The organism is Allobosea sp. WAO, from assembly GCF_001509835.1.
Classification (GTDB): Bacteria; Pseudomonadota; Alphaproteobacteria; order Rhizobiales; family Beijerinckiaceae; genus Allobosea.
The window spans coordinates 450,639-565,981 of the sequence record NZ_JXTJ01000008.1; the positions used below are offsets into that span (position 1 = coordinate 450,639).

The window sequence follows — 115,343 nt, forward strand, 5'->3', positions numbered from 1 at the left end:
GGTCGCGGCCAGGGGCGTGTGCAGGAGTGTTCCGCAAAGGCAGGCCGAGGCGCCAAGCAGAGCGGCCCTGAGTCGCTTCATAACCGGCCTCCCGTGCTTCGTGATGAAGGCTGAGATGATTTGGCTGTGACCGTCAAGACGAGGGTGTAACGAGGCTCGCTCTGAACACGGCCTCACGGCGCAACTGTTACGGCTGCACCCGAGGAGACTTGGTCGATATGCTGTTCCTCTACGCCTCACGAAAAGGTGAACGCGTGGCTATGGAACAGGCGCAAAGACGCGGGCTCGCACGCCTCATGCTTCGTTGGCCGAACAGGCGCACGGAGCTGCGCGAGAAATTTGCCCGCGATCCGCGGCTGGTGGAGCTTTGCGAGGCCTATGAAGCCGCCTGCGAAGCCGCCGCATACTGGGCGAAATCTCCCGCGACAGTGAGCAAACAGCGGCTCGAGGAATACAACGCGCTCGCATCCGCGACAGAACAAGATATTCTGGAGAGGATTTCCTAACTTCGCGGTTCCCGGTGCTGCCTCGGTGTAGGCTGTGCTCCTTGCCAACTGAACCGCCGTTGCGCCATTGTCATCGTGATCGGGGAAGCTGTTATTCAGTCCAGGCTTTGGAGGCGGAGCAATGGACGAAAGTGTTTCGGCCCACGGCGCTGAGCCGCCATCTCATGAGATATTTGAATCGCTCCAAACTCTACTCGCGAACGACGCTCTGCGATTGTCGGAGCGCAACCGGCGATTCCTGTCCTTCGTGGTGATGCAGACCATCGAAGGCCGCTCGGACCGGATCAAGGCCTATTCGATCGGCGTCGATGTGTTCGGCCGCGATGATAGCTTCGACCCGACGGTCGACCCGATCGTCCGCATCGAGGCTACCCGGCTGCGGTCGGCGCTGACGGCCTATTATGAGGGGGCCGGGGCAGGGGACCGTATCAGGATCGCGATGCCGCGCGGCGGCTATGTCCCGAGCTTTGCATGGTCGCCGGAATTCGCGGCAACCGTGGGCGCGTCGGAGGCGGCGAAAGCAGACCAGGCCGACACGGCACCGACGGCCACCGTGGTGATCCATGACCATTCCGGGCATTCCGATCCGGACGCCGAATTGCGTGGCGAGCTCTTCACCGACGCGCTGCTCTTGCTGCTGCGCAAGGCACGCTTCAAGACGCTCGTCGTGCCGCCGGCAGAACGCGCCGCCGCGTCGGGCGCGATCCAGGCGCTCTTCGCGCACCCCGGCGAAACCTATTCGCTCGACATCGCGGTGCGTCCGATGGCCGAGCGCCGCCGCTATTCCTGGCGCTTCAGCGACCTGCGCAACGGAGAGGTGCTGGCCTCCAATTTTCGCGAGTATGTCGCCAGGGCCATGCCGTGCTTCGAGCAGATCGACGATCTGGCTCAGGACGCCACGAAATCGATCACGGCCGTGCTTGCAATGCGTTGAGGCGGGCAGGCCAGGTACGCTGATACAGTTACAGGCTTAGGCCCATCCTGCCCCCATGCAAGTCTCCGCCGCGCGCCGGCTTTGCGGTCGTGATGACGCGCAAGGCCCGGCGAGCGCCCGCAATCGGGAGAGTCTCATGGGACGCCAGAAATTCCTCGCCGCGGTTGGCCTCGTCGTCGGGCTGGGGCTGTCGGCGATGCCGGCGCAGGCCCAGCCGGCGCCGAGCCCCAATACCGCGAAGCCGAACATCCTGGTGATCTTCGGCGACGATGTCGGTCAGTCGAACATCAGCGCCTATTCGCACGGTCTTGTCGGCTATCGCACGCCGAACATCGACCGGATCGCCAAGGAAGGCATGATGTTCACCGACTATTATGCGGAGAACAGCTGCACGGCCGGGCGCTCGACCTTCATCACCGGCCAGGTCTGCCTGCGCACCGGCCTCTGCAAGGTCGGCATCCCCGGCGCGACCGTCGGCCTCCAGGATCGCGACGTGACCATCGCCGAGGCGCTGAAGCCGCTCGGCTACGCCACCGGCCAGTTTGGCAAGAACCATCTCGGCGACCGCGACGAGTACCTGCCGACACGGCACGGCTTCGACGAGTTCTTCGGCAATCTCTACCACCTCAATGCCGAAGAGGAGCCGGAGCGGCCGTATTATCCGAAGAACGATACCGAATTCGTCAAGTCGAGTTCGCCGCGCGGCGTGCTGAAGTCGTCGGCCGATGGCAAGATCGAGGACACCGGGCCGCTGACGCGCAAGCGCATGGAGACGGTGGACGACGAGACCACGGCCGGCGCGATCGACTTCATGCAGCGTCAGGTGCGGGCCAACAAACCGTTCTTCACCTGGATGAACACGACCCGCATGCATGCCTTCACGCATGTGCGGGAGTCGATGAAGGGCCAGAGCGGCATGCCCGGCAATGACTACGCCGACGGCATGATCGAGCATGACGGCGATGTCGGCAAGCTGCTGAAGGCGATCGACGATCTCGGCGTCGCCAATAACACCATTGTCATCTACACCACCGACAACGGCCCGAACCAATGGTCCTGGCCGGACGCGGCGACCACCCAGTTCCGCAGCGAGAAGGACACCAACTGGGAGGGTGCCTTCCGGGTGCCGGCGATGATCCGCTGGCCCGGCAAGGTCAAGGCCGGCGAGGTCTCGAACGAGATGATCTCGGGGCTCGACTGGTTCCCGACGCTGGTGGCAGCCGCGGGCGATGGAGAGATCAAGGACAAGCTCGCCAAGGGGACATCGCTCGGCAGCAAGCAGGCCAAGGTCCACCTCGATGGTTACAACCAGCTGCCCTATCTGACTGGGCAGCAGCCGAAATCGGCCCGAAACGAGTTCTTCTACTTCAACGATGACGGCGAACTGGTTGCCTATCGCCACGACAATTGGAAGATCGTGTTCTGCGAGCAGCGTCAGCCCGGCGGTTTCACGGTCTGGTCGAACCCGTTCACCTGCCTGCGCGCTCCGAAGGTCTTCAACCTGCGGATGGACCCGATGGAACGGGCCGATATCGTCTCGGACCAGTACTATGACTGGCTCGCCAAGAACGCCTACCTCATCCAGTACGGCGTTTATAAGGTCGCGCCGTTCCTCCAGACCTTCACGAACTATCCGCCGAGCCAGCGGCCGGCGAGCTTCAGCGTCGACCAGATGGTGGCGGCGCTGATGCGCAACCTGGATCAGACGGCAAGCAAGGCCGCAAAATAATCGCGCGAACGTCGGCCGGCTCGCACCTTCGCGCGGCCGGCGATGTCCTGGATGGGTGGTTAAATGGGTAGCTATCGCGGAACTTCACCTCTCGCCATCCTGGCGCCGAACCGACGCCAGATTATTGCCGGGACGGCGGCGACGCTGGTGGCTGGGGTTTCCGGCACTGCGCCGGGCTTCGCGCAGTCGGTATCGCCCGGGGAGGCGCGTGCAATCGCCAAGGAGGCGACGATCTACGGCTTCCCAATGGTGGACAGCTATCGCATCCAGCATTCCTACTTCGTCGACAGCGCAGGCCCAGAATACAAGGGGCCGTGGAACACGCTGATCAACAATGCGCGGGTCTACACGCCCGACGACAAGGCGATCCAGACACCGAATTCCGACACGCCCTATTCCTATGTCGGGGCCGATCTGCGGGCCGAGCCGCTCGTCTTCACCGTGCCAGCGGTCGAGAAGGGACGCTACTACGCGCTTCAGTTCATCGACATGTACACCTTCGACTTCGCCTATGTCGGTAGCCGCGCCACCGGTAACGGCGCCGGCAGCTATCTGCTCGCCGGCCCGCGCTGGAAGGGCGACAAGCCCAAGGGCGTGAAGTCGGTGATCCGCTGCGAGACCGATTTCGCCTTCGTGCTCTACCGGACGCAGCTTTTCGACCCGGCCGATATCGAGAAGGTCAAGGCGATCCAGGCCGGCTACAAGGTCCAGACGCTGTCGCAGTTCGAGGGACGCTCGGCGCCGGTAGTCGCGCCTGCCGTGGCTTTCGTAAAGCCGCTCGGTCCGGAACAGGAGCGCAGTTCGCTCGAGTTCTTCGGTCTCCTGAACTTCCTTCTGCAGTTCTGTCCGACGCACCCCTCCGAAAAGGCCTTGATGCAGCGCTTTGCCGGAATCGGCGTCGGTGCCGGCAAACGCTTCGATGCCAACGCGCTCTCGCCCGAGATGCGCACGGCGCTCCAGGAGGGCATGGCGGACGGTTGGACGGCGTTCGCCACCTACAAGGCGACGGAACTCGACACCGGCAAGCGAACCAGCGCCGACGGCTTCGGTACGCGCGCCTTCCTCAACAACGACTACATGTCCCGCATGTCGGCAGCCGCGCTCGGCATCTACGGAAACGCGAAGCAGGAGGCGCTCTATCCTGCCTACTTCGTCGATTCCACCGGCCAGAAGCTGGAGGGTGCGAACCGCTACGTTCTGCGCTTCCCGGCGCGGCAGCTGCCGCCGGTCAACGCCTTCTGGTCGCTGACCATGTACCAGCTGCCGGAGAGCCTGCTCTACGCCAATCCGATCAACCGCTACCTGATCAACTCGCCGATGGTACCCTCGCTGAAGCGCGATCCGGATGGCGGCGTCACGATCCATGTCCAGCACGAATCTCCCGGGAAGGACCGGGAGGCGAACTGGCTGCCGGCGCCCGCCGGGCCGTTCTTCGCGGTGATGCGGCTGTACTGGCCCAAGCAGCCGGCGTTGAATGGAAAATGGAAAGCGCCCGCACTGGCGCGGGCAAGCTGACGCGAGGAGCCGTTAGATGACGACCAGGCGGGTAATCAGTGCTTTCGCCATCATGCTCGCCGCGACCGGTGCGGCGCGCGCCCAAGCCGCCGGCGGAGCCGCCGTGCCGGTTGGCGTCGACAACTTCATCCGCGCTGAATCCGATCTCTATCTGGGCAACATGGTCAGGGATGGCGGCTTCGGGAAATTCCTGCACCGGCGCGAGCCGGCCTCTATCGACGACCAGACGGTCATCCGGCTCAACCGCGACACCCTCTATTCGGCCGCCGTCTTCGATCTCGATGCCGGCCCGGTGACGATCAAGCTGCCCGATGCCGGCAAGCGCTTCATGTCGATGCAGGTCATCAACCAGGATCACTATGTCCCGGCGGTCTACTATGGAGCCGGCAGCCACACCCTCACCAGGTCCAACGTTGGCACGCGCTATGCGATCGTCGGAATTCGCACCCTCGTCGATCCCAAGGACCCGAAGGACGTGCAGCAGGTTCACGCCCTGCAGGACGCGATCAAGGTCAGCCAGAAGAGCGCCGGCAAGTTCGAGGTGCCGAACTGGGATCAGGCCAGCCAGAAGAAGGTCCGCGACGCGCTGCTCGTGCTGGGCTCGACGATTCCGGACTTCAAGAAGGCGTTCGGCACCAAGAAGGAGGTGGACCCGATCCGGCACCTGATCGGCACCGCGCTGGGCTGGGGCGGAAACCCGGACAAGGATGCGGTCTACCTCAACGTCACGCCGACGGGGAACGACGGGAAAACGGTCTACAAGCTCGTCGTCAAGGATGTGCCGGTGAACGGCTTCTGGTCGGTCAGCCTCTACAATGCCGAGGGCTACTACCAGAAGAACCCTTACGACGCGTACGCGCTCAACAACCTCACCGCTGCGAAAAGCCTTGACGGCTCGATCGCCATCCAGTTCGGCGGCTGCGACGGCAAGGTCCCCAATTGCCTGCCGACCATGCCCGGCTGGAACTACACGGTGCGGCTCTATCGCCCGAAGGCCGAGATCCTGAACGGCAAATGGAGCTTCCCGCGGCCTCAGCCGGTTTCGTGAGCCGCGGCTCGACAGGGCGCGTTTCAGAAGGAGAGGTGGATGTTGAACCGACGAGCCTTCTGCACAGCCCTTCTGATCGCTGGGCTATTGGGCTGGGGCGGCGGCGCTCTCGCCCAGAGCGACCCGCTGCCGTCCTGGAACGACGGCAAGGCCAAGCAGGCGATCCTCGATTTCGTCGGCAAGGTGACGCGCGAGGGCGGTCCGGACTTCGTCAAGCCGGCCGAGCGCATCGCCACCTTCGACAATGACGGCACGCTCTGGGCCGAGCAGCCGGCCTATTTCCAGCTGCTCTTCGCCTTCGACGAGATCAAGCGGCAGGTTGCGGAGAAGCCGGGATTGAAGAGCAAGGAGCCTTATCGCTCCGTGCTCGCGCGCGATCTCAAGGGTCTGACCGCGGACGGCAACAAGGGCCTGCTTCAGGTCATGGCCCTGACCCATTCAGGCATGACCACCGAGGCGTTCGAAGCTTCTGTCGCCAACTGGCTGAGCTCGGCCCGCCATCCGACCAAGCAGCGCCTCTACACCGAGATGGTCTACCAGCCCCAGCTCGAATTGCTCGCCTATCTTCGCGCCAACGGCTTCAAGACCTTCATCGTCTCCGGCGGCGGCGTCGAATTCATGCGGGTCTTCGCCGACAAGGTCTATGGCATCCCGCCTGAGCAGGTCGTCGGCTCGTCGGGCGTGGTCAAGTTCCGCATGGACGCGGCTGGAAAGCCTCAGCTGTTCAAGGAAGGCAAGGTCGAATTCATCGATGACGGGCCGGGCAAGCCGGTCGGCATCAATCGCTTCATCGGCCGGCGTCCGATCCTCGCCTTCGGCAATTCCGACGGCGACCTCCAGATGCTGCAGTACACGGCGGGGGGCAGCGGTCCGCGGCTGGCGCTGATCGTCCACCACACCGATGCCGAGCGCGAATGGGCCTATGATCGCAAGTCGCAGATCGGCAAGCTCGACAAGGCGCTCGACGAGGCAGCGGCCAAGGGCTGGACGGTCATCGATATGAAGCAGGACTGGAAGACCGTCTTTCCTGGAAGTCGCTAGGGCAGGGTCAATACATGCTGGACAGGCCGGTTCTCACCCATGGCATGCGGCGCGTCGAAGGCGGCACCTTCCGCATGGGCTCGGACGTGCACTACGCCGAGGAGGCGCCGAGCCACCGGGTCAGCGTCGACGGCTTCTGGATCGACGAGACGCCGATCACAAACGCTCAGTTCCGCGCCTTTGTCGAGGCCACCGGGCATGTCACCTTCGCCGAGATCGCTCCCGACCCGAAGGATTATCCCGGTGCCTTGCCGCATATGCTGCGGGCGGGATCGCTGATGTTCAATCCGCCGACGCATCCGGTCGATCTGCGTGACTGGTCGCAATGGTGGACGTTCAAGTTCGGCGCGACCTGGCGCAAGCCCTATGGCGCGGGCTCCTCGATCAAGGGGCTGGACGATCATCCCGTCGTCCACGTCGCCTATCGCGATGCGCAGGCCTATGCGGCCTGGGCCGGCAAGGCATTGCCGACAGAGGCGGAATGGGAGTTTGCCGCCTGGGGCGGGCGCGAAGGCAGCGAATTCGCCTGGGGCGATGAGCTCACGCCGGAAGGCCGCCATATGGCGAACACCTGGCAGGGCAGCTTCCCGCACGAGAACACCAAGGACGATGGCTGGGCCCGGACCTCGCCCGTCCGCAGCTATCCGCCCAATGGCTACGGGCTCTACGACATGATCGGCAATGTCTGGGAATTGACCTCCGATTTCTGGTCCACCCGCCATCAGGCCGATGCGCCGAAGGCCTGCTGCGTGCCGCAGAACCCGCGCGGCGGCCCCGAAGCCGACAGCTACGACCCCCGCCAGCCGGAGATCCTTATCCCGCGCCGGGTCCTGAAGGGCGGCTCGCATCTTTGCGCGCCGAGCTATTGCCGCCGCTACCGCCCGGCCGCGCGGCACGCCGAGCCCGTCGACACATCGACGAGCCATGTCGGCTTCCGCTGCGTCGTGAGGACGGAAACCTAACTAGTCCAGCCCCGCATGCCTAAGGAGGATGTTCGATGACAGCAGACCCGAACAAGACCGACCAGACTGCGACTGCAAGGGACGACATCGACCTCAATCGCCGCCGTATCCTGCTGTCCGGGACGGCCTTCGTGGCCGCCGCCGCGGCCGGCACCCAGGCCCCGGCGCAGCAGCCGGCCGCCACGCCGCAGGCGAGCGCCGGTTCCGGCCGCCAGCCGAACATCCTCGTCATCTGGGGCGACGATATCGGCACCTGGAACATCAGCCACAACAATCGCGGCATGATGGGCTACCAGACCCCGAACATCGACCGCATCGCCAGGGAAGGTGTCGCGTTCACCGACTATTACGGCCAGCAGAGCTGCACTGCGGGACGCGCCGCCTTCATCGGCGGGAACGTCCCGGTGCGGACCGGCATGACCAAGGTCGGGCTGCCGGGCGCCAAGGAGGGCTGGCAGAAAACCGACGTCACCATGGCGACGGTGCTGAAGTCGCGGGGCTATGCCACCGGCCAGTTCGGCAAGAACCATCAGGGTGACCGCGACGAGCACCTGCCGACCCAGCACGGCTTCGACGAGTTCCTCGGCAATCTCTACCACCTCAACGCCGAGGAGGAGCCGGAGAACTTCGATTACCCGAAGGATCCCGAGTTCCGGAAGAAATTCGGACCGCGCGGCGTGATCAAGGCCTCGGCCGATGGCAAGATCGAGGATACCGGGCCGCTGACCAAGAAGCGGATGGAAACCATCGACGAGGAGACGCTCGCGGCAGCGAAGGATTTCATCCAGCGCCAGGTTCGGGCCAACAAGCCCTTCTTCACCTGGTGGAACGCGACGCGGATGCATTTCCGCACCCACCTCAAGTCCGCCAGCCGTGGCAAGTCGGGCCAGGACGAGTACTCGGACGGCATGGTCGAGCATGATGGAATGGTCGGCGAATTGCTCAAGCTCGTCGACGATCTCGGCATCGCGAACGATACGATCGTCTTCTACTCGACCGACAACGGCCCGCACTACAATACCTGGCCCGATGCCGGCACGACGCCCTTCCGCAGCGAGAAGAACTCGAACTGGGAAGGCGCCTATCGCGTGCCGGCCTTCGTTCGCTGGCCGGGCAAGTTCCCGGCGGGCACGACGCTGAACGGCATTTTCGCACATGAGGACTGGCTGCCGACCTTTGCCGCCGCGGCGGGCGCGCCGGACATCGCGGAGCAGCTGCTCAAGGGCGTGACGCTCAACGGGCGCCCCTACAAGAACCACATCGATGGCTACAACCAGCTCGACTATCTCTCCGGCAAGACCAAGGAATCGCCGCGCAAGGAGTTCTGGTACGTTAACGACGATGGCCAGGTCGTCGCGGCGCGCTACGAGGACTGGAAGGTCGTCTTCCTGGAGAACCGCGGTCAGGCGTTCGGTGTCTGGCGCGAGCCGTTCACCGAACTGCGCGTGCCATTGTTGTTCCATCTCCGCCGCGACCCGTTCGAGAAGGCGCAGCACAATGCCAACGTCTACAATGACTGGTTCCTGGACCGTGCCTTCGTCCTCGTCCCGATCCAGGGGCTTGCGGCGAAGTTCCTCCAGTCGATGAAGGAGTATCCGCCGAGCCAGACGCCCGGCTCCTTCAACCTGACTAAGATCGAGGAGCAGTTGCGGGCGAGTGCCACTCGCTGAGCCGATCAACGCGGCCCCTTGCTCTCGCGGCAAAGGGGCCGCATCCTCGGAGCTGCCGCATGGCCAGGGTTTGTTTTGAACTGTCGAGGATCGGATGAAGAACGCGCTGAAGACCTTCCGCCTTCCGGCCGCCATGCTGTGTTGCCTGCCCCTGATCGCCTGCACCACCACGGCCGAGCAGGCGCCGCCGGCCGCGGCGCCGGCGCCTTCGGTTGCGTCGAGCCAGCCGCCGCAGCGCAGCTATCTCGATCCCGGCCCCAACCCGGCGCGGACCGGCGGGCCGGCCTATGTCCGGGCCAATCAGAACAGTTCGACGCGGCAGACCGATTTCTTCGGGAACGACCTGCTTCCTCAGACCCCATAACGCCGACGCGCTGCGAGCAGCCCGGTTCCGGCTGCTCGCAGCCATTCAGCGTCGGGAGCCCGCATATCGTCGTCGCGCTCAGGCAAGCAGGCGAGGGGGTACGCGACCCGGGGCTGTAACGGTTACAGCAGTGACTTGTCCGTCTCCCTCGGCAGAATTTCCCGATGCTGGCCGAAGGGAACGGGCGATGGACGGAACCGGACCGAGCGTACGCAGTGCCGTCGGCGACCTCCAGGGCCGGATCAACCGGGACATCATCGGCCAGAAGCGCGTCGTCGAGCGCATCGTCATCGCGCTCCTCGCCAATGGCAACGTCCTGCTCGAGGGCTTGCCCGGCCTCGCCAAGACCCGCGCGATCAAGAGCCTGTCGAAAAATCTCGAATCGGACTTCAGCCGTATCCAGTTCACGCCGGACCTGCTGCCTTCCGACGTAACCGGCGGCGAGATCCTGCGCCCGGATGGCCAGTTCGAGTTCCGCAAGGGGCCGATCTTCGGCAACCTCATCCTCGCCGACGAGATCAATCGCGCCCCGCCCAAGGTCCAGTCCGCCCTGCTCGAGGCGATGGAGGAGCGCCACGTCACCGTAGCCGGCAAGCGCTACGAGCTGCCGCCGCTCTTCATGGTGCTGGCCACCCAGAACCCGATCGAGCAGGAGGGCACCTATCCGCTGCCGGAAGCGCAGATGGACCGCTTCCTGATGCATATCCGCATCGACTACCCGTCCGATGCGGACGAGGTGAAGGTGATGCGGCTGGTCCGTTCCGAGAGCGCGGCGCACTCGGCCGATGGCGGATCCGCTCCCGCACAGATTTCGCAGCAGGTGATCTTCGACGCTCGGGCCGAGATCGACCGGGTCGCGGCCAAGGACGTCGTCGAGAACTACATCGTCGCCCTTATCGCCGCGACGCGCCGGCCCGCCGAGTTCGGCGACAAGCTGAAGAACTGGATCGCGGTGGGGGCCAGCCCGCGTGGTTCGCTGGCGCTCGATCGCTGTTCGCGCACCTATGCCTGGCTGCAGGGCCGCGATTTCGTCACGCCGGAGGATGTGCAGGCCGTGGCGCATGACTGCCTGCGGCACCGGGTTTCGCTGTCCTATGAGGCCGGCGCGGACGGCATGAATGCGGACGCGGTTCTTGACGAAGTGATCAGGCAGGTCGCGGTCGCAGTGTAGGGCGGAACGCCATGGCGCTGATGCGAGAGAAACCGAGGGCGGCCGGCAGCGCTTCAGTCGATGGCGCGCGCGCCTTCGTGAGCCTGGGCGAGCTCCTGCGCCTGAAGCATCGCGCCAGCGGCTTCAGCTTCCTGCCGCGCCAGCCGGTGCACAGCCTGCTCGCCGGGCGCCATGCCTCGCGTTTGCGCGGACGCGGCCTGAATTTCGAGGAGCTGCGCCATTATTTCGAGGGCGACGATACCCGCACCATCGACTGGCTGGCGACGGCGCGGCTCGGCAGCCCGCATGTCCGGGTCTATTCCGAGGAACGCGACCGGCCGGTGCTGCTGCTGGTCGACCAGCGCAGCTCGATGTTCTTCGGCAGCCGGCGGGCGATGAAGTCGGTGGCGGCGGCCGAAGCGGCGGCGCTCTCGGCCTGGCGGGTGACCTCGCTGGGCGACCGGGTCGGCGCCGTCGTCTTCGGCGATCGCGGCCTGGTCGTGGTGAAGCCGCAGGCCCGCGATCATGGTGCCATCCGCGTGCTTTCGGAAGTCGCCCGCCAGAACGCGGCGCTGGCGGGACCGAGCGACCGGGCGGCGGCGCCGGGCAGGCTGAACGAGGCCTTGCAGACCGCAGCCCGGCTCGCGACCCATGACTGGTTGATCTGCCTGATCTCGGATGTCGCCGGCGAGGATGCCGAGACGGCGCGGCTCGTCACGCGGCTTTCCGTCCATAACGACGTGCTGGCGATCTTCATCCATGACCCGCTGGAGCAGGATCTCCCCGATATCGGCCCGGCGACCTTCAGCTCGGGCGGCTCCCAGATCGAGATCGATTCATCCGGCGCAGTGCTCCGGCGGGACTTTTCCCGGGAGCGCACTGAGTGGCGCGAGCGGCTGGCGCAGCTTTCGCGCAGCCGGGCTATCCCCGTCCTGCCGATCTCGACGGAGCGCGACGCGGGCGAGCAGCTGCGGGAGCTGATTGGCAAGCGGCGCGCGCAGCAGATGGCGGGCGCGACCGGGCGGAGCGCGCCATGAGCGACCCCGGCGATCTCAGCAGGCTCGCCGATCTGGCCTTGCCGCCTCAGGTCCCGTTCTGGCCGCCGGCCGCCGGAACCGCGATCGTCGGTTGCGCCATCTTGGCGGCCCTCTGCGTGTTCGGTTGGCGGCGCTGGGCACGCTATCGAGCCGATGCCTATCTGCGCGCCGCGGCGGCCGAGCTCGATGGGCTCGGCGCCGCTCCGGTTACGGCGGAGGCGATCTCGTCCGTGCTGAAACGTGCCGCCCTCGTCGCGCATGGCCGCGAGCGGGTCGCCGCCCTGACCGGCCGGGCCTGGGGCGCTTTCCTTGCCGAAACGGCAGCCGGCGATCGGCGGATCGAGGCCCTTGTGTCGGCGATCGAGGGTGCCGCCACTGCAACGACGGCCCTCGAACCGGCTGCTGCGGCGGAAGCGCTCGCGCAGGCTAGGTTATGGCTTCACGGCCAGCGCGGCCGCCTGATGGCGGAGGCCTGACCATGCTCGCCTTCGCTTATCCCTGGCTCGCCTTGCTCGCCCCGCTGCCGCTGATCTGGCTCGGCCTGCCGGCTCATGCCGAGCGCCGCGCCGGCCTGCGCGTGCCGTTCTTCGACCAGCTTGCGCGCCTGAGCGGGCAGAAGCCTTTCGAGGGGGGCGTGGTTACGCGCCGAGGAGGCGCCCGGTTTGCCGTTCTTGCCGCGACCTGGCTGCTCGCGCTCGCGGCGCTGGCGCGCCCGCAATGGATCGACCCGCCGCTGCATCGCGACCTCCCGACGCGCGACCTGCTTCTGCTGGTCGATCTCTCAGGTTCGATGGACACCAAGGATTTCGTCGATCAGTCCGGGCAGACCGTCGACCGGCTGACGGCGGTCAAGCAGGTTCTCGACGACTTCCTCTCGCGCCGGAAGGGCGATCGCGTCGGCGTCGTCGTCTTCGGCGATGCACCCTTCGCCCTGGTGCCCTTCACCACCGATCTCGAGCTGAGCCGGGCGATGCTGCGCGACACCGCTGTCGGCATGGCCGGTCCGCGCACGGCCTTTGGCGATGCGATCGGCCTCGGGATCGGCCTGTTCGCGCGCAGCACCGTCAAGGCCAGAACGATCATCGCCCTGACCGACGGCAACGACACGGTCAGCAAAGTGCCGCCGGCGGAGGCGGCGCGTGTCGCCAAGGACAAGGGCATCGTCATCCACACGGTTGCGGTCGGTGATCCCACCGCCGCCGGCGAGGACAAGCTCGACGAGGCGGCGCTCAAGGAGGTGGCGAGCACCACCGGCGGCGGCTTCTTCCGGGCGCTCGATCGCGCGCAGCTCGCGCAGATCTACCAGCGCCTCGACGAGATCGAGACGCGCCGGATCGATACGGTCAGCTTCCGGCCACGGCGCGACATCTACTGGATTCCGCTTGCCGCCGGCCTCGTCCTCACGCTCCTGGCGCAGGGGCTGCAGCTGGCATGGCGCCACCGGCGCGACCACGCTTCCGCCCGCTCTCCTGCGATCGTGGGGAGGCCGTCGTGATCGCGGCGCTCGCCCCGTTCCATTTCGAGCGCCCGCTCTGGCTGCTGGCGCTCATCCCGGCGGCGGCGCTCTGGCTCCTCACGCATCGCAGCGCCGACATGCTGGTGAGGTGGCGCCGCGTCATCGATCCGGCCTTGCTGCCCCATCTCGTCGATGGCGAGACGCGGCCGGCGAGCATCGGCCCCGTCAACGCGCTGGCGCTGGCCTGGCTGCTGACGATAATCGCCGTCGCGGGCCCCGCTTGGCAGCGCGAGCCATCGCCCTTCGCGCAGGCCAAGCCGCCGGTCGCCATCGTCCTGAAGGTCACGCCGTCCATGCTGACGCAGGACCTCGCGCCGACCCGGCTCGACCGGGCCCGCCAGAAGCTGGCCGATATCCTGTCGGCGCGCGAAGGGGCGTCAGCGAGCCTCATCGCCTATTCCGGCTCCTCGCATCTCGTCCTGCCGCCGACGCCGGACAGCGCGGTCGTGCTCGATCTCGCCAAGTCCCTGTCGCCGGAGATCATGCCGCGCGAGGGCGACGACCTCGCCGGAGCGCTGGCGCTGGCAAGGCGGGTGCTCGCGGGCATGGACGATGCCGGCTCGGTGCTGATCATGGCGGATACGGCGACGCCGCAGGCGATGCCTGGGCACGCCGGCGCCGGGAGCGCGGTCACGATCCTGTCCCTGTCGGCGCCGGGATCGGAGGCGGGTGGCCTGCCCGAGATCGCCAAGGCACTGGATGCGAGCCTCGTCGCGACGACCGTCGACCAGACTGACGTAGCCGAGATCGTGCGGCGGCTCGACCGCGCCGACCAGCTGGGCAGCGTCGCGGGCGAAGGCCAGCACTGGCGCGAGGCAGGTTACTGGCTGACGCCGCTGATCGCGCTCCTGGCCTTGCTCTGGTTTCGGCGCGGATGGGTGCTGCCATGAGGCGCAAATTCGCAAGCTCGCCCTATCAGGTGGTCGCAGCCGTCGCGGCCCTGGCGCTGCTGTTCGCCTTCCATCGCCTGGGCTGGCAGGCGCTCTGGCTGACGCCGGACCAGCGCGGGCGCGTCCTGATCGACGAGGGCCGGGCCGCGGACGCGGCAAAGGCGTTCCGCGACCCGCTCTGGCGCGGCGTCGCGCTGTTCCGGGCCGGCGAGTTCAAGGAGGCCGCGCAGGCCTTCGCCGGGCGCGACACGGCGGTGGGCGCCTTCGATCAGGGCAATGCGCTGGTCATGCTCGGACAATATGACGACGCCTTGAAGCGTTATGATCGGGCGCTGGCGCTGCACCCCGGCTGGGAGGCGGCGCTGAACAACCGCGAGATCGCCCGTATTCGCGGCGAGCGCAAGAAGACCGAAGGCGGCGAGACCGGCAACACCGACGACAAGCCCGACGAGGTAGTGTTCGACAAGAACAAGAAGGGCGGCGAGGACACGACGGTCGAGGCCGCCCAGCCAATGTCGGACGAGGCTGTGCGCGCGCTCTGGCTCAAGCGGGTGCAGACCCGGCCTGCCGACTTCCTGCGCGCTAAGTTCGCCTATCAGCTCCAGGCGGCTCCGGCGGAGAAGGCGCCATGAGGTGGCTAGTCGCTCTGCTCGCTCTCGTCATCCCCGCTGCGGCGATGGCCCAGCAGCCGGCGAGCCCACCGCTGATGCGGACGCGCGTCGCGCCGGCTGAGGGCGTCGTCATCGGCCAGCCCGTGCAGCTCAATGTCGACGTGCTGTTTCCCGGCGAGATGCCGCATCCGCCGCTGGTTCGGGTGCCGGAAGCGGCGGGCGCCCAGATCCTGCGTTTCGAGACGCAGGCGACGACGATGCGCGATCGCATATCCGATCAGGATTATGTCGGCCAGAGTTTCGAGTTCACCGTCTTCCCGCGGCGCGGCGGGCAGATCGCCATCCCCGCGCCCGAGGTGACGCTGCTCGATCGCAGCGGTGACCCGGCGGGCTCGGCCAAGGGGGAGGCGACCCGAATCGATGTCGGCATCCCCGCAGGTCTCGATGCCTCCGGCCCTGTGCTCGCCGCCGACAAGGTGACGGCGAGCGAGAGCTGGGCGCCCGACCCCGGCACCACCCGCTTCAAGGCGGGCGACGCGATCACCCGGACGATCCGGCGCCAGGCGACGGGCGTGCCGGCGCTGGGCATGGCCGAGTTCCGCTTCACGGCGCCCGATGGCGTGCGCGTCTATGTCGATCCTCCGAAGATCGAGGACAGGAGCAATCGCGGCATCGTCGATGGCGAGCGGGTCGACAAGGCGACCTATGTCTTCGAGCGCGGCGGCAGCTATGTCCTGCCGGACCTGTCCCAGCCCTGGTGGAGCCTGGCGGACAAGCGGGCGCGGGTCGAAAGCTTGCCGGGCCTTACAATCTCGGTCGCATCTCCGGCGAGCCACCCTGCCGGCGGAGCGCGGGCGCCGCGCCTCGGGCTGTTTGCAGCTGTCACTGCCGCGGTCGTGCTCCTCGTTCTCGCGTTGGTCCTGATCCGACGCCGGCTGGTCGCCGCCTGGCATGGCTGGCAGCAACGCCAGCAGGATTCCGAAGCCTTTGCGCGCAAGACACTGATCAGGGAGGCGCAGGCCGGCGATCCGGCCGCGACCTATCGCGCGCTCGGCGTCTGGCTGGAGCGTCTTCCGCCTGCCGAACGGCAGCGCACGCGCGCCGATCCTCGCCTGTCTCCGTTCATCGCCGAACTCGAAAGCGCTCTGTTCGGCGGCGGCAGTGGCTGGGAGCCACAGAAGGGCGAGGCGCTGGCAAGGGCGGTGAGTACCTTCTCCCAACAGGCTGATGCTCCGGAGACGGCGCGCGCGCCGCTTCCGCCGCTCAATCCCGTCTATCCCGCCTGACCTTTTCGCAGGAGGCCCTCATGAGTGGGCTCGACATCTTCGCCTGGATTGTCCTGATCGTGCTGGTCGCCAGCACGATCTTCGTCATCGTCTTCATGGCCATGTTGCCGGGCATGGTGGCGCGGCGGCGAGGACACCCTTGGGCCGAGGCGGTCAATGTCGGTGGCTGGGTCACCCTGTTTCTCGGTTTCCTGCTCTGGCCCGTGGTCCTGATCTGGGCCTATGTCGACGTGCCGCCGCGCACTGACCGACCGGTCGACAAGGCAGGAGCGATCCAATGATCGTCGTCCTCCTCAACGTCTACCTCGCGCTCCTCTTCATCCTGGTGAAGCTGCGGGTCGTTCCATTCAACCTGTTCTGGAAGGTCTCGCCGGTTCTCGTCCTGCTGCTCCTGCTGATCGGCCTGTTCATTCCGATGAACTGGGGCGCGCCGCAGGGGCCGGCGCTCGTCGTCAGGAATTCGGTCGCGATCGTCCCCAGTGTCGCCGGCGAGGTCGTCGACGTGCCGGTCCAGGCCAACATGCCGATCAAGGCGGGCGACGTGCTGTTCCGGATCGATCCCGTTCCCTTCCAGGCCCAGGTCGACGCGGTCGCGGCGCAGCTCGCCTTCCAGGAGACGCGGCTCGCCGAGATGACGCAACTGCAAACCCGCGGCACGGGCAGGGCGTTCGACGTCGAGGAGCGGCAGGCCTCGGTCGATCAGCTCAAGGCGCAGCTCGAAGGCGCCAAATGGAACCTCGACAAGACGACGGTGCGTGCGCCGGCGGACGGCTATGTCACCAATCTTGCCCTGCGCAAGGGCGCCCGGGTTGCGAGCCTGCCGCTGTCTCCCGTGATGGCCTTCATCGACACCACCGAGACCATTGTCGGCGTTGAGGTCAACCAGATCGATGCGCGCTATCTCGCCGTGGGCCAGCCGGTCGAGCTGACCTTCAAGATGACGCCGGGCACCGTCCAGACCGGCAAGGTCGAGAGCATCCTGCAGGCGATCTCGACCGGGCAGGTTCAGACCTCGGGCCTCGCCGTCTCACCGACGGCAGTGCATGCGGCGCCGTTCGTCGTGCGCGTTCGGCTCGACGATCAGGGCTTCGCCAGTGGCCTTCCGGCAGGTGCTGCCGGTGACGCCGCGATCTTCACTGAGCACGTCAAGCCCGCGCATGTCATCCGCAAGGTCCTGCTGCGGCAGATCGCGATCACCAACTATATCAACCCGTTCTGAGGCAGGCTGCCGGCTCCGGGCGGTTCCCCTCAGGCGGCGCGGGCGGCGGCCTTCTTCTCGAGGGCATGCTGCTCCTCGGAGAGGCCGTTGCGCCAGTAGCTGACGATCAGGTGCTGGTCGCGTTCCGCACGCAGCCGCTGGCGCGCGGCGGCGCGCAACTGCCGGAACGTGTCGTGCTCCATCGCGGCCCAGACGTAGGTGCCCGGTCCGTCCTGCTCCCAGTCAAGGGCCTCGAACGCCGCCAGCAGCTGCGGCGCCGGACCGGCCTCGGCCCGGTCGCGGTGCAGCCAGCGCACCGTGACGCCGGCCGGTGCCGCGAGCGCCTGCTCCTCCTGCGCATCCGCGACCTCGATCAAAGCGAGTCCCTGCGCATCGCCGGGCAGGTTCGCCAGCATGCGGGCGACCGCCGGCAGGCCGGTTTCGTCGGCGAGGAAGAGGTAGCGCTCGGCCGCCCGCAGGCCGCGCCCGCCGGGGCCGGCCATGCCGATCTGGTCGCCGGCCCGGGCGCGCTCGGCAAAGGCCGAGCCCGGCCCCACATCGCCGTGCAGCACGAAATCGATGGCGAGCGTGCCGGCGGCGGCGTCGATCTCGCGGATCGTGTACTTGCGGACGGCGGGGCGCTGCTTGGCCGGCGGCTGGTTGACGAGCCCGTCTTCGCCGACCATCGGCCAAACCGGTTCGGCAAGGCCGGCCGGCGGAATGAACAGCCGCACATGCAGCGCTTCGAGCGAGTCGAAGCGCGCGAGGTCCTCGCCGCGGAAGCGGATGCGGCGCATATGCGGGGTCAGGTTTTCCGTGCCGGTGACGGTCAGAACCCTGAAATCGGGCAGGAGCGTCGGTCCACTGCCATCGCCCTGCCAGCTTATCGCGGGCACGCTGCCGGCCGGCGCGAGCTCGACGACATGGCTTGCGATCGCGAGCTTCATCGCCTGCAGGCCGGCGAGATTCTGCGCCTCGACACGGGCCAGCAGTTCGCCCTCCATCAAGCGCAGCACGGCCTGGCTGCCATCGAGCGCGATCAGTGTCGCGCCGTCGCGCTCACTCACCGTCGCATGATGCTCGGTTAGATGCTCGCAGAGCGCGAGCAGCAGCGCGGCCGGGTCGGCGAGGCTGAAACGCGCCTCGGCGCAAAGGATCGTCATGATCGGAAAGCCTTTCTGCTCGTGCGCCGCTGGCTTTTCAGCGCTGTCCCTTGGCGGTCCCGTCGATCCAGAGCGTGCCTTCGAGCGGAATCGCCGAGAAGCGCGTCGAGATCTCTTTCAGCGTCGCCTGTGGGTCGAGATCTGCGAACCGCTCGGGATGGATCCACTTCGCCAGCGCCTCGATCGCCACGATGTGCAGCGGCGTGTCGTTGAAGAGCTGCCAGAGGCCATAGGCACGGCCGTTGCGCACGGCACTGAGCGCACTGATGCCGGGGCTGGCGAGCAGGGTGGCGAAGCTGCGCGCGCCTTCCTCCGGCGAGACACCGAGCCCGAGCACGAGGCCACCGCGCCGGGCGAGATGCACGCCGCCCGTCGCGACATAGATCGCCGGGTCGGCGGCCAGCAATTGCTCGAGGCTGATCTGGCCGCTGGCGCCCGGCAGCATGGCCGCGGCGATGTTGCGGCCGCCGGCGAGGGTGATGAACTCGTCGAAGGTGCCTTTTCCGGGCGATGAGCAGCAATCGAAGCCGCCGGCATGAGCGTGCATGAAGACGCTCGGGCGCTCGATATCGCGCACGCGGCTGGCGAGCAGGGCGCGCCGCTCTTCATAGAAGCGAATATAGGCCTCGGCCTGCTCCTCCCGGCCGATCAGCTTGCCGAGCACGCGCAGGCTCGGCACCGTGTCGCGCAGCGGCTGCAGGTAGAAGTCGACCACAGCGACCGTGATACCGGCCGCTTCGAAGCGAGCGACCAGGTCGCCCGGGCCGTGCCGCGTGCCGGCGAGCGACTGGCTGAGGATGACGAGGTCCGGCGCCAGCGAGACGGCCTTCTCGAAGGAGAAGCCGTCCTGTGTGCCACCATCGCCGACCGTCGGTACAGTCTCGATCGCCGGGAATTTCGCGGCATAGCGGGCATAGGCGTCCGGGTTCTGGCGCTTATGGTCGCTACCCCAGCCGGCGAGCAGGCTGATCGGATCGGGATGCAGCAGCCCGAGCCCGTTGAGCTGGCGCCCCTGGGCGAGCACGATGCGCTTCGCCGGTCCAGGCAGCGAAACCGTGCGCCCGGCGAGGTCGGTCACCGTCACCGGCTGGGCCGCCACCGGTGCGGCGAGCATCCCAAGCGCGAGAAGGGAGGCGACGAGCCTCGTCGCGATCCGCGTCAGCCGGGCGATCATCGGGCGGTTTCCCCTCGAACTGACGCCTCGGCGAGCGTAAAGGCCACGGCGCGCGAGAGCATGGCGGGAATGACGGAAACATGGTTCTCGCCGGCGAAGGCGACATGCTCGCAGTCGAGCCGGCCGGAGGCGGCGAGCACTTCCGCCATCTCACCGGCATTATCGACCATGCGGGCCTTCTCCAGCCGGGTGGCGCGGTCGGGGAAGCGCAGCGCATCGGTGGTCTGCTCGTCGCCGCCAACGGTGATCAGCAGCCTTGGCGGCACGATCGGCGCCGGGCTGCGCAGGTACTGCGCCCTTGCGGCCAGGATGGCGCGGTCGTTCCACCAGATCGAAGGGCTGCCCGCCACGAGGCTGCGGAACAGCCCCGGCCTTGTGAACAGCGCGTGCAGGGTGAAAAGCCCGCCGAAGGAATGCCCGGCGAGCGCGAGCCGCGCCCGGTCGATGGGTGCGAGATCTGCTACCACCGGGAGCAGTTGCGTCTCGATCAGGTCGAGGAACCGGTCGGCGCCGCCACCGTCCGGCAACAGATCCAGCCGCCGCCGCTCGGCATCGAACGGGGCTGCGCCGGGATAGCCGATCCCGACGATCACCGCTGGGCCGACGCCGCTGACCTCGGGTCGGCCGGCCTGGAGACGGGCGGTGGTCAGCGCCGTCGCGAACAGCGCGTCGCCATCGACCAGCACCAGTACCGGGAAGCCTGCGGCTGGCGCTGGTTCGGGCGGGACTGCGACCAGCAGGCGATAGGGCAGGCCTTGCGCCGAGTGGATCTCGAACTGGCGTGCATGCGGCAACGCGACCGCTACGCCGTGCGAAAGCTCGCCCGGCCTGTTACTTGCGGATGCCGTGCGCACGCCGTCCGTCCTCACCAGCGATAGGACAGCGTCGCCAGCACCGTCCGGCGCAGGCCGAAGGAGCACTGCACGGCGGCGTAGCAGCCGGCGACATACTCCTTGTCGAGCAGGTTCTGGGCGTTGACCTGGACCTTCCAGCCCTTCATCGCGGCATTGGCGGCGCCAAGATCATAGCTGATCGCTGCATCGACCAGGGCGTAGTCGTCGGTGAAGAAGGTGTTGCCGGGGTCGCCGGCGCCGTTGCCGACATAGCGCACACCGGCACCCAGGCCGAGGCCGGAGAACAGGCCGGTCTTGAAAGTGTAGTGAGCCCAGAGCGAGGCCATGTGGCGCGGCACCACGGTCGGGCGCTTGCCGAGGTCGACGCCGGTGCTCTTGGTCACCTCCGCATCGGTGTAGGCATAGGCGGCGATGAGATCGAGACTCTCCAGAACGGTGGCGCGCGCCTCGAACTCGAAGCCGCGGGCCCGGACCTCGCCGGTCTGGATCTGGAAGCCGACATTGTTCGGGTCGGCCGTCGCCACATTGGTCTGCGTCAGATCGTAGACCGAGGCCTGGAAGAAGGCGTTGTAGCCGGGGGGCTCGTATTTCAGTCCGACTTCGAACTGCTCCCCTTCGGTCGGCTTGAAGGGGGTGCGCGCAAAGGTCGTTCCCGCCACTGGCTCGAACGAGGTCGAATAGCTCGCATAGGGCGCAAGCCCATTGTCGAAATTGTACATCAGCGCGACGCGCCCGGTATTGGCGGTGTCGTCCTGCTTGGTCAGGGCGCCATTGGTCATGTTGCGCGTGCGCGCCATCGCGCGGTCAAATCTGCCGCCGATCAGGAGCGAGAGCCGGTCGAGCTTGATCTGATCCTGAAGGTAGACGCCATATTGCTCGGTCAGCTGCGCCGTGCCAGGCACGGCAGGGACGGCGAAGGGCCGGCGGCCATAGACCGGGGCGAAGGCGTCGAGCGTCTGCACGACGCCGCCGGCGCCGGTGAAGGCCGTGCCGTCGGCCCAGTAGCCGTCGACGCCGAACAGCAGCTTGTGCGTCAGCGGGCCGGTGCGGAAGTCGGCCTGAAGCTGGTTGTCGACGCCAAACGTCTGGGCCTTCTCGTTCGAGGCGGTGACGCGGCGGGTCAGGGTGCGCTGGTTGGCGCCGAGCGAGGCTGCTGCGACCGTGCGGTTGCGCAAGTCGAGGTCGCTGTAGCGGGCGTTCTGGCGGAAGCTGAAGACCTCGTTGAAGCGATGCTCGAAGGCGTAGCCGAGATTCAGCGCGTTGCGAGCGTAGCCCTCATAGCTTGGCTCGCCGGGGAAGAAATTGCTGCGGATGCGGCCGTTCCGGTTCGGCAGTGCGGTGCCGATCGACGGAAGGAAGCCATAGAAGCCGGTCTCGGGATCGCGCTGATAGGAGGTCAGCAAGGTCAGGCTGGTCGCCGCATTCGGCTGGAACGTCAACGACGGCGCGATGTAGAGCCGCTCTTCCTTGGTGAAGTCGACCTGCGTATCGGCTGCGCGTCCAAGCCCGACGAGACGGTAGAGAATTGTCTTGTCCGCCGTCACCGGCCCGCCGATGTCGAAGGCGAGCTGGCGGCGCTCAAAGCTGCCGAGCACCACCTGAACCTCGCCATGCGCCTGCTCCTGCGGGCGCTTGCTGACCATGTTGATCAGGCCACCCGGCTTGACCTGGCCGAAAGTCACCGAGGATGGCCCGCGCAGCACCTCGACGCGCTCCAGCCCCCAGGGCTCGCCGATCGGTACCAGGAAGTTGACGCCGCGCTGCAGGCGCAGCCCGTCGAGATTGTTGATGAAGCCGGCTCCGCCACCGCTGCCGCCGAATCCGCGGATGAAGACGCTGTCGTAACGCCCTGAGGAGAGGCGGGTTTCGCCCAGCACGCCGGCGCTGTAGCGCACCGCCTGGCTGACGCTCTGCACGCCCTGGTCGTCCATCTGGGCGCGCGGCACGACGCTGACCGATTGCGGTGTCTCGATCAGCGGCGTGTCGGTCTTGGTCGCGGTGGCGCTGCGCCGCGCGACATAGCCGTCGACCGGCCCGTTCGCCCGCTCGCCCTGGACCTCGATCGTATCGAGGCCGATTGCCGGAGCGTTCTGCGCGTGTCCCGAGCCCGACCAGCCGACGATGATTGCCGCGAGCGCGACCGAGGCCTTGGCCGCAGTGCGATTGCCGATGATGAAATTCATGAACCCGACCTTTGCCCCACCACCTCGCGGTGGATTACCCGTGGGGGTTGTTCAGGAACGGCGCCCTGGGGGCAACGAAGTCGGCTTTCGATCGCGGCAGTAATTCTTTCGCTGCAGTTTCGAACCGGTTCAACGAGAGAAAGGCCGGGCGCAGGATCTGTGCCCGTCAACGCAGGGCGCTCGGCGAAATGCCGAAACGCTTGCGGAAGGCGCTCGAAAAATGCGCCGGGCTGTAGCCGACGCGGAAGGCGGCGACGGCGACGCTGGCCTCGCCGCTGGCGATCAGCGCGTGCGCCTGCTGCAGCCGGTACTCCTGCAGATAGCCGAAGACGCTGGTGCCGAACTGGGCACGGAAGGCCGAGGTCAGCTTGCTCGGGTTGAGCCCGGTGCGGCGCGCCAGCTCCGAAAGACTGGGGGGATCCTGCACCGACGCTTCCAGGATCTCGCGCACCGCCTGGATCTGATCGCGCGTGCGCGCATCGAGCTTCGCCGGACGGACCGGCCGCTCCCCGATGATCTCGTCGAGGGCGAGCGCCCCGAGTTCGAGCGCCTTGCCGGCGAGATAGAAGCTGCGCAGCGAATCGGCGACGCGGCATTCGGCCATTTGCAGCGCGAGCGCGCGCAATTCGGCGCTGGCCGGGCGGACCCAGAGGCAGGCATCGTCTGGCCCGGACAGCAGCAGCAGCCGGGAGAGCTCGGCGCCGAATTCCCGCGCCACGAAGTCCAGTTCGAACTGCATCAGCGCGCAGCGCACTGCGCCGCCGGTCAGGCCGGTGCGTTGCTGAATATGTTCGCCGCCATTGGCCGCGACCAGCAAGGCGGGCCCTTCGATCATCACCGGCGGGCGGTCGTCGAGCTCTAGCGTCTGGCGTCCGTCCAGCATCACGCCGACCTTGAGCCCCGACCGCATCGGGCCGGTCACGCTTTCCCCTTCGGCGATGAAGAAGGTTCCGGCCTTGAGCGAAAGGTTGTCCGAAAACAGCTTCAGCATTCCGCCGGGCGAAGGTTCTGAAACATGACCAGGTGACATCACGGCCTCGGAGAGATCGCGCGGTGATATCTGGGTCGGGGTAAAATGTAAAATAAATCAGTAGTTTATATGGATTCCAAGCTTGCCTCGCGAGCGCGGCTTCAGCCTTCCGGGCTCCAGGGCTTCATCCGCAGGATGTTGCCGCCGAGCTGCGAGAAGGCGCGCTGCCGGCACGAGAAGACGATGATCTGCTGGTCGCTGGCCTGGCGGTGCAGGGCGTCGAACATCCGCTCGATGCGGTCGTCGTCGGAGTAGACCAGCGCGTCGTCGAGGATCACCGGGGCCGGCTGGCCGTCCTTGGCGAGCAGCCGGGCGAAGGCGAGGCGGGTGAGCACGGCGAGCTGCTCGCGCATGCCGCCGCTGAGCACGCCGACCGGTTCTTCCAGGCCGTTGCGGCGGACGGTGCGCGGCAGCAGGGTGTCCTCGTCGAAGGTGACTGAGGCGTCCTCGAAGAGCAGCCCGAGCAGAGGCTTCAGTTCGGCCATCACCGGGCGGAAATAATGGTCGCGCGCCGTGGTGCGGGCCGCCTCCAGCGCGTCGCGTAGGCGTGAGAGGAGGGCGACCTCGTGCGCCAGTCCAGCCAGGCGCTTCTCGGCCGCAGCGAGCTTCTCGCTGGTTTCCTGCCAGGCCTCCTCGACGGCGGCATCGGCGCGGGCGCGGATCTGGCCGTTGATTTCGGCCGCATCCTCCCGCAGTTTCGCGATCTCGTTCGCCGTGGAGTCGACGATCGAGCGCATCCGCCGCAGCTTCGCCTCGGTGCCTGCAAGGTCGATCGCGCTGGCGCGCAGGCTCTCGACCCGTTCCGAGACGGATGCAAGTTCGCCTTCTGCCCGCGCGAATGTCGCTTCGAGCGCGGCCGCGTGGGCCTCCCGCCCATCCTCGGCGCCCATTACGGTCGTGAGTCCGGCGCGTTCGGATGCGATCGTCGCCAGCGCCCGCTCGGCCGCGAGGATGGCGGTATCGGCCGCTTCGCGCTGCGGCTGGGCTTCCCGCACGGCGTTGCGCGATGTGGTGACGCGGGCCTCGGCCGCGTCGAGAGCGAGGCGAGTGGCTTCCGGATCGGCCTTGATCTCGATGATTTCGCCGCGCTGCGCCTCCAACCTGGCGATGCTCTCCTGCAAATCGGCCAGCCCATGTGGTGCCAGCAAAGCGAGGCGCTGCTGGCCGAGCCGAAGCGCCGTCTCCAGTTCCCGGAGCCTGGTTTCGCGCTGGCGACCTTCGGCGAGACTGGCGATGCCGAGCAATTTCAGCCCCTTTTGTCGCCGGGCTTCGGCCTGGGCGAGCTCGGCCTGGCCATCCTGGCCTTGCGGCAGGGTCAGCGTGATCCTGCCGATCTCGGCGATGTCCAGCGTGGTGCTGCCGGTCAGGGCTTTCTCCTCGCCGTCGCCAAGCGCCATGCCGGCGATGCTGATGGCCGCGCTGGCGCCGTCACGATAGTCGACGCGGAGCAGCGGCATGCGTGCGGCGACGATGGCGCGCAGCCCGACGAGTTCGGTCTCCAACGCCTCGAGCTGCCGCAGGCCGGCTGCCGGCAAAGCGAGCGCCCTGATCTCGGCCTCAAAGGACTCTATGGCGGTGCGCTCGGCCTCGGCGCCGGCATGGGCCTCGCGCAGGCCGGTGAGGCGCTCGGCGGCGTCTCTTGCCCGCAGCGCCTTCTCCAGCCGGGAGAGCAGATCGCGTGCCTGCCTTTCCTCGCTTTCGGCCAGCTCGACCGCCGCCGCCGCTGCCCGGCCGGCCTCCGCCGCGGCACGCTGGCGGGCCAGCGCCTCATCGCGCCTACCTGTGGCTTCGCTTTCGAGCGCCTGCAGTTCGGCGAGGCGCGCCAGGCTGCGCCGATAGGTCGTGAGCGCCTGGCCGGCGGCATCGCGCTGGCTGCGGGCCAGGGCGGCCTCCGCCTCCGCCGTCTTCAGGGTCTCGCCCTGCGCCTTGGCTGCGGCGAGGTCCTTTTCGGCTTGAGCCAGGGCACCCTGCCGGGCGCGCTCCTCCTCGCGATCCTCGAGTTCGTTCAGCCGGTTGCGGATGCTGCGGCGCCGGTCGAGCGCGGTGCGCAGCTCAGCGACTTCGGCCGCCAGCTTGCGCTCGGCTTCGGCCAGGCGGTCGCGTTCCTCCAAGGCGAGGGCGTAGGGCCCGCCGGCCTTCGGCCGGCGCGTCGCCGTCACGAGCCGCGAGAGCTCCTCTTCGCAAGCGGCGACGGCCTGCGCCATGCGCCGGCCGCCGGTCAGCGATTCGACTTCGCCCTGCACCGAGACCAGCACGGATTCGCGTGCCCGCTTCTCGTTTTCCTCTTCGCTCTTCGCCCGCCGTTCGATGCCGGTGATGCCCTGGCGCACCCAAAGCAGCCCGGCCGGGCCGGTGGTGCCGCCCTGCACCAGCGCGCCGATGAACTTTTCCGCCTCGTCGGCCTGTGCGATCAGCCGGCCGCTCGAAAGCTCGCGCACCATCGCCCGCTTGCCGCCATAGAACTGCTTGGTCAGGCGGAAGGCGCCATCGGAGGTCTTGATGTCGGCCTCGACGAGTGGATTGCCGCCGCTATAGGGCCGCAGAGTCTGCACCGGGCCGGGCGTGCCGGTATGCGGCTGGAAGAACAGCGCGTGAAGCGCGTCGAAGCAGGTCGACTTGCCGACCTCGTTGACGGCGCTGAGCACGTTGACGCCGTCGCCGATACCTTCGACGGCGATGCCGGTGCCGGCGAAACGCCGGACATTGTGGAGGCGAAGCGCGCTGAGCTTCATGGCTGCATCGCGTCGCAATAGGAGAACAGCCGCACCAGCGCCTCGCCGGCGATCTCGCGCTCGGCTTCCGGGCGGCCTTCGTCGTGACTCTCGGCCAGCAACAACTCGGCCGCCTGGCGCAGGGCGCCGGCCCTGTCGATCGCGTCGAGATCGGTATCCTCGCAATCGGCGGCGAGTCCCTCGGTGTCGAGCTGCAGCTCGGCGAATTCCGGCGCAACCCCGGCGATCGCAGCTTCGAGTGCCATCCGCGCCGCTGGGCGCAGGCGGCCGGAGGCGATGACGCGCAACAGCGTCTGGCGGCGGCCGGAACCGCCTGGCAGCTCGGCAGCGAGCGCGGTGGCCGCATCGTCGCCGGAGAGCAGGTCCAGCGAAAGGCTGCGCCAGGCAAAACTGCCGGTCTCGACCGGGGTGACCTCGGGCACGGCACCAGGACCGGCGAGGCCGACCAGCAGGGCCCGTCCGGGCTCGCCATGCTTGAAGCGGTCGGGCTCCGGCGTGCCGCTGTACCAGCTGCGGGCATTGACCGCCATCTGGCCATGCCAGTCGCCGAGTGCGAGGTAGTCCAGCCCGGCGCGCGAGGCGCGGTCGGGGGCGATGATGTCGAGGCCGGAACCGTCCTCGGAAAAGCTCTGGATCGCGCCATGGGCGAGGCCGATGCGTAGCGCACCTTCCGGTGTCGCCGCCCTGTCCATCCACTCGGTCAGGTCGCGGCCGGGGCGGCGCGTCGTGCAGGGGGCGGGGAGCAGCGTCACCCCCGGCGCCAGCAAGATCGGCTCCGGCTCGGTCGCCAGCATGACATTGCCCGGCAGGGCGGCGCGGGCGGCGGCCCATAGCTCTTCGGCGAGCAGGGAATCATGGTTGCCCGGCAGCATCACCCAGCGCAGGCCGGCATGGCCAGCCATGGCGGCGAGCGCCTGGCGCAGCATGGCAGGGCTCGGCGTCTCCGTGTCGAAGCAGTCGCCTGCCAGCAGGATCGTGCCGGCGCCGGCCATTCGCGCCTGCGCGGCGAGCCGGTCGAGCACGGTGTGTCGGGCGTCGCGCAGGCGGCCGCGCAACTCCTCCGGCAGGTTGCCGAAGCGCTTGCCGATATGCAGATCCGATGAGTGGATGAAACGGAACATCATGCCTCTGGCCGGATGAAGTCAGCCTGCGGCGGGATTCGTCAAGGCGACAGGTGCAGCTTCGATGCTGCCGGTGCCGTGGCGTGGTGCCGGGCACGGGCGGCCGGAGTGCGAGTCCGTCGGAGAGTCCCTTGGTCTATCGGCATTCGACTGATTTTACAGGCACTTGCAGCGTCGAGTGGAATCTACTTCTCAGTGGCACCCGGGCTCGCTCTCGCCTCGTCGTCGGCAAGTGCCGTGTCTACCGCACCTAGAATGGCGAAGCCTTCCTCCGGCTCCAGGCGCAGGCCGAGCCGGCCGAGCCGCTCCTGCTGGGCGACGACGCCCTCGGTCACTGCGGGGTCGAGGCCGAGTTCGCGCAGGGTCAGCGCGACTTCCCGCATCTCGGCGGCGCGACGGACGCCGTGCTGCAGCATGCGGCTGACATTGTAGGGAACCTGCCGGGACCAGTCGAAGCCGGGATAGCTTGCCGCGAGGGAGGCCAGGATCTTGTCCTGCACGCCGGCCCTGCGCGCCGCCATGAAACACTCGTAGCTCAGGGCTTCCAGCCCCTTGACCATGACGCTGCGGACCATCTTGACGGTCGTTGCCGAGCCGATCTCGCGACCTGCGAACGACAGACTCATCCCGAGTTCCGCGAAGGCCTCGATGAAACGCGGGCCGGCCTCGCCTGCAACGAGGCAGGGCGTGGCATGCCGCCTCGGATGAATCGGCGCCATGATGGCAAGATCGAGATAGGCGCCATCGCCGCCGAAGAGCGCCGCTGCCTCGCGCTTCCTGCCGGGCGAAACCGAGTTCACGTCGATGAAGACCTGACCGGAAACGAGATGGTCGGCCGCCTGCCGCGCCGCCTCGACGCTGGATGCCGCCGTCACCGCCGAGAAGACGAAATCAGCCCCGGCCAGCGCCTCGCGGGGACTGGCCGCCAGCCGCACGCCAAGCCTTGCCGCGGGCTCGCGGACCCGTGCCTCGGCGCTGGCTATGTCGAAAGCGGTAATCTCGGCGATGCCGGCCTCCAGCAGTCCGCCGGCCAGTGCCTGTCCCGCTTCGCCGAAGCCGATGAAGCATAGACGGGGTGGATTGGCGCGTGCGGGAGCGGACTGGCTCATCGTTCTTTCCTCTCGGAACGCCGGCAGGGCGTGGTGGCGCGGCAGGCGGGGCGACGGCTCAGGCTGCCGCCCTGCGCGCCCGAAGACAAATTTGAACAATGGCGGGTTTGATGAAAATCTTGCATCAGAACCGACCACGCGCAGGGAAGGGCCGCTTGTGAGGATCGACGTGCTCGGCCTGCAGGCCTTCGTCAGCATCGCCGAGCGCGGTAGCTTCCATGCTGCCGCCTCCCATCTCAACCTGTCGCAGACGGCGCTGAGCCACCGCATCCGCAAGCTGGAGGAGGGGCTCGGAATCCAGCTCCTGCAGCGGACGACGCGCCAGGTTTCCCTGACCAGAGCCGGCACCGCCCTTTTGCCCAAGGCACGCCGGATATTCGAGGAGCTGGGCACCTCCCTGGACGAATTGCGTCTCGATGCCGAGGAGGTGGCCGAGAGCGTCGAGGTCGGTTGCCTGCCGACCATTGCCATGCGCAGCATGCCGGAGGTGATCGCGGAGTTCGTGCGCCGCCATCCCGACATCCGGGTCAGGGTGCACGACAACTCCGCTGCCGAGATCGCCGACAAGGTCCAGTCCGGCGAGGCCGAGTTCGGCATCACCATCGTCGCCGCCAATCGCTGGGATCTCGATCTCAAGCCGGTGGTCAAGGAACCCTTCGTGCTGGTCTGCCCGCGCCATTCGCCGCTGGCGGCGTCGCCGTCCCTGAGCTGGGCACAGCTGGAGAACCTTCCGCTGGTCCGCATCAGCGCCGAGACCGGCAATCGCATCCTGATCGACGATGCGCTCGGCGCCCGCCGCGAGAAGCTGGCCTGGCGCTACGAGGTCCAGCGCGCCGCAACCGCGGTCAGCTTCGTGCGGGCCGGTCTTGGCTTCACCGTCCTGCCGCAGCTGGCGCTCGACATGGGCGCGACCGAGGAGCTTGTGGCGATCCCGCTGCGCTCGCCGACGGTGACGCGCACGCTCGGGATCATCACGCGCAAGGGTGTGGCGCTGCAGCCCGCGGCGCGTGAGCTGCTATCGCTGGTCGTCGACGCGCTGAAAAGGGAGCGCCTGACGACCTGAGGCGATTGCTGAGAGTCGTGCATGAAACGCTGCATTCTTGTCATTTGAATAAGCAATCGCCGGCAGCCATGGTTGCGGCGAACAGAGCGCCTCATCGTCGGCGCCGAGATTCCGCTGGGAGGCCGACAGTCCATGCAGATCGCGATCCCCTGCATGCTGATCCGCGGCGGTACCTCCAAGGGCGCCTATTTCCTCCGCGAAGACCTGCCTTCCGATCCGGCCGAGCGCGACGCCATCTTGCTTTCGGTGATGGGCTCGCCCGACAAGCGCCAGGTCGACGGCCTTGGCGGCGCCCACCCGCTGACTAGCAAGGTCGCGATCGTCTCGCGCTCGACCGAGCCGGGCTGCGACATCGATTTCCTGTTCGCCCAGGTCGGGATCGAGACGGCCAGCGTCGATACCACGCCGAATTGCGGCAATATCCTCGCCGGCATCGGCCCCTTCGCTTTGGCCCGCGGCCTCGTCCCGGCGGCCGGAGCTTCGACGACGGTTCGCGTCCGCACGCTGAACACCGGCACCGTCGCCGATCTCGTGATGCAGACCGGCGACGGGCAGGCGGGCGTCACCGGGGAGGCCCGGATCGACGGCGTGCCAGGCACTTCGGCGCCAATCGACATCAGCTTTCTCGGGACCGAAGGTTCGGTCTGCGGTGCCCTGCTGCCCACCGGCAATGCGGTCGACATCGTCGAGGGCATTGAGGCGACGCTGATCGACAACGGCATGCCCGTCATCGTGATGCGCGCCGCCGATCTCGCCCGCACCGGCCATGAACCGCGCGAGGAGCTCGACAAGGATTTCGAGCTCAAGACGCGCATCGAGCGCATCAGGCTGACGGCCGGCCCCTTGATGAATCTCGGCGATGTCTCCGCCAAGGTCGTGCCCAAGATCGCGCTCGTTGCCGCGCCGCGCGCCGGCGGTGCCATCGCGACGCGCAGCTTCATCCCGCATGAATGCCATGCCTCGATCGGGGTTTTCGCCGCCGTCACGGTGGCGACCGCCGCTGCCTTGCCGGGATCGCCCGCAGCCTCCGTCGCGGTGATGCCTTCGGGGCGCGAGCGCTCGCTCTCGGTCGAGCATCCCACCGGCGAATTCACCGTGCGCCTGACGGTCGGCGGAACGCCCGAGAAGCCTGTGGTCGAACGGGCCGGGCTGCTGCGCACCGCCCGCATCCTGATGGACGGCCGGGCCTTCGTGGCGCCGCGGTCCGCCGCCTGAAGTCGCGACAAGAGGACCTTCGATCGATGCCGAGCCCGCAGAAGACAGGTCTGGTCGTCACCGCCCATCCCGGCGATTTCGTCTGGCGGGCCGGCGGCGCCATCGCCCTGCACGCCAAACGCGGCTTCCGCGTCAAGATCCTCTGCCTGTCCTATGGCGAGCGCGGCGAGAGCCAGTTCGCCTGGAAGAAGGCGGGCGTGAAGATGGAGGAGGTCAAGGCGCAGCGGCGCGAGGAAGCTGAAGCCGCTGCCGCGCTCCTCGGCGCCGAGATCGAGTTCATGGACGCCGGCGATTACCCGCTGCGCACGACCGAGCCGATGCTGGAGCGCGCGATCGACATCTTCCACGAACTCAATCCGAGCTTCGTGCTGACCCATGCGCTTGAAGACCCCTATAATGTCGACCACCCGGAGGCGACGCGCTTTGCCCAGGAGGCGCGCATCATCGCCCAGGCGGCCGGCCATAAGCCCGATCCGAACCGCGCCTATGCGGCGCCGCCGCTCTTCCTGTTCGAGCCACACCAGCCCGAGCAGTGCAATTTCAGGCCGAATGTCATCCTCAACATCGACGAGGTCTGGGAGGTGAAGCGCCAGGCCTTCGAGATCCTCGCCGCCCAGAAGCACCTCTGGGAATACTACACCCGCGTTGCGCTGAACCGCGGCATGCAGGGTGGGCGCAATTCCGGCAAGGCGATGACCTATGGCGAGGCGTATCAGCGCCTCTTCCCGGAAGCGCTGGAGACGCTGGCATGAAGCCCGTGGTCGTCAGGACGAACAGGCGCGCCGCTGCTGCCGACATCGCATCCTTGGGCGAGCTCGGGGTATCGACGACGCATGAGGCGATGGGGCGCAGCGGGCTGATGAAGCCCTATATGCGGCCGATCTATGCGGGCGCGCAGATCGCCGGCAGCGCCGTCACGGTGCTGGCCCTGCCCGGCGACAACTGGATGATCCATGTCGCGATCGAGCAGGTGAAGCCGGGCGACATCCTCGTCGTCGCCTGCACTGCCGACAATACCGACGGCATGTTCGGTGACCTCTTGGCGACTTCGCTGATGGCGCGCGGTGGTGTCGGCCTCGTCATCGATGCCGGCGTGAGGGACGTTCGCGTGCTGACCCGGATGGGCTTTCCGGTCTGGTCGCGAGCGATTTCGGCCAAGGGCACGGTCAAGGCGACGCTCGGCTCGGTCAACGTGCCGGTGGTCTGCGCCGGGGCGCTGGTCAACCCCGGCGATGTCGTCGTCGCCGATGATGACGGCGTCGTGGTGGTGCCGCGGCTCGATGCGGGTTTGGTCGCCGAAGCCGGGCGCAAGCGCGAGGCCGGCGAAGAGGAGAAGCGCCGGCGTCTGGCCTCTGGCGAACTCGGCCTGGACATGTACGCTATGCGCGAAGGCCTCGCCAAGGCGGGCCTTATCTATCGCGACGACGCAGACGACTGAGAAGAACAACCCCGAAACGGGGATCAGCAGAACTCTTGGGGAGGAACGACATGACGCATCGCAGGACTGTTCTCAAAGGAGTGCTCGGCTTCGCGCTGGCCGCGTCGGTCAGCAGCGCGGCGCTGGCGCAGGAGGCGCTGAAGATCGGACTCATCCTGCCGATGACGGGGCCCTTCGCCTCGACCGGTCGGCAGATCGACGCGGCGGTAAAGCTCTTCCTGGCCAAGGAAGGCGCGGTCCATGGCGGGCGCAAGCTCGAGGTCATCCTCAAGGACGACGCCGGCAATGCCGACGCGACGCGCCGCCTCGCCCAGGAACTGGTGGTCAACGACAAGGTCTCTGTGCTGGCCGGCTTCGGCCTGACGCCGCTCGCCATGGCCACGGCGCAGGTCGCGACACAGGCCAAGGTACCGCAGGTCGTGATGGCGGCGGCAACCGCCACGATCACCGAGGCTTCGCCCTATATCGCGCGCACCTCCTTCACTCTGCCGCAGGCTTCCGAGCCGATGGCCGACTGGGCCTGGGCTAACGGTATCAAGAAGGTCTTCACGGTCGTCACCGATTACGGCCCGGGCATCGATGCCGAGACCTCTTTCGCCAACAAGTTCAAGGCGGCCGGCGGCACGGTCGAGAGCGTGCGCGTGCCGCTGCGCGGCCCCGACTTCGCGCCATTCCTGCAACGCGTCTCGGAGGCCAAGCCCGATGCGCTCTTCGTCTTCGTGCCCTCCGGCGTCGGTGCGCAGTTCATGAAGCAGTTCGTCGAGCGCGGGCTCGACAAGGCCGGCGTCAAGCTGATCGGCCCCGGCGACGTGGTCGATGACGACATCCTCCAGGGTATCGGCGACGTCGCGCTCGGCGCCATCACCACGCATCATTATTCGGCCGCGCATGACAGCCCGGCCAACAAGGCCTTCGTCGAGGCCTTCCAGAAGGCCAATCCCGGCATGCGGCCGAATTTCATGGCGGTCGGCGGCTATGACGGCATGCAGCTGATCGCCAAGGCGCTGGAGGCGACCAAGGGCGACGCGAATGGCGACAAGCTGATCGCGGCGATGAAGGGCGCCTCATGGGAGAGCGTGCGCGGGCCGGTGAAGATCGATCCGGACACCCGCGACATCATCCAGAACATCTATGTCCGCAAGACCGAGAAGGTCGGTTCCGAGCTCCACAATGTCGAGTTCGCGACGATCAAGGACGTCAAGGACCCGGTGAAGGCCCGCAAGTGAACGCCTGCAAGTGAACGCCTGCAAGTGACGGCAGCGGGCCAGGCCCGAGCGGAACGAAACGCATGTTGACCATCCTGTTCGATGGCATCGCCTATGGGATGGTGCTTTTCGTCCTCGGCTGCGGGCTTTCCGTGACGATGGGGTTGATGAACTTCGTCAACCTCGCCCACGGCGCCTTCGCCATGCTCGGCGGCTATGTCGCCGTGCTGGCGATGCAGCGGCTCGGCCTGCCCTTTCTGGCGAGCCTGCCACTCGCCTTCCTGTCCGCGGCCCTGGTCGGGATCGTGCTCGAGCGCCTGATCTATCGGCCGATGTACGCCAAGAGCCATCTCGATCAGGTGATGTTCTCGATCGGCCTCGTCTTCATGGCGGTCGCCGGCACGGACTGGCTGATGGGCTCGACCCAGCAGTTCATCCGCCTGCCGGCTTGGCTGCAGGGGCGCTTTGAGATCGCCGGCATCGGCATTGGCCGCTACCGGCTCTTCGTCATCGCGATCTGCGGGCTGCTCGCCATCTCCCTGCAATGGGGCTTCACCCGCACCCGCTTCGGCAGCCGCCTGCGCGCGGCGGTGGACGATGCGCGGGTCGCGCGCGGGCTCGGCATTCCCGTCAACCGGCTCTTCGCGCTCACCTTCGCGCTCGGCTGCGGGCTTGCCGGTCTAGGCGGCGCGCTCGGCATCGAACTGATGGGGCTCGATCCGACCTTTCCGCTGAAGTTCATGATCTACTTCCTGATCGTCGTCACGGTCGGCGGCACCTCCAGCATCACCGGGCCGTTCTTCGCGGCGATGCTGCTCGGCGTCGCCGATGTCGTCGGCAAGTATCTCGTGCCGCAGGTCGGTGCCTTCATCATCTATGCGCTGATGGTCGTGCTGCTGATCACCCGGCCGCATGGCCTGTTCGCGAGGGCCCGGGCATGAGGGCCGAGAGCTTCGACGCCAGGGTCCGGCAGGCGCTCTATGCCAACCGGCGCTGGCATCCGGCCGAGATCGGCTTCTGGATCCTTGCCTTTGCGGCCTATCTGCTGTTCCCGAGCCATCTGCTGCTGCTCAACGAGATCGCGATCCTGGCGCTGTTCGCGCTCTCGCTCGACCTGATCCTCGGCTATGCCGGCATCGTCTCGCTGGGCCATGCCGCCTTCCTCGGCATGGGTGCCTATGCGGCGGGGCTTCTGGCCAAGCACGTCACCGGCGATCCGTTCGCGGGCCTTGCCTGCGGCATGGCGGCCGCCGGGTTGGTCGGCCTCCTCACAAGCCCGCTGGTCCTGCGCGGCAGCGATCTCACCCGGCTGATGGTGACGCTCGGCGTAGCGCTGATCCTCTACGAGCTGGCGAATTCCTTCGGCTCGCTGACGGGCGGCGCCGACGGGCTGCAGGGCGTGATGATGAAGCCGGTGCTCGGCCAGTTCGAGTTCGATATCTTCGGCCGCACCGCCTATCTCTATTCGCTGAGCGTCCTCTTCCTGCTGTTCCTGATCGCGAGGCGGGTGGTGCACTCGCCCGTCGGGCTCTCGCTGCGTGCGGTCCGCGACAACCCGCTGCGCGCTTCGGCCTCGGGCGTGCCGAACGGGCGGCGCCTCGCCGCGGCCTACACCCTGGCGGCAGCCTATGCCGGTGCGGCCGGGGCGCTGCTCGCCCAGACCACGCAGTTCGTCTCGCTCGACGTGCTCGACTTCCATCGCTCGGCCGATCTGATGCTGGTGCTGATCATCGGCGGCGCTGGCTATCTCTATGGCGGGCTCATCGGCGCCATCGCCTTCAAGCTGCTGCAGGACGCGATCGCGAGCTTCACCCCGCAATACTGGATGTTCTGGATCGGGCTCTTCCTCGTGCTCTTCGTGCTCGGCGGCCGCGAGATCATCCATAGCGCCGTGAAGACCGTGGCTGGCCGCTTCGCCCGTCTCGGGCGGGGAGGGGCGCGATGAGCGTCGCTCTGCAAACCTTCGACCTCTGCAAGAGTTTCGGCGGCATCACCGCGACCGACCATGTCGACTTCACGCTCGAAAAGGGCGCCCGACACGCCCTGATCGGCCCGAACGGCGCCGGCAAGACCACCTTCGTCAACCAGCTCACTGGCGTGCTCAAGCCGAGCTCCGGGTGCATCACGCTGATGGGCGAGGACATCACGAAGCTGACGCGCGAGGCGCGGGTGCAGCGCGGCCTCGCGCGCACCTTCCAGATCAACCAGCTCTTCGCGACGATGACGCCGCTGGAGATGGTCGCGCTCGTCACCTCCGAGCGGCTCGGTCGCGGTAGCCAGCCCTTCCGCGCGCTCGACCTCGATGCGGAACTGGTCGAGCAGACCGCAGAAATCCTGACCCGCTTCCGGCTCGATGATATGATGGACCGCACCATCGCGACGCTGCCCTATGGCAAGCAGCGCCAGATCGAGATCGCCGCCGCCTTCGCGGCGCGGCCGACGGTCCTGCTGCTCGACGAGCCGGCGGCTGGCGTGCCCGAGGCCGAGCGTCGCGAACTGATGCAGACGGTCGCCGAGCTGCCGGACGATGTTTCAGTGCTGTTGATCGAGCACGACATGGATCTCGTCTTCCGCTTCGCGACGCGCATCACCGTTCTGGTCAACGGGCGCGTGCTGGCAGAGGGAACGCCGGAGGAGATGGCACGCGATCCGGCCGTGCGCGCGGCCTATCTCGGCGAGAGCACCCATGTCTGACGCAGCACCGTCCGAACTCTTGAGGATCGAGAAGCTGAGCGCCGGCTATGGCGAGGCGCAGGTCCTGTTCGACATCGACCTTTGCCTTGCCGAAGGCCGCTCGCTCGCGCTGCTCGGCCGCAACGGGGTCGGCAAGACGACCTTGGTCAACAGCATCATCGGCGTGACGCGCCGGCGCGGCGGGCGGATCGTGCTGGCGGGGCGCGATCTCTCCACAGCGTCCCCCGAGCAGCGGGCCCATGCCGGCATTGGCTGGGTGCCGCAGGAGCGCAACATCTTCAAGTCGCTGACGGTGCTGGAGAACCTGACAGCGGTGGCGCTGCCCGGGCCGTGGGATGCTGCCCGCGTCTTCCGCCTGTTTCCGCGTCTCGCGGAGCGCAAAACCAATCTCGGCAACCAGCTTTCCGGCGGCGAGCAGCAGATGCTGGCGATCGGCCGGGCCCTGATGCTCAATCCGAAGCTGCTCCTGCTCGACGAGCCGACCGAGGGGCTCGCCCCGATCATCGTCGAGGAGTTGCTCGGCACGCTGAAAGCGCTGTTCCGGGAGGAGGGGCTTTCCGCGATCGTGATCGAGCAGCATGCGCGCAAGATCCTCGAACTGACCGACGACGCCATCGTGCTCGAACGCGGCCGCGTCGTCCTTGCCGAACGCAGCGCGACGCTCATCGCCGAGCCCGAGCGCCTCGAACATCATCTCGGCCTCGCCGCCGCAGCATGAGCATCAAGAACCGGGAGGAAACGTCATGACCCAGAGGAAGAAGCCGCCTTTCCGGGGCGACATGGTCGGAAGCCTGCTGCGCAGCGCGCCCGTCAAGGACGCCCGGGCCAAGCACGCGGCCGGCGAGATGAGCCAGGCCGATCTGACGGGGATCGAGGACGAGGAGATCAGGAAGCTCGTCAGGAAGCAGGAGGAGATCGGCCTGCAGGCGGTGACGGACGGCGAATATCGCCGCGCCTTCTGGCATTTCGACTTCCTAGATGGCCTAACCGGCGTCACCACCTACGAGACCGATGCGGGCATCCAGTTCAAGGGCGTCGCGACCAAGGGGCACGGCATCCGCGTCACCGGCAAGCTCGACTTTCCGGCCGACCATCCGCATCTCGCCCATTTCAAGTTCCTGGCGTCGGTGACCAGCCGCGTGCCGAAGATGACGATTCCGAGCCCGTCCATGCTGCATTACCGCGGCGGGCGGAAGGCGATCGACCCGAGCGCCTATCTCAAGATGGAGGACTATTACGACGACCTCGGCAAGGCCTACGCCAAGGCGATCAAGGCCTTCTACGATGCCGGTTGCCGCTATCTCCAGCTCGACGACACCAGCCTGTCCTATTTCTGCGATCCCGATCAGCGCAAGATGCTGGCTGAGCGCGGCGACGATCCGGACAAGCTGATCTTCGTCTACCGCGACGTGCTCAATGCCGCGCTCAAGGCCAAGCCGGCCGACATGCAGATTACCACCCACACCTGCCGCGGCAACTTCAAGTCGACCTTCATCGCCTCGGGAGGCTACGAGCCGGTGGCCGACATGGTCTTCAACCAGATCGACGTCGACGGCTACTTCATGGAGTGGGACGACGACCGCTCCGGCGGCTTCGAGCCGCTGCGTTTCCTGCCGAAGGGCGACAAGCAGGTCGTACTCGGCCTCGTCACCTCCAAGTTCGGCGCGATCGAGAGCAAGGACAATCTCAAGCGCCGGATCGAGGAGGCCGCGAAATACGCGCCGCTGGAACAGCTCTGCCTGTCGCCGCAATGCGGCTTCGCCTCGACCGAGGAGGGCAATGTCCTGGCCGAGGACGAGCAATGGGCCAAGCTCTCGCGCATCCTCGAAGTCGCCAGGGAGGTCTGGGGATGAGCAGCGAACCCTGCTTCGACATCGCCCATCTCGCGCATGTCGAGCTTCTCACCGACAAGCCGGCCGAGAGCCTCGACTTCTTCGTCAACGTCTACGGGCTGACCGAGAGCGGGCGCGAGGGGGACAGCGTCTTCCTGCGCGCCTGGGACGATTACGAGTTCCATACGCTGAAGCTGACGGCGGCGAAGACCACCGGCATCGGTCATGTCGCCTATCGTGCCACCAGCGAACAGGCGCTGCAGCGACGCGTCGAGGCGATCGAGGCGATGGGCTGTGGCATCGGCTGGGTCGACGGCGATCTCGGCCATGGCCGGGCCTATCGTTTCCGCGATCCCGACGACCATGTCTTCGAGATCTATTTCGATACCAACAAATATGTCGCCCCGCCGCACGAGCGCCCGGCGCTCAAGAACCAGCCGCAGCGCAATCACGGCCGCGGCTGCGCGGTCCGCCGGCTCGACCATCTCAATCTGCTGGCCAGCGACGTCGCGGCGATCCGCGACTTCCTGCCGAAGGCGCTGGGCAGCCGCGTCACCGAGCAGATCGTGCTCGATTCCGGCGAGGTCGGCGGCTGCTGGTTCACCGTCAACAACAAGAGCTACGACATCGCCTACACCCGCGACCACACGGGCAGCCTGGGACGCTTCCATCACGTCACCTATGCGGTCGACCAGCGCGAGCATGTGCTGGAAGCGGCCGACATCTTCCTAGAGAACGGCGTCTACATCGAGACCGGTCCGCACAAGCACGCGGTGCAGCAGACCTTCTTCCTCTATGTCTACGAACCGGCCGGCAACCGCGTCGAGATCGCCAATGCCGGCGCGCGCCTGATCCTCGATCCGGATTGGCAGACCGTCACCTGGACCGAGGAAGAGCGGAAGAAGGGCCAGGCCTGGGGCCTGAAGACCATCGAGAGCTTCCACACCCATGGCACGCCGCCGGTGCCGGCAGCGGGCCACTGAGGGCAGGGCCCGGCACTCAGGCCCGGATGGCCGAGAGCACGAACATCGGCACATCGCCCGGATAGGGCGAGGCCGGGAACAGATGCTGCCAGGACGTGGCCGGCCCGAAGCCGGCCGCGTCCAGCATCTGCCGCGCCTTGTCCTCGGTCAGCCCATCATGCAGCGGCAGGCGGGCGGCGACATCGGCCGGATAGGTCGAGCGGTATTGCGGCGCAACCGACCACAGGCCGTCTGACACCACGATCCGTCCGCCCGGGCGCAGGATGGCGTGGGCCTTGCGCAGCGCCGCCATCGGCTCCTCGAGCGTCCACAGCACATTGCGCAGCGTCACGATATCGGCCGATCCCGGCGCGATCGCCGCGTCCTGCAGCGTCTCGGCGACGAAGTCGACGGCGAGGCCCTGCGCTTCACCAGCGGCCCGTGCCACGGCGAGCATGCCGTCCGCTCCGTCATAGGCGCGCACGCGATGGCCGAGCGCGGCCGCGACCAGTGCGCAGGCGCCCGTGCCGGTGCCGAGATCGACGACGTCGACGGGGCGCTCGGTAGCGAACGCTGCTTCCAGCACCTCCCGCCAGAGCGTGGACTGGGCGACCTGCGAGGCGACGCCGTCGAATTTCGGCGCGCGCGCAGTCCAGTAGCCGGTGACGGCATGCTGCACATCTGAGGCGGTCATGGCGCAGCATCTCCATAGCAGTCGGGGTCGACGAGGTATTCGATATGACGTCGGCCGGAGGCGCTCGCGCCGATCCTGACCGCGACGCCGAAGACCCGTTTGATCGTCTCCTCGGTCAGCACGGTCTCGGGCGTGCCGGAAGCGACCAGCCGGCCTTCATGCAGGAGCGCGATCTCGTCGCAGAACAGCGCCGCGAGGTTGAGATCGTGCAGCGCGACGATGCAGGTCACGCCGAGCCGGCGGACCAGCGTCAAGATCGAAAGCTGGTGCTGGATGTCGAGATGATTGGTCGGCTCGTCGAGGATGAGCTCGCTCGGCGTCTGCGCCAAAGCACGCGCGATATGGACGCGCTGCCGCTCTCCGCCGGAGAGCGTGTGCCAGTGCTGGTCGTGCCGCTCGCTCATGCCGACACGCGCCAGCGCGGCATCGACCGCCTGCTCGTCCGCCGCGTTCCAGGAGGCGAGGGCGCCGCGATGCGGGGTGCGGCCGAGGCGGACGACGTCGCAGACCGAAAGCTGGATCTCGGTCGTCGCCTGCTGCTCGACGAAGGCGAGGCGGCGGGCGAGCTCGCGCCGAGAAACCTCGCCGATATCGCGGCCATCGAGCTCGACCACGCCGGAGGAGACCTTGCGCAAGCGGCAGAGCAGCCGCAGCAGGCTCGACTTGCCGGAGCCGTTCGGCCCGATCAGGCCGAGGATCTTGCCGGGCGCGGCTTCGAGCGTCACGCCGCCGACGATCATGCGCCCGGAGGCGCCCCAGGAAACATCGCGAGCCGAGAGCGTCATGCCGGCCGCCTGGCGCGATAGAGGATGATCGCGAAGGCGGGCGCGCCGACCAGGGCGGTGACGACGCCGATCGGCAGGATCTGCTGCGGCACCAGGATGCGCGAGAGGATGTCGGCCAGGATCATGAAGATCGCGCCGATGACGAGGCAGACCGGCAGCAGGCGGGCATGGCCGGGGCCGACCAGGAAACGGGCCGCGTGCGGGATGACGAGGCCGACAAAGCCGATCGTGCCGACGATGCTGACCATGGTCGCCGTCATCACCGCGGTCACGGCGAAGAGGACGATGCGCACGCGCGTCACCGCGACGCCGAGCGAGGCCGCGGCATCGGCCCCGAAGGCGAAGGCGTCGAGCGCCTTGGCGTGGAGCATGCAGATCGCGAAGCCGGCGAGCGCGACCGGAGTCGCGACGAAGACGTCCGGCCAGCGCACGCCGCCGAAATTGCCGAGCAGCCAGAACATCACGCCACGCGCCTGCTCGGCGCTGGCGAGCGTCGTGACGATCGTCGCCGTGGCGGCGTTGAAGAGCTGCGAGCCGGCGACTCCGGCGAGGATGACGCGGTCGCTCGCGCCTCCAGCGCCGGCGGCCAGCAGCGCGACGATCAGCAGCGCCGCGACCGAGCCGAGGAAGGCGCCGCCGGAGACGGTCAGCGCGGCGCCGCCGAAACCGAGGATCATCACTGCCACCGCGCCCGTCGAGGCGCCGGCCGAGATGCCGAGAATATAGGGCTCGGCCAGCGGGTTGCGCAGCAGCGCCTGCAGGATCGCGCCCGACAGCGCGAGCGCGCCGCCGCACAGCCCGGCCAGCAGCGCCCGGCTCAGGCGGTAATCGAAGATCACGCCCTGCTGGATCGCGCTGACCGGATAGCCGAGATCGAACAGCCCGTTTCCGAGCGCCTGGAAGGCGGTCGCCAGCGGTATCCGCATCTCGCCGATGGTCACGGCGAGCGCGATGGCGAAGACCAGCGCGGCGAGCGCCGCCAGCGCGATGCCGATCCGCGCCGGCCAGTTCGGCTGGACGGGGTGGTGGCTCACCGCGCCAGGCCGAAGCGCTCGATGCCGCGCGCCAGAGCCTCGATGCCGTCGACGGTGTCGAGCCCGGCACGCGTCGCGCCGACATCCATCACCACGATCCTGTCCTGCTTGACCGCGTCGAGCTTGCTCGCCACCGGATCGGTCTTCAGGAAGTTGAGTTTTAGGTCGATATCGTCGGCGGGAAAGCGCCGGCGGTCCATCTTGACCACGACGATCACCGCGGGGTTCGCGGCCGCGATGCTCTCCCAGCCGACCAGCGGCCATTCCTCATTGGTGGTGATGACGTTGCGGGCGCCGAGCTTCGACAGGATATAGGCCGGGACGCCGTTCTTGCCGGCGATGAAGGCATCGCCCTTGATGTCCTTGCTGGAGAACCAGACGGCGACGGGCACGTCCCGCGCCTTCATCCCGGCGACCGACTGGACCGCCTTCTCCTCGCGTGCCTTCAGCTCGGCGATGAGGGTCTCGGCGCGGTCGGCGACGTCGAAGATCGCACCGAATTCGCGGATGTTGCGATAGACCAGCTCCATCGAGAACATCTGGGTGCGCACGCCGTCGCCGGGGCCGGAATTGTCCTTGCCGACGCAGTCGGTCGGCGAGACATAGGTCGGCACCTTGACCTTGGCGAACTGGTCGCGCTTCCCGACAATGCCGTTCGGCCCGATATGCCATTCGAACATCGCGGTGATGAGGTCGGGCTCCTGGGCGACGACCGCCTCGAAGCTCGGATCATTGTCGGCAAGCCGCTTCACCTTGGCGTTCACCGCCTCATACGGCTTCGCGACCGGGCTGAACCAGACGGCGGTACCGACGACGCGATCGCCGAGGCCGAGCGCATAGAGGATTTCGGTCTGTGTCTGGCCGACGGCGACCACGCGCTTCGGCGCCTGGGTGAAGGTGATGGTCTCCCTGCAGTTCTCCAGCGTCAGCGGATATTGCGTCGGCGCGGCCTGCGCGCCGGAAGCGAGGCACAGGCCGGCGACGAGGGCCAGCGGGAGCGAAAAGCGCTGGGCGATATGCATGAAACCCTTCGAAGGCGGGAGAGAACGGCCGGCGCCGCAGCATGAGCCAAGCCGGCGCGACTTGAGTTGATATGTAATGTTATAACAAAACTGATAGAAGGCTGCACCGCGACCTGTCAAGCTGGTGCGAGCAAAGGCGCCGGCGGCGCTCGTAAAGATGGGCATCTGGATTCATCGCTCCCCGAGATGAAGGCGGGAAGCAGGCGATTGCGACGGAGCGGCAGGATTGTTGTGCCGCGCTTGTCCGCAACCCTCCGGAGCACCCCGCCCGAAAGACCTTCCGATGATCAGGGCAGGTCTCCTGGCTCGCGGGTCGATGCTGGTTCCGCCCGGCCTTCCCGGCGCCGGAGCGCCAGTGGACGATGGGTGGAGAGCTCGCCGCTTACAGTTGCGGGGGCAGCCTCGGCCTCGGCGCGAAGCGCCTCACCGAATTCCCTCTTAGCTCCAGGCCGTGACGCCTAGAGAACCATGATCGGCTGCGACCATAGATGGGCAAGGAATGGCGTCAAGCGGCCGGAAGCTGCGGGCCGGGTGCCGTCGGCATCAGGTTGCCGCAGAGCTGGCGCAACGTGACCACATAAGGGTTGCGGGCGAGGAAGCTCGCCTCGCCGAAATAGATCGGGATCTCCGGCAATTCAGCGATTTCGAGCCCGGCGATGCTGGTCTCGCTGCCGTCCAGGCACCAAGCCGGGATGATCGCGAAGCCGATCCCGGCCTCGACGCAGCGCTTCACGCTTGAGCTGCCGGAGGTCGAGATCGCGATCTCCATCTCCGACCCGTCGGGGCGCAGATAGTCGATGGCGAGGTTGCGCAGCAATTGGCCGGGCTCATAGGTCACGAACGGGCGCCCCTGCGCCCATTCCCGGGTCTTGCCCGGCGCCGGCGCCGCGCCCCAGGCGGTCGGGAAGACCAGCGCCGGCCGATAGGTGCAGACCAGGTGCTGCGGCACGTTCGGGTCGCCGAAGTAGCGCTCGGTGATGCACAGATCGAGGCTGCCATCCTTGATCATCTCGGGCAGGGCGGTGTCGCGCTCATAGGCGAGGATCTCGACCTGCGGGAAGAGCTCGCGGAAGCGGGCGAGGATCGGCGGCAGCAGATAGTAGAAGATCGCCTGCGGCAGGCCGATGCGCAGCACCGGCCGCTCCTTGTCGAGCGTGCGGTCGAGCCGCGCCAGCACCGTGTCGAGCTCCGGCAGCAGGAGCTTGTAAAGGCTGCGGCCGCGCGGCGTCAGCGTAACCGTCTTGGCGCCCTGCTCGGACAGGACGAGGCGCTCCTCCAGAACCTGCTCGAGCCGGCGGACATGGTTCGCGGCCGACTGGTAGCTCATCCCCAGCTTGCGCGCCGCAGCCGAATAGGAGCCGTCGCGCGCGACGATGAAGAAGGTCTGGATCAGCGTCAGATTGGCTTCGCGCATGGTTCGTTCCGCGGCGGGGAGCCTCACTCTTATCCATAGGCGGCCCGGTTCCGCCACTTGCAAACAATGGTGCAAGTCGGGGCGGATCATTTGGATCGACCCGAAAGGCGAAGCGAACGAGGTTCGCGCATCGCTTTTCAGGACGCCCCGTCGCCTCGCATGGCCCGCTCTCTCTCCCTCCATGTCGCCGTGGTCGGCGCCGGAATCGTCGGCGCTGCCGCCGCGCATTTCCTGGCGGCGGCCGGGGCGCGGGTGACGCTGCTCGACGCTTCCGGCCCAGCCGCCGGCGCGACGGGGGCTTCGGATGGCGCGGTCTCTGTCGCGAGCAAGAAGCCCGGGCCGATGATGGACCTCGCCCGTCATGCCCGTGCCTTCTATGGCAGCTGCGAGGCCGATGGATTGCTGCGCGGCCTGTTCCACCGCCGCTCGACCTTCCTCGTCGCCCGCACACCGCTCGAAGCCGAGCTCGTCGCCGAGCACGGCGCCGATCTCGCCGCCGCCGGCGAGCGCGTGCTCGATGTCGACCGGCCGACGCTGCTCAACCGCATTCCCGGTCTCGGCGACGGCGTCTGCTTCGCGCTCGAAATTCCCGATGACGGGCATGCGCTCGGCTACGAGATCACCCAGCGCCTGCTGCAGAGGAGCAGCGTCACGGTTCGGCGCAACGCACCCGTCTCCGAGATCGTCATGCGGGCCGGTCGGGCCGTCGGCGTCGCGGTCCGGGGCGAGATGCTGGCGGCCGATGCCGTGCTGGTCGCCGCCGGGATCGGCTCGGTCGGCCTGCTCGGGCTCGGCGATATCCTGATCCCGCGCAAGGGCCAGATGGTCGTGACCGACCGCGCCGCCGCCGGCCGACCGGCGATCGACGGCCATCTGATGGCGGCCTCCTACCTCGCCGCCAAGCGCGGCATCGTCCGCGACAACGCCCATATCGGCCTCGTCATCGATCCCTTGGTTACCGGCCAGTTCCTGATCGGCGGCAGCCGCGAGGACCATCGCTCCGACCAGACGACCGACGCCGTGACGATTTCGGCGATCCTGCGGGATGCGCTCGATCTCTATCCGCCGCTGCGCGAGCGCCGCGTGCTGCGGACCTTTGCCGGCGTCCGCACCGCCTCGCGCGACGGCCTGCCGATCATCGGCCCGCATCCACATCTCGGCGGCGTCACGGTCGCAACCGGCTTCGAGGGCGACGGCATCTGCCTCGGCCCGTTCATGGGCGCCTGCGCCGCCCGGATGATCCTCGGCGAGGCGCCGGGCGTCGATCTCTCCCTGCTCGCACCGCAGCGCTTCGCCGCCGTCGAGGCTCTGGCATGAACCCCTGCTTCTACTGGATCGACCGCCCGGTCTCCTTCCGGCCGGGCGAGACCATCGCCGCCGCATTGCTGCGCGCCGGCATCGCCGATCTCGGGCCTGAGGGCGGAGCTGTGCGCGGGCGCGTGTTCTGTGGCATCGGCGCCTGCCAGGCCTGTGTCGTCGCGGTCGCGGGCGAGGGCGCTGTCGAGGCCTGCCTGACGCCGGCGCGTTCGGGAATGCGCCTCGCTCCGCCGCCCAGCCTCGGACTGCGCCATGAGTGAGCTGGCCATGACTGAGCTGCCCATCCTTGTCGTCGGAGGCGGGCCTGCGGGCGTCGCTGCGGCCGTAACCCTGGCGGAAGCCGGTCTGCGGGTGCTGCTGATCGAGCAGCGCGATCGGCTCGGTGGCGCCATCCATCGTCAGCCGGCTCCCGGTGCGCCGCAGGTCTGGAGAGGCCCGGCACGGCACCGGCGCAACTGGACCGAGCTGACCTCCCGGCTGGAACGGGCCGCGGCACGGATCGAGCTGCGGACATCCAGCGTTTTCCTCGGGATAGATGGCGCAGGGCGGTTCCTGTTCGAGGATCGCCGGGCTGGCCGCGTCTTTGCGCGCCGCGTCCGGGCAGCGATCGTCGCGGTGGGCGCGGTCGAGAGGATCCGCCCGTTCGAGGGTTGGGAACTGCCGGGCGTGACGAGCGCCGGTGGCGCCCAGGTCCTGCTCAAGGAGACCGGCAGACCGCCGGAAGGCCCGATCGTCGTCGCGGGAACCGGCCCGCTGCTGCTCGCCGTCGCGGCGCAGCTCGCCCGCGCCGGCAACCCGCCGTTGGCGGTGCTGGAGCGCGGAAATCCCTGGCGTCGGCCGAAGACACTGGCCGGCCTTGCGACTGCTGGGCCGCAGCTCACCGAAGCGGCCGCCTACGCGACGACGCTCGCCTGGAAGCGCGTGCCCTATCGAACTGCCAGCGAGGTGCTCGGCGTCAGCGAGGTAGGACAGGGGCTCGCCATCCGCGTCCGGCTCGGCAAGATCGAGCGCCTGCTGCAGGCGCGCCATCTGCTGGTCCATGACGGGCTCGAACCGAACCGTGCCGGTATACCCCTGCCGGCTCCCGGGGCAGAGATTCCCGTGCTGCTCGCCGGAGACGGACGCGAGATTCTCGGTGCCGATGCCGCCATTCTCGATGGCCGGCGCGCCGCCGCCGCAGTGCTCGCGAGCCTCGGGCAAGCTGCTCCCGTTGCACCGCTCGAAGCTGCGCTCGGCAAGGCGCGTGCTTTCCAGCGCGATCTTGCCGAAGCGCTGCGCAGTCCGTCCACGCTCCCGACGCCGGAAACGATGATCTGCCGCTGCGAGGGGCGCCGCTACGCGGATTTCACCGCGCTGCCGGCCGACGCCTCGGCCCGGGAAATCCGGCTGATGGGGCGCTTCGGGCTCGGTGCCTGCCAGGGGCGCTTCTGCGGCCCGATGCTCGCTGAACTGCGTGGCGAGGCACTGCCCTCGGCTTCGCCGCCGCGCTGGCCGCTACGACCGGTTTCTCTCGCCGCGCTCGCCAATTTCTCGATGGATCAAACGGAGACCTAGAGCCGTGAATGGCACTCTCGCAAAATCGTTCAGAAGCAGCGCCCGGCCGACGATCGACGTCTTCAACCCCTTTTCCGGCGTGAGTGTCGGCAAAGTCGACGCCGCCGACGAGGTCGCTGTCGCCGATGCGCTGCGGGCTGCCCGCAAGGCCTGGCGCGCCTTCCGCTTCAGCACGCCGGCAGAGCGCAAGGGCCTGCTTCATCGCCTCGCCGAGCTGCTCGCCGAGGATGCCGAAGGGATGGCGCAGATCATCTGTGCCGAGGTCGGCAAGACGATCACCGAGGCGCGCAACGAGGTCCGCCGCGCCCAGAACACGCTGCGCCTCAGCGGCGACGCGATCACCGTCCTGCATGGCGAGGTTCTGCCGACCGCGATCGTGGCGGGCGCTCCGAGCAAGCTCGCGGCGATCACCTATGAGCCGGCCGGCATCGTCGGCGCGATCACGCCGTTCAACTATCCGCTCAACCTGCTCTGCCACAAGCTCGGCCCCGCGATCGCCGCCGGCAATGCGGTCGTCGCCAAGCCGTCGCCGAAGGCTCCGCTCGCGGCCGAGCGCCTCGGCGAGCTCGCGGCCAAGGCGGGCTTCCCGCAGGGGTTGTTCAGCGTCGTCCATGGCGGCGCCGAGGTCGCGGCGATGATCGCCAGCGGCGATATCGATCTCCTCAGCTTCACCGGCGGGCCGGCCGCGGGCCTCGCGCTCAAGAACGCCTCGGGTCTGGTGCGCTGCCTGATGGAGCTCGGCGGCAACGACCCACTGATCGTGATGCCGGATGCCGATCTCGACCGTGCCGCGCAGACGGCGATCGAGCACCGCTTCGAGATCGCCGGCCAGAGCTGCGCCGCGGTGAAGCGCCTCTATCTGCATGAGGCGATCCGGGACACGATGATCGAGCGCATCGCGGCGCGGATCGGGGATGTCCGCACCGGCGATCCCGCCGATGCAGCGACCGTGATGGGCACCGTCATCGACGAGCCGGCGGCGGCGGAGGTCGAGCGGCGGGTCAAGCTCGCTGTCGCGCAGGGCGCTAGGATCGTCGCCGGCGGGCGCCGCCGTGGAACGGTGTTTGCACCGACCCTGCTCGACGATGTTCCGGCGGAAGCCGAGCTCGTTCGCAGCGAGACCTTCGGCCCGGTGCTGGCGGTGCGGCGCTTCAGCGATCCCGGCCAGGTGATCGGCGAGGTCAGCGACAGCCCCTACGGGCTGCAGGCCGGCGTCTTCACCAATGACCATGCGCTGGTGAAGCGCTTCTCGCGTGAACTGCGGGTCGGCGGCGTGATGATCAACGAAGGCCCGGATTTCCGCGCCGAGAACGTCCCCTTCGGCGGCATCAAGTCCAGCGGGCTCGGCCGCGAAGGCATCCACATGACCTTGCGCGAAATGAGCGAGACCAAGGTCGTCATCGACTGAGTGAGATGGAAGAGAGAGCCATGATCGATTCAGAGCTGCGCCGGCGCCTCACCGGCGTCTTCACCGCCCTCGTCACCCCGTTCCGCGACGGCGCGGTCGATGTCCCCGCCTTCGAGCGCCTGATCGCCGCCCAGCTCGCTGCCGGCATCGCCGGCCTGGTGCCGGTCGGGACCACGGGCGAGGCCGCGACCCTCTCCGAGGCGGAGGCCGACGAGGTCATCCGCATCACGGTCGCCGCCGCCAACGGCCGTGCCTTCGTCATGGCCGGCACCGGCTCGAACGCGACCGCCCTTGCCGTCGCCAAGGCGAAGCGCGCGGAGGCGCTCGGGGTCGACGGCATCCTCGTCGTCACCCCCTATTACAACAAGCCCTCGCAGGACGGCCTTCTCGACCATTTCGCCGCCATTGCGGAAGCGGTGACCGTCCCGATCATGCTCTACAGCGTGCCGGGACGGACCGGCGTCGAGATCGCGCCGGCGACGGCCGCGCGGCTGGCGAAGGCCTATCCGCATATCGTCGGGATCAAGGAAGCCGGCGGCAGGACCGAACGGATCACCGAGCTGCGGCGGGCGCTCGGCGAGGATTTCGTCATCCATTCCGGCGATGACGGCCTGACCTTGCCGTTCCTCGCTGTCGGCGCCGATGGCGTCACCAGCGTCGCCTCGAACCTGCTGCCGCGCGAGGTCGTGGCGCTGTGCGCTGCCTGGTACAGGGGAGAGGTGCGCGAAGCGCGCCGTCTCCATCAGGCGCTGTTCGATGTCACCGGCCATCTCTTCATCGAGAGCAACCCGGTGCCGGTCAAGACAGCGCTGGCCCGCAGCGGCGCGATCTCGGCCGAGGTGCGCGCGCCACTCGCGCCGCTCCGGCCCGAGAACCTGAAAGCGCTCGAAGCCAGCCTGGCCGCCTTCGAAGGCACCAGGAACATATAAGAAAACCGGTAGGCGAGCGGCCTACTCTCGCATTGTTTGCAGAGGTGCCTTCCTTAGGCTCCTCCGATAACCCGGCAAGCCGGGGGCAAGACCGAAGATCATCGGCAAGGGAACGGAGGCAATTGTCGTGAAGAAGATCATCAGTGCCATTTTTGCGGCCGGCCTGGGGCTGGCGGCATTCCAGTCGCCGGTTCAGGCGCAGGACAGCATCGAATCCGTACGTTCGCGCGGCGTGCTGCGTATCCCCGGCATCATCAACGAGGATCCCTACTTCAACAAGGATCCGCGTACCGGCGAATGGCGCGGCTTCGCCATCGAGATGGCGCGCGACATCGCCAAGACGCTCGGCGTCAAGCTGGAAGTGGTCGAGTCGAGCTGGCCGAACTCGATCCTCGACGTGCAGAGCGGCAAGGTCGACCTCGCCCTTGGCGTGACCGCGACGCCGCAGCGCGCCATGTCCGTCGCCTTCTCGGCGCCGACCTATTTCAACAGCTTCGTCATCGTCTCGCCGAAGCCGGAGCTCTCCAAGCTCAGCTGGGCCGAACTCAACGATCCCAAATACACCTTCGCGGTCGATCTTGGCTCCTCGCAGGACCTGATCGCCCAGCAATACCTGCCCAAGGCCAAGATGCTGCGCTTCAAGACGCGCGACGAGGCGATCGTGGCTGTGGTCAGCGGCAAGGCCGACGGCCTCGTCAACACCATGCTCAACGGGCTGGTGATGACAAAGAAGGCGAACGGCATCGGCAAGGTGATGGTGCCGAGCCCGGTGCTCTCGACGCCTTCGGTCGTCGCGCTGAACTGGAAGGGCGACGAGAAGTGGCGCTCCTTCATCTCGGCCTGGGCCGAGTACAACCGCCGGATCGGCAACAACCAGACCTGGATCGTCAACAGCCTCGCGCCCTTCGGCATCACGCTCGACGACATGCCGGAAGGCTTTGGCTTCGGCGGTTGAAGCATAGGGCGGCCCGAAAAGGGCCGCCCTCCAAGGAAGGCTAGCAAGACATGTATACTTGGAGCTTCGCCCCGATCATCCAGGCCAGCGATCTCTTCCTGTGGGGGGCGTGGATCACCGTCGTCTACACGGTGGGCTCGATCGCGATCGGCCTGGTCCTCGGTCTCGCCGTCTGCTTCGCCAGGCTCTCGGGCATCGGGCCGCTGAACTGGTTCGCGCAAGGCTTCCAGGAGCTGTTTCGCTGCACGCCCCTGCTGGTCCAGCTGCTCTGGATCTATTACGCGCTGCCGCTGCTGCTCGGCTTCGACATGCCCAATTGGGCTGCGGCGCTGCTGACGCTCTCGCTCTATGCGGCGGCATTCTATGCCGAGGTCTTCCGCGGTGGCATAGTCTCGATCGACAAGGGGCAGTTCGAGGCCGGCGCGGCGATCGGCATGTCCGGCTGGCAGGTGATGCGGCGCATCATACTGCCCCAGGCGATCCGCCGGATGATGCCGGCCTTCATCAACCAGTCGGTCACCCAGTTCAAGAACACCTCGCTGGTCTCGGTGATCTCGGTCGCGGACCTGACCTACATGGCCAGCATCGTCAACGGGCAGACCTATCGGCCGCTCGAATCCTACACGGTCGTCGCAGTGCTCTACTTCGTCATTCTCTTCCCGATGATGAAGTTCGCCGACTACATCGAATACCGCATGCGCCGCGGCAACTGAGCGAGAGCGCCCATGACCTCCGTTTCACTCGCATCCGCTTCCTCGGTTTCACCCCAGAGCGCCTCCGACATCGTGCTCGAGGCACGCGGCATCACCAAATGTTTCGGGGCACTGACCGTGCTCCACGGCATCGACCTCGCCCTCAAGGCCGGCGAGGTGGTCTCGATCATCGGGCCGTCAGGCTCCGGCAAGTCGACCTTCATCCGTTGCATGAACATGCTGGAGAAGCCGGACGCCGGCGAGATCCTCTTCCGCAACCGCCGCGTCGGCGAGAAGCACCGCGGCAGCGGCGAGATGCTCGGGCAGGGCGAATTGCGCCGCCATGTCGGCATGGTCTTCCAGCACTTCAACCTGTTCCCGCATATGAGCGTGCTGGAGAACGTCATCGAGGGCCCGGTGATCGTGCAGCGCAAGTCGCGCGCCGAGGCGGTCGAGATCGCGATGGACTACATCGCCAAGGTCGGCCTCGCCGAGAAGCGCGATGCCCGGCCGGACCAGCTCTCCGGCGGCCAGAAGCAGCGCGTCGCCATCGCCCGAGCACTCGCCATGCAGCCTGATGCGCTGCTGCTAGACGAAGTCACCAGCGCGCTGGATCCGGAGCTCGTCGGCGAGGTGCTCGGCGTGGTCCGCGATCTCGCCAATCAGGGCATGACCATGGTCATCGTCACCCACGAAATCTCCTTCGCCGCCGACGTCTCCGACCGGGTCGTGTTCATGGAGAATGGCCGCATCGTGGCGCAAGGCTTGCCCGAAACCATCCTGAGACGCCCCGACAATGAGCGCCTCAAGGCGTTCCTCGCGCGCTTCCATGGCTGAGCCCGTGCGACAGGTCGAACATCCCTTCAGGGTCATCATCGTCGGAGCCGGCCGGGTCGGTTCGGCACTAGCACTGATCCTGAGGGAGGCACCGGAGTTCGAGGTCATTCTCGTCGATCCGACCGAGCCCGCCCGCCGCAGGAGCGAGGAACTCGGCCTGGCACTGGCTGAGATCGATCCCGGCAATAGCGCCCAGCTAGACCGGCTCCTGGGGCAGTCGCAAGCGGTGGTCGCAGCCCTGCCGGCCTCGGCGACGCCGATGGTCGCCGCCGCCGCGCGCCGCAGCGGCATTCATTATCTTGATCTCGGTGACGATACCGCGGGGCTCGACGCTGTCCGTAGCGAGGCCCGCTCGGCTGCCGGCTGCTTCGTCCCGCAATGCGGCATCGCGCCCGGGCTCGTCTCCCAGCTGGTGCTCGATCTGGTCTCCCGGACCTCGGCGAAGGCGGAGGTCGATGTCCGCATCGGCACCTTGCCGCGCGAGCCGGCCAATCGGCTCGGCTACGGTCTGACCTGGGACGTCGATGCCCTGCTGCGCGAATACATCCAGCCCTCGACGGCGCTGGTCGATGGTGCGCGCGCCAACCTGCCGGCCCTGAGCGATCTCGGCCGCCTGCGCCTCTGCGGGCACGACTATGAGGACTTCGTTTCCGGCAATATCCCGGCGAGCCTGTGCGCGCGCCTGGAAGGCCAGGTCGCCCGGTTGACCTCGCGCACGATCCGCTATCCCGGCCATCTCGACTATATGCGCTTCCTGCTCGACGACCTGAAACTGCGCGGCAGGACCGATTTGCTGCGCAACCTTTTCCTCAACGCGCTGCCGGAGATCGTCGACGATCGCCTGCTCATCTCGATCAGCGCGACCTCCCGGCAGAATGGGCGCTCGGTCGAGGAGCAATTTACCCGCGAGGTTTTCCCGGCGCAGATCGGCGGCAGCACGGTCAGCGCGATGCGCCGCACTGCCGCCGCGCATGTCGCGGCGGTGCTCGATCTCCTGCGTACCGGTGTGATCGGCGCGCCGGGCCTTTGCGCGCAGGAAGAAGTTCCGTTCTTCGCACTGAGCGCCAACCGCTTCCTCTCCTGGTTCTTCGCGGCTAGTGCGGAGGAGGGCGGCCTGACCAACCCGAGGAGCGCGGCATGACGAACGGCACGGACATATCGCGCGCGCAGGCGGGTACTGTCGGCGATCTCGGCATCGGCATCCTGATGCTCGACACGCATTTCCGGCGGCTTCCGGGCGACATCGGCAATGCCAGGAGCTGGTCCACCCCGGTGCAGTTCCGCGTCGTGCGCGGTGCCGACCCGGCCGCGATCGTGCATGGTCGGCCGGGTGATTTCCTGCAGCCCTTCATCGATGCGGCGCTCGATCTCGTCGCCTGTGGCGTGCGCGGCATCACCACGAGCTGCGGCTTCCTCGCCCTGCTGCAGAAGGAACTCGCGGCGGCGCTGCCCGTACCGGTTGCGACCAGCAGCCTGCTGCAGGCGCCGCTGATCGAGGCGATGCTGCCGGCCGGCCAGCAGGTCGGCATCCTGACCTTCGCGCCCGAGGCCTTGAGCGCGCGCCATCTTTCTGCCGTCGGCGTACGGACGGATACGCCGATCGAGGGCCTGGCACCGGACAGCCTGTTCCGCCAGGTTTATGGCGCCAAGGGCGGCGTCTCCGATTTCGCGACGCTGGAGCAGGAGGTGGTCGCGGCCGCCCAAGCCTTGGTCGAGAAACACCCGAATGTCGGTGCGATCCTGTGCGAATGTACCAATCTGCCGCCGCATTCGGCCGCCATCGCCAGGGCGACCGGTCGCCCCGTCTTCGACATCATCGGCTTCGTCGACTGGTTCGCCCGCAGCCTGATGCCGCGGGCCTATTCGAGGGACTGAAGGGCGGGCTGGCCGGCGAGGCTCGCCCGCGCAGCAATCAGCCCGAGCCGACCGCCTTGGCCGGATCGGTCGGCGGGATCGGCGGATAATGCAGGCCGCGCTGGCCGGAGAGGCCGCGGTTGGGCGCCATGACGAGCTCGGGCTCGGCCATGCCGACAAGTTCGCCATTGCGCAGCCAGGCTTCGTCCTCGCCGTAGAGCCTTGCCGCCAGCGCCTTACCGAGGCGTGCCCTGATTTCGGCGTGGCCGGGATCGCCGGCTAGATCGGCCATTTCCTGCGGGTCCTCGTCGAGATCGAAGAGCTGGACATGATTGCCGGCCGGGTACCAGATCAGCTTGTAGCGGCCGTCATTCACCATGCGGGTCGCCTTCGCCCCTTCGAGCGATTCCCCGTAGAGGATGTCGCGGCGCTGCTCGCCGACCATCGAGAGGCCTTCGCAGCTCTCCGGAATCGGCAGGCCGCAGAGATCGAGCAGGGTCGGCATGATGTCCTGCAGCCCGACGAGGCGGCGATCGGTGACGCCGGTCCCGACGCGGCTGTCCCCGGCCGCTCCCGAGAGCAGCATCGGCACGCCGGCCGAGGCCTCGTACATCAGCCGCTTGGCATAAAGGCCGTTGTCGCCGAGCATGTCGCCATGGTCGCCGCAGATCAGGATGATCGTGTCGTCGAGCAGGCCTTCCTCGCGCAGCGTCCCGATCAGGATCCGCAGCTGGTGGTCGATATGGGTGCAGAGCGCATAGACCGCGCGGCGCATGTCGGCGAGCTGCGCCGGCGGAAGTTGCTCCCAGTAATTGTGCGCGACGCGCACCGCATAGGGCAGCGCCGCCGGGTCCCTGGCCCAGTCCGCCATCAGCGGCGCGTCGACATCGCGCGCCCGGTAGCGCTCGAAATAGCTCGCCAGCGGCACGATCGGCGGGTGCGGATGGGTATAGGAGACGTGCCAGAAGCCCGGCCTCGTCGGGTCGCGCCGCTTGATCGTGCGCGCCGCCGCGAAGGTTATCCAGTTGGTGACGTGCAGCTCTTCCGGCAGATGCCAGGTCCGCCAGCTGTACTCGTTGTTGCTCATGCCGTGCATGAACTGCTGGCCGGGCTGGCCCTTGTCGGTCAGGAACAGCTCGTAATCGTCCATGCCGCCGAGATGGCCGCGGCCTTCCTCGGCGAGCAGAACCTCCTCGAAGCCGATCCGGTCCCGTTGCGGATATACATGGAGCTTGCCGATCGCAGCCGTCTGGTAGCCGGCATCGCGGAAGGAGCGCGCCAGCGTCGGCATCCCCTCGGGCATCGGCAGCGCCGGCTGGAAGACCCGGTCGCCATGGCCGCGCGGGCTCGTGCCCGTCATCATCGAGCGCCGGGCCGGAATGCAGATCGGGCATTCGGCATAGGCGTTGGTGAAGCGCGTGCCGGTGCGGGCGATCTGGTCGAGCGTCGGCGTCTCCACCGTCGGGTGGCCGGCGATGCCGAGCAGGCGAGCCGGCCATTGATCGACCGTGACGAACAGCACATGGCGGTCGCCAGGCGGGGAGGACACTGCTCCCGCTGCTGGATTGCCAGCCTGATCGCCGGAGACGCGCTGCATGGGCCTGCTCAGTTCGCCTTGGCGCCGGAGATGCGGACGAGTTCCGCGATCTTGCCGGTCTCGGCCTTGATGAAGTCGCCGAAGGCGGCGGAGGTGCCGCCGACCAGCTCGATATTGAGCGCCGCCATGCGCTCGCGCACCGTGGGATCGGCGACGATCTTGTTGAGCTCGGCATTCAGCCGCTCGACCACGGCCGGCGGCGTGCCGGCCGGCACGAAGACGCCATGCCAGGAGGCGAACTCATAGCCGGGGACGCCGGCCTCGGCGACGGTCGGAACGTCAGGCATGGCGGCCGAGCGCTTCGCTCCGGTCACGGCGAGCGCGCGCAGCGTGCCTTCGCGCGCCATCGGCACGGCCGTACCGTCGATCATCGCGGTGACATGGCCGGCGATGACGTCGTTGATCGCCGGGGCCGAGCCGCGATAGGGCACATGCGTCGCCTTGATGCCGGTCTTCTCCTTCAGCAACTCGAAGGCGAGTTGCTGCGGCGTGCCGACGCCGGCCGAGGCATAGGTGACCTTCTCCGGATTGGCCTTGGCATCGGCGAGCAGCGCCGCCAAATCCTTGGCCGGGTTCTTGGGATTGATCACCAGCAGCAGCGAGACCGAGGTGAGCCGCATCACCGGGGTGAAATCGGTGAGCGGGTTGTAGGGCAGCTTGTCCTGCAAGGCCGGGGTGATCGCATGGGTCGCGATGTCGCCGATCAGCAGGGTATGGCCGTCCGGCTCCGAGCGCGCCGCATCGGTCGCACCGATAGCGCCGGCGGCGCCGGGCTTGTTGTCGATGACGATCGGCTGGCCGAGCGCCTCGCTCAGCTTCGGCCCGATCAGCCGCCCGAGAAGGTCGACATTGCCGCCGGCCGGGTAGGGCACGACGATCCGCATGGTTTTGCTCGGCCAGGCGGTCTGCGCCTTAGCGGAAGCCGAGAACAGGGCCGGCGTGATCACCAGCGCCGCCGACAGGCCCAGCAGGCGAGGCAGCCTGCTCTTGTGCGTCACGCTCATTCCGGAAACCTCCCACCCGCGGCGTCTCTGGTTGCGCCGACATCGGTTCGAAAACTGAGCCAATAGCAAGTCATCGAGAAATTAGTTTTGCTTATTAGTCTCGAGCTCTAGTTTCGGCTCATGGACCAGAGACTGCTCAGCTTTTTCGTGACCCTCGCCGAGGAGCTGCATTTCGTGCGGGCGGCGGAGCGGCTCGGTGTGACCCAGCCGGCTCTCAGCCAGCAGATCGCCAAGCTGGAGGAAACGCTGGCGGTCAAGCTGTTCGAGCGCACCAAGCGCCGGGTCGCGCTGACCGATGCCGGCCGGAACTTCCAGGACGACGCGCTGGCGATCCTGCGCCAGCTCGATCTGGCGGTGGCGGGCGCCCGCCGTGCCGCGGAGGGACAGATCGGTCGCCTCACCATCGGCTTCGTCGAAGCCTGTCCCTTCAATATCCTGCCGGTGCTGGTTTCCCGGCTCAGCCGGGAGCTGCCGGAGGTCTCGCTCATCCTGCAGGAGATGGTCACCAAGGAGCAGATCGAGGCGCTGCGTTCCGGCCGCATCGATGTCGGACTGCTCCGGCCGATGTTCAGCGAGCCCGGCCTCGGCACGCTGCCCCTGTTCCGCGAGAGCTACATGGTGGCGCTGCCGGCCGGCCACCGGCTGACGCAAGCGGCGGCAGTGCCGCTCACCGCGCTGCGCGAGGAGCGCTTCATCATGACGCCGCCAGGCAAGCGTCGGTACGTCGAAGGCCGTTTTCGCGCCGCCTTCCGCCGCGCCGGCTTCGAGCCGCAGGTGGCGCAGGAGGTCCACCAGATCCATACCATGATTGGTCTGGTCGCCGGAGGCATCGGCGTCGCGCTGGTGCCGCAATCGGTGTCGCGGCTCAATCTGGAGAATGTCGTCTACCGGCCGCTGAAAGGGCTGGATTCGACGGTCTCCGAATTGGTCGCCGCCTGGCCGCTCGACCGCGAGACACCGGTGCTCCGGCGTTTCGTCGCGATCGCGCGCTCGATCGCAGCCGGCGAAGCCTAGCTTTCGCTGTGCCATGCGAATGGGCCTATGACCCCGGTTCGCATCTCGCTAAGTTCGGCCAGCCCCTCACTGAGGGCCGAACCCGGAGGCTGGGTCGTCATCGACATCGAGGCCGACTGGAAGGCCGTGTGTCCGCCGGAGCGATGACGATGCTGAAAGAAGACCTGATCAAGCGTTTCCGTATCACGGAGGGGAAGGGCTTCAAGCTCGCCGATATCGACCCCAGCGAAACTGCGGGCCTCGATATCGACAAGGACGATGCGAAGGAACTGCTCGCGAGCGGGACCAAGCGCCTCCACGCTTTGCAGGAGCGCCTCTACGCCGAGGGGCGCTGGTCGGTGCTCATCGTCCTGCAGGCGATGGATGCCGCCGGCAAGGACGGCATGATCGAGCATGTGATGTCCGGCATCAATCCGCAGGGCTGCGAGGTGACCTCGTTCAAGGCGCCGAGCACGGTCGAGCTGCGCCATGATTTCCTCTGGCGCACGAGCTGCGCCCTGCCGCAGCGCGGCCATATCGGCATCTTCAACCGCTCCTATTACGAGGAGGTGCTGGTCGCCCGCGTCCATCCGGCGATCCTCGCCAAGCAGAACCTGCCGCCGGCGCTGGTCAAGGACGACATCTGGGACGAACGCTTCGACAGCATCCGCGATTTCGAGCGCCATCTCGCGCGCAACGGCACCGTCGTCCTGAAGTTCTTCCTGCATGTCTCGAAGGGCGAGCAGCGCCGCCGCCTGCTCGAGCGTATCGACGAGCCCGACAAGAACTGGAAGTTCGACGCCGGCGACCTCGCCGAGCGCAAGCGCTGGCCGGACTACATGAACGCCTATGAGGAGGCGATCGCCGGCACGGCCGCCAAGCACGCCCCCTGGTATGTCGTGCCGGCTGACAATAAATGGTTCAGCCGCCTCGTCGTCGCAGCCGCCATCGCCGACAAGCTCGAGGAACTCGACCCGCAGTTCCCGAAGCTCGACGCCGAGGCCCGCGAGGCCATGAAGCGCGCCCGTGTGGAACTGGCCAGCGAAGGCAATGGCTCGAGCGGCGGCAAGCACAAGAGCTGAAGGCGGCCTACGATGGAGCCCGGCACTGCTCTGACACCCATACTCGTCATCCCGGCTGCAGCGCAGCGGAGCGCCGGGATCCATCGTAGAGCGCAGGGCCTTCCGATGGACCCCGGAGCTGCGCCGCTGCGCGGCTTGTCCAGGATGACGGGGAGCAGCCTGTCGGCTGAGCGGCCAGCCCGTCGTTGACTGTCACCTGACTGGAACGCGCCTTAATACCGGTTCCGGCGGGTCGCGTCGTCGATCGCGCTCAGCCCGGCGAGGGCCTTCGGCGATCTGTCGATCTTGTAGAGTGCGCTGAAGACCCTGCGCGCATCCGAGTACCGGCCCGAGTTGAAGTACGACCAGCCGCGCATCAGCATCAGGTCCGTGGTTTCTGGCGCGTACTTCGCGCGCTCGCCCAGCGTGATCAGCGCCGCATTGTAGTTCTTCGCGTCGTACTGGGCATAGAAGCGCTCGGCCAGGAGCAGCGCCGAGAGTTCGCGCCGCCGTGCGGGCGGCAGCGCAGCGGAGGCCGCAGCAGCGCTCGCCTCGGTGGTGAGCCCCTGCTGGATCGCCGCATAGGCCTTGCCGGCTGCGGCGTCGGCGGCGATCTGCCCGGTGCTGGTCCGCATCGCCGCTTCGAAGGCCTGCATGGCGGAGGCCGGGCGCTTGAGATTGAGCAGGCACCAGCCGCGCGCCAGCGCTGCGGCTCCCGAATTACCACTGCCGCAGCTGCCCGGGCCGGTGGCACGCGCCGTTTCACGGACGGCAGGCGGACGCTCGACGGGGATATAGTCTTCGACAGGCTCGCTTCTGGTGACACGGCGTTCGGCCGGCACAGCGGTCCGGGGCGGAGCGGGAGAAATCCGTTCCGCCGGAGCACGTTCCACCAGCTCACGTTCGGGCGCAGCCGGCACGGTGCGCACCTCGCGCGGTGCCGGCTCGCGGGAGCGCAGGGCGCGCCGACGCGGATCGAGAATATCGGCGATGCGCTGCGAGCGCCCGCGCCATTCGGCGACGACCGCCTGGAGGCCCGCCGTGTCGCGCAGCCGCTGGCGCGACAGGGCGAGCCCGAAGGCGGCCGGCTCATGCGTCTTGTCCCAGGCCAGGGCGGTCTCGAACCAGGTCTCGGCCGGCACGATCTGGCCGGAGTTATAGGCGTACCAGCCGAGCGCCGCGGCTCCGAGCGCATAGCGGTCGCCGCTGACCGTCTTGACGATGCGCGCCAGCACGGCCGGGTCCAGGCGCGGCGGCGGCTCCTGCGTCAGCAGCGCCGTCAGGGCGTCGAGATAGGCCTTGCGGTTGGGCTGGCCTGCCTCCAGCCATTGCGAGCCGAGCGCCTCGGCCTCCTGGTATTTTCCGCTGGCTGCGAAGGCGAGCACGGCGCCCTCCGCCGCCTTGGCACCGCCATTGCGGGCGAGCGCCATGCGGAACCAGTCAGAAGCCTTGGCCGGTTCGCCATGATGGAGGGCATAGAAGCCGAGCAGGATCGGGTCGCCCGGCGTCGTCTCGGCATTGGCGAGCGTCTCGAGCCGGCGCAGATCGTCGGCGCTCACCACCAGCTTCGGGTCTTCCGACGCCCGGCCGACGCGGCGGCGGGCGAGCTCGTCGCGAATGCTCGTGAATTCGTTCTGCTTTTCCAGCGCCAGCAGGGCGCTGATCTGCTCGTCCGGCAGCGTTCCCAGCGCCTTCTGCATCGTGCCGATGCGCTCCTCGGCCTTCTCGCAATTGGCGAGCACGTAGGAATACGCGTCGCGCGCCCGGTCCATGCGCTCGGTACGGACGAAGGCTTCGGCCACACGCCAGAGCGCGTCGACATTGGCGCAGGTGAGCAGGGCGGGCGTCTCGGTGCCGATCCTGATCACCTGTTCCCATTGCCGGGCATTGGAAGCGTTGACGAGGCGAATCCCGGCCTCGGCCTGGTCGAGCTGCTGGACGAGGTCGGCGGGCGCGCTCCAGCCGGTCTCCTTCGTGGCGCGCTGGGCGATCGCGGCGCGGACTTCGCTGAGCTTGCCCTCGGCGAAGAGCTTCCACATCCGCTCGAGCTCGGGGTCGCCGGCCGGGATCGGCGTGTTGAGGTCGGTTGGCGGCCGCCATTGCGGATAGAGTGCCCGCAGGCGGGCAAGCTCCGCCTCGAAGCGTCGGGTGTCGCCTTGGCTGGCGAAATAGCGCAGGGCGCTTTCGTCCACCGGCGCCTGCGGCTGGGCCTGGCGCCCGCCGGGCGGCTGGTTCCCCTGCTGTTGCGCCTGGGCGAACTCCGACCTCGCCTCGCCCGTCTCCGCGTGCGGCTGCTCCAGCGCTAGGGCGCCGGGTGTGCCGGGCTGGGCCACTGCCGGCAACTCAACGCCCTGCCCATAGCGGCCGAGGCCGTAGAAGAGCGCTCCCGATGCCACCGCTGCGAGCAGGATTGCCTTCACATGCATCGGGCGTACCTCTCGCTCAGCATCGCCAGGGTGAGCAGATGCAAGGTGGAGGGGTAATAGGCCGTCGGCTGGAACGACTTCAGATCCTGCGGGATCGCGGTCCCGTCGATGGCGCAGGCCATCGCTGCAACGAGGATGCGATAGCCCGGATCCGAGAGCTCCTCGACGACCTTCTTGGTACGGACATCGACGATGGCGGGGCCATTGGCCCAGGCCTCGCGGAATGGCGCGAGGCGCGCCGGCTCGGCGAGGCCTGCCCGCAGCAGATAGAGCGGGACGCGCATCGCATTGTAGCCGAACTGCGCCGGGAAGCCGTCGGCCGGCCGCGGCTCGGCCTTGACCGACATCCATTCGGGCGCGGGCATGTTCGCCTTGGCGAGCGTGTCGAGCAGCTTGAGCCCGGTCGCCTGGACCTTGAGCCAGCTATTGTCGCCGGTCAGCCGCGCCATTACCGGAAGGGCCTCGAAGACCCAGTAGGACGGGTTAATCACCGGCCCGTCGGCGCGGTCCTTCTCGGAGAAGCCGCTCACGGCCGGCATCAGCCAGGTCGCGCTGCCGCGCGCCAGGAACGTCGTCTTCGCGATGTTCCGCGCCAGCTGACGCGCGGCGTTGGTGTAGCCGGGCATTGTCCAGGCTGTGCCGGCGCAGTTCAGCGCATAGGCGATCAGCAGGTCGCCATCGGTCGCGTTGTTGACGTCGGTGACGCGCGGCGTCGCCTTCGGGTCCCAGCGCCAGGCCGCGAGCCCGTCATCACGGATCAGCAGCTCGGTGCGGGTGAAGGCGAGGATGCGGGCAAAGCTCGTGCGGTCTCCAGCGAGGCAGGCGAGTAGGAGACCGTAGCCCTGGCTCTCGCTGTGGCTGATCGCGCCGTTCACGTCGTCGACGACGCGCCCGTCCTCCATGACGAATTTCTGCCGGTAGAGCTCCCAGGCTTCCAGAGGCAGGGCGGCCTGCGCCGTCGGCACGAAGGCGAGCATGATCGCTGCGAGGGCTCCGAGCAGCCGTTTCATCGGCGAGAGCCTCATGGCTTCTGCCCCAGGCGGCCGAGCATCAGCGAGGTCGAGATGCCGAGGGCGATGCAGGCGACGAGCAGGGCCAGCGCATAGGCGCCGATATTTTCCGAGAGCCAGTTGGCGAGGACGAGCCGCATGTTCGTCAGCGAGAAGCTGCGCGTCATGACGAAATTGGGGTCGCTCGCCGCGACGACGTGAACGTCCTGGGTGCCGCGAAAGGCCGTGACCCGCCCGGCGAGATTGGCCCAGTTCCCCGGCGTGACGAGACGGGCGATCGTCGCCTCCAGCGTCTCTTCGCGGCGCGCGACGAAGGCCGTCCAGACCTGCTTGCTCGCCGGCTCCACCGCCTGCGCAGCGATCAGGTCCGTGCCATCAGCAGGTTCATAGAGAGTCTCGTTGGAGGATGGAATGCGCAGCTGGGCGAAGGAGAGATGGAAGTTGCGCTGCAGCCACTGGTCGAAGACGACGAAGTAACGGGCGAGGGGGCCGCCCAGGGAACTGCGCCAGCGATCGCGCAGCGCGTCGGTCGTCGGTTGTGCGTTCTCGGCGGCGGCCGGCCCCTTCTGGCCCTGGAAGCGGTTGATCACGGCGTCGAAGACGGCGCCCGCATCGTTCTCAGGCGCGACGACCACGGCATCGGCGCGTGTCGGCCACGTGGTCCTGACGGTCTCCGACACGCCGACGCGAGGCAGGAGGCCGGGTGGCAGCTGGCTCGCAGCGCCGACGATCAAGGCCGGCTGATCGCTCGCGGTCGAGACACTGGTCAGGGCGTCGACGGCGAGCGGTCTGGCAGCGCGCTGGGCCAGCCGGGCCAGCAGGGTCGCCGCAGCGCCGTAATTGGCGGTGTCGTGACGGCCGAGGATCAAAGGCGTGCGGGTCGCCAGCGAATAGGGGAAGCCCGTTCCGGCGACGGCGGCGAGATTGGGCTGCACGCCGATCTTGGCGAAGTCCGGGAAGGAGAGGCTCGTCGTGTCGAACAGCGCGAACCGGTTCCGCCCCGGCAGGGTCGCTCCAGGACCGCAGGACAGGTCGGAGCTGGTGAGCGTCACCGCTTCGAGCCAAATCTCGTTGATGCCGGGCCGGAAATGCCGCAGTGGCACGGTGATCGGGAACTGCTGGAACAGCCCGCCGGTCGTCGCGTTCAAGGGAACGGTCGCCGCGACATTGCCGTTGACGAAGACCTCGATATGGCTGTCGCCGGGCATCACGTCGGCGGAATAGGCAGCGTCGAGATAGAGCGTCGCCTCGCCATAGGCCGAAGCATAGAAATCGCCGGGAAAGGCGACGACGGCGCGGGTCCGCAGGCGCCGGGCGGAAGATTCTTGGCTGGGGATGCCCAGTTCGGAGAAGCGCAGGGCGCGCGCCTCCGACAGGAAGGGCGCGTCGGGCAGGTGCCAGCTCGACGTGTCCATTATGCGGCGATTGACGTTGGTCGGCCGGGAGACCGGGGCTGTAAGCAGCATCGCGACCACGCTCTCGATGTCCGGCCAACTTGCTCCGGTCACGAGGAGGGTCGAAGGGCCGAGGCGCGCGTCGGAAACGAAGCCCACGAAGCTGCGCGCCTTGGCCTCCTCCGGCACCCGCGTCAGGAGGTCCGGCAATTCCGCCGTCGTCGCGAGGACGATGGTCAGCGTGCCGGGCCTCGCCCGGCCGGGGGGCCGTTCCGACACCTGAACCACCGCCTGGCCGTAGCGCCCGCGCAATGCGGTGGCCTGCGAGACCGCGAAGATCATGTTCGCCGCTGCCGCGCTCGAGGCACCGGGCGCGACGATGCGGATCGTGGTCTGCCCCGCTTCGTCGCCGCCGATCGCCGGTAAGTCGTCGATGCTGCGCAGGCGCAGCTCGGTCGCCGCCGGGGAACGGAAGCTCAGTTTCGTTCCGGCGCCATCGATCCGGGTCCAGAGTTCATAGGTCGAAGCGATCGAGCAATCGGTGCGGTGGCGCTGGATGGCCTCGAAGCGGATCGTGTTCTGCCCGGGCCGCAGCAGGCCTTTTCGCAGGTTGGTCGACAGGCGCGCCATCCGATCCGACGAGGCGACAGGCGTCTCGACCACGCGCTCGCCATTGACCCGGACTGTCAGCCGGGAGGCTTCCGGCATGACGACGAGCGCGTTCTGGAAGGCGACGTCGAGGGCGAGATCGGAGCTCGCCTCTTCCTCTGTCAGGTAGAAGGCCCAGCTGCGCATGTCGGCCTCGCCTTCCAGCGTCACCCTTGCGGCTGGCAGGAGCGGCTTGAAGCCGGGGCCGGCAGCGGGAGCCGGCGCTGCCGCCGGCTTGCTTGCCATCGGGGCGGGCGCGGCAGGCGCGGCCGGAGCCGGGGCGGTCGGCGCCGTTCCCGGAGCGATCATGAAGGGGGGCGGGGAACTGGTCGCTGCTCCCGGCTGCTGGGCCAGGGCGGGCGCCGCCGCCATGGCCAGCACCATGGCCAGGCCGCGAAGGAGAGGGGGGGCATGGCGCGCCGTCATTCCGCGGCACTCGGCTTGCTGGCTGTCTTGCCCAGCCGATAGAGGCCGAGGAAATAGGACAGGCCCCGGCTGGTCTGGAACAGCGCGATCTTCAGGAAGCGGGTGGTGCCGCGCACCACGCCGATATTGTTGCGCCGTGCCTTCTGGAAGCGGCTCCAGCGCTCGGCGTCGGAAAAGGCGAGGTCGGCGATCATCCGGCTGTGCAGAGGCTCGGATGGCTCGTAGCGGCAACCCAGCATCAGTCCCTGGGGATCATGCTCGATGCGCTTGATCCTGACCGGGAGTGTGCCGCGCGGCATAGCGAGAGTGGTTTCGAACGAGATCAGCGCCAGCTCACCGACCGCCGGCTTGTCGGCGGGCGCCGCGCCGATGCGGATCGCGATGCCGTCGACCGAGGCGTTCTCGGTGACCATCGGCACGGCGTTTCCGTTGAGCACCATCTCGCCCCGCCGCGTCACGGCGAAGCGCCGCGCGGCACGGCCCTCCGGCCGTTCGGAGACGACGCCGAGCGCGCAGCCGGCCATCAGCAGGTTCATGATGTTCCAGAGGCCGACGACCAGCGTGGTGTCGGCATTGTAGGGCTCGGCGATGCTGCGCCAGTACTGGGCGACCACGCCCAGCGCCAGGACGATGAAGATGATCAGGAACGGCAGGCCGAGCTCGGAAACACGGCGCGTCTCGAGCGACTCGTTCTTCGCGGTGACCTTGAAGGTCGGCTTGCTCGGGTTGAGCATCACCGAGACGACGGCCGGCAACAGGTAGATCGACTGGATGAATTCGTAGAGTTCCGAGATCCACGGCCAGCGATAGCGGCCATAGAGGTAGTTCTGCATCATCAGGTTCACGACCATGTAGCCGAGGATGTAGGCGATGAACTCGCCACTGGTCGCGACGAAAATCTCCAGCCCGAAGAAGAGATAGAACAGCGGCGAGATCAGGAAGATCATCCGCGCGAACGGGAACAGCCAGAACAGGGCGGTCGAGGTATAGCAGAGGCGTTGCGGCAGGGAGAGGCCGCGCTTCAGCAGCGGCCTGTGATAGATCAGGATCTGCATCATCCCCTGGGCCCAGCGCGAGCGCTGGCCGATGAAGCTGGTGAAGGTCGCCGGCTGGAGCCCGGCGATCAGTGGCTTGTCGACATAGACGCTGTTCCAGCCTGCGGCATGCAGGGTGATCGCCGTCTCGGCGTCCTCGGTGATCGAGCGCCCGGAGAAGCCGTTGGTCGTCAGCAGGGCCTTGCGGCTCAGCACCGCAGCCGAGCCGCAGAAGAAGGAAGCGTTCCACTTGTCGAGGCCGCGCTGGATGATGCCGTAGAACATTTCGTTCTCCGACGGCATTTCCTTGAAGGTCCGAAGGTTGCGCTCGAGCGGGTCGGGATTGATGAAGAAATGTGGCGTCTGGACCAGGAAGAGCTTCGGGTCGCGGGCGAAGAAGCCGACGGTCTCCGTCAGGAAATTCCGAGCCGGCGCGTGATCGGCATCGAAGACGACGATCAGCTCGCCCTGCGAATGGGCGATGCCGTTATTGAGATTGCCGGCCTTGGCGTTGAGATTGCGCTCGCGCGTGAGATAGGTGACCCCCAGCCCTTCGCAGAGCTTCTGTAGCGTCGCGCGCCGCTCCTTGGCGGCATGGGCGGCGGCGAAATTGTCGGAGGCGCACTTCTCGTCGGTGCCGCCGTCGTCGAGCAGATAAACCTGCAGTTTCCCCGGCGGGTAGTCCATGGCGAGCGCTGCCGACAGCGTCGTCGCCAGCATGTCGGCGTCCTCATTGTAGGAGGGGACGAAGACGTCGACGCTCGGTGCGTTTGCGAGGTCGATCGGCGGCGTGGCGCGACGGGGCAGCGGCATCGCGACAACGAACAGGCTGAGGAACAGCATGCCGATATTGTAGAGTTCGGCGACGTAGAGGATGACGCCCGGGATGAAGTCCTCGACCTGATTGACAGGCGGCAGCGTGCTGGTGGTGCGCCAATAGACATAGCGTAGCACGACCGCGGTCCCGAGGCCGAGCGCGATCAGCCGCCAGACGCCGAGCGGACGCAGCAGCTTCAGCAGGATCATCGCGCCGACCAGGATGGTGCCGGCGATCAGATGCGCCTGCAGACTGATCGGCAGCGCGATCAGCGCCGTGACCAGCGCTGCCGTGACGGCCCAGACGATGACGTAGATCGCGGTTGGCATCAGATGCTACGGACTTCTTGCTCAGCGTGAGGGCGGCGGTGGCACGGTCGGGTAGCCTTCGAGCGGGCGGTCGGGAACGGCGGTCTCTACAGGCGCTGTGTCGCGCAGAGGGGCGACGCGTGCCGGTCGGGCCCGGGGGCGCACCACGGTGGTGCGCGGCGCCATGACATCCTCGAAGGAGGCCTGCGGCACCGGATAGATCGGCGCCCCTGCCTCGCCGAGATTCGGCGCCGGGTCAGGCGCCTCGCCAATCGGATCCCAGCCGCTCCGCCCGAGCGACGCGTTGAGCGCGTAGCCATAGGCGAGACGAAGCAGCGAGGCTTCGCTCGCGTTCGGCTCGCAGACCCGCAGGCGGATTGAGGCCGCGCCGGTCCTGGGACGAAACAGGCTGTCGCCCCGCATCAGCCGCTGCCAGACATAGATGCAGCCGTCGTTGCCGATGCCGCGTCCGAAGGCGTAGCCGAAGGGGCCGTATTTGTTCTGCACGAACACGGAGGAGGTCGCCATCGCCACGCCGGGGAAGCGCTCCTCCATCTCAGCCGCGAGGACGTGATCGTCGAGGCCGGGCTCTTTCAGCAGGTTTCCGGCGACGCCTTCGCCGTCGGGAAGATCCGCGGAGGTCAGGAACGCGACATGGATGGTGTTCTCGCCGGGCGTACGGCCGCGCGTCGCGAGCGAGATCGTCTGGGCGATGGCGTTGTCGTACTGGCGCTGCGTGACGGCGACGGCCGGCGGGCCTCCAGGCGGCAGCACGACCATCGCCCGGCTCGGGTCGACGTTCACCGCACGGGTCGAGAACACCAGATCGGACTCGGTCAGCCGCTGGTCGCCGCAGCCGGCAAGGATCGCCGCAACGCCGGCCACTGCCGCCCATCGGGTGCGCCGTGACGCGCGCCTGTTCCCAAGAGCGGTCGGCAGCTGCCGGCAACCTGTCATGGTCGCGCGAAGCGGTTGTTGCGTACCGTCATGTCTTGACCATCGTTAATATTCGTTAACGGGAGCTTACATGGCGCTTCGCGTTAAACGGGCATCTATCGAAAGCAATTACGCTGTCCCCAATACAATTGATTCTCGCTGTCCGGCCAACCCGTCAGCTGAACGATAAGCACAATGTTAGGTCAACCGGCGGCTTGACACGCTGCGAAGGCGCCTAATTTGTGCGCTCCCGCCTCGCTCGTTCGAGCCCGCCGGCGTTCCCCGCGGACGCCCGGATTGGGTTCCTGAAACGGTGCTGGAGAGCCATTGGCAAGGCGGAACGCCAAGCTCTGCGTCTCATGCTCGATTCGCATCTCGCGGTGCCGACCGCTCAGGCGCCGGCCGGCGCCATGCTTGCCCGGACTGGTGCCGGCAGCGTCTTGCAGGGCGCTTGCTCGAAGGAACCGGGCGACGAGACGCGCGCTCGGCGCGCGCCTCGCCCGACCCAGCCTAGTCGTCGACGTGGTCGTGGCCGCCGATGCGCCCGGGTCGCCAGTAGCCCTCAGAGGCGATGCTCGCCTTCGGCAGGCCCGCCTGGACGAGATGATGCCGCCATGAGCGGACATTGCTTGTCTCGCCCATCAGGTAGGCCTGACCGCGACCGGTCGGGAGCGCAAACGCCTTCAAGGCCTCCAACACCAGCCCGTTCGGGCCGGCTGGCATGGCGCCGCGCGCAAGCCAGTGGCAGCTGAGCGCAGCGGAGGTCCCGATCGCGGCTTCGTCCTCAGCCGACGCCGTCTCGATCAGTGCGTGGACGATCGCGCCGGCCGGCATCGTCTCGAGCATGTGCAGCATGGCCGGCATGCCGGTCTCGTCGACGCAGAAAAGGTGCCAGTCGGCGTCCGCCGCGACGGTGCTGCGCCCGCGCGGGCCCTGCGCAAGCAGCGTGTCGCCGGGACGGGCCGCCTTCGCCCAGCTCGGCGCAGGCGTTTCACCGTGCAGGACGAAATCGATGGCGAGGCGCTTCGGCTCCCGGTCGAACCAGCGAATGGTATAGTCGCGCCGGCCGGTGTCGCCGCTAGGCAGCGGCATGCGCAGGATCAGCGCCTGCCCGGGCCGGTATTCGAGCTGGTCGAGCGTCTGCGCCGTGAAGACGACGCGGCGCAGGCGCGGGGCGACGTCGAAGGCCTCGACGACAGAAAGATGCCATTCGTCGAGGGCAGGGCGGGAAGGCTTGGGCGTTTCGGTCATGGCAGTGAGCTCCAGTAGACGCCGTCGAGCGGGAAGGGCTGGAAGCGCGCATGAAGATCGCGCAGCAACTCCTCGGGATCGAGATCGGCGAAGAGGGCAGGGTGCAGCCATTTGGCGAAGGCCTGCACCGCCGCGACATTGAAAGGCGAATTGTAGAAATGATGCCAGACCGCATGGGCTCGCCCATCGCGGATCGCCTGCAGCTCGGCGATACCGGGCCGCGTCATCGAGCGTTTCAGGCTTTCCTGCGCGACTTCCGCCGGGACGCCAGCGCCGAGCGCGAGCCAGGGCCGCGTGGCGGCGGAGGCGAAATCGCCGATCGCCGTGCCGATGTAAACCTGCGGCGGGTTGGCGATGAGCCATTCGAGGCTGACCGTGCCGGCCTCGCCCGGCACCATCGCCTCGGCGATGTTGAAGCCGCCGGCGGCGGTGACGAAGCGGCCGATCATCCCCCGCGTCATCGTTTCGCAGCAGCTTGAATCGATCCCCACGCGGCTCTCGATGAAGACGCCGACGGGTGCGGGCCTTGCTTGCGCCAGCCGCTCCTCGACCCGCACCAGCGCGGCCCGCCAGGCCGTGTTGAATTCGCTCGCCTCGCGTTCGCGGTCGAGCACCTGGCCGAGCACCTCCATCGACCTTGGCGTGTTGACGAGCGGGTCGCTGCGGAAATCGATGAAGACGATGGCCGTGCCGGTCGCCTCCAGCGCCTTGATCACCTCGCCGGAGCGGGTATCGGGGCCATGGCCGCCGATGCCGAAGATCGCGACCTGCGGCCGAAGCGCGATCGCCTGCTCCAGGCTGAAGCTCTCCTTGGCGGTACGGCCGATCCTGGCGATACCGGCGATGCCGGGGAAGCGCTCGCGATAGCGGGCATAGCTCGCCGGGTCGACATTCTCGTAATCGCCCATCATGCCGACCACGCGGCCGACCGGGTCGCGCCTGTCGAGAATGGCGAGGGCGGGAATATACCGGCCCTCGCCGGTGATGATGCGCTCGACCTTGTCGGGAATGGTGACCGTCCTGCCGGCGAGGTCGGTAATCTGCTTCGCACCCGCCGAGGCGGGTGCGAGCAGGAGCGCTAGGCAAAGCAGGGCGCTGCGCAGCATCATGTTTGCTTCCGGGTAGGTTTGGGGCGGTTGGCTAGAAGTCGACCTGGGCGGAAACCACGAAGGTCCGGGGCGCCCCGACGGCCAGGAAGCCGCGTGCTGCCGATGCCCAGTACGAGCTGTCGAACACGTTCTCGACGCCGGCCCTGACCACCACCGGCTTGCCTGCCGGCCCGGTGAACGCATAGCGCAGGCCGATGTCGAACCTTGTCCAGTCAGGGACCGACTGCGTGTTGGCCTGATCGTAGAACATGCTGCTCGTGTAGATTATCCGGCCGGTGGCGGTGAGGCCCTTCACCCAGGGCAGGTCGTACTCGCCGTAGAGATTGATCGCCGTTCTCGGGATGCCCGGCGCAGTCTTGCCGTCCAACATGCCGCCCGCTGTGCTGGCGAGCTCGGCATGCATGAAGGTGACGCCGCCGAGCAGCCTCAAGCCTTCGAAGGGTTCGCCGAACATGGTGAGCTCGAGGCCACGATTGACCTGGAGTCCGCTGACCGAGAAGCGGTTCGTGGCCGGATCGGTGAAGCCGTTGGGCTGCCGGATCTCGAAGAGCGAGGCCGTCATGGCGACGGTCCCGAAGTCGTACTTGATGCCGACCTCGGTCTGTTTGTTGACGACCGGAGCGAACACTTCGTTGGCGTTGACGGCTCTCGCCGGAGGGCTCGGTCCTTCGGTCAGGCCCTCGATGTAGTTGGCATAGACGGAGAGCTTGTCGGTCGGGCGAACGAGCGCCGCGATCGCCGGGCTGAAGCGTCCTTCCTGATAGTTGGAGGCGCGCGCGCCCTGGGTCGGGACCGGCCGGGTGACGTAGCTCTTCAGATCGATGTGCTGATAGCGGCCACCGAGCGTGACCTGGATCCGGTCGCCGGCCATCGACAGCGTGTCTGCCACCGCGATGCTGCGCAGGTTGAGGCTCGTGAACAGCGGCTGCTGGCTGGACCTTGGGAAGCCGATCGTGCTGACCGAGCCGCGCGGCAGGTGCGCCGGCGCGTAGATATTGGTCGGGAAGCTCGGCAGCGCGACCGGGAAGAAGCCGCGCGAGTAGTTCTCGTTGATCGACTGTGAGGCCGAGATGTTGAACTGGTGCTGGATGAACCCGGTCTGGAATTTCGAGCGCAGACCGACCTCGCCCGAAAAGCCCTGGAGCTCCAGCGGCATGATGGTTAGGCTGTTCGTCGCACGGCCGTCCGAGCCTGTGATCCGGTAGTATGACGAGAGGAAATCCTCGCGGTAGCGGCTGGCGCCCGCCGCGGCATAGATCGTCGTGTCGGGCGTGAGGTCGAACTCCATCCGGCCGGCAATCATGTTGTAGCGGCTGTCGATGTACTCGAGCGAGCTCGAGGTGTTCTTGCGGCCGTTCGGAGCCCTGGGGATGACGATTCCGGGCGCGACCTCGTTGAACAGGGAGGTCGGAGCCGTGACGTTCTGGGTCGAATGCGCGAGGTCCAGCGACGCGCGGAAGCGATCGCCCCGGTAGTCGAGGCCGAGCGAGGCATTGCCGACCTCGATGTCGTTCTTGTCCAGCGCCGTGTTGCCCTGGCGGTAGGAGCCGTTGAAGCGGACGCCCCATTCCTTCGACGCGCCGAAGCGGCGGCCGAGGTCGAGATGCGTCCAGAGCTGCGAGTCGCTGAGATAGGTGGTCGTGACGCGGGTCAGAGGCTCGTCGAAGGCGCGCTTGGGAATGAGGTTGATCGTACCGCCGATGCGGGCGATGCCGCCGTTCAGCAGTGCGGTCGGGCCCTTCAGGATCTCGACGCGCTCGATGCCTTCGACGAAGCTGCGGCGCGGATTGGCGATGTAGGCCAGGCCGTCGAACGCAGTGTCGAGATTGACGACCGAAAAGCCGCGAATGAAGAAGGAATCGCGCTCGCTGAACGCCGGAGCGTCGTTGCGCACGGACGGGTCGTTCTGCACGACGTCGGCGAGCGAGCGGGCTTGCTGGTCCCGCATCAGCTTGTCGGTATAGCCGGTCACGTTGAACGGCGTCGTCATGACCGACCGGTTACCGAAGAATCCGAGCCTCGTGCCGGTTCCGACCTGCCCGCCCGCGTAGGGAACGGGAGGCTGACCGATCGTTCCGGTCGGCGGTGGCAGCCCTGCGCCGTCGACGACCACCTCGTCGAGCGCAATCGCGCCGGCCGGCGCCGCACCGGCGGCGCCCGGTGCCCGCCGAGCCTCGACCGTCACCGAGCGCGCGCCGGTGAAGCGATAGGTCAGCCCGGTGCCGGCGAGCAGCCGCTGCAATGCCGCTTCCGGCGAGCTTGCGTCCGAGACCTCGGTCGAGCGCTTGCCGGCGGCGAGGGAGGACGGCACGAAGATCTCGATCCGCGTCTGCCGCGAAAAGGCGATCAGCGCCGAGGACAGCGGCTGCGCCGGGATGGAGATGCTCGTGCTGGCGGCCGGCGGCGTCTGGGCGAGTGCAGGGATGGACTGGAGTGAGGCGAGGGCTGAGCTGGCGAGCAGAGCCGTGACGAGCGTCGACCGCCGGAAGCGCCCGCTGGCCGGAATTGCAGTGTTCATGTCGCCAAAGTCCTCGTCCGCAGTCATGCGGAGCGCCGCTTTGGCGCCCCCTCGCTGGGGAAGACGCTGGTCCGATGAAAAGTAATTAGGCGGTCGCCCGAAATTTTCTCACCAGGCCACGAGGGCGGCGAAATAGCCGGTCGCGCGGAGCAGCCGCAGATCGAGATTGCGGGCGATGGTCTCGAGCGCCGCGTCAGGGCGCTTGGCGTCGAAGACGGCGGTGACGCGCCGCTTGCCGAGCTCGCCGCCGAGCAACTGGACATGGCCGCGGCGGTAGCGGCCAAGCTCGCTCAGCACGGTGTCGAGCGGGGCGTCGTGGAAGACGATCTGGTCCTGCCGCCAGGCCTGCGCCGTATCGAGATCGGCCGTGCGGACCGGCGAGACGCCGCGTCCGTCATAGCTGACCTCCTGGCCGGCGCTGACACCGACCGCCGGCCCGCCGCCGGCGCTGACCGCGACCTTGCTCTCGGTGACCACGACCGAGACCCTTTCGCTGGGGGCGATCTTGACGTCGAATGCGGTGCCGAGCACCGCGATCTCACCCTGTCCGGCGCTGACGACAAACGGCCGCTTCTCGTCCCTGGCGACACTGAAAAAGGCCTCGCCCGCCACCAGCCTGACCGCGCGCCGCGCGCCGTCGATTTCGACATCGATGGCGCTGTCCGGCCCGAGCTCGATCCGTGAGCCGTCGGTCAGCGCGATCGTGCGGCGCTCGCCGATCGCGGTTCGGTGATCGGCGAACAACCCCGGCGGCTGCAGGCGCAGGCTGGCCGTGACGGCGAGGAGCAGCATCGCCGCGGCGGCGAGCGGTTGCCAGAGCGGCCGCCGCCTGCGCCGGGGAGTGGTGACGGCTGCGGCAGGCATCGCGAGCTTCGGCGGCGCAAACTGGTCGAGCGCCCCCCAGATTGCTTCGAGCTCGTGCCAGGCCCGTTCATGCGCCGGGTCTGCCTTTCGCCATGCGGCAAAGGCGGCGCGATCCGCCTCCGAGGCCTGCTCGTCGCGCAGTCGGACGAACCAGGCGATGGCGGCATCGTCGATCGTCTCGGCCTGGACCGGTTCCATCAGCGGGTCGGTCCGGGCCACGAGGCCGGTTTTCGCAGACGCATCGCGCGCCAAAACTCCATCTGGCCGCTCTTCGGCCCTGTCCTGATTCTCTAGACGATCCCGCACGGAAAACTAATTAGCGCCCAGGGAATTTTTCTCGCGCACGCGCTGCCGCAGCAGGCGCATGGCATTGGCGAGATGGACCATCACGGTGTTGCGCGAGATTCCGAGACGCTGGGCGATCTCGGCGTAGCTCAGCTCTTCGAACTTGTGCAGGAGCAGCACCTCGCGGCTGCGCGGGGGCAGGGCGGCGAGCTCTTGCTCCAGATCTGCGAACCTCTCCTGCTCCAGCAGCCGGGCCTCGGCCGATGGGCCCGGGTCGGGGATCGCCAGCGTATCCGGCTCTTCGGTCGTGAACAGCAGCCTGCCGCGCTGCTCTCGTCGCCAATGGTCTATGGCGATGCTGTCGGCGGCGCGGCTGAGATAGGCGCCGGGATCGCGAAGCTCGGCGCGCGGCGTCCGCAGCAGGCGCAGGAAAAGCTCCTGTACGGCGTCCGCCGCCTGCTGGGCGCTGAGCCCGCGCCCGATCAGCCGCCGCCGGAGCCTGTCCTGCTCGGTTGCGTAAAGTGCGGCCACGCTGAGCGCCTCGTCAGACATCGGTCTCCACGGTCACTGCGCCCTTCGGCGCCGCGCCCGCTATCGACCGACCCGGGGAATAAAGTCAACAAAAACAGTAGTTTATAGAAAGTCTAATGTGTCGATTCGAGGTTTCTGGCGTGCTCCGCCGACTGTGTCGCGGGCTCGGGTGACGAGCGGCCCGGAACTTGCTGGTGCGAGCGAAAGCCGCGCCCGCCGCGGTTTTGGTTCGTGGAGCGGCAGACAAAACCATCCCTCCACAAGCCGCCGGTTGACGCTTTTCGCGGCACATGCCTTGCTGGTGCAGCCGACTATCAAAAATGAGGCGAAAAGCCTCGCTTTCGGAACAGACTGACCAAGGTCAGCAGAGGGGATGAGCTATGGACGACCACAAGTTGCGCGAACTGGTTGAGGGCGTGAAGGACGGTGCGATCTCGCGGCGCGCTTTCATGCGTCGAATGGCGGCCGTTGGTGTCGCCGCTCCCTTTGCATCGCAGATCCTGGCCTGGAACGGCGTCGCGATGGCGCAGGCCTCGCTCGCCTATAAGCCGACCAAGGCCGGTGGCGGCGGCCCGCTGAAGATCCTGCTCTGGCAGGCGCCGACGTTGCTCAACCCGCATTTCGCCAGCGGCACCAAGGACCAGATCGCCGGCCGCATCTTCTTCGAGCCGCTCGCCGGCTGGGACAAGGACGGCAACCTCACCCCGCAGCTCGCGGCCGAGGTGCCGACCCGCGCCAATGGCGGGCTCTCCGAAGACGGCAAGGTGGTGACCTGGAAGCTGAAGCAGGGCGTCAAATGGCATGACGGCAAGCCTTTCACCGCCGACGACGTCGTCTTCACCTGGGAATATGCCGCCGATCCGGCGACCGCCGCATACACCACCGGCTCCTACACCAACATCAAGGTCGAGAAGGTCGACGACCACACCGTCAAGGTCATCTTCAAGGAGCCGACGCCGTTCTGGGCCGACCCCTTCGTTGGTGTCGTCGGCCAGATCCTGCCGAAGCATCATTTCGGCGAGTACAAGGGCGCCAAGTCGCGCGAGGCGCCGGCCAATCTCAAGCCGGTCGGCACCGGCCCCTACAAGTTCGTCGACTTCAAGCCGGGCGACATCCTGACCGGCACGCGCAACGAGGACTACCACGTCAAGAACCAGCCGCATTTCGACACGATCGAGGTCAAGGGCGGCGGCGACGCCGTCTCGGCGGCCCGTGCCGTGCTCCAGACCGGCGAGTTCGACTATGCCTGGAACCTGCAGGTCGAGGACGAAGTCCTGAAGCGCATGGAGACCGGCGGCCGCGGCAAGGTCAGCGCTGTGCCATCGGGCGACATCGAGTTCATCATCCTCAACACCACCGATCCGTGGACCGAGGTCGATGGCGAGCGCTCCAGCATCAAGACCAAGCACCCGACGCTGTCGGACCCGAAGGTGCGCGAGGCCTTCAACCTGCTGATCGACCGCGACTCGATCCAGAAGTTCATCTATGGCCGCGGCGGCACCGCGACGGCGAGCTTCGTCAACGAGCCCAAGCAGTTCAAGTCGCAGAAGCTGAAATACGAGTTCAACGTCGATAAGGCGAACAAGATCCTCGACGACGCCGGCTGGAAGCGCGGCTCGGACGGCATCCGCGAGAAGGACGGCAAGAAGCTCAAATACGTCTACCAGACCTCGATCAACGCCCCGCGCCAGAAGACGCAGGCGATCATCAAGCAGGCCGCCCAGAAGGCCGGCATCGACCTCGAGCTGAAGTCGGTGACGGCGTCGGTGTTCTTCTCCTCCGACGTCGCCAACCCCGACACCTATACCAAGCTCTACGTCGACATCGAGATGTACACCACGACGCAGCCGCAGCCCGATCCGGAGCGTTTCCTCAACCAGTTCGTTTCCTGGGAGATCGCCACCAAGGAGAACAAGTGGCTGGGCCGGAACGTCTCGCGCTACTCGGACCCGGCGGCCGATGAAGCCTACAAGGCGGCGCAGAAGGAACTCGACCCGGCCAAGCGCGCTGCGCTGCTGATCAAGGTCAACGAGATCTTCTGCGAAGCCAATGTGATCCTGCCGCTGCTCTCGCGCACCCGCGTTGCCGCCTCGGCGAGCAACCTGATGCACGACCATAGCGGCTGGGACGTCGACACCTGGAACGTGGCTGCCTGGTATCGCAGCTGAGGCTGGCTAAACCGCTCGCGGACGGTTGAACCCGTCCGCGAGCGGCCCTCTGCCGCTTCCGCGTGAGTTGGCCCGGCCCGGTGGTGTCTCTTCGCCATCGGCCCGCGCGGCTCGCTTTAGCGACCCCGTTCACGGGAACCCTTGATGGCGACTTATCTTCTGCGGCGATTGCTGATCGCCATTCCGAGCCTGCTCGGCATCAGCCTGATCCTGTTCACGGTCCTGGCGATGGCGCCGGGGGATCCGTTCTCGGAAATGGCGACCAACCCGAATGTCCCGCCCGAGGTGCGCGAGGCGCTACGTGCCAGCTTCGGCCTCAATGATCCGATCATGGTGCGCTATCTGCGCTGGCTCTCCGCCATGATGCAGGGCGACTGGGGCTTCTCCTTCGCCAGCCGCATCAATGTCGACGACCTGATCCTGCAGCGCGTCCCGACCACGCTCTTCGTCGTCGGCACCTCGCAGATCCTGGCGCTGTGCGTCGCGCTGCCGGTCGGCATCTATGCTGCGACGCGGCCCTATTCGGTCTTCGACCAGGTCGCCAACACGCTCGCCTTCGTCGGGTTCTCTCTCCCGACCTTCTTCACCGGCCTGCTGCTGATCCTGCTGTTCTCGATCAAGCTCGACTGGTTTCCCTTCGTCTATCGCTCCGACATCGCGGCGACCGGCTGGCGCTGGTACTGGGAGATGTTCCGCCAGGCGATCATGCCGATCACCGTGCTCGGCCTGTTCCAGGCGGCGTCATACACCCGTTATGTCCGCTCGGCTGTGCTCGACGTGATCCGGCTGGATTACGTTACCACTGCGCGCGCCAAGGGCCTCGGCGAGAAGACCGTCACGCTCCGGCACATCACCCGCAACGCGCTGATCCCGGTCGTCACCTTGGTCGCCCTGCAGATGCCGGCGGTGTTCGGCGGCGCGATCGTCACCGAGCAGATCTTCCGGATTCCCGGCATCGGCTCGCTGCTGATCGACGCGATCCTCGCCAACGACACGCCCGTGATCATGGCCGTCACCTTCGTCTTCGCCTGCCTGGTCGTCCTCTTCAACCTCATCGCGGATCTGCTCTATGGCTGGCTCGACCCTCGCATCTCCTTCGGCTGATCCGGCTGCGGCCGCCGCCGCGGCGAGCGTATCGGTCTCGCCCGGGCGCGAAACCTGGCGGCGCTTCCGCCGCCACCGTCTCGCCATGGCGAGCACGGTCATCCTCTTGCTGCTGATCCTCGGTGTCGTCATCGGCCCATGGATCTGGACGGTGCCGATCAACGAGATCGATTTCTCGGCGCAGCTGCAGGGGCCCTCCTGGGCGCATCCCTTCGGCACCGACGATCTCGGCCAGGATCTGCTGGCCCGCATGATGTATGGCGGGCGCATCTCGCTCGCAGTCGGCCTCGCCGCCATGGTGGTCGCGACGCTCGTCGGCGTGGTTGTCGGCGCGCTCGCCGGCATGTCGCGCCGCGGGCTCGACCCGTTCCTGATGTGGGTGACGGACCTCTTCCTGTCGCTGCCTCAGCTGCCGCTGCTGCTGCTGGTGATCTATCTCTTCCGCGAGCAGCTCAAGGCCGTCTTCGGCGTCGAGGGAGGCGTCTTCATCCTGATCGTCGTCGTCATCGGCGGCCTGCGCTGGATGCCGGTGGCGCGGCTGGTCCGGGCCCAGTTCTTCTCGCTGCGCGAGAAGGAGTTCGTCGAGGCGGCGCGGGCGCAGGGTGCGACGAAGACGCGCCAGATGGTAGTCCATATCCTGCCGAACGCGATCGGCCCGGTGATCGTCGCGGCGACGATCGAGGTCTCCTCGGCGATCATCGCGGAGTCGACGCTCTCCTTCCTCGGGCTCGGCTTCCCGCCGGACATCCCGACCTGGGGGCGCCTGCTCTTCGACGCGAAGGATCATCTCGATGTCGCTCCGCATTGGGCGATGTTCCCCGGCGCCGCGATCTTCCTGACCGTGCTCTCGATCAACTTCATCGGCGACGGCCTGCGCGATGCCTTCGATCCTCGCCGCGTCATCTGAAGCCGACCTGAAAGCGACCTCATGACGACTCCAATCCTCTCCGTCTCCGGCCTGACGACCTCGTTCCGGGTCGAGGGTGCCTGGCGTTCCGTGGTCCGGGGCGCCACCTTCGATATCGCGCCGAAGGAGACCGTGGCCCTGGTCGGCGAGTCAGGCTCAGGCAAGAGCGTGAGCGCGCTCTCGATCATGCGCCTGACGCCGCCCGGCTCGAGCAAGATCGAAGGCAGCGTCAAGCTCTCGGGCAAGGAGCTTCTGACGTTGCCGGAGGCGCAGATGCGCGAGGTCCGCGGCAACGAGATCGCGATGATCTTCCAGGAGCCGATGACGAGCCTGAATCCAGTGCTCACCATCGGGTTCCAGATCGCCGAGGCGCTGATGCTGCATCGTGGCCTGTCGCGCTCGGCAGCCGAGGCGGAGGTGATCAGGCTGCTCGAGAAGGTGCGGATCCCGGCGGCCAAGGCGCGCTTCCACGATTATCCGCACCGCTTCTCCGGCGGCATGCGCCAGCGCGTGATGATCGCGATGGCGCTGGCCTGCAAGCCAAAGCTCCTGATCGCCGACGAGCCGACCACGGCGCTCGACGTGACGATCCAGGCGCAGATCCTCGAGCTGATCAAGCTGCTGCAGGAAGAGGAGGGCATGTCCGTCCTCTTCATCACCCACGACATGGGCGTCGTCGCCGAAATCGCCGACCGCACGGTCGTGATGTACAATGGCGAGCAGGTCGAGACCGGCCGGACCGAAGACATCTTCGCCAATCCGCAGAAGCCCTACACCAAGGCGCTGCTCTCGGCGGTGCCGCGGCTCGGCTCGATGGAGGGGCGCCGGCGGCCGATGCGCTTCCCGGTGGTCGACCGCAAGACCGGCCTCTCGGACGTCCCGGCCGAAACGGCCGACACCGTGGCCGCGAGCGAGCGCCCGGTGCTCGAAGTCGCCAATCTGACGACGCGCTTCGATATCCGCTCCGGGCTGCTCGGCGGCGTCTCCGGCCGGGTGCATGCAGTCGAGAACGTCTCTTTCAGTCTGCTTTCGGGCGAGACGCTGGCGCTGGTCGGCGAATCCGGCTGCGGCAAGTCGACGACCGGGCGCTCGGTGATGCGCCTGATCGAGCCGCTCTCCGGCTCGGTGCTGCTCGATGGCGAGGATGTGCTGAAGCTCGACCAGAAGACGCTGCGCGAGCGCCGGGCCCGCATGCAGATGATCTTCCAGGACCCGTTCGCTAGCCTGAACCCGCGCATGACGGTCGGCACGGCGGTCGCCGAACCCCTGCTGATCAACAAGCTGGCCAATCGCCGGGAGGCGCAGGACAAGGTCGCCGATCTCCTCGTGCGCGTCGGGCTCCAGCCCGACATGGCGAGCCGTTTCCCGCACGAGTTCTCCGGCGGGCAGCGCCAGCGCGTCGCGATCGCCCGCGCGCTTGCCGTCGAGCCGCGGTTGGTCGTCGCCGACGAGGCCGTCTCGGCGCTCGACGTCTCCGTGAAGGCGCAGGTCATCAACCTGATGCTCGAATTGCAGGAGCGGATGAAGCTCGCCTATCTCTTCATCTCGCACGACATGGCGGTGGTCGAGCGGGTCAGCCACCGCGTCGCGGTGATGTATCTCGGCGAGATCGTCGAGATCGGTCCGCGTGCGGCGATCTTCGGCAATCCCCAGCACCCCTATACCAAGCGGCTCCTGGCTGCGGTGCCGGTCGCCGACCCGGCGCGTCGCCACGAGAAGCGTCCGGTCTCGAACGACGAGATCAGGAGCCCCGTGCGCACGCCCGACTATGTGCCGCCGGCCCGCCAGTACCGCGAGGTCTCGCCGGGGCACGCGGTGATGATCTGGGGCGAGGAATGGGAGACGCGGCAAGCGCGCGCCTCGGCCGCTTGAGGCTCGCCCGGCAGGGTTCGTCCCAGATCCTGGTCGGCGCTGGCGGGCTTCAGAGCGTTTCCGCGGTTCGCTGAAGCGCGGAAACGCTCTACAACCGTGCCCATGTCGCCATGCTGAAGAAGCAGGAGACAAAGCGGGTCGTCTCACTCTCCGCGATGCCGTCCGTCAGACCGTGAATGGCTGACGCCTCATGCGTGGACTGCCATTCTTGCCGCCTGTCTGAACTCTCCCGGAGGCATGCCGAACTCGCGCCGAAACATGCGGTTGAAGTTGGCCTGATCCAGGAAGCCCGATCGAAACGCGACCGTGCCGATCGTCGCCGCAGGCTCGTTCAGCAGGAGCATGCGGGCATGTTGCAGCCTCGCCGCCCAGATCGTCGCCGATACGCTCCTGGGCTGATGCTCGAAGGCGCGATAAAGCGAGGCGCGCGAACAACCCAGAGAAACGGCCAGAGCCTCGACGCAGAATTCCGGGTCGGTGCAGTGTTCCGCAATCATCTGGCGTGTCGCGGCCAGCAATGTCGGCTGATCGCCTTCCAGATGGCGCGCCTTGTCGGCCGAAAGTGCCAAGCGTGCGAATTGTATCGCGATATCGACGGCGGCGCCTTGTTCTTCAGGCGACAGCTCGGGTGCTTCGTTCGCGAGCGTGCGCAAATGGGAGGACAGCAGCCTGACTGCGCCCTGGGGAGCCAGGCACCCGACATTCAGCGGGCCGGCACTGCGTTCGAAGACCACGCCGACTTCGCGGTGCTTCCGCCAGTGCGCAGTGACGGGCCGGGCGAAATCGGTCACATACACGTCGCCAGCCTGCAGCTGCACGCGCCGATCCCCGAAGCTTACTTCCGATCGCCCTTCGACGACCAACCCGACATAGATTTCGACGCCGCTATCGGCGCGGCATCGCCGCTCCGAGCGTTCGACACGGATCGCGGTCGAGAAGTGATCCCAGAACTCACCTGCGTCACCTTTCATCCGCCGCAGGGTCGCATGAAAGGCGAACGCGTCCTCATCGCGACCGGCGATCTCCATGCGCTTCAGCACGGTTTGCGACCAGAAATCGAGCCGGTCGCTCGGCCGCAGTCCGTCAGTGGCGATCTCCATCATGCCGAGCATGCTCTCCGGTAGAAGGCCGTCAGCGGTACGAGGTGCCAAGTGCACTGGGCCGAAGCGCACCCGAATCGAACTCTGGAATGGGCAACCAGCGAGCGAACTGAGACAGCCTTGCCCAGTTGAGACGTCCGGACAAGACAGGGCGAGACGCTACGCCTAACGAGATGTTGCCCAAGCGATCCAGAAGGTAGGTGCCCCTCCTGGAGAGATCATCCTTGCCTGGCCCACGCCGCTTGCCCGGAGCTGCATCTGTCCGGTTCGTGCGACATCTCGCAATCGTCGCCCTGACCGCTCCCGCGCCTTGGCTCGCGCCGACCGCCGCGCTTGCCCAATGGGAGCGAGGGGCCTCCTACGCCGGCGTCTGGTCCGTGCGTTTCACCGACTCCTTCGGCTCCCGGCAAAGTTGCAGCGTCGAATTATCGGCGGCCGGCAGCATCATGGGGGCGTATCGCGCAAACCCTCGCGGCTGCGGCTCCGCCCTGGTCGCCGTGTCGCGCTGGCAGCCGCGGCGGGGCGGCATCTCGCTGGACGACATCTCCGGCCGGCCGCTGATCACGCTCAGGGCCGGATGGGACGGGCTTTCCGGTACCGATGAGGCCGGCCGGCCGATCCGGCTGGTCGCTGGCGGCGGGCAGCGCGGCTCCGGGTTCGAGCCATCCTTCGACCAGCACACTGCGCCGTCACGGGGCTGCTCGGTCTATTACGGGCAATCCGAGCGCTGTGCCGAAGCGCGGGACATCGTGGCACCGCGGCTCGCGCCTGGGCAGTCCACCACGGTCAGGATCGTCTACCCCGCCAATCTGCGCCAGTTCCCCTCGCTCGGAGCGCGGTCCCTTGCGCTCATCCCCGTGAACACCTGCGTCACGGCCGACTCCTGTGCACGGCAGGACGACGGCGCCGAATGGTGCCGCATCAGCCATGCCGGCCGCACGGGCTACGTCGTCAAGCTCTTCGCGCGCGATGGGCGGCGCCAGATTCTCTACTCTAACCAGTGCGGGCCCTGATGAGACCCGTCGCATGAGCAAGAGCGGAACGAGCAAGCAACGCTATACGGCCACGGTCGCGTGGCGCTGCATCGCCCTGGCGATCGCCGGTCCTTTGGCACTGGCGCCGCGCACCGCCCATGCCCAGTTCTTCGATGCGCCCGGGCCCGGCGAGATCGACGAACCGTTTCGCCCAGGGGGCAGGCAGGTCGTTTCCGGGGACCTCACCTCGGCACAGAGCAAGCCAGCGCTGAGCATGAGGTCCGTGGGCGGCAGCGATATCGGCCCCTATGGTGATGGCAGCCGCAGCGAGAACATGCTGCTCACATTCCGATCGGGTACGCTTTCGCTGTCCGGAGACGACGGCGTCGGCATCTTGGTCGAGACCAAGGGGGGCGATGGCCGCAGCATTCCGCGCGGCACGCGCGAGCCCGGCGGTTCCGGCGGCCGCGGCGGCGACATCGACATCCTGCTCGAGCCAGCCGCGACGATTCGGACATCGGGCCGATCCGCCCATGGCGTGCAGGCCGTCAGCACGGGCGGCGACGGCGGCAATGGCGGCGATGGCCGCGTGTTCGGCCCGACCGGCAAGCCAGGCGGGGACGGCGGCGCGGCCGGACACATCACGATCGTTAATCGCGGGACGATTGTGACGTCCGGAGAAGGTGCCTTTGGCCTCTATGCCCGCAATGCCGGCGGACGAGGCGGAAATGGTGGCGACGACAAGGGCATCGTCTTTTCGCGCGGCGGCAAGGCCGGGGAGGCCGGCGGCCAGTTCGAGATCACGGTGGACAACAGCGGCTCCATCACGACCTCCGGTGACCACGGCATCGGCATCTTCGCGAAGAGCCTTGGTGGCGGCGGCGGCGATGGTGGCGATGCCAAGGGCGGCCTGGTCTCGATCGGCGGCCGCGGCGGCAACTCCGGCGACGGCGGCGATATCATCGTCACCAACAGCCGCAGCGTCCTGACCTCGGGCCGGTTCGCTGCCGGGCTTTCGCTGGAGACGACAGGCGGCGGCGGGAGCGCCGGCGGCTCGGCCCTCGCCGCGACGCCAGGCCTCTTCAACGTCGCCGTCGGCGGCGACGCCGGCAGCAATGGTGACGGCGGACAGATCAAAGCGATCAATGGCGGCACGATCATCACGCGCGGCGAGCTGTCGCCGGCGATCAAGGCCGCCAGCACCGGCGGCGGCGGCGGCACGGCCGGTACCGCCAATGTGATCGGCTCGATCAATCTCTTTTCGCTCGGCCTCGGCGGCAGCGCCGGCGATGGCGGCAGGGGCGGCAGGGTCGAGGTCAACAACAACGGCAGGCTGGAGACGCACGAGGCGCAATCCGAGGGCATTCTGGCGGTCAGCACCGGCGGCGGCGGCGGACAGGGCGGCGCGGCGAAGGTGCTCGGCATCGTAAGCGTGCTCAAGCTGGGGATCGGCGGTGCGGGCGGGGCCGGCGGCGATGGCGGCGCCGTCACAGTCGCCAATGGCGGTCAGATCGTGACCAAGGGCGCGCAATCCGCGGCGATCTCGGCCCTGAGCGTCGGTGGTGGCGGCGGGCATGGCGGCGCTGCCGATGTCATTTCCGTGTCGCCGACGGCAAACATCTCGCTTGCGATCGGCGCGACCGGCGGAGCCGGTGGCAATGGCGGTGCGGTCCATGTGCACAATGGCGACGCCGGGACGATCGTCACGGAGAAGGCCGGCTCGTCCGGCATCAAGGCGCAGAGCATCGGCCAGGGCGGCGGCAATGGCAGCATGGCGAGCAGCAGTGCGCTGACGATCGGCCTCGCGCCGTCGACAGACCCGATTTCTGCCGTCAGCTTCAACATGGCGCTCGGTGGCTCCGGCGCAGCCGGCGGCGGTGGCGGGCCGGTCACGGTCGGCAATACCGGCGCGATCACCACGGGCGGGGCGTTCGCCGACGGCATCTTCGCGCAGAGCGCCGGCGGTGGCGGCGGCGAAGGCGGCTTCGCGCTGACGCGCAGCCTGACCATCGCGGCCGGCCACGCCGTCACGATCGCATCGACCATAGGCGGGAAGGGCGGCATCGGCGGCCGCGGCAGCGGTGTGCTTGTCGAAAGCAGTGGCAGGATCACGACGACGGGCGACAGCGCCATGGGCATCCTCGCCCAGAGCGTCGGCGGCGGCGGCGGCAAGGGCGGCGGTGTCTTCACCAGCATGGGAGCGAGCTATTCGAGCATCGCGGAGCGCTGGACCAACCCGACGCAGGTGACCGCCCATTCGATCGCGCTCAGCATCGCCGTCGGTGGCGAAGGCGGCATCGGCAATGCCGGCGACAACGTCATCGTCAGGAATGCGGGGGCGATCTCGACCAGCGGCGCAAACGCCTTCGGCATCGTCGCGCAGAGCATCGGCGGCGGCGGCGGCATGGGCGGCAACAGTCAGACTTTGACCGGTGGAAGCGCCACGGTCACCGCCAATGTCACGGTCGGCGGCAAGGGCGGCGCCGGCAATCACGGCGGCAAGGTCGATGTCAGCAATACCGGCGATATCACAACCAAGGGCTCGGGATCGGCGGCGCTCTTCGCGCAGAGCGTCGGCGGCGGCGGGGGGCATGGCGGCAGCGCGAGCACGCTGTCGCACGAGGTCTATGACGCGGCCTTCGCGGCCGGGGGCAATGTCAACGGCATCGCCTCGCTGTGGCAGGCGCTGCGCCAGGCCAAGGGGGATCCCGACTTTCTGAAGTCATGGGGACAGAAGAAGTGGGACATTTCCGCCTCGGTCAGCACCGGGATTGCGCTGGGCGGCAACGGTCTGGGCGGCGGCGATGGTGGCGACGTCAAGGTCGAGAACACCAAATCCCTGCAGACCGAGGGCGAGCGCTCGCCCGGCATCTTCGCGCAGAGCGTCGGTGGCGGCGGCGGCAATGCCGGCGCCGTCAAGAATGACGAAGAAGAGAACAAGATCGCGAACATCGCCGGATTGATCGCCAAGGTCGTGGAACTCGGGCTGGGTGCAAAGGCCTTCAGCGCATTCAAGGCGCTGGATCTGAGCTTCTCCACCAACATCAATGTCGGCGGCCAGGGCGGCAGCGGCGGCTCCGGCGGCGTCGTCGCCGTCAACAATCGCGGTACGATCAGCACCAAATCGGCGGAGTCGCCGGGCATACTGGCGCAGAGCATCGGCGGCGGCGGCGGCAATGGCGGCCAGATCGGCCAGGAAGCAGAGGCCCCTCCCGCATTCAGCCTGCCCTCGGTCCTCGACCTGCTGCCGCTCTCGCCCAGCGGCAATGTCACGATCGGCGTCGGCGGCAAGGGCGGCGCCAATGGCAGCGGCAGCGTGGTCATCGTCTCCAATAGCGGCACGATCGCGACGGCGGGCGCGAGTTCCGAGGGCATCCTGGCGCAGAGCATCGGCGGTGGCGGCGGCAATGGCGGCAGCAGCAACAGCGCCGTCGGCTCGGCCAACCTCAACCTGGCAATCGATATCGGCGGCAGGGGCGGCGCTGCGGGCATGGGCAGCTTCGTCGCCGTCCATCACGAGGGCGGTGCGATCTCGACCTCCGGGGCGAATTCGGCGGGTATCGTCGCGCAGAGCGTCGGTGGCGGCGGCGGTCGAAGCGCCGCCAGCACGATCGGCGGCGGGTTGGCGATCGAACATCTGACGCACAAATCGCAGGTGAAGGCCGGCACGGCGGGCAGCGGTGGCGGCCTTGGCGGTCCCGTCCAGGTCATTGCCAAAGGCGCGGTCACGACCAAAGGCGAGCAATCGGCCGGCATCGTCGCGCAGAGCATCGGCGGCGGCGGCGGCCTCGTGACCCTTCAGGTGGTGCTGGACGAGAAAACGCTGCGGCCCGAACTCCCGGCTCCGACCCGGACGACCGATACCACGCTCGTCCTGGGAGCGAGCGGTGGCATCCAGGGCGATGGCGGCGAGGTCAGGGTCAACCTCGAGGGCGCCTTGCAGACGTCGGGCGTCAATGCCTTCGGCGTGCTGGCGCAGGGCATCGGCGGTGGCGGCGGGTTTGTTGCCGCCCCGGCGAGCGAGGTCGAAAACGGGCCGCTGAGGGTGACATTGGGGGCTAGCGACGGAGCGACGGGCCATGGCGGCGCCGTCAACGTCCAGGTCGGCACGATCACGACCAGCGGCCGAAACGCCCATGGCATCGTCGCACAGAGCATCGGCGCTGGTGGTGGCGTTGCCGGCTTGACGACGAGCGCCGGCAAGGTCTCGCTCGACAGAGCTTCGAAAGGCGGCTTCGGCGATGCGCGTAGCGTCAGCGTCGGGGTCGCCGGCAAGGTGAGCACGACCGGCGACGGCGCCATCGGCGTCCTCGCCCAGGCGATCGGCGGTGGTGGTGGCCTGACCGGCGATGCGGCCTCGGTTCGCTACGGGCCCGGCCTCGTCAGGGACAGCAGCTTCGTCGGCGGGGCCGGCGAAGGCGGCGACATCGCGATCCGCGTCAATGGCGAGGTCGGCACGGCGGGTGCAAACGCACCGGCCATCCTGGCGATGAGCCTCGGCAGCGGCGCCGTCTTCTCCGATCAGGGCATCATGCTGATGCGGCCCTGGGAGGCCGCAGGCAACAGCGGCAGGCTGATCGACATCTCCGTCGGCGACAATGGCAAGGTCTCCGCCACTGGGGCTGGCTCACCGGGCATCTATGCGGTCAGCATGGGAAATTCCGGCGCAGGCGTGGGCGGCAATCATCGCGGCGAAGAGATCAGGATCAATATCGGTGCCCGCGCCAGCGTCAGTGGCGGCACTGGTGATCAGGCTGCGGGTATCGCGACCATTACCCCGGCTCTGACGGTGATCACGAACGCCGGCACGGTCTCCGCGCTCGGTGGTCTCGCCATCCAGACGGCAAATCGGGCCCGCATCGAGAACAGCGGTACGGTCGTCGGCAATGTCCTGCTCGGTGCGGGCAGCACGTTCGAAAATCGGGAACCCGGCCGTCTGCACAGCGGCACGACCTTGCGCATGGCGACGCTGAACAATGCCGGCATCCTCAATCCCGGCGGCGAGAATGCGCTCGGCGCAACGAGCTTCTCTTTCGTCCGGACCGCCCTGGACGGTTCCCTGCAACAGAGCGCCACCGGGCGTTACGCGGTGGACCTCGACTACTACGACCGCAAAGGGGATTTTCTCTCGGTTAGCGCCCCTTCGCGCTTCGACGGCAAGGTGAAGCCGCTTCCGCTGCGGGCGCTGCGCGACATTCCGCTGGAGATCGCGAGGTTCGAGCAGCCCTTGTCGAGCTACGGCGCCGTTATCGACGACCGCTCGCCCGTGTTCCATTACGACCTCAAGCAATCGGGCCAGCAGAGTGTGACCATCGCGATGGGCGCGAAATTCGCTCCTGACGGTCTCGCACTGGCGAAGGACCAGGCGGCAACGGCGAACTATCTCCAGCAGGTCTGGGACCAGCAGGGCCCCGACAGCCCCGCGGACGGCGCGCGCGAGACCGCATCGCGCATCTTCGGGCATCTCAGCCGCGTGCAAAGCCAGGAAGCGTATCTCGGCGCGCTCAAGGAGATCAGCAACGATGCGACAGGCGCCCGCGGCGCCGCGATGGCAAATGAAGCGAGGGCCTTCGCAGAGAGGCTGAACAGCTGTCCGGCCTTCGTCAGCGCCGATGCCAGCATGCGAGAGGTCGACTGCGTCTGGGGTCGTTCGATCGCGACGCGGATCGATCGAAGCGGCTCGATCGACGACAGCGGCTATCGCACGAAGCAACTGACCTTGCAGGTTGGTGGGCAGAAGCAGGTTTCTCCCGGCTGGTTCCTCGGCGGCTCGCTCGGCTACAGCGCGGCTCATACGACGACCAGCTACGACGATGTCGATATCCGCTCGCAGGGCGTCATGGCCGGAGCGGTCCTGAAGCGCGAAATCGGCCCATGGCTGCTCTCGGCCTCGCTGCTCGCCGGGTATGATACTGCGGATCTGAAGCGTGATGTCTTGCTCGGCAGTTACTTTGCGCGCGCTTCGGGCACCGCCCACGCTTTGCAGCTCGGCGGCAAGCTGCGCGCCTCCTATCAGTTCACCTTCGGCAACTGGTATCTCAAGCCGATGGCCGATCTCGATCTGCATTTCATCAAGCAATACGGCTACCGCGAGCGCGGCGCGGGACTTTTCGACCTCGTGACGCTCGATCAAAGCCGCCTCGGCGCCACGCTCTCCCCGGCGCTGGAGATTGGAACACGCCTCGAGATCGCGGGCATGGCTACGCGCGCCTATCTGAACGCCGGCGCCAGCTTCGCAAGTCAGGACGGCTGGCAGCAGCGGCAGCGTTTCAGCGCGCTCGGGAGCGGCGATGGTTCTCCCAGCTTCAAATCCGAGACGGGCATGCCGCGGGCCTACGGCAACGCGCGAGCCGGCATCGATCTCGTGACGAAATCCGGCTGGGAGCTCAGGGCGGAATATGGCCTGCGTGCCGCCAGCGGCTATCGTGAGCAGAGCGCCGAACTCCGCGCCGCTTTTCGCTTCTGAGCGATATGCGGCTCGTCGTTCTGGCTTTCTTCAATCGGGCTGCCGGCGAACGTTGAACGATGCGGCGAATTTTCGCCGGCACATGTCGCAAATGGTCGCGCGATGCACGGAAGTGAACACTCGCTTCTTCGGTTGCCGCGCGATGGCGAAAGATTGACCTCGGTGCCGAACCTTGATCACCTTGCCGAAGCAAACGAGATTTGAGCGAGCATGGCCTTCTGCGTCTTCATCCATCGGCAGGATTCGATCTACGACGACAGCCCGGCCGAGCGGTATCAGTTTCCGCGCCAATATCTCGGTCGCGTGCAATCCTGCGTAGGCAACTGGATAATCTACTACGAGCCGACAAAGGTTGCCGGGACGCGCGGCTACTTCGCGGTGGCCAAAGTCCAGCAGGTGATTCCCGATCCGGCCACGCCGGGTATGTACATCGCCATCATCGAACCGGGCAGCTATCTCGACTTCGCCAATCCCGTACCTTTCGCCGATGATCAGGGCGTGATCGAGCGCGGCGTCCTGAACGAGGAGGGACGCATCTCTGGCCGCGCTCAAGCGGCGGTTCGTCCGATTTCACCAGCCGACTTCAGCCGGATCATCAATCTGGGCCTGGACGACGAGGCTCCGCTGCTGCCGCGTGTCGATGAAAAGGCGGGGTCGGACGGCTTCGCGGAGGAGCAGGCTCCGTTTGTGTTCCAGCAGGATCGCGAGCGGACGAGTTTCCTTGCTTCGCGGATCGTTCGCGACCGGGTGTTTCGCCGCGTCGTCCTGCGCGCTTACGACGAACGCTGCGCGATCACAGGCCTCAAGCTGATCAATGGTGGTGGCCGAGCCGAGGTCGCTGCAGCTCACATTCGTCCCGTTGAGAGGAGCGGGCCTGACATCATCAGCAACGGCATTGCCTTGTCAGGCACCGCTCACTGGATGTTCGATCGTGGTTTGATCAGTCTGTCTAACGACCTCGACATCCTGATCTCGCGGCAGACGAATGACGCCGACGGGATACGCAGCTTCATAAACAGGACAGGTCGAGCACGACCACCGCTGCGAGCTCACGATCGTCCACATCCGCATTTCCTGCAGTGGCACCGAGAGAACTGTTTCAAACAGTGAGGGGTAGCGGGGGCGGACCAAGAGGGCCTGTTCGGCCTCGGATCGTACCTGCAACCCGCAGATGGCCACGACCGTTGGGGCTTTCGGAAATGACCCGGAACGTCGCTGACCAGAAAAGCAAAAAGCGCCGGGAAACCCGACGCTTGCATGCTTCTCTTCATCAGAGATTGTCTGGAGCGGGCGAAGGGATTCGAACCCTCGACCCCAACCTTGGCAAGGTTGTGCTCTACCCCTGAGCTACACCCGCATCCGAGACATTCATCCGCGCCGCAGCGCCGATGGGCGGCTTATTGCCCATAGCCGCGAGGAGCGCAAGAGGCTTGTTGCAGGAATTTCACAACTCGCTGCCCGGTTCGGCTGGGGGCAATGTCTCGGGCTTGCCGAGATGGGGGTGGAAAGCTAGGAATTTCGGGCTTTTTCGCGTTTCTCAGGGCAAAAATGACCGCGCCAATTTCTCCTAAGGATCTCGTCACCGCCTTGGATAACCTCGGCATCGCCACCACCCGGATCGACCATGAGGCGGTCTTCACCGTCGCCGAATCCAAGGAATTGCGCGGCGCTATCAGCGGGCATCACACCAAGAATCTGTTCCTCAAGGACAAGAAGGGCCGGATTTTCCTGGTTTCGGCGCTCGAGAGCACGCGAATCGACCTGAAGCGTCTGCACGAGACGCTCGGCGCGAGCGGAAGGCTCTCCTTCGGCTCGGCTGAGCTGCTGATGGAGAAGCTCGGCGTCACGCCAGGCTCGGTGACCGCCTTCGCCGTGATCAACGACCGGGAGGGCGATGTGACCATGGTGCTCGACGCCGGGCTGATGACCGGGGAGCCGATGAACTTCCATCCGCTGGTCAATACGGCGACGCTCGGCATTGCCCGCGACGACATGCTGGCCTTTCTGCGCTCGACCGGCCACGAGCCGCTGATCGTCGCGCTGCCGGCACCGCCCGAGGTTTGAGGCGCAAGACCTGCGCCGGCCGTCGCATGAGATGCGCCGGTGGCAATGGACAGAACGGATGAAGCTCCCCATCTATGGGAGCGCGGATCGGGCAGCGCTGCCCGGCGGTTTCGGTTTTCCGGGCAATCACCTAAAAGGCGGGGCTGAAACCCTGCCGACGCAGGGCCCGGCTTGTTGACGAGATGAAGGACGACCCATGCTGGTCAATGGCGAAGCGGCACCGGCCCCCGGGCTGATCAAGGACACGACGACGCAGGGCTTCCGCCAGGACGTCATCGCAGAGTCGATGAACCAGCCGGTGCTTGTCGATTTCTGGGCGCCTTGGTGCGGCCCCTGCAAGCAGCTGACGCCGGTGATCGAGAAGGTGGTCAACGAGGCCGGCGGCAAGGTCAAGCTGGTCAAGATGAACATCGACGAGCACCCGGCGATTGCCGGCCAGCTCGGCATCCAGTCGATTCCAGCGGTGATCGCCTTCCAGCGCGGCCAGCCCGTCGACGGCTTCATGGGCGCCCAGCCGGAGGGCCAGATCAAGGCCTTCATCGAGAAGCTCGTCGGCCCGGTAGGACCCGGGCCGGCCGAGGAGATGCTCGCTGCCGCCGCCGAGGCGCTCGAAGCCGGCGATGCCGGCGGCGCGAGCGAACTCTATGCCGAGGTGCTGGCGCTGGAGCCGGAGAATGTCGGGGCGATCACCGGCATGGCGCGGCTGCATTTCGATGAGGGCGACATCGAGGGCGCCAAGGGCTTCCTCGCCATGGTGCCGGCAGACAAGGCTGAGGACCAGGCCGTGGCGGCGCTGCGTGCCGCGATCGAGCTCGCCGAGCAGGCCGCCTCGCTCGGCGACACCGCCGAGCTCGAGGCCAAGGTCGCTGCGAACCCGAAAGACCATCAGGCCCGCTTCGACCTGGCGCTGGCACTGAACGCCCGCGACCAGCGCGAGGAGGCGGTCGACCAGCTCATCGCCATTCTCAAGGCGGACCGGAGCTGGAACGAGGATGGCGCGCGCAAGCAGTTGCTGCAGTTCTTCGAGGTCTGGGGGCCGATGGACGAGCATAGCGTCGCCGGGCGCCGCAAGCTGTCGGCCGCGCTCTTCGCCTAGACCGAAACGAAAGGGCGAAGCGCAGATGGGCAAGCGCCGATGGGCATGAACGCGGTTTATCACGGGCCTGAGGATTGCCCGGCGGTCATCCCGTTGTTTCCGCTCAGCGGCGCCCTGCTGCTGCCGCGCGGGCAGATGCCGCTCAACATCTTCGAGCCGCGCTATCTGGCCATGGTCGATGATGCGATCCGGACCCATCGCGTCATTGGGCTGATCCAGCCGGAGCCGGAGAGCGGCCGGCAGTCGACGGCGCCGGCGCTGCTGCAGGTCGGCTGCCTCGGGCGCATCACCCAGTTCGCCGAGACGGGCGACGACCGCTATATCCTGACCCTGACTGGCATTTCCCGCTTCCGGCTGGTCGAGGAGCTTTCGGTCACCACCGCCTATCGCCAGGCCAGAATTTCCTATGACGATTTTGCGGTCGACTTCCAGGCGCGGGCCGGGGAGGAGGCTGTCGACCGCGCGAGCCTGCTCAAGGCGCTGCGCAGCTTCGCCAAGGCGAACGAGCTGAAGATCGACTGGAAGGGCGTCAACGAGGCGCCCAACGAGGCGCTGGTCAACGCGCTCTCGATGATGTGTCCCTTCGGGCCGCGCGAGAAGCAGGCGCTGCTCGAGGCTCCCGATCTCAGGAGCCGGGCCGAGGTGCTGGTCGCGATCACCGAGATCGAGCTCGCCCGCGGCGGTTCCGACCCGGACACGACGCTGCAGTGAGCGATTTGCGGGTTGCCCCTCGCCTCGTCGTCCCGGGCGGCCGGAGGGAGACCCGGGACTCATGCCTGAGCCTTTCCGATCGAGGTTCAGGCATGGGTCCCGGATCGGCGCCGCTGGCGCGGCTTGTCCGGGATGACCAGCTTCCTCTGTATTCAGGTTCGGTCCTTTGAATGTCGCGGTGACCCAATCCGGTGGTGCGGACAGCGCTCCCGCAACCTATCCGCCGCGGCGCTCCGTCGTCGCCTGGATCTTCTTCGACTGGGCGGCCCAGCCCTTCTTCACGCTGGTCACGACCTTCGTCTTCGCGCCCTTCTTCGCGGCCGCGCTCGCCTCCGATCCCGCGCAGGGACAGGCACTCTGGGGCTATGCGACGGGCTTTGCCGGCCTGTGCATTGCCTTGCTCTCGCCCCTGCTCGGCGGCATCGCCGACCGGACCGGTCCGCGTAAGCCCTGGATCGCCAGCTTCGGCGCGCTGCTCGTCATCGGCTCAGGCATGCTCTGGTACGCCGAGCCCGGTTCGCCCGCGGCCGTGCCGATCGCGCTGGCGGGTTTCATGATCGCGACGATCGGCGCCGAATTCGCCACCATCTTCAACAATGCGATGATGACACGGCTGGTGCCGCCGGAACGGCTGGGCCGGCTCTCCGGCACGGGCTGGGCCGTCGGCTATCTCGGCGGGCTCGTCTCACTGGCCCTGACGCTCGGCCTGCTCGCCGCTGATCCGCACACCGGAAAGACGCTCGCCGGGCTTTCGCCGCTGTTCGGGCTCGATGCGGCGAGCCGCGAGGGCGACCGCTTTTCCGGTCCGCTGACCGCGCTCTGGTTCGTGATCTTCGTCGCGCCGATGTTCCTGCTGACGCCGGATTCGCCGCGCACCGGCATCTCCTTCCGGGAGGCCGCCGGTGGCGGCGTGGCGCGGCTGAAGGCGACGCTGGCCGAGCTGCCGAGCCTGCCTGGCTTAGGCCGTTTCCTGCTCGCCAACATGATCTACCAGGACGGGCTCGTCGCGCTCTTCGCCTTCGGCGGCATCTACGGGGCAGGGGTGTTCGGCTGGCAGACGATCGAGCTCGGCGTGTTCGGTATCCTGCTCACCATCACCGGCACGCTCGGCGCCTTCCTCGGTGGCAAGCTCGACGATGCCGTCGGCGGCAAGCCGGTGATCCTCGGCGCCATCGCCTGCCTGCTCTTCGCCTGTATCGGCATCCTCTCGCTCGGGCCGGGCCAGGTCGCCTTCTTCATCGAGGCGACGCCGGCTGCTCCCGGTGATGGCTTGTTCGCTTCGCTGCCGGAGAAGGTCTATCTCGGGCTCGGCCTTCTGATCGGCCTCGTAGCCGGGCCCTTGCAGGCCTCCTCACGCAGCCTGCTCGCCCGCATCGCCCCGCCGGCGCGGATCGGCGAGTTCTTCGGTCTGTTCGCCCTAGCGGGCAAGGTGACCTCGTTCATGGGGCCGACCCTGGTCGCGCTGGCGACGACGCTCTTCGCCAGCCAGCGGGCCGGGCTCGCGGTGCTGATCGCCTTCTTCCTGACCGGAGGTTGGCTGATCGCCGGGGTGAAGGTGAAGCGGGGCTGACTGCGCCCGCCTGAACCGTTTCCGTCATGCTCGCCCTTGTGGCGAGCATCCATGTCTTTGAACCGCAAGGCCTGAAGCAAGACGTGGATGGTCGGGACAAGCCCGACCATGACGTGAAAGAGCGCAGCGCGCCCCTTCATCCGGCCCTTCGGGTTACCTTCTCCCGCAAGGGGAGAAGGGAAGCGCGTCTTACGGCAGAGCCTTCAGATACCGGACCGGCCGGCCGGGCGCCGCTGCCTGGGCTGCGTGGACGATCGCGTTCGCGTCGATGCCGAAATGGCGGTAGAGGTCGGCGACCGTGCCGGTCTGGCCGAAATGCTCGACGCCGAGCGCCTTCTGCTTGTGGCCGTGGACGCTGCCGAGCCAGGCCAGCGTCGCAGGATGCCCGTCCAGCACCGACACGATGCCGCAATCGCGCGAGAGCTCGCCGAGCAGGCGTTCGACATGGCTGGTGGCGCGATGGTTGCCGCGCTGGCGCGCACGTTCCGCCGCCTGCCAGCCGGCATTCAGCCGGTCGGCCGAGGTGATGGCGAGCAGGCCGACATCGCGGCGGTCCTCGGCTAGCAGGCCGACCGCCTCGATCGCTTCCGGTGCGACCGCGCCGGTATAGGCGATCACCACCGAGGCGTTCGGGCCGGGCTTCCTCAGCCAGTACGCGCCGTCGATGATGTCGCGCTCCAGCTCGGGCGTCATCGCGCGCTTGGGCTGCTCGACCTGCCGGGTCGAGAGCCTGAGATAGACGGAGCCGCCGGTCTCGTCGCGCAGCCAGGTGCGCTCGTCCGGATCGCCCTCGCCATCCTTCTGCAGGTATTCGAACGACCAGCGCATCATCACCGAGAGCTCGTCGACGAAGGCCGGCTCGAAGGCACAGAGCCCGTCCTGGCTCATGCCGATCAGCGGTGTCGCGATCGACTGATGCGCGCCGCCCTCGGGCGCGAGCGTGACGCCGGACGGCGTCGCGACGACCATGAAGCGGGCGTCCTGGTAGCAGGCGTAGTTCAGCGCATCGAGGCCGCGCGAGATGAACGGGTCGTAGAGCGTGCCGATCGGGATCAGGCGCTCGCCGAAGATCGAGTGCGACAGGCCCAGCGCCGAGAGGTTGATGAACAGGTTCATCTCGGCGATGCCGAGCTCGATATGCTGGCCCTTGGGAGAGAACTCCCATTTCTGCATCGAGGGGATGCGCTCGTCCTTGAAGGTGTCGGCCATAGACGCCCGCGCGAACAGGCCGCGCCGGTTGACCCAGGGCCCGAGATTGGTCGAGACCGTGACGTCGGGCGCGGTGGTGACGATGCGGTCGGCCAGCGGCCCGCCGAGCTTGGCGAGCTCGTCGAGCACCTTGCCGAAGCCCATCTGGGTCGACATCACCGGCTGGATGCCCGCTTCGAGCTTCTCCGGGACGGGCAGGGCGGGCGCGGAAAGGCGGCGGCGCCCCTCGGCGAAGAACGGCACTTTGCCAAGGAAGGCGCGGATCTCGCTCTCGGGCAGGTCGAGGCCCTCGAACAGGTCCCATTCATGGCCCGGGCGGACCTTGTTGGCCTGCTTGAAGCCTTCCATCTGCTCTTTGGTCATCAGCCCGGCATGGTTGTCCTTGTGCCCGGCGAGCGGCAGGCCGAAGCCCTTGACCGTGTAGGCGAGGAAGCAGACCGGCCGGTCATGGTCGATCGCCTCGAAGGCTTCGAGGATCGAGGGCAAATCGTGCCCGCCGAGATTGCACATCAGCTTCGAGAGCTCGGCGTCGGAGCGCTTCTCGATCAGCTTGGTGACCGGACCCTGGTCGCCGAGATCGTCCATCAGGCGCTTGCGCCAGGCGGCGCCGCCCTGGAAGGTAAGGGCTGAATAGAGCTGGTTCGGGCAGGAATCGATCCAGGCCTTCAGCCGCTCGCCGCCCTTCTCCTTGAAGGCGGCCTGCTGCAGCGAGCCGTATTTCAGGGTGACGACGTCCCAGCCGAAATTGCGGAACATCGTCTCGAAGCGGTCATAGAGGCCTTCGCGGATCACCGCGTCGAGCGACTGGCGGTTATAGTCGATCACCCACCAGGTGTTGCGCACGCCATGCTTCCAGCCCTCCATCAGGGCCTCGAAGATGTTGCCCTCGTCGAGCTCGGCATCGCCGATCAGCGAGACCATGCGGCCTTCGGGGCGGTCCTTCGCCCAGCCATGCGCCTTCACATAGTCCTGGGTCAGCGACGAGAACAGCGTCTGGGCCACGCCGAGGCCGACCGATCCGGTCGAGAAATCGACGTCGTCGATGTCCTTGGTGCGCGAGGGGTAGCTCTGCGCGCCCTTGTAGCCGCGGAAATTCTCGAGCTTCTCCTGCGTCTGCAGCCCCATCAGATAGTTGATGGCGTGGAAGATCGGCGAGGCGTGCGGCTTCACCGCCACCCGGTCCTGCGGCTTCAGCGCCGCCATGTAGAGCGCCGTCATGATGGTGGCGAGCGAGGCCGAGGAGGCCTGATGGCCACCCACTTTCATGCCGTCGCCATTGTCGCGCAGATGGTTGGCGTTGTGGATCGTCCACGAGGCCAGCCAGAGGATCTTCTTTTCCAGTTCGGCGAGAACGGGCAGGCGTGGGTCGGACATCGGGCGCGCTCCTTAGATTAGCGTATCATGCACATTCGCGCTGGCGAAAGCAGCTAAAGACGACGCTGTGGGCTTCCAAGCTTGGCGGGTTTCGCTAAGAGTGGGGCGAGGAGCGAGAATTCATGCCAAATCCCAAACTCGACGATATCGACTGCCGCATCGTGCAGGCCCTGCAGGCCGACGGGCGGATGAGCATTCTGGATCTCGCCGCGCAGGTCGGCCTGTCGCCGAGCCCTTGCGCACGGCGCGTCCGCCTGCTTGAGGAGGCCGGGGTGATCAAGGGCTATGTCGCGGTGATCGACCAGGAGAAGCTCGGCCTGCCGGTCTCGGTCTTCGCCTCGATCAAGCTGGAGCGGCAGCGCGAGGAGGAGCTCGACCGTTTCGGCGCGGCCGTGCAGCGCTGGCCGGAGGTCGCCGACTGCTATCTGATGACCGGCCAGCGCGACTATCTCCTGCGCATTATCGTCAGCGACCTTGCCGCCTATGAGCGCTTTCTGAAGGACAAGCTGACCCGGCTCGACAATGTCGCCTCGATCGAATCGAGCTTCGCGCTCGGCCAGGTGAAGCGTTCCTTCTCGGTACCGGTGGAGTTGGGGGTGAGCTGACCGGGGCGGCCATGACTGCCGAAGGCCGGCGGCGTGGCCACTGACGCACGCTGTCTTTGCCGCGGGCTTCACTTGCCGCAAAGCTGCTGACGTCAGGCCGGAACGGAAACGACGATGCTGGAACTGCGCCCGAACTGCGAACTCTGCGACCGCGACCTGCCGCCGGCCTCGCTGGAGGCGCGGATATGCAGCTATGAGTGCACCTATTGCGCTGATTGCGCCGAGCGCGTGCTTGAAAATGTCTGCCCGAGCTGCGGCGGCGGTTTCGTCCAGCGCCCAATCCGCCCGGTCAACGATCTGCGCGGCATCGGGCTCGGCCTCGCCAACCGTCCGCCATCGACCACCCGCAAGCACTCGCAATGGACGCAAGAACAGCGCCGCGAGTTGACGGAGCGCCTGCGCGCCGTGCCGCCGCAGGAGCGGTGACGCGCGCGCGTTTGCCTGGAATGACAATCGTTTAGAGACGGAGGCGGAATCGATCTCTCAGAGAGCGTTCTGGCCATTACCTCACGGCTATCGTGCCCGTTTCGTCTCCAGGCTCTTGCTCCAGCGCGACAGCGCAAAGCAGATCAGCCAGTAGATTCCGCCGGAGAATACATAGGCTTCCATGCTCATGCCGACCCAGTTGGGATCGGCGAGCGAGGCCTGGGCGATGCCGAGCAGGTCCAGGATCGAGACGACGAGGACGAGCGTGGTGTTCTTCACCAGCGCGATGAACTCGTTGGTGATCGCGGGCAAGGAGATGCGCAGGGCCTGCGGCAGGATGATGAACCAGGTCGCCTTCCAATAGGTCAGGCCGAGCGCCGTCGCCGCCTCGCGTTGGCCCGACGGCAGGGCCTGCAGGCCGCCGCGGACCGCCTCCGCCATATAGGCGGCGATGCAGAAGCCGAGCCCGATCACGGCCCGGGCCAGCCGGTCGACGCCGATGCCCGACGGCATGATCAGCGGCAGCAGCAGCGAGGCCAGGAAGATCACTGCGATGATCGGCACGCCGCGCCAGAACTCGATGAACAGCACGCTGACCAGCCGGATCACCCGGAGCTGCGATTGCCGCCCGAGCGCCAGCAGGATGCCGAGCGGGATCGCGATCAGGCTGGCATAGATCGAGATGAAGACGGTCAGCATCAGCCCGCCCCATTCGCGCGTCTCGACTGGCCGCAGGCCGAAGCCCCCGGCAAGCAGCCAGACGCCGAGCGGCGGCAGGACGACGAGTGCCGCCAGTGCCAGTTTGAGCTTGTGACGCTGCGGCGCGAACACCAGCGCCGCTCCGCCGAGCGCAAAAAGGATACCGGCGAGGTCGGCGCGCCAGCGCTCGCCCTGCGGATAGAGCCCGTACATGAACTGGCCGAAGCGGGCGCGGATGAACACCCAGCAGGCCCCGCCCGGCGCGCAGTCCTCGCGCGTCGTTCCACGCCAGGTCGCGTCGATCAGCGCCCAGCGGATGATCGGTATCGCGACCCAGGCGATGATAAGCGCCAGGATCAGGGTGACGACGGTCGTGACCGGCGTTCCGAAGAGGCGCTCGCGCCAGCTCTGGGAGGTTGCGGTGGCGCTCATCGGGTCACCAGCGCGATCTTGGCATTGTACCAGTTCATGAAGGCGGAGACCGCGAGGCCGATGACGAGATAGACCGCCAGCGTCATCGCGATGATCTCGATCGCCTGGCCGGTGTTGTTCAGCGCCGAGCCCATGAACAGGCTGACCACGTCGGGATAGGCGATCGCGGCGCCGAAGGACGAGTTCTTCAGCACGTTGAGATACTGGTTGGTCATCGGCGGCGTCATCACCCTGAGCGCCTGCGGGATGGTGACGAGGCGCAGCGTCTGGGCAGGCCGCAGCCCGAGCGCCGCCGAGGCCTCGATCTGGCCATGCGGCACGGATTGGATGCCGCCGCGCACGATCTCGGCAATGAAGCCGGCCGTGTAGGTCACCAGCGCCGCCAGCAGCGCGACGAATTCGGGGATGACGACGAAGCCGCCGCGATAGTTGAAGCCACGCAGCACCGGAATGTCCCAGCGTGTCGCCAGGCTCGCCCAGCTCAGGGCCAGCACCGGCACCAGCACGAGCAGAATCAGGCTGACGACGAGCAGCGGCGCGTCCTGCCCGGTCGCCTCCTTGCGCCGCTTCGCCCAGCGCGCGAACAGCCATTGCGCAACGAAGGCGACGAGGATGGCGCCGAAGGCCCAGTGGAAATTCGCGGGAGCATCCGGCAGCGGGATGGTCAAACCGCGATTATTGATGAAGGCGACGCCGAAGACGCTGATGCTGTCACGTGGCGACGGCAATGCGGCGATGACGCCGAAATACCAGAACAGCACGAAGAACAGCAGCGGGATGTTGCGGACGAACTCGACATAGGCGCCAGCAAGGGCTGAGACGAGCCAGATCGAAGAGAGGCGGGCGATGCCGATCGCGAAGCCGAGCAGTGTCGCCAGCACCAGTGAGACCGCGGTGACGAACAGCGTGTTGGCGACACCGGCCCAGAACAGAGCGAGGATGTTGTCGGACTGGGTGTAGCTCGTCAGCACGAACGGCACGTCGATGCCGGAGGTGCGCCAGAGGAAGTCGAAGCCCGACGCGATGCCGGCCTTGACCATGTTCTCCGAGGCGTTGCGGATGAAATAGACCAGCAGGCCGACGAGGCCGATCAGCACCGCCGCCTGGTAGAACCAGTCACGGACGCGCTTGTCGTTGATGAAGGCGAGGGCTTTGCTCACGATCGCAGGCTCGCTGGGAAGGCTGAAAGAGCGGGCCGTCATTCCGGCCGGAGCGAAGCGGAGGGCCGGAATCCATTGCGGACTCCGGCGCCTTTCGATGGATTCCGGAGCTACGCCGCGTTGCGGCTTGTCCGGAATGACGGCGGCTCAGAGGTCGAGCCGCTTCGCTCTCACTGGAACGGTGGGGTGAACAGCAGCCCGCCCTTGGTCCAGAGCTGGTTCTGGCCGCGCTCGAGCTTCAGGGCCGAGCCCATGCCGACGGTGCGCTCATAGCTCTCGCCATAGTTCCCGACCTGCTTGATGACCTTGTACATCCAATCGTCCGGCAGCCCCATCATCGCGCCGAAGCCGCCCTCGGCGCCGAGCAGGCGGCGGACCTCGGTGTTCTTCGAGTTCGCCTTCATCTCGTCGACGTTCTTGGAGGTCACGCCGAGCATTTCGGCCGCGATGGTGCCGTTCAGCACCCAGCGCACGATCAGCTGCCAGCGCTCGTCGCCCCAGCGCGTCACCGGCCCCTGCGGATCGTTCGAGATCGGCTGGGTCAGGATGACGTGCTCGTCCGGCACCTTGAGCTTGGCGCGCTGGCCGGCGAGGGCGCCGACACCGGCGGTGTAGGCGTCGCAGCGGCCGCTGTCATAGGCGGTGATGGCGTCGTCATTCTTCTGGAAGTTGGTGATCGTCACCTTGAGGTTGCGCTCGCGGAACCAGTCGGCGGCGTTCTTCTCCTCGGTCGAGCCGGCGGCAACGCAGATCGAGGCGCCGTCGAGATCGGCCGCGGTCTTGGCGTTGGCCTTCTTGCGGACGATGAAGGTCTGGCCTTCGTAGAAATTGATGCCCTGGAAGTTCAGGCCGAGCGTCGCATTGCGCGAGAAGGTGATGGTCGAATTGCGCGAGAGGAGGTCGACCTGGCCCGATTGCAGGATCGGCCAGCGCTGCTGCACCGAGGTCGGCGTGAACTTGACCTTGGTCGCGTCGCCGAGTACGGCGGCAGCGAGCGCCTTGCAGTAGTCGACGTCGAGGCCGGTCCATTCGCCCTTGTCGTTGGCGAAGGAGAAGCCGGGCAGGCCGAGATGCACGCCGCATTCGATATGGCCGCGGGCCTTGACCGCGTCGAGCGTCGGGCTCGGCGCGAGCTGCTGGGCGAGCGCCATCGAGGCGCTGCCGGCGAGGATGGCCCCTGCCAGATAGATGGTCTTCATGTCCTGTTCCCCTGCGTCCTTAGGCGTCATGCGCGGCGCTGGGGCTGACTATGCAACAGACGCACCAAGAGAGGTAGGGGGGACGATAGGACTAGCTGACGTCCGGCGTCACCAGCCACGCTGGGCCTTGATCGCCTTCTTCTGCATGTCCTTCTGGGCCCTCCAGTAGTCCATCTGGCCCTGCCGCTGCATCTCGTAATAGTCGCGGATGCGCTCCTTGCGGGAGGTCGAGTTGCGGTAGTCCTTCCAGTCGTAGTGGTCGTCATGGACATCGTCGTCGTCGCCGAGCGCGTCGAGGAAGTTCTTCAGCAGCGAGCGGGCCGGTTCGACCGGCAGGGACTGCACGCCGGCCGGGAGCGGCGCAAAAGCGGGCGCGGCGATCGCGGCCGGCGAGGCCGCCATGAAGGCGGCCAGGCTCAGGATCAGGGCAGGGCGGAGCATCATGTCGGGAATCCTCGGTATCGTCGGCATTACTGGGCCGGGGCCCGGCTGAAGAGATGCGGCAACTCGGGGCTGAGCCAGCGCATCTGCGTGATCCTGCCGTTGTTGTCGGGCTCGAAGCGCAGCCGGGTGAAGGCTTCGCCGCCGCTCATCGCGGCGGGACCGGCGAAGTCGCCGACCGGCGCGAGCGTCGCCGAGAACAGGAAGGGATCGTCCCGACTCGCCGTGAGCAGGCCGATGGCCTCCGTTGTTTCCAGCTTCATCTGAAGGTTGCCGTTGACCAGGGAGACCGTCGCCTCTCCGAGGATCGGCGAGACATAGGTGCCGGCGAGGGCGGAGGCATTGGCCGGCAGCGGCCCGGGCACGAAACCGGCCGCCTCCTTCAGCGCGGCCTCGCGCTTCGCCTTCGACGCCGCGGCGCCGAGCGCGATGTTGTCGACGGTCGGATTGCCGAGGACACGGTCGTAGAACCACATCGCCAGCGAATCCGGCATACCGCCATTCTCGAGATTGGTGAGAATGACGATGCCGGTCTTGGCATCCGGCAGAAAGCCGGCATGGGCGCCGAAGCCGGAGGTGCCGCCATTGTGCCAGATGATCCGGCCGCGCGGCGTCGCGCTGGCGACCCAGCCGACGGCATAGGCGGTGCGCTCGTTCATCGCGACGCGCGGCGTCCAGGTCACGTCGAGATTCTCCTCGGAGACCACGACCTTGCCGTCGAAGATGCCGCGGCCGAGCTGCAGGCGCAGCCATTTCGCCATGTCGGGCACGTTCGAGTTCAGCGCGCCGGCCGGGCCGAGCGCATAGGGGAAGGCGGGATGGAAGGGCACTGCGATGGGCGCGGCGTCGAGCCGGTGACCCGTCGCGTGGTCCGGCGCCTTCTCGATCGCCTCGGCGGTCGCCGTGGTCGCCGCCATGCCGAGCGGGTCGAGCACGCTGCGCTTCAGCGAGGCGAACCAGGACGGTGTGCCATTGGCCTTGGCGACGATCTCACCGCCGACGACGTGCGGGATGTTGAGATAGCGGAAATCGGAGCGGAAGGCGCCAAGTTGCGGCGCCACCCGCAGCGAGCGGATCAGCGTTTCCTTGTCGAAGCCGAGGAAGGCCAGGGCGTCGTTGACATAGGGGGTCAGCCCGGAACGCTGCGCTGCGAGATCGAGCACGCGGAAGTCGCGGGTAATCCAGGGGTCGGAGAGCTGGAAGGCGGGATGGTGGTCGATCACCGGGTCGTTCCAGCCGATCCGGCCGGCATCGACGGCCTGCGCCAGCGTCACGCCGAGAAAGGCCTTGGTGGTCGAGCCGACCTGGAACAGAGTCTCCGGGGTCACCGGCTCGGGCTTGCCCTGAGCCTTGAGGCCGAAGCCCTTGGCGTAGATCAGCTTGTCGTCATGGACGATGCCGACGGCGACGCCGGGCACCGAAAAGGCCTTCATGCCGGCGGCGACCTGCTTCTCCAGCTCCGGCAGCAGCGCCTCGATCGATGCCTGGCTCGGCTCCTGTGCTTGGGCTGCGCCGGCGGTCAACGCTCCGGCGAGCGCGAGGCCGCGCAGGAAGGGTGTTCCGAGGAAAAGCTTCATCCAGTCGCTCCAGGACATTGAAAAGGGCCGAGAAATCGCGGCGGGAACGCGCTGCGGGCCGGGCAGGAAGGCCGCAAGCTGGCATGGTCTTGTCTGCCGTTAGGTAAACAGAATCGGGAGATTCTGACCAGATTGCCGTGACGCGCCGGTGTCACCCTGGCAGGAAGGCGAGCCTGCCATCGGCGTCGCGCACGGTCTCGACCACGCTGCCGTAGAGTGCGGCGAGATTTGCCGAGGTCAGCAGTGCGGCGGCCGGGCCGCTGCCGAGCGAGCGCCCATCGCGCAGCAGCATCACACGGTCGGCGTAGCGCAGGGCCTGGTTGGGATCGTGCGTCGTGAAGAGCACGCCGAGGCCTTCGTCGGCGAGGCGGCGCATTTGCGCCATCACCTTGCCCTGGTTGCCGAAATCGAGGCTGGCCGTCGGTTCGTCAAGGACGATGTAGCGTGGCTGCTGAGCCAGTGCGCGGGCAATCAGGACGAGCTGGCGCTCACCGCCGGAAATCTCCGTATAGGGGCGCTGCGCCAGCCTTTCGATGCCGAGCCGCTCCAGCATGGCCTGCGTGGTGGCGCGGTCGCGGGCCGAGGGCGCGGAAAAGAGATCGCCATGTGCGGTGCGGCCCATCAGCACCACCTCGGCGACCGAGAAGGCGAAGGTGCCGGCGTGCGCCTGCGGGACATAGCCCAGGACACGCGCGCGCTCGCCGATCGAGAAGGTCGCGAGTGCGCGCGAATCCAGCGTGAGCTGGCCGCCCTTCGCCGGCAGCAGCCCGAGCAGTGTCTTGAGCAGCGTCGTCTTGCCGTGGCCGTTCGGGCCGAGCAGGGCCATGACCTCGCCGCTGCGGATCGCGAGCTCGATGTCGCAGCCGACCTCGCGGCTGCCATGGCCATAGGCGAGGGCGCTGGCAGCGAGGCTCACGACCAGCTACCGCGAGAGGAGGCGAGGAGCCAGATGAAGAAGGGTGTTCCGACGACGGCGGTCAGGATGCCGAGCGGTGTCTCTGCCGCCGACATGGTTCGCGTGATGGTGTCGATGATCAGCAGGTAGCCCCCGCCAAGGAGTGCTGCTGTCGGCAGCAGCCTGCCGAAATCGGGGCCGACCAGGAAGCGCGCCAGATGCGGCACGACGAGGCCGACCCAGCCGATAATGCCTGCGGCAGCGACGCTCGCTGACGTCACCAGCGTCGCGGCTGCGACGATCGCGAGCCTGATCGGCGCTGTATTCAGCCCCAGCGCGCGGGCCTCCTCTTCCGGAAGCGACATCACGTTCATCCGCCAGCGCAGCAGCATCAGGACCGTGGTGCCGAGCAGGATCGGACCTGCCAGGACGGCGAGGTCGATCGGCGAGCCGTGATTGTTGAGGCTGCCGAGCAGCCAGAAGGTCATTGCCGGGAGCTGGTTGTACGGGTCGGCCCAGAACTTCACCAGCCCGATCCCGGCGGCCAGCAGCGAGCCGATGACGACGCCGGTCAGCACCAGCGCCAGGACCGGGTCGCCGCGACGGATGGTCGACCCCACCGCGTAGACGGCCCCTACAGCCACCAGACCACCGGCGAAGGCGGCGAGCTGGATGCCGAGGATGCCGATCGAGAAGAAGATGCCGAGCACCGCGCCCAGCGCCGCCCCTGTCGACGCCCCGAGGATGTCGGGGGAGACCAGGGGGTTGCGGAACAGGCCTTGGAAGGCGGCTCCCGCCATGGCGAGTGCAGCCCCGATGAGAACCGCCGAGGCTATGCGCGGTCCGCGGATGTTCCAGATCACGGCCTCGGTGCGCGGGTCGAGGCCGTGCGGCTGGCCGGTGAGCTGCGACCAGAGCAGTTGCGCGATGTCGCCGGGGCCGACCGGGAAGCGCCCGACAGCGAACGCGGCCAGCACGGCGCCGCCGAGCAGGGCGAGCGCGATCAGGTTGCCGCGCAGGCTGGACGGCCGCAACGGCTCAGTTCCGGCCTGACAGGATGCGGTCGAGCTGGTCGTCATCTGGCGCCACCTGATAGAACAGCCCGTAGAACTCCGCAGTGAGCCTGCGAATGTCCTCGGGGAACTGCGCCGGATACAGCAGCTTCGCCAGCCACCACAAGCCGATCATGCGGTTGACCGAAGGCGGAAAGTCGACCCAGCCGAAGGGGAGTTTCGGCGCGAGGTGCACGCGCTTGTCTCGCACTGCCCTGACGCCGGCCCAGAGCGGATTGACCCGGACATCGGCAACGAAGCCGGTGTCGATGGCGACGATCACTTCGGGATCCCAGGCCAGGACCTGTTCCAGCGAGACCTGGGCCAGGCCATTGCCCGGTGTGTCGGCGGCGGCGTTGCGCGCGCCGATGAAGGTGAGCGTCTCGACATTGATCGAGCCGCCGAGGCCGGTTTCGAGGCCGCGCGGTCCGCGGGCATAGTAGACCGTGGGACGCTGCGAAGCGGGGATTGTGGCGACACGTCCGCGTATGGTCGCCATCGCCTCCTCGCACCAACGCGCCAGCACTTCGGCCCGTTCCTCGCGGCCGACGAGGCGTCCGAGCAAGCGGTAGCTTGCCGGGATCTGGTCGAACCGGCCGTCGAGCAGCGCATAGGGAATCCCGGTCTGGCCCTGCACTCTTTCGGCGAGCTCGAAATAGGTGCGTCCGGTGGAGCCCGAGTCGACGATCAGATCGGGCTTCAGCCCAAGGACGACCTCGACATTCGCGCTCGAGCCGCGGCCGGTGATGCGTCCGAGCTCCGGGCGGTCGCCGATACCCGGCAACAGGAATTCGCGTTCCTCCGGCCGGTTGGCGCGCGGCCAGCCGAGCAGCAGGTCAGGCGCCAGCGTGTAGACGAGGATCGCGGCCGGCGGTCCGGCGGGAAAAATCCGTGTCACCTTGGCCGGGACTGGCACCTCGCGACCTGCGCCATCGCGGATGGTCGCGGCGCGGGCAAGGGACGGGGCGGCCAGCGTGGCGGCGACCCCGGCGAGAACGGCGCGTCTGTCAGGACGCAGCATGGGTCTTCTCCACCCGGGCGGCAGAATGCGGGCAGCGCCAGGGCTTGATGTCGATCAGTGGCGTTCCGTCGAGGCAGTCGAGCCCGCGCACCAGCAGGACGCCGTCCTCGACGCCCTCCAGTTTCACGCGAGACAGGGCGATTGGGTTCGGCCGGACCGGCGAGCGCAAGGCGAAGGTGCCGGAGACGGTCCCGCCGCGCGGCGTCTGTGTCAGCAGGTCGCGCCTTGCCTCGTGCATCCAGTAGAGGATGTCGAGCTCGTCGAAGGCCTCGATGCCGAGCAGCGCCGGGCGGAAGGCCGGATCTAGCTCGATCCGGCAGAGCGGCCCGTCCTGGCTGCCGCGGCGCGGGCACTGGTCGCGCGTCGCGAAGGGCGTGCGGATGCGGCCGATGAAGATGAGATGCGCGTCGCTGAGTTCGGGCAGGGGGGCTTCGGTCTCGCCCGGCCGCGTCGCTTGCCAGTCCATAGCTGTCGTCCCGTTTCGCTCAAGGCCCGCCATGCGGCAGTCCGGGCGCCGAGAAGCCATGCTTCGCCAGGATCGTCTGCCCTGCCGGCGACAGGATGAACATGGCGAGCCGGTAGCCGTTTGGCGAGGCCGAGTTGAGCACCGTCAGCCCGTAATCGGCGCCGACCGCGAGCGCCGGTGGTAGGCGGACGAGCCGGATTCCCGGCTGCTCCTGCGCCAAAGGCTGGGCGTTGGTGCAGTAGGCCAGGAAGATGTCGGCCTCGCCGCTGGCGATCTTGTGGCCGTAGACATTGACGCCCGTCGGAGCCGGCACGCTGGTCGCGCTGCCGGTGAGCTGCAACGCCTTGGCTTCGAGCGCAGCCTTGGCGCCCGCTTTCAACGTCTCGGCGCGGGCGAAGACGGCGAAGGCATAGTCGCCGGAGGGGTCGGCGCGCGGCGTCGAGGTGCCGAGCTTCACCTTGGCATCGAGCAGGTGCTCTAGCAGGGTCTCGCTGGTCGCCGGCAGGTCCGGCCGGACGAAGGCACAGAGCTCGTTGCGGGCGAAGAGCACGACCGGCCCCGCGGCACCGGCCTGCGCCAGCGCCTGAGGATGCTCCATATTGGCCGAGGCGAAGACTTCGGCGGCCTCGCCCTTGGCGATGCGGTCATGCAGCAGGCCGGAAGCCCCGTAGACGGGCTTCACGACGAGCTTCGTCTGCGCCTCAAAGGCCTGCGCCACCTCCGTCAGGGCGCCGCGCAGGCTGCCTGCCGCATGCAGGAGCACCGGCTCCTGCGCCGCTACGGTCCCGGCCATCAGGCAGACAAGTCCGGCGAGGGCGAGGCGGCGCACCGCCTCACGCCCCGGCCTGCCCGGCATTGGGGAAGAAGAGCTGCTGGCCGTCGATCTTGTAGTCGGCGATCGCCTTCTGGCCTTCCGGGCTGGTCAGCCAGTCGGCGAAGAGCTTGCCGTCGTTGAATTTGACGTGCGGATGCTTGGCGAGGCTGACCGACATCACGCCGTACTGGTTGAATAGGCGCTTGTCGCCCTCGACCGAGATCACGAGGTCGCCGCGGTTCTTGAACGAGATCCAGGTGGCGCGGTCGGAGAGCACATAGGCGCCCATCGCGCCGGAGGTGTTGAGGGCGGCGCCCATGCCCTGGCCGATCTCGCGATACCACGGGCCCTTCTGCGCGGCGATGTCGATGCCGGCGGCCTTCCAGAGATTGAGCTCGGCGGCATGGGTGCCGGACTTGTCGCCGCGCGAGACGAAGGGCGCGCCCTTCTCCTGGATCTTCTTCAGGGCAGCGACGATGTCAGTCGTCCCGGCGACGCCCGCGGGGTCGGATTTCGGGCCGATCAGCACGAAGTCGTTGTACATCACCGGGCGGCGCTCGGTGGAGAAGCCCTCCTCGACGAATTTCAGCTCCTGCGCCTTGGCGTGGACGAAGACGACGTCGGCATCGCCGCGCCGGGCGGTGTCGAGCGCCTGGCCGGTGCCCTGCGAGATGACGCGGACCTCGATCCCGGTCTTGTCCTTGAAGATCGGCAGGATGTGGCCGAACAGCCCGGAATCCTGGGTCGAGGTCGTCGACGCCACGGTGATGAAGCGGGTTCCGGCGGGCGCCGTCGCGGCCGGCGGCGCCGCAGCGGGAGCCTGGGCGAGGGCGTGGCCGGAGAGGCCGAGGAACAGGCTGGCGGCGATGAGGGAGCGGCGCTGGATCAATGACATTGTTTCATCCCTTGGTTTTCTGTCGGACATATTCCTTCAGACTTCACACTGCCGAGCCGCTCTCGGCGCCGGTCTTCGGCCGACCCAAGAACAAACTCCGCGGCGTCCCGAAAGGTGGTTCGGCGCGCTCCGGCGCATCTTTCGAGACGTGATCTGCGATCGCTCCGCATGACGAGGGCTTAGGCGAGGGGCGGCGCGCTTCACCACAGCAGTTCTCCCGCCAGGAAGGCACGCGCTTCGGCCGATTGCGGGCCGGCGAAGAAGATGGCGGCGGGCGCGTCCTCGACGAGGCGGCCGCGATGCAGGAACAGCACCCGGTCGGCGAGGCGGCGGGCCTGGCCGAGATCATGGGTCGACATCATCACCGTGATGCCCTCGGCGACGAGGGCGGTGAGCAGTTCCTCGATCTGGCGCGTCGCAGCAGGATCGAGCTGCGAGGTCGGTTCGTCGAGAAACAGCAATTCCGGCCGGAGCGCCCAGGCGCGGGCGATGGCGAGGCGTTGCTGCTCGCCGCCGGAGAGCAGGCGCGCCGGCTGCGAGGCGCGCTCCGCCAGCCCGAAACGCACCAGGGCCTGGAGGCCGCGCGCCTTGCGCTCGGGCCCGCTTATCCCCGACGCCGCCAGCGCATGGGCGATATTGGCCTCGACCGAGCGGCGCAGCATGATCGGCTTCTGAAAGACCATGGCGTGGCGCTTGGCCCGCCTCGGCAACGTCCGTGCGCCGCTGGACGCGTCGGCCCAGCGCACCGCGCCCCGGCTCGGGTCGAGCAGGCCGTGGCAGAGCCTGAGCGTCAGCGACTTGCCGGCACCATTGGGGCCGAGCACCACGGTGAGGCCGCCGGCCGGGATGACGAAGCTGTTCGGCTCGAGCAGCAGCTTGCCGCCGCCGGAGAAGGAGACGGCGTCGACGGTGAGCGGCAGGATCGAGGTCGCGTCAAGCATGGCGCCTATCCCGCATAGCGTGCGCCGATCCGGCTCGCGCCGAAGGCGACGGCATTGATGGCGAGCGTCAGCGAGAGCAGGACGATGCCGAGGCCGAGCGCCAGTGGCAGATCCCCCTTCGAGGTTTCGAGCGTGATCGCCGTGGTCATGGTGCGGGTGTAGCCGGCGATGTTGCCGCCGACGATCAGCACCGCACCGACCTCGGCGCTGGCCCGGCCGAAGCCGGCGAGCAGGGCGGTCGCCAATGAGAAGCGTCCGTCGAACAGCAGCGTCGGGATCGCCCGCATGCCTTCGAGGCCGACCGAGCGCAGATGGTCGCGATACTCGCCCCAGAGATCCTCGATGACCTGCCGCGTCAGTGCGATCACGATCGGCAGCACCAGGATGACCTGGGCGATGATCATCGCGGTCGGCGTGAACAGCAGGCCGAGCGGCCCGAGCGGCCCGGAGCGCGACAGCATCAGGAAGACGGCTAGCCCGGCGACAACCGGAGGAAGTCCCATCAGCGCGTTGAGGCAGACGATGATCGCCGAGCGGCCGGGAAAGCGCGCCAGTGCCAGCGCCGCACCGAGCGGCAGGCCGACCAGCGCCGCGACCGCGACCGCGGTCAGCGTCACGCGCAGCGACAGGCCGACGATCCCGAGGAAGTCGGGATCGAGCCCGACCACCAGCGCAAAAGCCGCCTGGAATACTGCGCCGACCTCCACACCCCACTCCCGCCAATGCCCACATCCGATTGCAAGCATTTGCAATTGGTAGAGTTCAATGCGACCAAAAGCCAATATCGTAGCCTGTGCAGGCAGGAACATCTAAATGCAGGATCAATCCTGGCTGACGACTGAGGAAGCCGCGGCCTATGTCCGGCTCAAGGAGCGCAAGCTCTATGAGCTGGTGGCTCAGGGCGCCGTGCCATGCACCAAGGTTTCCGGCAAATGGCTGTTTCCGCGCGCCGGCCTCGACCGCTGGCTGGAGGCGGGCCTGGCTCGCCCCGAAGGGCTGGAGCCGGCGCCGCCGCCACCGATCGTCGGCGGCAGCCAGGATTCGTTGCTCGAACTCGCCATTCGTGAATCGGGCAGCGGGCTGGCGCTGCTCGCCGAAGGCTCGCAGGCCGGCCTCGACCGTCTGCTGCGGAACGAGATTGCGGTCGCGGCGCTGCATCTCCACGCCACGCCCGATGACGACGCGGCCAACCTCGTCGCGATCCGGGCCGAGGCGGCGCTGCACGATGCGGTCGTGATCAATTTCGCCCGGCGCGAGCAGGGCCTGCTGCTGGCGCCTGGAAACCCGCTGGGGCTGGATGGGCTCGCCGATGCCATCGCCAGGGGCGCGCGCTTCGCCCAGCGTCAGCGTGGTGCCGGCGCGCAATTGCTGCTGCAGAGCCTGCTCGAGCGGGCGGGAGGCGGCTCAGGGAGGATGGTGGCCGCGGACGGCGTCTGCGCCACCGGACAGGACCTCGCGCTGGCAATCCGCACCGGCAGGGCCGATTGCGGCATCGCGGCACGTGCCATCGCCATGGCCTTCGGGCTCGAATTCCTGCCGCTGGTCTGGGAGCATGTCGACCTCGTCATGCGCCGCCGCAGCTATTTCGAGCCACAGACGCAGAAACTGCTCCGCTGGATGCGCGGGCCGGACATCGCGGCGCGCGCCAGGGAGTTCGGCGGCTATGACCTGTCCATGAGTGGGACGGTCAGGCTCAATCGTTAGAGACGAGGCGCCGCGTCTCGTCAGCCTGCCGAGAGATGGCTGATCAGGATGGAGACGCCGAGGCCGACCAGGGCGAAGCCCCCGATCCTTTCGGCCCAGCGGCCGAATCGGGCGCCGATCAGGTTGCCGGCCATCATCCCGCCCGTCGACATCAGGAAGGTCGCAAAGCCGACCGCCAAGGCGACGACGACGATGTTCACGTCCAGGAAGGCGAGCGACACGCCGACGGCCATCGCGTCGATGCTGGTTCCGATCGCTGTCGCCATCACCGCCCAGAGCGAGTTGCCGCGCGATACCGCCTCGCGTTCCGCAGCGGGCTTGAGCGAGTGCAGGATCATCCGGCCGCCGACGACGCCGAGGAGTACGAAGGCGATCCAGTGATCGATGGCCGCGATGTAGCGGCTTGCGGCCAGGCCGGCGCCCCAACCGAGCAATGGCGTGATCGCCTCGACGATGCCGAAGATGGCGCCAGTGCGCAGCGCTTCGGCGAAGCGAGGACGCTGCGCCGCGGCACCCCGACCAATGGACGCCAGAAGGGCGTCGACCGACATGCCGACGGCGAGGACGGCGATGGAAACGGGTGACATTGCTATTCTCATACGCGGACCGAGGAGCGGACGGATTTCGGGCCTTGTCCGCAAGGCGCCACCGTCACGGTCTCGCTTGGCCGGACTGATCCGGCTGATCGCGCCACGCAGTCCTCGCTGCGAGTGTGTTGACACGACCGCGCGCCTGAGCGCGCTGCTACTCCCCGATGCAAAGCGCACTAGGGAAGGGGGTTTGAAAAGTCAATTTATAAGTTATTTCAATAACTTGTCATTGAGATGCATTTGCAATAAGCGGAGATGTGCAGCCGAATTCGGATCAGGCCGTCCGTCCTCGCCAGATGCGAGGCGCGGCGACCTAGCTTCCTCGGAAGTCCCGCCACGCGCAGACGCGGTGCACGAACTCCCGGTCCCGTTCCGCCTCGCCGAAGGGCGCGACCGGCCAGGGCCAGCTCTCGTCCTCGGGCGGCAACGCGACGCCATAGGTCAGGTCGATCCGGTCATGGATCGCACCGTTGCGTTCGCGCTCGACCATCTCGACATCGCTGATCAGGCAGACGCGGGCCTTGAAGCGCAGGAGATCGTCGAGATGCCAGGCGATACAGCGGGCCGGCATGTCTGTCGGCAGGGCGGAGGACCGTTCCGGATGGTCCTCAAGCCAGTCGGCGACCGGCCAGGCTAGCTGCGAGAGCAGATTGGCCGAGACGACGAGATCGACCGCCTCGTCGGCGATCAGCGGGGCGAGCGGATCGGCCCGGCCTTCGGCCTCGCCGGCGAGCCAGGCCATGGCGCCGGTGAGGTCGCAGGTCACGAGCCGGACATTGCGGCGTGGCAGCAATCGCAGGCGTACCGGCGGCAGGTGGACGATGTCGACCAGCACGACCTCGTCGAAGCCCCGGCAGAGCGCGTTCAGCGGGATGTCGCGCAGGAAACCGGACCCGAGGATCACGGCCTTGCGGCGCTGCGGCAATTCGGCCGTGACCTCGGCGACCAGTTTGCGGCAACGGGAATGATGCTCGGCCCAGGCCTTGTGCTGGCGCAAGCCGCGCGACCAGAGCGCCACGCTTTCCTGAAGCAGGCCGAAGCGACGTGCCAGCGGTAGGGCCGGCGTCAGCGCGCGCAGGGCGAGCTGAGCCAGCACGCGCTCAGGTGAGGGCGCCGCGCGCCGCCACCGGCCAGACCGCCTCGACATGGGCATCCGGCCCATGCAGGCCGCGGACGCAGACATACCAGTCGTGCAGGTTGACCGTCGGGTCGCAATGGCCGGGCACGAGCAACAGCCGGTCGCCGCGATGGGGCAGGGCGACCGGGTCTCCGGTGAGCACGCCGTGCTCGTCGGAGGGCTTGGTGTAGATCACGCCGTCGCGCCGGAAGGCCGTCGGCATGCCGGAATCGACCGCTGCGGTCTTGTGCCCGGCATCGACGATGGCCCGGTCGGGCACCGGCTTGCTCATCACGCCGGCCAGGATGAACAGCGCATGCTCGAAGGTCTGGAAGGGCGTGCCGTCGGCATTGCGGTTGCGGGCGTAGTCGGCATCCATGAAAATGTAGGAGCCGGCCTGCAGCTCGTTCCAGATGCCGGAGCGACCTTCGAGATCGAAGGTGCCGGTGCCGGCGCCGCTGACGATCTCGCAGGGCAGGCCGACTTGGCGGATGCGCTCGACGACGTTGCGGGTCAGCAGGCCGGCGCGCTCGATGGCCTCGCGGCGCTCGTCGATCGAGCGCATATGCTGGGCGCTGCCGTGATAGGCCTGCACGCCGGAGAGCCGCAGCGAATTGCTGCGGGCCACCGCCTCCGCCAGCCGCACCGCGGCCTCGCCGGGCGCGACGCCGCAGCGGCGGGCGCCGATATCGAGCTCGACGAGGATATCGAAAGTGATGTCGTGCCGCGCTGCCGCCTCGGCAGCCTCGCGCACCCCGTCGACATGGTCGACGCAGAGCCCGATGCGGGCCTCGCGGGCGAGTCTGGCCAGCCGGTCGAGCTTGGAGGCCCCGACGATCTCGTTGGTGACCAGCACGTCGGTGACGCCACCGGCAACCAGCACCTCGGCCTCGCCGACCTTCTGGCAGCATTGCCCAACCGCGCCATGGGCAATCTGGCGCAATGCGATCTCTGGGCTCTTATGGGTCTTTGCATGCGGCCTCAAACGCACGCCGGAGGCCTCCGCGAAGGCGGCCATGGTCACGAGGTTCCTCTCGAAGGCGTCGAGATCGAGAATCAGCGCGGGGGTGTCGATCTCGGCGAAGGAGTGTCCGGGCTGGGCCGGCGGCGTGAGAGGCATGGGGTCTCTATGTCTGGTGAATCAATCCGGCTATGGGACGTCAGCATCGTGTCGCGAGCAAGACCGGCAGTGGCGCTTGCATGGCTGCCATGATAGGCCGCGCCCCATGAAGATTGGCAAGGTCACGGACGATACCCTCGCGCTTTTCGCCCGCGTCTGGCGCGAGCGGGTCAGGTCCTATCTCCCCCAGATCGCGATGATCCTCGGCCTGGTCGTCGTCATCGCCGCGACCACGAGCCTCTACCCACTCTTGATCAAGGCGGCGTTCGACGCCTTCGCCGACCCGCTCACCGCCGAGGCGACCGGCTTCGTGCGCCGCGCCGAGCGCCTGGTCTCGAAGTCGATCGGCATCGAGATCGGCGTCGTCAACGCCGTCGCGATCGTCGTGGTCATCGTCACCGCGATCAAGGGTTTCTCGCTGCTCGCCCAGACGGTGCTAACCAACAGCGTCGTCAGCCGGATCGAGGCCGACATGCAGACTGCGCTCTATGCGCATCTGATCGATGCCGACCTCGCGCAGTTGCAGAAAGAAAATCCAGCCTCGCTCACGCAGCGCTTCACCACCGATTTCACCTTCGTCAAGGAAGCGCTGACCCGTATCATCAACATCGCCATCCGCGACGTGCTGACTGCGATCGCGCTGGTCGGCGCCATGCTCTGGATCGACTGGAAGATGACGTTGATCGTGCTTCTGGTCGCGCCGGTGGTGGCGAGCCCGATCGGCCGGATCGGCAAGAAGCTGCGCCGCATGGCGATGTCGCAGCAGGAGCAGACCGGGCTGATGGCGAGCCTCGTCACCGAGAGCCTGCAGGGCGCGCGCGTCGCCAAGACCGATTCGCTTGAGCCCTATCTGAAGCACCGCGCCGCCGGCGCCTTCGAGACGATCCGGGCCCTGAAGATGAAGGCCGCGAACGCCCGCGGCCGGCTCGACCCGCTGCTGGAGGTCGGTGGCGGCCTCGCCGTCGCCGGGGTGCTCGCCGCGATCGGCGTGCGCATCACCTCCGGCGGTTCGACCGTCGGCGATTTCACCGGCTATGTCTCGGCCCTGTTGCTGGCCGCCCAGCCGTTGCGCTCGCTCGGCAATCTCAACGCCATCGTCCAGGAGGCCGGCGCCTCGCTGAAGCGCTATTTCGCGCTGGTCGATGAGAAGCCGCTGATCGCCGAGCGCCCGGATGCCAAGCCGCTCACCGTCACCGGCGGAGAAGTCGCCTTCCGCGATCTGCGCTTCCGCTATCGTGACGATGCGCGCGGGCTCGAAGGCATCGATCTCGTGGCCGAGGCCGGCAAGACCACGGCGCTGGTGGGCCGCTCGGGCTCGGGCAAATCGACCATGCTGGCGCTGGTGCCGCGCCTCTACGATCCAAACGAAGGCCGCATCGAGATCGACGGCCAGGACCTGCGCGACGTCACGCTGGAGAGCCTGCGCGCCCAGATCGGCGTCGTCAGCCAGGACGTGGTGCTGTTCGATGATACCGTGCGTGCCAATATCGGCTTCGGCCGGCGCGGTGCGAGCGAGGCGGACATCGTCGCCGCGGCGAAGGCAGCGGCGGCACACGACTTCATCATGGCGATGCCGGAAGGCTATGATTCCCGGGTTGGCGAGCGCGGCTCGCGTCTCTCGGGCGGCGAGCGGCA

General features: G+C 67.5%; 100 protein-coding genes, 1 tRNA gene and 1 riboswitch (2 of these 102 cut by a window edge). Of the genes, 56 read left to right on the forward strand and 45 right to left on the reverse strand.

The features are described from left to right. Positions 1-81, reverse strand: the beginning of a protein-coding gene (locus DK26_RS16965; RefSeq protein ID WP_066474935.1) for a transporter. Its footprint begins 930 nt before the window's first position; 81 of the gene's 1,011 nt are visible here — the first part of the coding sequence; it begins with the start codon at positions 79-81; the stop codon falls past the left edge of the window. 137 nt (positions 82-218) lie between these two features. On the opposite strand from DK26_RS16965, the gene DK26_RS16970 reads away from it, so the two are divergent. From DK26_RS16970 to DK26_RS17055, 18 genes are all read left to right on the forward strand, one after another. After that, positions 219-506: a hypothetical protein gene (locus DK26_RS16970; protein ID WP_248310003.1), complete on the forward strand. Its 288-nt coding sequence runs from the start codon at positions 219-221 to the stop codon at positions 504-506. Positions 507-720: 214 nt separating this feature from the next. Continuing rightward, the gene (locus DK26_RS16975) at positions 721-1,440 is read left to right on the forward strand and encodes a hypothetical protein (protein ID WP_066474936.1); all 720 of its coding nucleotides are present in this window, start codon (positions 721-723) and stop codon (positions 1,438-1,440) included. A 196-nt stretch (positions 1,441-1,636) separates the two neighbouring features. Continuing rightward, a complete protein-coding gene (locus DK26_RS16980) occupies positions 1,637-3,169 on the forward strand; it encodes an arylsulfatase (protein ID WP_248310021.1) in 1,533 nt (510 codons plus the stop codon). 63 nt (positions 3,170-3,232) lie between these two features. After that, a complete protein-coding gene (locus DK26_RS16985) occupies positions 3,233-4,684 on the forward strand; it encodes a DUF1254 domain-containing protein (protein ID WP_083533282.1) in 1,452 nt (483 codons plus the stop codon). 16 nt (positions 4,685-4,700) lie between these two features. Further along, a complete protein-coding gene (locus tag DK26_RS16990; protein WP_066474941.1) occupies positions 4,701-5,732 on the forward strand; it encodes a DUF1254 domain-containing protein in 1,032 nt (343 codons plus the stop codon). A gap of 39 nt (positions 5,733-5,771) precedes the next feature. Continuing rightward, complete coding sequence (locus DK26_RS16995; protein ID WP_066474944.1) at positions 5,772-6,773, forward strand: HAD family hydrolase; 1,002 nt, start codon at positions 5,772-5,774, stop codon at positions 6,771-6,773. A gap of 14 nt (positions 6,774-6,787) precedes the next feature. Further along, positions 6,788-7,735, forward strand: coding sequence for a formylglycine-generating enzyme family protein (locus tag DK26_RS17000; RefSeq protein WP_066474946.1), 948 nt, complete (start codon positions 6,788-6,790; stop codon positions 7,733-7,735). Between the two features lie 35 nt (positions 7,736-7,770). Further along, positions 7,771-9,405, forward strand: a complete 1,635-nt coding sequence (locus DK26_RS17005; RefSeq protein ID WP_083533283.1) for an arylsulfatase — start codon at positions 7,771-7,773, stop codon at positions 9,403-9,405. A 94-nt stretch (positions 9,406-9,499) separates the two neighbouring features. Beyond that, positions 9,500-9,769: a hypothetical protein gene (locus DK26_RS17010; protein WP_066474947.1), complete on the forward strand. Its 270-nt coding sequence runs from the start codon at positions 9,500-9,502 to the stop codon at positions 9,767-9,769. Between the two features lie 187 nt (positions 9,770-9,956). Beyond that, positions 9,957-10,940, forward strand: coding sequence for a MoxR family ATPase (locus tag DK26_RS17015; RefSeq protein WP_066474949.1), 984 nt, complete (start codon positions 9,957-9,959; stop codon positions 10,938-10,940). Positions 10,941-10,951: 11 nt separating this feature from the next. Next, positions 10,952-11,956 (forward strand): DUF58 domain-containing protein, encoded by a 1,005-nt coding sequence (locus DK26_RS17020; protein WP_066474952.1) that lies wholly within the window; start codon positions 10,952-10,954, stop codon positions 11,954-11,956. After that, positions 11,953-12,432, forward strand: a complete 480-nt coding sequence (locus DK26_RS17025; RefSeq protein ID WP_066474954.1) for a DUF4381 domain-containing protein — start codon at positions 11,953-11,955, stop codon at positions 12,430-12,432. Before DK26_RS17020 ends, DK26_RS17025 begins: the two co-directional genes overlap by 4 nt. 2 nt (positions 12,433-12,434) lie before the next feature. After that, a complete protein-coding gene (locus DK26_RS17030) occupies positions 12,435-13,451 on the forward strand; it encodes a VWA domain-containing protein (RefSeq protein ID WP_066474956.1) in 1,017 nt (338 codons plus the stop codon). Continuing rightward, positions 13,448-14,362: a VWA domain-containing protein gene (locus DK26_RS17035; RefSeq protein WP_248310004.1), complete on the forward strand. Its 915-nt coding sequence runs from the start codon at positions 13,448-13,450 to the stop codon at positions 14,360-14,362. The genes DK26_RS17030 and DK26_RS17035 overlap by 4 nt, the downstream gene beginning before the upstream one ends. After that, positions 14,359-14,994 carry a tetratricopeptide repeat protein gene (locus tag DK26_RS17040; protein WP_066474958.1) on the forward strand — a complete coding sequence of 212 codons (636 nt, stop codon included), beginning with the start codon at positions 14,359-14,361 and terminating at the stop codon, positions 14,992-14,994. Before DK26_RS17035 ends, DK26_RS17040 begins: the two co-directional genes overlap by 4 nt. Then, complete coding sequence (locus tag DK26_RS17045; protein WP_066474960.1) at positions 14,991-16,259, forward strand: BatD family protein; 1,269 nt, start codon at positions 14,991-14,993, stop codon at positions 16,257-16,259. Before DK26_RS17040 ends, DK26_RS17045 begins: the two co-directional genes overlap by 4 nt. A gap of 20 nt (positions 16,260-16,279) precedes the next feature. After that, positions 16,280-16,540 carry a DUF3302 domain-containing protein gene (locus DK26_RS17050; RefSeq protein WP_066474962.1) on the forward strand — a complete coding sequence of 87 codons (261 nt, stop codon included), beginning with the start codon at positions 16,280-16,282 and terminating at the stop codon, positions 16,538-16,540. After that, positions 16,537-17,478 (forward strand): efflux RND transporter periplasmic adaptor subunit, encoded by a 942-nt coding sequence (locus tag DK26_RS17055; RefSeq protein WP_066474965.1) that lies wholly within the window; start codon positions 16,537-16,539, stop codon positions 17,476-17,478. Before DK26_RS17050 ends, DK26_RS17055 begins: the two co-directional genes overlap by 4 nt. Before the next feature lie 29 nt (positions 17,479-17,507). Here the strand turns inward: DK26_RS17055 and DK26_RS17060 are convergent, their stop codons facing one another. The 8 genes from DK26_RS17060 to DK26_RS29390 form a co-directional block, all read right to left on the reverse strand. Then, a complete protein-coding gene (locus DK26_RS17060; RefSeq protein ID WP_066474968.1) occupies positions 17,508-18,620 on the reverse strand; it encodes a siderophore-interacting protein in 1,113 nt (370 codons plus the stop codon). A gap of 37 nt (positions 18,621-18,657) precedes the next feature. Continuing rightward, the gene (locus DK26_RS17065; RefSeq protein WP_066474971.1) at positions 18,658-19,794 is read right to left on the reverse strand and encodes an ABC transporter substrate-binding protein; all 1,137 of its coding nucleotides are present in this window, start codon (positions 19,792-19,794) and stop codon (positions 18,658-18,660) included. After that, the gene (locus tag DK26_RS17070; protein WP_184231628.1) at positions 19,791-20,648 is read right to left on the reverse strand and encodes an alpha/beta hydrolase-fold protein; all 858 of its coding nucleotides are present in this window, start codon (positions 20,646-20,648) and stop codon (positions 19,791-19,793) included. Before DK26_RS17070 ends, DK26_RS17065 begins: the two co-directional genes overlap by 4 nt. A gap of 11 nt (positions 20,649-20,659) precedes the next feature. Beyond that, on the reverse strand, positions 20,660-22,831 hold the full coding sequence (locus DK26_RS17075; RefSeq protein ID WP_066474982.1) for a TonB-dependent siderophore receptor: 2,172 nt from the start codon (positions 22,829-22,831) through the stop codon (positions 20,660-20,662). A 166-nt stretch (positions 22,832-22,997) separates the two neighbouring features. After that, positions 22,998-23,822, reverse strand: a complete 825-nt coding sequence (locus DK26_RS17080) for an AraC family transcriptional regulator (protein ID WP_066474984.1) — start codon at positions 23,820-23,822, stop codon at positions 22,998-23,000. A gap of 140 nt (positions 23,823-23,962) precedes the next feature. Continuing rightward, the gene (locus tag DK26_RS17085; RefSeq protein ID WP_066474987.1) at positions 23,963-26,593 is read right to left on the reverse strand and encodes an AAA family ATPase; all 2,631 of its coding nucleotides are present in this window, start codon (positions 26,591-26,593) and stop codon (positions 23,963-23,965) included. Then, complete coding sequence (locus DK26_RS17090) at positions 26,590-27,714, reverse strand: DNA repair exonuclease (RefSeq protein WP_066475576.1); 1,125 nt, start codon at positions 27,712-27,714, stop codon at positions 26,590-26,592. Before DK26_RS17090 ends, DK26_RS17085 begins: the two co-directional genes overlap by 4 nt. A gap of 185 nt (positions 27,715-27,899) precedes the next feature. Further along, positions 27,900-28,823 (reverse strand): DUF1932 domain-containing protein, encoded by a 924-nt coding sequence (locus DK26_RS29390; RefSeq protein ID WP_066474988.1) that lies wholly within the window; start codon positions 28,821-28,823, stop codon positions 27,900-27,902. Positions 28,824-28,980: 157 nt separating this feature from the next. Here DK26_RS29390 and DK26_RS17100 point away from each other — a divergent pair, with 157 nt between their 5' ends. The 11 genes from DK26_RS17100 to DK26_RS17150 all read left to right on the forward strand — a co-directional run bounded on the left by DK26_RS17100 (position 28,981) and on the right by DK26_RS17150 (position 39,253). After that, positions 28,981-29,886 carry a LysR family transcriptional regulator gene (locus tag DK26_RS17100; RefSeq protein WP_066474991.1) on the forward strand — a complete coding sequence of 302 codons (906 nt, stop codon included), beginning with the start codon at positions 28,981-28,983 and terminating at the stop codon, positions 29,884-29,886. A gap of 132 nt (positions 29,887-30,018) precedes the next feature. After that, on the forward strand, positions 30,019-31,101 hold the full coding sequence (locus DK26_RS17105) for a 4-oxalomesaconate tautomerase (protein WP_066474992.1): 1,083 nt from the start codon (positions 30,019-30,021) through the stop codon (positions 31,099-31,101). A 26-nt stretch (positions 31,102-31,127) separates the two neighbouring features. Further along, positions 31,128-31,853, forward strand: a complete 726-nt coding sequence (locus DK26_RS17110; RefSeq protein ID WP_066474993.1) for a PIG-L deacetylase family protein — start codon at positions 31,128-31,130, stop codon at positions 31,851-31,853. Beyond that, positions 31,850-32,539 (forward strand): 4-carboxy-4-hydroxy-2-oxoadipate aldolase/oxaloacetate decarboxylase, encoded by a 690-nt coding sequence (locus DK26_RS17115; RefSeq protein ID WP_066474995.1) that lies wholly within the window; start codon positions 31,850-31,852, stop codon positions 32,537-32,539. The genes DK26_RS17110 and DK26_RS17115 overlap by 4 nt, the downstream gene beginning before the upstream one ends. Positions 32,540-32,589: 50 nt before the next feature. Further along, the gene (locus DK26_RS17120; RefSeq protein ID WP_066474997.1) at positions 32,590-33,765 is read left to right on the forward strand and encodes an ABC transporter substrate-binding protein; all 1,176 of its coding nucleotides are present in this window, start codon (positions 32,590-32,592) and stop codon (positions 33,763-33,765) included. Between the two features lie 62 nt (positions 33,766-33,827). Continuing rightward, complete coding sequence (locus tag DK26_RS17125) at positions 33,828-34,685, forward strand: branched-chain amino acid ABC transporter permease (protein ID WP_066474999.1); 858 nt, start codon at positions 33,828-33,830, stop codon at positions 34,683-34,685. After that, positions 34,682-35,689 carry a branched-chain amino acid ABC transporter permease gene (locus tag DK26_RS17130; RefSeq protein ID WP_066475001.1) on the forward strand — a complete coding sequence of 336 codons (1,008 nt, stop codon included), beginning with the start codon at positions 34,682-34,684 and terminating at the stop codon, positions 35,687-35,689. The genes DK26_RS17125 and DK26_RS17130 overlap by 4 nt, the downstream gene beginning before the upstream one ends. Beyond that, a complete protein-coding gene (locus DK26_RS17135) occupies positions 35,686-36,438 on the forward strand; it encodes an ABC transporter ATP-binding protein (protein ID WP_066475002.1) in 753 nt (250 codons plus the stop codon). Before DK26_RS17130 ends, DK26_RS17135 begins: the two co-directional genes overlap by 4 nt. After that, positions 36,431-37,156: an ABC transporter ATP-binding protein gene (locus DK26_RS17140; protein ID WP_066475003.1), complete on the forward strand. Its 726-nt coding sequence runs from the start codon at positions 36,431-36,433 to the stop codon at positions 37,154-37,156. Before DK26_RS17135 ends, DK26_RS17140 begins: the two co-directional genes overlap by 8 nt. Positions 37,157-37,181: 25 nt before the next feature. Continuing rightward, positions 37,182-38,291, forward strand: coding sequence for a 5-methyltetrahydropteroyltriglutamate--homocysteine S-methyltransferase (locus tag DK26_RS17145; RefSeq protein WP_066475004.1), 1,110 nt, complete (start codon positions 37,182-37,184; stop codon positions 38,289-38,291). Next, positions 38,288-39,253, forward strand: coding sequence for a catechol 2,3-dioxygenase (locus tag DK26_RS17150; protein WP_066475005.1), 966 nt, complete (start codon positions 38,288-38,290; stop codon positions 39,251-39,253). The genes DK26_RS17145 and DK26_RS17150 overlap by 4 nt, the downstream gene beginning before the upstream one ends. Before the next feature lie 16 nt (positions 39,254-39,269). Here DK26_RS17150 and DK26_RS17155 read toward each other — a convergent pair whose 3' ends face one another. The 5 genes from DK26_RS17155 to DK26_RS17175 form a co-directional block, all read right to left on the reverse strand. Then, positions 39,270-39,926 (reverse strand): class I SAM-dependent methyltransferase, encoded by a 657-nt coding sequence (locus tag DK26_RS17155; RefSeq protein ID WP_066475008.1) that lies wholly within the window; start codon positions 39,924-39,926, stop codon positions 39,270-39,272. Next, entirely contained in the window at positions 39,923-40,711 is a 789-nt protein-coding gene (locus DK26_RS17160; RefSeq protein WP_066475011.1) for an ABC transporter ATP-binding protein, read from the reverse strand. Before DK26_RS17160 ends, DK26_RS17155 begins: the two co-directional genes overlap by 4 nt. Then, positions 40,708-41,745, reverse strand: a complete 1,038-nt coding sequence (locus DK26_RS17165) for an iron ABC transporter permease (protein ID WP_066475012.1) — start codon at positions 41,743-41,745, stop codon at positions 40,708-40,710. Before DK26_RS17165 ends, DK26_RS17160 begins: the two co-directional genes overlap by 4 nt. Then, on the reverse strand, positions 41,742-42,767 hold the full coding sequence (locus DK26_RS17170; protein WP_066475014.1) for an ABC transporter substrate-binding protein: 1,026 nt from the start codon (positions 42,765-42,767) through the stop codon (positions 41,742-41,744). The genes DK26_RS17165 and DK26_RS17170 overlap by 4 nt, the downstream gene beginning before the upstream one ends. A 273-nt stretch (positions 42,768-43,040) precedes the next feature. Next, positions 43,041-43,253: riboswitch (cobalamin riboswitch) on the reverse strand. 19 nt (positions 43,254-43,272) lie between these two features. Beyond that, positions 43,273-44,181 (reverse strand): LysR family transcriptional regulator, encoded by a 909-nt coding sequence (locus DK26_RS17175; RefSeq protein WP_066475015.1) that lies wholly within the window; start codon positions 44,179-44,181, stop codon positions 43,273-43,275. Positions 44,182-44,340: 159 nt separating this feature from the next. On the opposite strand from DK26_RS17175, the gene DK26_RS17180 reads away from it, so the two are divergent. From DK26_RS17180 to DK26_RS17225, 10 genes are all read left to right on the forward strand, one after another. Then, positions 44,341-45,498 (forward strand): FAD-binding oxidoreductase, encoded by a 1,158-nt coding sequence (locus tag DK26_RS17180; RefSeq protein WP_066475017.1) that lies wholly within the window; start codon positions 44,341-44,343, stop codon positions 45,496-45,498. Then, entirely contained in the window at positions 45,495-45,758 is a 264-nt protein-coding gene (locus tag DK26_RS17185) for a 2Fe-2S iron-sulfur cluster-binding protein (protein ID WP_066475019.1), read from the forward strand. The genes DK26_RS17180 and DK26_RS17185 overlap by 4 nt, the downstream gene beginning before the upstream one ends. A 7-nt stretch (positions 45,759-45,765) precedes the next feature. After that, positions 45,766-47,052, forward strand: coding sequence for an FAD-dependent oxidoreductase (locus tag DK26_RS17190; RefSeq protein WP_066475021.1), 1,287 nt, complete (start codon positions 45,766-45,768; stop codon positions 47,050-47,052). Between the two features lie 4 nt (positions 47,053-47,056). After that, positions 47,057-48,460 carry an aldehyde dehydrogenase family protein gene (locus tag DK26_RS17195; protein ID WP_066475028.1) on the forward strand — a complete coding sequence of 468 codons (1,404 nt, stop codon included), beginning with the start codon at positions 47,057-47,059 and terminating at the stop codon, positions 48,458-48,460. A 20-nt stretch (positions 48,461-48,480) separates the two neighbouring features. Next, on the forward strand, positions 48,481-49,389 hold the full coding sequence (gene dapA / locus DK26_RS17200; protein ID WP_066475029.1) for a 4-hydroxy-tetrahydrodipicolinate synthase: 909 nt from the start codon (positions 48,481-48,483) through the stop codon (positions 49,387-49,389). A gap of 127 nt (positions 49,390-49,516) precedes the next feature. After that, positions 49,517-50,344, forward strand: coding sequence for a transporter substrate-binding domain-containing protein (locus DK26_RS17205; RefSeq protein ID WP_248310005.1), 828 nt, complete (start codon positions 49,517-49,519; stop codon positions 50,342-50,344). Positions 50,345-50,394: 50 nt separating this feature from the next. Next, on the forward strand, positions 50,395-51,057 hold the full coding sequence (locus DK26_RS17210) for an amino acid ABC transporter permease (protein ID WP_066475030.1): 663 nt from the start codon (positions 50,395-50,397) through the stop codon (positions 51,055-51,057). 12 nt (positions 51,058-51,069) lie between these two features. Next, positions 51,070-51,873, forward strand: a complete 804-nt coding sequence (locus DK26_RS17215; protein WP_083533289.1) for an amino acid ABC transporter ATP-binding protein — start codon at positions 51,070-51,072, stop codon at positions 51,871-51,873. Further along, positions 51,866-53,014 (forward strand): saccharopine dehydrogenase NADP-binding domain-containing protein, encoded by a 1,149-nt coding sequence (locus DK26_RS17220; RefSeq protein WP_066475031.1) that lies wholly within the window; start codon positions 51,866-51,868, stop codon positions 53,012-53,014. The genes DK26_RS17215 and DK26_RS17220 overlap by 8 nt, the downstream gene beginning before the upstream one ends. After that, complete coding sequence (locus tag DK26_RS17225; protein ID WP_066475033.1) at positions 53,011-53,748, forward strand: aspartate/glutamate racemase family protein; 738 nt, start codon at positions 53,011-53,013, stop codon at positions 53,746-53,748. Before DK26_RS17220 ends, DK26_RS17225 begins: the two co-directional genes overlap by 4 nt. 37 nt (positions 53,749-53,785) lie before the next feature. On the opposite strand, the gene DK26_RS17230 is transcribed toward DK26_RS17225, so the two are convergent. Further along, on the reverse strand, positions 53,786-55,324 hold the full coding sequence (locus DK26_RS17230) for a sulfatase-like hydrolase/transferase (protein ID WP_083533291.1): 1,539 nt from the start codon (positions 55,322-55,324) through the stop codon (positions 53,786-53,788). An 8-nt stretch (positions 55,325-55,332) separates the two neighbouring features. Further along, the gene (locus tag DK26_RS17235; RefSeq protein ID WP_066475035.1) at positions 55,333-56,328 is read right to left on the reverse strand and encodes a tripartite tricarboxylate transporter substrate binding protein; all 996 of its coding nucleotides are present in this window, start codon (positions 56,326-56,328) and stop codon (positions 55,333-55,335) included. 120 nt (positions 56,329-56,448) lie between these two features. Here DK26_RS17235 and DK26_RS17240 point away from each other — a divergent pair, with 120 nt between their 5' ends. Continuing rightward, on the forward strand, positions 56,449-57,342 hold the full coding sequence (locus tag DK26_RS17240) for a LysR family transcriptional regulator (protein WP_066475043.1): 894 nt from the start codon (positions 56,449-56,451) through the stop codon (positions 57,340-57,342). A gap of 149 nt (positions 57,343-57,491) precedes the next feature. Beyond that, a complete protein-coding gene (locus DK26_RS17245) occupies positions 57,492-58,403 on the forward strand; it encodes a polyphosphate kinase 2 family protein (protein ID WP_157089693.1) in 912 nt (303 codons plus the stop codon). A gap of 212 nt (positions 58,404-58,615) precedes the next feature. On the opposite strand, the gene DK26_RS17250 is transcribed toward DK26_RS17245, so the two are convergent. The 10 genes from DK26_RS17250 to DK26_RS17295 form a co-directional block, all read right to left on the reverse strand. Next, positions 58,616-60,808, reverse strand: coding sequence for a tetratricopeptide repeat protein (locus DK26_RS17250; RefSeq protein ID WP_066475047.1), 2,193 nt, complete (start codon positions 60,806-60,808; stop codon positions 58,616-58,618). After that, a complete protein-coding gene (locus DK26_RS17255; RefSeq protein ID WP_157089694.1) occupies positions 60,799-61,818 on the reverse strand; it encodes a glycosyl hydrolase family 8 in 1,020 nt (339 codons plus the stop codon). Before DK26_RS17255 ends, DK26_RS17250 begins: the two co-directional genes overlap by 10 nt. An 11-nt stretch (positions 61,819-61,829) precedes the next feature. Then, the gene (locus tag DK26_RS17260) at positions 61,830-64,106 is read right to left on the reverse strand and encodes a cellulose biosynthesis cyclic di-GMP-binding regulatory protein BcsB (RefSeq protein WP_184231629.1); all 2,277 of its coding nucleotides are present in this window, start codon (positions 64,104-64,106) and stop codon (positions 61,830-61,832) included. Positions 64,107-64,282: 176 nt separating this feature from the next. Continuing rightward, positions 64,283-66,466 (reverse strand): UDP-forming cellulose synthase catalytic subunit, encoded by a 2,184-nt coding sequence (gene bcsA, locus DK26_RS17265; RefSeq protein WP_066475054.1) that lies wholly within the window; start codon positions 66,464-66,466, stop codon positions 64,283-64,285. Positions 66,467-66,487: 21 nt separating this feature from the next. After that, positions 66,488-67,330 carry a cellulose biosynthesis protein BcsN gene (gene bcsN / locus DK26_RS17270; RefSeq protein ID WP_066475056.1) on the reverse strand — a complete coding sequence of 281 codons (843 nt, stop codon included), beginning with the start codon at positions 67,328-67,330 and terminating at the stop codon, positions 66,488-66,490. A gap of 561 nt (positions 67,331-67,891) precedes the next feature. Continuing rightward, entirely contained in the window at positions 67,892-68,632 is a 741-nt protein-coding gene (locus DK26_RS17275; RefSeq protein WP_066475058.1) for a siderophore-interacting protein, read from the reverse strand. After that, positions 68,629-69,741 carry an ABC transporter substrate-binding protein gene (locus tag DK26_RS17280; protein ID WP_198162354.1) on the reverse strand — a complete coding sequence of 371 codons (1,113 nt, stop codon included), beginning with the start codon at positions 69,739-69,741 and terminating at the stop codon, positions 68,629-68,631. The genes DK26_RS17275 and DK26_RS17280 overlap by 4 nt, the downstream gene beginning before the upstream one ends. A gap of 31 nt (positions 69,742-69,772) precedes the next feature. After that, positions 69,773-72,259, reverse strand: a complete 2,487-nt coding sequence (locus DK26_RS17285) for a TonB-dependent receptor (RefSeq protein WP_083533322.1) — start codon at positions 72,257-72,259, stop codon at positions 69,773-69,775. Between the two features lie 108 nt (positions 72,260-72,367). Next, the gene (locus tag DK26_RS17290; protein WP_157089695.1) at positions 72,368-73,342 is read right to left on the reverse strand and encodes a FecR family protein; all 975 of its coding nucleotides are present in this window, start codon (positions 73,340-73,342) and stop codon (positions 72,368-72,370) included. Between the two features lie 93 nt (positions 73,343-73,435). Then, the gene (locus DK26_RS17295) at positions 73,436-73,960 is read right to left on the reverse strand and encodes a sigma-70 family RNA polymerase sigma factor (RefSeq protein WP_066475069.1); all 525 of its coding nucleotides are present in this window, start codon (positions 73,958-73,960) and stop codon (positions 73,436-73,438) included. A gap of 359 nt (positions 73,961-74,319) precedes the next feature. Here DK26_RS17295 and DK26_RS17300 point away from each other — a divergent pair, with 359 nt between their 5' ends. From DK26_RS17300 to DK26_RS17315, 4 genes are all read left to right on the forward strand, one after another. Continuing rightward, on the forward strand, positions 74,320-76,107 hold the full coding sequence (locus tag DK26_RS17300) for a peptide ABC transporter substrate-binding protein (RefSeq protein ID WP_066475070.1): 1,788 nt from the start codon (positions 74,320-74,322) through the stop codon (positions 76,105-76,107). A gap of 144 nt (positions 76,108-76,251) precedes the next feature. Next, positions 76,252-77,211, forward strand: coding sequence for an ABC transporter permease (locus DK26_RS17305; RefSeq protein WP_066475071.1), 960 nt, complete (start codon positions 76,252-76,254; stop codon positions 77,209-77,211). Then, complete coding sequence (locus DK26_RS17310) at positions 77,177-78,118, forward strand: ABC transporter permease (protein ID WP_066475072.1); 942 nt, start codon at positions 77,177-77,179, stop codon at positions 78,116-78,118. The genes DK26_RS17305 and DK26_RS17310 overlap by 35 nt, the downstream gene beginning before the upstream one ends. Before the next feature lie 21 nt (positions 78,119-78,139). Then, entirely contained in the window at positions 78,140-79,990 is a 1,851-nt protein-coding gene (locus DK26_RS17315) for an ABC transporter ATP-binding protein (RefSeq protein WP_066475075.1), read from the forward strand. Positions 79,991-80,178: 188 nt separating this feature from the next. Here the strand turns inward: DK26_RS17315 and DK26_RS17320 are convergent, their stop codons facing one another. Further along, positions 80,179-81,093 carry a helix-turn-helix domain-containing protein gene (locus tag DK26_RS17320; RefSeq protein WP_184231630.1) on the reverse strand — a complete coding sequence of 305 codons (915 nt, stop codon included), beginning with the start codon at positions 81,091-81,093 and terminating at the stop codon, positions 80,179-80,181. Positions 81,094-81,359: 266 nt separating this feature from the next. Here DK26_RS17320 and DK26_RS17325 point away from each other — a divergent pair, with 266 nt between their 5' ends. The 3 genes from DK26_RS17325 (at position 81,360) to DK26_RS17335 (ending at position 89,640) form a co-directional block, all read left to right on the forward strand. Next, positions 81,360-82,103 (forward strand): AprI/Inh family metalloprotease inhibitor, encoded by a 744-nt coding sequence (locus DK26_RS17325; RefSeq protein ID WP_066475077.1) that lies wholly within the window; start codon positions 81,360-81,362, stop codon positions 82,101-82,103. 13 nt (positions 82,104-82,116) lie between these two features. Beyond that, positions 82,117-88,530, forward strand: a complete 6,414-nt coding sequence (locus DK26_RS17330; protein ID WP_066475078.1) for an autotransporter outer membrane beta-barrel domain-containing protein — start codon at positions 82,117-82,119, stop codon at positions 88,528-88,530. A gap of 210 nt (positions 88,531-88,740) precedes the next feature. Next, complete coding sequence (locus DK26_RS17335) at positions 88,741-89,640, forward strand: HNH endonuclease (RefSeq protein WP_066475080.1); 900 nt, start codon at positions 88,741-88,743, stop codon at positions 89,638-89,640. Between the two features lie 172 nt (positions 89,641-89,812). Here DK26_RS17335 and DK26_RS17340 read toward each other — a convergent pair. Then, a tRNA-Gly gene (locus DK26_RS17340) sits at positions 89,813-89,887 on the reverse strand. A gap of 191 nt (positions 89,888-90,078) precedes the next feature. Here DK26_RS17340 and DK26_RS17345 point away from each other — a divergent pair. From DK26_RS17345 to DK26_RS17360, 4 genes are all read left to right on the forward strand, one after another. Then, positions 90,079-90,594, forward strand: a complete 516-nt coding sequence (locus DK26_RS17345) for a prolyl-tRNA synthetase associated domain-containing protein (RefSeq protein WP_066475081.1) — start codon at positions 90,079-90,081, stop codon at positions 90,592-90,594. 196 nt (positions 90,595-90,790) lie between these two features. Further along, a complete protein-coding gene (trxA, locus tag DK26_RS17350) occupies positions 90,791-91,690 on the forward strand; it encodes a thioredoxin (protein ID WP_066475083.1) in 900 nt (299 codons plus the stop codon). 39 nt (positions 91,691-91,729) lie between these two features. Next, a complete protein-coding gene (locus tag DK26_RS17355) occupies positions 91,730-92,401 on the forward strand; it encodes an LON peptidase substrate-binding domain-containing protein (RefSeq protein WP_066475084.1) in 672 nt (223 codons plus the stop codon). A gap of 178 nt (positions 92,402-92,579) precedes the next feature. Next, on the forward strand, positions 92,580-93,971 hold the full coding sequence (locus tag DK26_RS17360; RefSeq protein WP_083533323.1) for an MFS transporter: 1,392 nt from the start codon (positions 92,580-92,582) through the stop codon (positions 93,969-93,971). Positions 93,972-94,160: 189 nt separating this feature from the next. On the opposite strand, the gene DK26_RS17365 is transcribed toward DK26_RS17360, so the two are convergent. Beyond that, a complete protein-coding gene (locus tag DK26_RS17365) occupies positions 94,161-96,554 on the reverse strand; it encodes a transketolase (protein WP_066475086.1) in 2,394 nt (797 codons plus the stop codon). 122 nt (positions 96,555-96,676) lie between these two features. Here DK26_RS17365 and DK26_RS17370 point away from each other — a divergent pair, with 122 nt between their 5' ends. Both DK26_RS17370 and DK26_RS17375 read left to right on the forward strand, forming a co-directional pair. Continuing rightward, positions 96,677-97,159, forward strand: a complete 483-nt coding sequence (locus DK26_RS17370; RefSeq protein WP_066475089.1) for an Lrp/AsnC family transcriptional regulator — start codon at positions 96,677-96,679, stop codon at positions 97,157-97,159. Between the two features lie 114 nt (positions 97,160-97,273). Next, positions 97,274-97,585, forward strand: a complete 312-nt coding sequence (locus DK26_RS17375) for a DUF1272 domain-containing protein (protein ID WP_066475091.1) — start codon at positions 97,274-97,276, stop codon at positions 97,583-97,585. Positions 97,586-97,672: 87 nt separating this feature from the next. Here DK26_RS17375 and DK26_RS17380 read toward each other — a convergent pair whose 3' ends face one another. The 13 genes from DK26_RS17380 to DK26_RS17440 all read right to left on the reverse strand — a co-directional run bounded on the left by DK26_RS17380 (position 97,673) and on the right by DK26_RS17440 (position 109,848). Next, a complete protein-coding gene (locus DK26_RS17380; RefSeq protein ID WP_066475094.1) occupies positions 97,673-98,716 on the reverse strand; it encodes an amino acid ABC transporter permease in 1,044 nt (347 codons plus the stop codon). Beyond that, positions 98,713-99,876, reverse strand: coding sequence for an ABC transporter permease subunit (locus tag DK26_RS17385; RefSeq protein WP_248310006.1), 1,164 nt, complete (start codon positions 99,874-99,876; stop codon positions 98,713-98,715). The genes DK26_RS17380 and DK26_RS17385 overlap by 4 nt, the downstream gene beginning before the upstream one ends. 170 nt (positions 99,877-100,046) lie before the next feature. Beyond that, on the reverse strand, positions 100,047-101,075 hold the full coding sequence (locus DK26_RS17390) for an amino acid ABC transporter substrate-binding protein (protein WP_066475099.1): 1,029 nt from the start codon (positions 101,073-101,075) through the stop codon (positions 100,047-100,049). Between the two features lie 108 nt (positions 101,076-101,183). Next, entirely contained in the window at positions 101,184-101,519 is a 336-nt protein-coding gene (locus DK26_RS17395; protein WP_066475102.1) for a hypothetical protein, read from the reverse strand. A gap of 26 nt (positions 101,520-101,545) precedes the next feature. Beyond that, positions 101,546-103,093 (reverse strand): serine hydrolase domain-containing protein, encoded by a 1,548-nt coding sequence (locus tag DK26_RS17400; RefSeq protein ID WP_066475105.1) that lies wholly within the window; start codon positions 103,091-103,093, stop codon positions 101,546-101,548. 151 nt (positions 103,094-103,244) lie between these two features. Further along, on the reverse strand, positions 103,245-104,009 hold the full coding sequence (locus DK26_RS17405) for an ABC transporter ATP-binding protein (RefSeq protein WP_066475106.1): 765 nt from the start codon (positions 104,007-104,009) through the stop codon (positions 103,245-103,247). Continuing rightward, positions 104,006-105,067: an iron ABC transporter permease gene (locus tag DK26_RS17410; RefSeq protein ID WP_083533297.1), complete on the reverse strand. Its 1,062-nt coding sequence runs from the start codon at positions 105,065-105,067 to the stop codon at positions 104,006-104,008. The genes DK26_RS17405 and DK26_RS17410 overlap by 4 nt, the downstream gene beginning before the upstream one ends. After that, positions 105,027-106,061 (reverse strand): iron ABC transporter substrate-binding protein, encoded by a 1,035-nt coding sequence (locus DK26_RS17415; protein ID WP_066475108.1) that lies wholly within the window; start codon positions 106,059-106,061, stop codon positions 105,027-105,029. The genes DK26_RS17410 and DK26_RS17415 overlap by 41 nt, the downstream gene beginning before the upstream one ends. Then, the gene (tsaA, locus tag DK26_RS17420) at positions 106,048-106,527 is read right to left on the reverse strand and encodes a tRNA (N6-threonylcarbamoyladenosine(37)-N6)-methyltransferase TrmO (RefSeq protein WP_066475109.1); all 480 of its coding nucleotides are present in this window, start codon (positions 106,525-106,527) and stop codon (positions 106,048-106,050) included. The genes DK26_RS17415 and tsaA overlap by 14 nt, the downstream gene beginning before the upstream one ends. A 19-nt stretch (positions 106,528-106,546) precedes the next feature. Beyond that, positions 106,547-107,356: a molybdate ABC transporter substrate-binding protein gene (locus DK26_RS17425; protein ID WP_198162356.1), complete on the reverse strand. Its 810-nt coding sequence runs from the start codon at positions 107,354-107,356 to the stop codon at positions 106,547-106,549. Positions 107,357-107,360: 4 nt separating this feature from the next. Then, positions 107,361-108,227, reverse strand: coding sequence for an extracellular solute-binding protein (locus DK26_RS17430; protein WP_066475593.1), 867 nt, complete (start codon positions 108,225-108,227; stop codon positions 107,361-107,363). Positions 108,228-108,436: 209 nt separating this feature from the next. Beyond that, a complete protein-coding gene (locus DK26_RS17435; RefSeq protein WP_066475111.1) occupies positions 108,437-109,177 on the reverse strand; it encodes an ATP-binding cassette domain-containing protein in 741 nt (246 codons plus the stop codon). A 5-nt stretch (positions 109,178-109,182) separates the two neighbouring features. Further along, positions 109,183-109,848 (reverse strand): ABC transporter permease, encoded by a 666-nt coding sequence (locus DK26_RS17440; RefSeq protein WP_157089714.1) that lies wholly within the window; start codon positions 109,846-109,848, stop codon positions 109,183-109,185. A gap of 142 nt (positions 109,849-109,990) precedes the next feature. On the opposite strand from DK26_RS17440, the gene DK26_RS17445 reads away from it, so the two are divergent. Continuing rightward, on the forward strand, positions 109,991-110,881 hold the full coding sequence (locus DK26_RS17445; protein ID WP_066475117.1) for a helix-turn-helix transcriptional regulator: 891 nt from the start codon (positions 109,991-109,993) through the stop codon (positions 110,879-110,881). 20 nt (positions 110,882-110,901) lie between these two features. Here DK26_RS17445 and DK26_RS17450 read toward each other — a convergent pair whose 3' ends face one another. The 3 genes from DK26_RS17450 to DK26_RS17460 form a co-directional block, all read right to left on the reverse strand. Then, positions 110,902-111,468 carry a manganese efflux pump MntP family protein gene (locus DK26_RS17450; RefSeq protein ID WP_157089698.1) on the reverse strand — a complete coding sequence of 189 codons (567 nt, stop codon included), beginning with the start codon at positions 111,466-111,468 and terminating at the stop codon, positions 110,902-110,904. A gap of 316 nt (positions 111,469-111,784) precedes the next feature. Next, positions 111,785-112,567, reverse strand: coding sequence for a hypothetical protein (locus DK26_RS17455; RefSeq protein ID WP_066475121.1), 783 nt, complete (start codon positions 112,565-112,567; stop codon positions 111,785-111,787). Positions 112,568-112,571: 4 nt separating this feature from the next. Then, positions 112,572-113,708, reverse strand: coding sequence for a DSD1 family PLP-dependent enzyme (locus DK26_RS17460; protein ID WP_066475123.1), 1,137 nt, complete (start codon positions 113,706-113,708; stop codon positions 112,572-112,574). Between the two features lie 106 nt (positions 113,709-113,814). Here DK26_RS17460 and DK26_RS17465 point away from each other — a divergent pair, with 106 nt between their 5' ends. Next, on the forward strand, positions 113,815-115,343 hold the 5' portion of the coding sequence (locus DK26_RS17465) for an ATP-binding cassette domain-containing protein (RefSeq protein WP_066475126.1). 292 nt of this gene lie beyond the right edge of the window; the window shows 1,529 of its 1,821 coding nt (coding positions 1-1,529); its start codon is at positions 113,815-113,817; its stop codon lies off the right edge, out of view.

Bases quoted from the DNA above. Each gene is read 5' to 3' on its own strand.
- DK26_RS16970 (WP_248310003.1), top strand. From the start codon at position 219: ATGCTGTTCCTCTACGCCTCACGAAAAGGTGAACGCGTGGCTATGGAA.
- DK26_RS16980 (WP_248310021.1), top strand. From the start codon at position 1,637: ATGCCGGCGCAGGCCCAGCCGGCGCCGAGCCCCAATACCGCGAAGCCG.
- DK26_RS16985 (WP_083533282.1), top strand. From the start codon at position 3,233: ATGGGTAGCTATCGCGGAACTTCACCTCTCGCCATCCTGGCGCCGAAC.
- DK26_RS16990 (WP_066474941.1), top strand. From the start codon at position 4,701: ATGACGACCAGGCGGGTAATCAGTGCTTTCGCCATCATGCTCGCCGCG.
- DK26_RS16995 (WP_066474944.1), top strand. From the start codon at position 5,772: ATGTTGAACCGACGAGCCTTCTGCACAGCCCTTCTGATCGCTGGGCTA.
- DK26_RS17000 (WP_066474946.1), top strand. From the start codon at position 6,788: ATGCTGGACAGGCCGGTTCTCACCCATGGCATGCGGCGCGTCGAAGGC.
- DK26_RS17005 (WP_083533283.1), top strand. From the start codon at position 7,771: ATGACAGCAGACCCGAACAAGACCGACCAGACTGCGACTGCAAGGGAC.
- DK26_RS17010 (WP_066474947.1), top strand. From the start codon at position 9,500: ATGAAGAACGCGCTGAAGACCTTCCGCCTTCCGGCCGCCATGCTGTGT.
- DK26_RS17015 (WP_066474949.1), top strand. From the start codon at position 9,957: ATGGACGGAACCGGACCGAGCGTACGCAGTGCCGTCGGCGACCTCCAG.
- DK26_RS17020 (WP_066474952.1), top strand. From the start codon at position 10,952: ATGGCGCTGATGCGAGAGAAACCGAGGGCGGCCGGCAGCGCTTCAGTC.
- DK26_RS17025 (WP_066474954.1), top strand. From the start codon at position 11,953: ATGAGCGACCCCGGCGATCTCAGCAGGCTCGCCGATCTGGCCTTGCCG.
- DK26_RS17030 (WP_066474956.1), top strand. From the start codon at position 12,435: ATGCTCGCCTTCGCTTATCCCTGGCTCGCCTTGCTCGCCCCGCTGCCG.
- DK26_RS17040 (WP_066474958.1), top strand. From the start codon at position 14,359: ATGAGGCGCAAATTCGCAAGCTCGCCCTATCAGGTGGTCGCAGCCGTC.
- DK26_RS17045 (WP_066474960.1), top strand. From the start codon at position 14,991: ATGAGGTGGCTAGTCGCTCTGCTCGCTCTCGTCATCCCCGCTGCGGCG.
- DK26_RS17050 (WP_066474962.1), top strand. From the start codon at position 16,280: ATGAGTGGGCTCGACATCTTCGCCTGGATTGTCCTGATCGTGCTGGTC.
- DK26_RS17055 (WP_066474965.1), top strand. From the start codon at position 16,537: ATGATCGTCGTCCTCCTCAACGTCTACCTCGCGCTCCTCTTCATCCTG.
- DK26_RS17060 (WP_066474968.1), bottom strand. From the start codon at position 18,620: ATGACGATCCTTTGCGCCGAGGCGCGTTTCAGCCTCGCCGACCCGGCC.
- DK26_RS17065 (WP_066474971.1), bottom strand. From the start codon at position 19,794: ATGATCGCCCGGCTGACGCGGATCGCGACGAGGCTCGTCGCCTCCCTT.
- DK26_RS17075 (WP_066474982.1), bottom strand. From the start codon at position 22,831: ATGAATTTCATCATCGGCAATCGCACTGCGGCCAAGGCCTCGGTCGCG.
- DK26_RS17080 (WP_066474984.1), bottom strand. From the start codon at position 23,822: ATGCTGAAGCTGTTTTCGGACAACCTTTCGCTCAAGGCCGGAACCTTC.
- DK26_RS17085 (WP_066474987.1), bottom strand. From the start codon at position 26,593: ATGAAGCTCAGCGCGCTTCGCCTCCACAATGTCCGGCGTTTCGCCGGC.
- DK26_RS17090 (WP_066475576.1), bottom strand. From the start codon at position 27,714: ATGTTCCGTTTCATCCACTCATCGGATCTGCATATCGGCAAGCGCTTC.
- DK26_RS29390 (WP_066474988.1), bottom strand. From the start codon at position 28,823: ATGAGCCAGTCCGCTCCCGCACGCGCCAATCCACCCCGTCTATGCTTC.
- DK26_RS17105 (WP_066474992.1), top strand. From the start codon at position 30,019: ATGCAGATCGCGATCCCCTGCATGCTGATCCGCGGCGGTACCTCCAAG.
- DK26_RS17110 (WP_066474993.1), top strand. From the start codon at position 31,128: ATGCCGAGCCCGCAGAAGACAGGTCTGGTCGTCACCGCCCATCCCGGC.
- DK26_RS17115 (WP_066474995.1), top strand. From the start codon at position 31,850: ATGAAGCCCGTGGTCGTCAGGACGAACAGGCGCGCCGCTGCTGCCGAC.
- DK26_RS17120 (WP_066474997.1), top strand. From the start codon at position 32,590: ATGACGCATCGCAGGACTGTTCTCAAAGGAGTGCTCGGCTTCGCGCTG.
- DK26_RS17125 (WP_066474999.1), top strand. From the start codon at position 33,828: ATGTTGACCATCCTGTTCGATGGCATCGCCTATGGGATGGTGCTTTTC.
- DK26_RS17130 (WP_066475001.1), top strand. From the start codon at position 34,682: ATGAGGGCCGAGAGCTTCGACGCCAGGGTCCGGCAGGCGCTCTATGCC.
- DK26_RS17135 (WP_066475002.1), top strand. From the start codon at position 35,686: ATGAGCGTCGCTCTGCAAACCTTCGACCTCTGCAAGAGTTTCGGCGGC.
- DK26_RS17140 (WP_066475003.1), top strand. From the start codon at position 36,431: ATGTCTGACGCAGCACCGTCCGAACTCTTGAGGATCGAGAAGCTGAGC.
- DK26_RS17145 (WP_066475004.1), top strand. From the start codon at position 37,182: ATGACCCAGAGGAAGAAGCCGCCTTTCCGGGGCGACATGGTCGGAAGC.
- DK26_RS17150 (WP_066475005.1), top strand. From the start codon at position 38,288: ATGAGCAGCGAACCCTGCTTCGACATCGCCCATCTCGCGCATGTCGAG.
- DK26_RS17155 (WP_066475008.1), bottom strand. From the start codon at position 39,926: ATGACCGCCTCAGATGTGCAGCATGCCGTCACCGGCTACTGGACTGCG.
- DK26_RS17160 (WP_066475011.1), bottom strand. From the start codon at position 40,711: ATGACGCTCTCGGCTCGCGATGTTTCCTGGGGCGCCTCCGGGCGCATG.
- DK26_RS17170 (WP_066475014.1), bottom strand. From the start codon at position 42,767: ATGCATATCGCCCAGCGCTTTTCGCTCCCGCTGGCCCTCGTCGCCGGC.
- DK26_RS17175 (WP_066475015.1), bottom strand. From the start codon at position 44,181: ATGCGCGAAGCCAATCTGACGCTGATCCAGACCTTCTTCATCGTCGCG.
- DK26_RS17180 (WP_066475017.1), top strand. From the start codon at position 44,341: ATGGCCCGCTCTCTCTCCCTCCATGTCGCCGTGGTCGGCGCCGGAATC.
- DK26_RS17185 (WP_066475019.1), top strand. From the start codon at position 45,495: ATGAACCCCTGCTTCTACTGGATCGACCGCCCGGTCTCCTTCCGGCCG.
- DK26_RS17190 (WP_066475021.1), top strand. From the start codon at position 45,766: ATGACTGAGCTGCCCATCCTTGTCGTCGGAGGCGGGCCTGCGGGCGTC.
- dapA (WP_066475029.1), top strand. From the start codon at position 48,481: ATGATCGATTCAGAGCTGCGCCGGCGCCTCACCGGCGTCTTCACCGCC.
- DK26_RS17210 (WP_066475030.1), top strand. From the start codon at position 50,395: ATGTATACTTGGAGCTTCGCCCCGATCATCCAGGCCAGCGATCTCTTC.
- DK26_RS17215 (WP_083533289.1), top strand. From the start codon at position 51,070: ATGACCTCCGTTTCACTCGCATCCGCTTCCTCGGTTTCACCCCAGAGC.
- DK26_RS17220 (WP_066475031.1), top strand. From the start codon at position 51,866: ATGGCTGAGCCCGTGCGACAGGTCGAACATCCCTTCAGGGTCATCATC.
- DK26_RS17225 (WP_066475033.1), top strand. From the start codon at position 53,011: ATGACGAACGGCACGGACATATCGCGCGCGCAGGCGGGTACTGTCGGC.
- DK26_RS17230 (WP_083533291.1), bottom strand. From the start codon at position 55,324: ATGCAGCGCGTCTCCGGCGATCAGGCTGGCAATCCAGCAGCGGGAGCA.
- DK26_RS17235 (WP_066475035.1), bottom strand. From the start codon at position 56,328: ATGAGCGTGACGCACAAGAGCAGGCTGCCTCGCCTGCTGGGCCTGTCG.
- DK26_RS17240 (WP_066475043.1), top strand. From the start codon at position 56,449: ATGGACCAGAGACTGCTCAGCTTTTTCGTGACCCTCGCCGAGGAGCTG.
- DK26_RS17245 (WP_157089693.1), top strand. From the start codon at position 57,492: ATGCTGAAAGAAGACCTGATCAAGCGTTTCCGTATCACGGAGGGGAAG.
- DK26_RS17250 (WP_066475047.1), bottom strand. From the start codon at position 60,808: ATGCATGTGAAGGCAATCCTGCTCGCAGCGGTGGCATCGGGAGCGCTC.
- DK26_RS17255 (WP_157089694.1), bottom strand. From the start codon at position 61,818: ATGAAACGGCTGCTCGGAGCCCTCGCAGCGATCATGCTCGCCTTCGTG.
- DK26_RS17260 (WP_184231629.1), bottom strand. From the start codon at position 64,106: ATGGCAAGCAAGCCGGCGGCAGCGCCGGCTCCCGCTGCCGGCCCCGGC.
- bcsA (WP_066475054.1), bottom strand. From the start codon at position 66,466: ATGCCAACCGCGATCTACGTCATCGTCTGGGCCGTCACGGCAGCGCTG.
- DK26_RS17275 (WP_066475058.1), bottom strand. From the start codon at position 68,632: ATGACCGAAACGCCCAAGCCTTCCCGCCCTGCCCTCGACGAATGGCAT.
- DK26_RS17280 (WP_198162354.1), bottom strand. From the start codon at position 69,741: ATGATGCTGCGCAGCGCCCTGCTTTGCCTAGCGCTCCTGCTCGCACCC.
- DK26_RS17285 (WP_083533322.1), bottom strand. From the start codon at position 72,259: ATGAACACTGCAATTCCGGCCAGCGGGCGCTTCCGGCGGTCGACGCTC.
- DK26_RS17295 (WP_066475069.1), bottom strand. From the start codon at position 73,960: ATGTCTGACGAGGCGCTCAGCGTGGCCGCACTTTACGCAACCGAGCAG.
- DK26_RS17300 (WP_066475070.1), top strand. From the start codon at position 74,320: ATGGACGACCACAAGTTGCGCGAACTGGTTGAGGGCGTGAAGGACGGT.
- DK26_RS17305 (WP_066475071.1), top strand. From the start codon at position 76,252: ATGGCGACTTATCTTCTGCGGCGATTGCTGATCGCCATTCCGAGCCTG.
- DK26_RS17310 (WP_066475072.1), top strand. From the start codon at position 77,177: ATGGCTGGCTCGACCCTCGCATCTCCTTCGGCTGATCCGGCTGCGGCC.
- DK26_RS17315 (WP_066475075.1), top strand. From the start codon at position 78,140: ATGACGACTCCAATCCTCTCCGTCTCCGGCCTGACGACCTCGTTCCGG.
- DK26_RS17320 (WP_184231630.1), bottom strand. From the start codon at position 81,093: ATGATGGAGATCGCCACTGACGGACTGCGGCCGAGCGACCGGCTCGAT.
- DK26_RS17330 (WP_066475078.1), top strand. From the start codon at position 82,117: ATGAGCAAGAGCGGAACGAGCAAGCAACGCTATACGGCCACGGTCGCG.
- DK26_RS17335 (WP_066475080.1), top strand. From the start codon at position 88,741: ATGGCCTTCTGCGTCTTCATCCATCGGCAGGATTCGATCTACGACGAC.
- DK26_RS17345 (WP_066475081.1), top strand. From the start codon at position 90,079: ATGACCGCGCCAATTTCTCCTAAGGATCTCGTCACCGCCTTGGATAAC.
- trxA (WP_066475083.1), top strand. From the start codon at position 90,791: ATGCTGGTCAATGGCGAAGCGGCACCGGCCCCCGGGCTGATCAAGGAC.
- DK26_RS17355 (WP_066475084.1), top strand. From the start codon at position 91,730: ATGGGCATGAACGCGGTTTATCACGGGCCTGAGGATTGCCCGGCGGTC.
- DK26_RS17365 (WP_066475086.1), bottom strand. From the start codon at position 96,554: ATGTCCGACCCACGCCTGCCCGTTCTCGCCGAACTGGAAAAGAAGATC.
- DK26_RS17370 (WP_066475089.1), top strand. From the start codon at position 96,677: ATGCCAAATCCCAAACTCGACGATATCGACTGCCGCATCGTGCAGGCC.
- DK26_RS17375 (WP_066475091.1), top strand. From the start codon at position 97,274: ATGCTGGAACTGCGCCCGAACTGCGAACTCTGCGACCGCGACCTGCCG.
- DK26_RS17380 (WP_066475094.1), bottom strand. From the start codon at position 98,716: ATGAGCGCCACCGCAACCTCCCAGAGCTGGCGCGAGCGCCTCTTCGGA.
- DK26_RS17390 (WP_066475099.1), bottom strand. From the start codon at position 101,075: ATGAAGACCATCTATCTGGCAGGGGCCATCCTCGCCGGCAGCGCCTCG.
- DK26_RS17395 (WP_066475102.1), bottom strand. From the start codon at position 101,519: ATGATGCTCCGCCCTGCCCTGATCCTGAGCCTGGCCGCCTTCATGGCG.
- DK26_RS17400 (WP_066475105.1), bottom strand. From the start codon at position 103,093: ATGAAGCTTTTCCTCGGAACACCCTTCCTGCGCGGCCTCGCGCTCGCC.
- DK26_RS17410 (WP_083533297.1), bottom strand. From the start codon at position 105,067: ATGACGACCAGCTCGACCGCATCCTGTCAGGCCGGAACTGAGCCGTTG.
- DK26_RS17415 (WP_066475108.1), bottom strand. From the start codon at position 106,061: ATGCTGCGTCCTGACAGACGCGCCGTTCTCGCCGGGGTCGCCGCCACG.
- tsaA (WP_066475109.1), bottom strand. From the start codon at position 106,527: ATGGACTGGCAAGCGACGCGGCCGGGCGAGACCGAAGCCCCCCTGCCC.
- DK26_RS17435 (WP_066475111.1), bottom strand. From the start codon at position 109,177: ATGCTTGACGCGACCTCGATCCTGCCGCTCACCGTCGACGCCGTCTCC.
- DK26_RS17445 (WP_066475117.1), top strand. From the start codon at position 109,991: ATGCAGGATCAATCCTGGCTGACGACTGAGGAAGCCGCGGCCTATGTC.
- DK26_RS17450 (WP_157089698.1), bottom strand. From the start codon at position 111,468: ATGTCACCCGTTTCCATCGCCGTCCTCGCCGTCGGCATGTCGGTCGAC.
- DK26_RS17460 (WP_066475123.1), bottom strand. From the start codon at position 113,708: ATGCCTCTCACGCCGCCGGCCCAGCCCGGACACTCCTTCGCCGAGATC.